The 115,343-nt window shown below is 64.5% G+C and carries 92 protein-coding genes and 5 pseudogenes (1 of these 97 running past the window's edge); 26 read left to right on the top strand and 71 right to left on the bottom strand.

Going from position 1 to position 115,343, the window contains the following annotated elements:
* Positions 1-475 carry the final stretch of a bifunctional folylpolyglutamate synthase/dihydrofolate synthase gene (locus tag P6U24_RS00485; protein ID WP_407157270.1) on the top strand. The gene continues 872 nt to the left of window position 1, outside the view, so 475 of the gene's 1,347 nt are visible here — the last part of the coding sequence; the start codon falls outside the window, past its left edge; its stop codon occupies positions 473-475.
* Positions 476-487: 12 nt separating this feature from the next.
* Positions 488-1,228 carry a metallophosphoesterase family protein gene (locus P6U24_RS00480; protein WP_407157269.1) on the top strand — a complete coding sequence of 247 codons (741 nt, stop codon included), beginning with the start codon at positions 488-490 and terminating at the stop codon, positions 1,226-1,228.
* Positions 1,229-1,245: 17 nt separating this feature from the next.
* Here P6U24_RS00480 and P6U24_RS00475 read toward each other — a convergent pair whose 3' ends face one another.
* From P6U24_RS00475 to ubiE, 12 genes are all read right to left on the bottom strand, one after another.
* Positions 1,246-2,259, bottom strand: a complete 1,014-nt coding sequence (locus P6U24_RS00475; protein WP_407160721.1) for an ATP-dependent DNA ligase — start codon at positions 2,257-2,259, stop codon at positions 1,246-1,248.
* Positions 2,260-2,414: 155 nt separating this feature from the next.
* Positions 2,415-2,735, bottom strand: a complete 321-nt coding sequence (gene trxA / locus P6U24_RS00470; protein WP_407157268.1) for a thioredoxin — start codon at positions 2,733-2,735, stop codon at positions 2,415-2,417.
* Positions 2,736-2,818: 83 nt separating this feature from the next.
* Positions 2,819-6,307, bottom strand: a complete 3,489-nt coding sequence (addA, locus tag P6U24_RS00465; RefSeq protein ID WP_407160720.1) for a double-strand break repair helicase AddA — start codon at positions 6,305-6,307, stop codon at positions 2,819-2,821.
* Positions 6,304-9,465, bottom strand: coding sequence for a double-strand break repair protein AddB (gene addB / locus P6U24_RS00460; RefSeq protein WP_407157267.1), 3,162 nt, complete (start codon positions 9,463-9,465; stop codon positions 6,304-6,306). The genes addA and addB overlap by 4 nt, the downstream gene beginning before the upstream one ends.
* 650 nt (positions 9,466-10,115) lie before the next feature.
* Positions 10,116-10,838, bottom strand: coding sequence for a nucleotidyltransferase family protein (locus tag P6U24_RS00455; protein ID WP_407157266.1), 723 nt, complete (start codon positions 10,836-10,838; stop codon positions 10,116-10,118).
* A gap of 201 nt (positions 10,839-11,039) precedes the next feature.
* Positions 11,040-11,354, bottom strand: a complete 315-nt coding sequence (locus tag P6U24_RS00450) for a PilZ domain-containing protein (protein ID WP_407157265.1) — start codon at positions 11,352-11,354, stop codon at positions 11,040-11,042.
* Positions 11,355-11,652: 298 nt separating this feature from the next.
* Positions 11,653-13,176, bottom strand: coding sequence for a tRNA (adenosine(37)-N6)-threonylcarbamoyltransferase complex ATPase subunit type 1 TsaE (tsaE, locus tag P6U24_RS00445; RefSeq protein ID WP_407157264.1), 1,524 nt, complete (start codon positions 13,174-13,176; stop codon positions 11,653-11,655).
* Entirely contained in the window at positions 13,173-15,680 is a 2,508-nt protein-coding gene (locus P6U24_RS00440) for an ATP-binding protein (RefSeq protein WP_407157263.1), read from the bottom strand. The genes tsaE and P6U24_RS00440 overlap by 4 nt, the downstream gene beginning before the upstream one ends.
* A 191-nt stretch (positions 15,681-15,871) precedes the next feature.
* A complete protein-coding gene (dut, locus tag P6U24_RS00435; protein WP_407157262.1) occupies positions 15,872-16,315 on the bottom strand; it encodes a dUTP diphosphatase in 444 nt (147 codons plus the stop codon).
* A gap of 8 nt (positions 16,316-16,323) precedes the next feature.
* Positions 16,324-17,745, bottom strand: coding sequence for a bifunctional phosphopantothenoylcysteine decarboxylase/phosphopantothenate--cysteine ligase CoaBC (coaBC, locus tag P6U24_RS00430; RefSeq protein WP_407157261.1), 1,422 nt, complete (start codon positions 17,743-17,745; stop codon positions 16,324-16,326).
* Between the two features lie 64 nt (positions 17,746-17,809).
* Positions 17,810-19,387, bottom strand: coding sequence for a 2-polyprenylphenol 6-hydroxylase (gene ubiB / locus P6U24_RS00425; protein ID WP_407157260.1), 1,578 nt, complete (start codon positions 19,385-19,387; stop codon positions 17,810-17,812).
* Positions 19,384-20,145, bottom strand: a complete 762-nt coding sequence (gene ubiE / locus P6U24_RS00420; RefSeq protein ID WP_407157259.1) for a bifunctional demethylmenaquinone methyltransferase/2-methoxy-6-polyprenyl-1,4-benzoquinol methylase UbiE — start codon at positions 20,143-20,145, stop codon at positions 19,384-19,386. The genes ubiB and ubiE overlap by 4 nt, the downstream gene beginning before the upstream one ends.
* A 93-nt stretch (positions 20,146-20,238) precedes the next feature.
* On the opposite strand from ubiE, the gene mutM reads away from it, so the two are divergent.
* A complete protein-coding gene (gene mutM, locus P6U24_RS00415; RefSeq protein WP_407157258.1) occupies positions 20,239-21,120 on the top strand; it encodes a bifunctional DNA-formamidopyrimidine glycosylase/DNA-(apurinic or apyrimidinic site) lyase in 882 nt (293 codons plus the stop codon).
* Between the two features lie 299 nt (positions 21,121-21,419).
* Here the strand turns inward: mutM and P6U24_RS00410 are convergent, their stop codons facing one another.
* Both P6U24_RS00410 and P6U24_RS00405 read right to left on the bottom strand, forming a co-directional pair.
* Positions 21,420-22,223 carry an AAA family ATPase gene (locus P6U24_RS00410; protein ID WP_407157257.1) on the bottom strand — a complete coding sequence of 268 codons (804 nt, stop codon included), beginning with the start codon at positions 22,221-22,223 and terminating at the stop codon, positions 21,420-21,422.
* Positions 22,224-22,751: 528 nt separating this feature from the next.
* Positions 22,752-24,128 (bottom strand): peptidoglycan-binding protein, encoded by a 1,377-nt coding sequence (locus tag P6U24_RS00405; protein ID WP_407157256.1) that lies wholly within the window; start codon positions 24,126-24,128, stop codon positions 22,752-22,754.
* 131 nt (positions 24,129-24,259) lie between these two features.
* Between P6U24_RS00405 and P6U24_RS00400 the strand changes: the two genes are divergently transcribed.
* The gene (locus P6U24_RS00400; RefSeq protein WP_407157255.1) at positions 24,260-25,060 is read left to right on the top strand and encodes a HesA/MoeB/ThiF family protein; all 801 of its coding nucleotides are present in this window, start codon (positions 24,260-24,262) and stop codon (positions 25,058-25,060) included.
* Positions 25,061-25,337: 277 nt separating this feature from the next.
* Here P6U24_RS00400 and P6U24_RS00395 read toward each other — a convergent pair whose 3' ends face one another.
* On the bottom strand, positions 25,338-26,342 hold the full coding sequence (locus P6U24_RS00395; protein ID WP_407157254.1) for an aldo/keto reductase: 1,005 nt from the start codon (positions 26,340-26,342) through the stop codon (positions 25,338-25,340).
* 116 nt (positions 26,343-26,458) lie between these two features.
* On the opposite strand from P6U24_RS00395, the gene P6U24_RS00390 reads away from it, so the two are divergent.
* A complete protein-coding gene (locus P6U24_RS00390) occupies positions 26,459-27,376 on the top strand; it encodes a LysR family transcriptional regulator (RefSeq protein ID WP_407157253.1) in 918 nt (305 codons plus the stop codon).
* A 167-nt stretch (positions 27,377-27,543) separates the two neighbouring features.
* Here P6U24_RS00390 and P6U24_RS00385 read toward each other — a convergent pair whose 3' ends face one another.
* Entirely contained in the window at positions 27,544-28,548 is a 1,005-nt protein-coding gene (locus P6U24_RS00385; RefSeq protein ID WP_407157252.1) for a 2-hydroxyacid dehydrogenase, read from the bottom strand.
* Between the two features lie 315 nt (positions 28,549-28,863).
* On the opposite strand from P6U24_RS00385, the gene P6U24_RS00380 reads away from it, so the two are divergent.
* Positions 28,864-29,391, top strand: a complete 528-nt coding sequence (locus P6U24_RS00380) for an SH3 domain-containing protein (RefSeq protein WP_407160719.1) — start codon at positions 28,864-28,866, stop codon at positions 29,389-29,391.
* Positions 29,392-29,474: 83 nt separating this feature from the next.
* Here the strand turns inward: P6U24_RS00380 and irrA are convergent, their stop codons facing one another.
* Positions 29,475-29,966: an iron response transcriptional regulator IrrA gene (irrA, locus tag P6U24_RS00375; protein WP_407160718.1), complete on the bottom strand. Its 492-nt coding sequence runs from the start codon at positions 29,964-29,966 to the stop codon at positions 29,475-29,477.
* A 356-nt stretch (positions 29,967-30,322) separates the two neighbouring features.
* Between irrA and fabA the strand changes: the two genes are divergently transcribed.
* From fabA to fabI, 3 genes are all read left to right on the top strand, one after another.
* Positions 30,323-30,844, top strand: a complete 522-nt coding sequence (gene fabA / locus P6U24_RS00370) for a 3-hydroxyacyl-[acyl-carrier-protein] dehydratase FabA (RefSeq protein ID WP_407157251.1) — start codon at positions 30,323-30,325, stop codon at positions 30,842-30,844.
* Positions 30,845-30,940: 96 nt separating this feature from the next.
* Positions 30,941-32,164 carry a beta-ketoacyl-ACP synthase I gene (gene fabB / locus P6U24_RS00365; protein ID WP_407157250.1) on the top strand — a complete coding sequence of 408 codons (1,224 nt, stop codon included), beginning with the start codon at positions 30,941-30,943 and terminating at the stop codon, positions 32,162-32,164.
* Between the two features lie 145 nt (positions 32,165-32,309).
* Positions 32,310-33,107: an enoyl-ACP reductase FabI gene (fabI, locus tag P6U24_RS00360; RefSeq protein ID WP_407157249.1), complete on the top strand. Its 798-nt coding sequence runs from the start codon at positions 32,310-32,312 to the stop codon at positions 33,105-33,107.
* 3 nt (positions 33,108-33,110) lie between these two features.
* Here fabI and P6U24_RS00355 read toward each other — a convergent pair whose 3' ends face one another.
* The 9 genes from P6U24_RS00355 to rimP form a co-directional block, all read right to left on the bottom strand.
* A complete protein-coding gene (locus P6U24_RS00355) occupies positions 33,111-33,575 on the bottom strand; it encodes a GNAT family N-acetyltransferase (RefSeq protein ID WP_407157248.1) in 465 nt (154 codons plus the stop codon).
* A 268-nt stretch (positions 33,576-33,843) separates the two neighbouring features.
* Positions 33,844-36,012 carry a polyribonucleotide nucleotidyltransferase gene (gene pnp, locus P6U24_RS00350; protein WP_407157247.1) on the bottom strand — a complete coding sequence of 723 codons (2,169 nt, stop codon included), beginning with the start codon at positions 36,010-36,012 and terminating at the stop codon, positions 33,844-33,846.
* A 356-nt stretch (positions 36,013-36,368) separates the two neighbouring features.
* On the bottom strand, positions 36,369-36,638 hold the full coding sequence (rpsO, locus tag P6U24_RS00345) for a 30S ribosomal protein S15 (RefSeq protein WP_407157246.1): 270 nt from the start codon (positions 36,636-36,638) through the stop codon (positions 36,369-36,371).
* Positions 36,639-36,640: 2 nt separating this feature from the next.
* Positions 36,641-37,750, bottom strand: a complete 1,110-nt coding sequence (gene truB / locus P6U24_RS00340) for a tRNA pseudouridine(55) synthase TruB (protein ID WP_407157245.1) — start codon at positions 37,748-37,750, stop codon at positions 36,641-36,643.
* Complete coding sequence (gene rbfA, locus P6U24_RS00335) at positions 37,750-38,166, bottom strand: 30S ribosome-binding factor RbfA (protein ID WP_407157244.1); 417 nt, start codon at positions 38,164-38,166, stop codon at positions 37,750-37,752. The genes truB and rbfA overlap by 1 nt, the downstream gene beginning before the upstream one ends.
* Before the next feature lie 176 nt (positions 38,167-38,342).
* Positions 38,343-41,105 (bottom strand): translation initiation factor IF-2, encoded by a 2,763-nt coding sequence (gene infB / locus P6U24_RS00330; RefSeq protein ID WP_407157243.1) that lies wholly within the window; start codon positions 41,103-41,105, stop codon positions 38,343-38,345.
* Positions 41,106-41,169: 64 nt separating this feature from the next.
* Entirely contained in the window at positions 41,170-41,871 is a 702-nt protein-coding gene (locus P6U24_RS00325) for an RNA-binding protein (protein WP_407157242.1), read from the bottom strand.
* A gap of 69 nt (positions 41,872-41,940) precedes the next feature.
* Positions 41,941-43,557: a transcription termination factor NusA gene (nusA, locus tag P6U24_RS00320; RefSeq protein ID WP_407157241.1), complete on the bottom strand. Its 1,617-nt coding sequence runs from the start codon at positions 43,555-43,557 to the stop codon at positions 41,941-41,943.
* Positions 43,558-43,570: 13 nt separating this feature from the next.
* Positions 43,571-44,335: a ribosome maturation factor RimP gene (gene rimP, locus P6U24_RS00315; protein ID WP_407157240.1), complete on the bottom strand. Its 765-nt coding sequence runs from the start codon at positions 44,333-44,335 to the stop codon at positions 43,571-43,573.
* A 387-nt stretch (positions 44,336-44,722) separates the two neighbouring features.
* Here rimP and P6U24_RS00310 point away from each other — a divergent pair, with 387 nt between their 5' ends.
* Positions 44,723-45,799, top strand: coding sequence for a DUF2336 domain-containing protein (locus tag P6U24_RS00310; protein WP_407157239.1), 1,077 nt, complete (start codon positions 44,723-44,725; stop codon positions 45,797-45,799).
* Between the two features lie 350 nt (positions 45,800-46,149).
* Here P6U24_RS00310 and trmB read toward each other — a convergent pair whose 3' ends face one another.
* The 16 genes from trmB to murJ form a co-directional block, all read right to left on the bottom strand.
* The gene (gene trmB / locus P6U24_RS00305; protein WP_407157238.1) at positions 46,150-46,884 is read right to left on the bottom strand and encodes a tRNA (guanosine(46)-N7)-methyltransferase TrmB; all 735 of its coding nucleotides are present in this window, start codon (positions 46,882-46,884) and stop codon (positions 46,150-46,152) included.
* On the bottom strand, positions 46,881-48,014 hold the full coding sequence (locus tag P6U24_RS00300) for a M20 family metallopeptidase (RefSeq protein WP_407157237.1): 1,134 nt from the start codon (positions 48,012-48,014) through the stop codon (positions 46,881-46,883). The genes trmB and P6U24_RS00300 overlap by 4 nt, the downstream gene beginning before the upstream one ends.
* Before the next feature lie 406 nt (positions 48,015-48,420).
* Positions 48,421-48,837 carry a helix-turn-helix domain-containing protein gene (locus tag P6U24_RS00295; RefSeq protein WP_407157236.1) on the bottom strand — a complete coding sequence of 139 codons (417 nt, stop codon included), beginning with the start codon at positions 48,835-48,837 and terminating at the stop codon, positions 48,421-48,423.
* Positions 48,838-49,070: 233 nt separating this feature from the next.
* Positions 49,071-50,693, bottom strand: coding sequence for an apolipoprotein N-acyltransferase (lnt, locus tag P6U24_RS00290; RefSeq protein WP_407157235.1), 1,623 nt, complete (start codon positions 50,691-50,693; stop codon positions 49,071-49,073).
* The gene (locus P6U24_RS00285) at positions 50,690-51,877 is read right to left on the bottom strand and encodes a CBS domain-containing protein (protein WP_407157234.1); all 1,188 of its coding nucleotides are present in this window, start codon (positions 51,875-51,877) and stop codon (positions 50,690-50,692) included. Before P6U24_RS00285 ends, lnt begins: the two co-directional genes overlap by 4 nt.
* Positions 51,878-51,879: 2 nt before the next feature.
* On the bottom strand, positions 51,880-52,386 hold the full coding sequence (gene ybeY, locus P6U24_RS00280) for an rRNA maturation RNase YbeY (protein ID WP_407157233.1): 507 nt from the start codon (positions 52,384-52,386) through the stop codon (positions 51,880-51,882).
* A 66-nt stretch (positions 52,387-52,452) separates the two neighbouring features.
* The gene (locus P6U24_RS00275; RefSeq protein ID WP_407157232.1) at positions 52,453-53,490 is read right to left on the bottom strand and encodes a PhoH family protein; all 1,038 of its coding nucleotides are present in this window, start codon (positions 53,488-53,490) and stop codon (positions 52,453-52,455) included.
* A 4-nt stretch (positions 53,491-53,494) separates the two neighbouring features.
* On the bottom strand, positions 53,495-54,898 hold the full coding sequence (gene miaB, locus P6U24_RS00270; protein WP_407157231.1) for a tRNA (N6-isopentenyl adenosine(37)-C2)-methylthiotransferase MiaB: 1,404 nt from the start codon (positions 54,896-54,898) through the stop codon (positions 53,495-53,497).
* A gap of 81 nt (positions 54,899-54,979) precedes the next feature.
* Entirely contained in the window at positions 54,980-55,678 is a 699-nt protein-coding gene (locus tag P6U24_RS00265) for an HAD family hydrolase (protein WP_407157230.1), read from the bottom strand.
* 15 nt (positions 55,679-55,693) lie between these two features.
* The gene (locus P6U24_RS00260; RefSeq protein ID WP_407157229.1) at positions 55,694-56,143 is read right to left on the bottom strand and encodes a Fur family transcriptional regulator; all 450 of its coding nucleotides are present in this window, start codon (positions 56,141-56,143) and stop codon (positions 55,694-55,696) included.
* Positions 56,144-56,187: 44 nt separating this feature from the next.
* Positions 56,188-56,670 carry a ribosomal protein S18-alanine N-acetyltransferase gene (gene rimI, locus P6U24_RS00255; RefSeq protein ID WP_407157228.1) on the bottom strand — a complete coding sequence of 161 codons (483 nt, stop codon included), beginning with the start codon at positions 56,668-56,670 and terminating at the stop codon, positions 56,188-56,190.
* Positions 56,670-57,368, bottom strand: coding sequence for a tRNA (adenosine(37)-N6)-threonylcarbamoyltransferase complex dimerization subunit type 1 TsaB (gene tsaB, locus P6U24_RS00250; RefSeq protein ID WP_407157227.1), 699 nt, complete (start codon positions 57,366-57,368; stop codon positions 56,670-56,672). Before tsaB ends, rimI begins: the two co-directional genes overlap by 1 nt.
* Positions 57,369-57,611: 243 nt before the next feature.
* Entirely contained in the window at positions 57,612-58,181 is a 570-nt protein-coding gene (locus tag P6U24_RS00245; RefSeq protein WP_407157226.1) for a NifU family protein, read from the bottom strand.
* A gap of 129 nt (positions 58,182-58,310) precedes the next feature.
* Positions 58,311-58,805: a universal stress protein gene (locus tag P6U24_RS00240; RefSeq protein ID WP_407160717.1), complete on the bottom strand. Its 495-nt coding sequence runs from the start codon at positions 58,803-58,805 to the stop codon at positions 58,311-58,313.
* Positions 58,806-58,892: 87 nt separating this feature from the next.
* A complete protein-coding gene (trpS, locus tag P6U24_RS00235) occupies positions 58,893-59,945 on the bottom strand; it encodes a tryptophan--tRNA ligase (protein ID WP_407157225.1) in 1,053 nt (350 codons plus the stop codon).
* A gap of 50 nt (positions 59,946-59,995) precedes the next feature.
* Entirely contained in the window at positions 59,996-61,555 is a 1,560-nt protein-coding gene (murJ, locus tag P6U24_RS00230) for a murein biosynthesis integral membrane protein MurJ (RefSeq protein WP_407157224.1), read from the bottom strand.
* Positions 61,556-61,626: 71 nt separating this feature from the next.
* Between murJ and P6U24_RS00225 the strand changes: the two genes are divergently transcribed.
* Positions 61,627-62,628 (top strand): adenosine kinase, encoded by a 1,002-nt coding sequence (locus P6U24_RS00225; protein WP_407157223.1) that lies wholly within the window; start codon positions 61,627-61,629, stop codon positions 62,626-62,628.
* A gap of 1,291 nt (positions 62,629-63,919) precedes the next feature.
* Here the strand turns inward: P6U24_RS00225 and P6U24_RS00220 are convergent.
* The 6 genes and pseudogenes from P6U24_RS00220 to P6U24_RS00195 form a co-directional block, all read right to left on the bottom strand.
* A complete protein-coding gene (locus P6U24_RS00220) occupies positions 63,920-65,950 on the bottom strand; it encodes a Calx-beta domain-containing protein (protein WP_407157222.1) in 2,031 nt (676 codons plus the stop codon).
* 385 nt (positions 65,951-66,335) lie between these two features.
* Positions 66,336-67,687 (bottom strand): annotated as a pseudogene (locus P6U24_RS00215) (transposase).
* 102 nt (positions 67,688-67,789) lie between these two features.
* A complete protein-coding gene (locus P6U24_RS00210; RefSeq protein WP_407157221.1) occupies positions 67,790-67,906 on the bottom strand; it encodes a hypothetical protein in 117 nt (38 codons plus the stop codon).
* A 497-nt stretch (positions 67,907-68,403) separates the two neighbouring features.
* Complete coding sequence (locus tag P6U24_RS00205; protein ID WP_407157220.1) at positions 68,404-68,670, bottom strand: hypothetical protein; 267 nt, start codon at positions 68,668-68,670, stop codon at positions 68,404-68,406.
* A gap of 328 nt (positions 68,671-68,998) precedes the next feature.
* On the bottom strand, positions 68,999-69,517 hold the full coding sequence (locus P6U24_RS00200) for a cupin domain-containing protein (RefSeq protein WP_407157219.1): 519 nt from the start codon (positions 69,515-69,517) through the stop codon (positions 68,999-69,001).
* A gap of 757 nt (positions 69,518-70,274) precedes the next feature.
* Positions 70,275-71,150: a hypothetical protein gene (locus P6U24_RS00195; protein WP_407157218.1), complete on the bottom strand. Its 876-nt coding sequence runs from the start codon at positions 71,148-71,150 to the stop codon at positions 70,275-70,277.
* Positions 71,151-71,281: 131 nt separating this feature from the next.
* Between P6U24_RS00195 and P6U24_RS00190 the strand changes: the two genes are divergently transcribed.
* Positions 71,282-71,500 (top strand): hypothetical protein, encoded by a 219-nt coding sequence (locus P6U24_RS00190; RefSeq protein ID WP_407157217.1) that lies wholly within the window; start codon positions 71,282-71,284, stop codon positions 71,498-71,500.
* A 243-nt stretch (positions 71,501-71,743) separates the two neighbouring features.
* On the opposite strand, the gene P6U24_RS00185 is transcribed toward P6U24_RS00190, so the two are convergent.
* Positions 71,744-73,108 carry an ABC transporter substrate-binding protein gene (locus P6U24_RS00185; RefSeq protein WP_407157216.1) on the bottom strand — a complete coding sequence of 455 codons (1,365 nt, stop codon included), beginning with the start codon at positions 73,106-73,108 and terminating at the stop codon, positions 71,744-71,746.
* Positions 73,109-73,322: 214 nt separating this feature from the next.
* On the opposite strand from P6U24_RS00185, the pseudogene P6U24_RS00180 reads away from it, so the two are divergent.
* From P6U24_RS00180 to P6U24_RS00160, 5 genes and pseudogenes are all read left to right on the top strand, one after another.
* Positions 73,323-73,826: pseudogene (locus P6U24_RS00180) on the top strand (CHASE3 domain-containing protein); the annotation flags it as partial.
* A 123-nt stretch (positions 73,827-73,949) separates the two neighbouring features.
* Positions 73,950-75,200: pseudogene (locus P6U24_RS00175) on the top strand (sensor histidine kinase); the annotation flags it as partial.
* 305 nt (positions 75,201-75,505) lie between these two features.
* Positions 75,506-76,099, top strand: a complete 594-nt coding sequence (locus tag P6U24_RS00170) for a hypothetical protein (protein WP_407157215.1) — start codon at positions 75,506-75,508, stop codon at positions 76,097-76,099.
* A gap of 403 nt (positions 76,100-76,502) precedes the next feature.
* Positions 76,503-76,838 carry a hypothetical protein gene (locus tag P6U24_RS00165; protein WP_407157214.1) on the top strand — a complete coding sequence of 112 codons (336 nt, stop codon included), beginning with the start codon at positions 76,503-76,505 and terminating at the stop codon, positions 76,836-76,838.
* 186 nt (positions 76,839-77,024) lie between these two features.
* Entirely contained in the window at positions 77,025-77,522 is a 498-nt protein-coding gene (locus P6U24_RS00160) for a hypothetical protein (protein WP_407157213.1), read from the top strand.
* A 214-nt stretch (positions 77,523-77,736) separates the two neighbouring features.
* Here P6U24_RS00160 and P6U24_RS00155 read toward each other — a convergent pair whose 3' ends face one another.
* Positions 77,737-79,431: an AMP-binding protein gene (locus P6U24_RS00155; protein WP_407157212.1), complete on the bottom strand. Its 1,695-nt coding sequence runs from the start codon at positions 79,429-79,431 to the stop codon at positions 77,737-77,739.
* A gap of 107 nt (positions 79,432-79,538) precedes the next feature.
* Positions 79,539-80,732 carry a serine hydrolase domain-containing protein gene (locus tag P6U24_RS00150; RefSeq protein WP_407157211.1) on the bottom strand — a complete coding sequence of 398 codons (1,194 nt, stop codon included), beginning with the start codon at positions 80,730-80,732 and terminating at the stop codon, positions 79,539-79,541.
* Between the two features lie 347 nt (positions 80,733-81,079).
* Between P6U24_RS00150 and P6U24_RS00145 the strand changes: the two genes are divergently transcribed.
* Complete coding sequence (locus P6U24_RS00145) at positions 81,080-81,400, top strand: hypothetical protein (RefSeq protein ID WP_407157210.1); 321 nt, start codon at positions 81,080-81,082, stop codon at positions 81,398-81,400.
* 174 nt (positions 81,401-81,574) lie between these two features.
* Positions 81,575-83,071 (top strand): NAD-dependent succinate-semialdehyde dehydrogenase, encoded by a 1,497-nt coding sequence (locus P6U24_RS00140; protein ID WP_407157209.1) that lies wholly within the window; start codon positions 81,575-81,577, stop codon positions 83,069-83,071.
* Positions 83,072-83,477: 406 nt separating this feature from the next.
* Here the strand turns inward: P6U24_RS00140 and P6U24_RS00135 are convergent.
* From P6U24_RS00135 to P6U24_RS00115, 5 genes and pseudogenes are all read right to left on the bottom strand, one after another.
* Positions 83,478-84,714 (bottom strand): annotated as a pseudogene (locus tag P6U24_RS00135) (MFS transporter); the annotation flags it as partial.
* A 270-nt stretch (positions 84,715-84,984) separates the two neighbouring features.
* Complete coding sequence (locus P6U24_RS00130) at positions 84,985-85,710, bottom strand: hypothetical protein (protein ID WP_407157208.1); 726 nt, start codon at positions 85,708-85,710, stop codon at positions 84,985-84,987.
* Complete coding sequence (locus P6U24_RS00125; protein WP_407157207.1) at positions 85,683-86,984, bottom strand: ABC transporter permease subunit; 1,302 nt, start codon at positions 86,982-86,984, stop codon at positions 85,683-85,685. The genes P6U24_RS00130 and P6U24_RS00125 overlap by 28 nt, the downstream gene beginning before the upstream one ends.
* A gap of 85 nt (positions 86,985-87,069) precedes the next feature.
* Entirely contained in the window at positions 87,070-87,324 is a 255-nt protein-coding gene (locus P6U24_RS00120) for a hypothetical protein (RefSeq protein WP_407157206.1), read from the bottom strand.
* 60 nt (positions 87,325-87,384) lie between these two features.
* Positions 87,385-87,816, bottom strand: coding sequence for an ATP-binding cassette domain-containing protein (locus P6U24_RS00115; RefSeq protein ID WP_407157205.1), 432 nt, complete (start codon positions 87,814-87,816; stop codon positions 87,385-87,387).
* Between the two features lie 513 nt (positions 87,817-88,329).
* Here P6U24_RS00115 and P6U24_RS00110 point away from each other — a divergent pair.
* From P6U24_RS00110 to P6U24_RS00100, 3 genes are all read left to right on the top strand, one after another.
* Positions 88,330-88,881: a protoglobin domain-containing protein gene (locus P6U24_RS00110; RefSeq protein WP_407157204.1), complete on the top strand. Its 552-nt coding sequence runs from the start codon at positions 88,330-88,332 to the stop codon at positions 88,879-88,881.
* Positions 88,882-89,000: 119 nt separating this feature from the next.
* Positions 89,001-89,459, top strand: a complete 459-nt coding sequence (locus P6U24_RS00105) for a nuclear transport factor 2 family protein (RefSeq protein WP_407157203.1) — start codon at positions 89,001-89,003, stop codon at positions 89,457-89,459.
* 382 nt (positions 89,460-89,841) lie between these two features.
* The gene (locus tag P6U24_RS00100) at positions 89,842-90,060 is read left to right on the top strand and encodes a hypothetical protein (RefSeq protein ID WP_407157202.1); all 219 of its coding nucleotides are present in this window, start codon (positions 89,842-89,844) and stop codon (positions 90,058-90,060) included.
* 108 nt (positions 90,061-90,168) lie between these two features.
* On the opposite strand, the gene P6U24_RS00095 is transcribed toward P6U24_RS00100, so the two are convergent.
* The 3 genes from P6U24_RS00095 to P6U24_RS00085 form a co-directional block, all read right to left on the bottom strand.
* A complete protein-coding gene (locus P6U24_RS00095; RefSeq protein ID WP_407157201.1) occupies positions 90,169-90,504 on the bottom strand; it encodes a CBS domain-containing protein in 336 nt (111 codons plus the stop codon).
* A gap of 298 nt (positions 90,505-90,802) precedes the next feature.
* Positions 90,803-91,723, bottom strand: coding sequence for a phosphoribosylaminoimidazolesuccinocarboxamide synthase (locus P6U24_RS00090; RefSeq protein ID WP_407157200.1), 921 nt, complete (start codon positions 91,721-91,723; stop codon positions 90,803-90,805).
* A 121-nt stretch (positions 91,724-91,844) separates the two neighbouring features.
* Positions 91,845-92,762: a pirin family protein gene (locus P6U24_RS00085; protein WP_407157199.1), complete on the bottom strand. Its 918-nt coding sequence runs from the start codon at positions 92,760-92,762 to the stop codon at positions 91,845-91,847.
* A gap of 164 nt (positions 92,763-92,926) precedes the next feature.
* Here P6U24_RS00085 and P6U24_RS00080 point away from each other — a divergent pair, with 164 nt between their 5' ends.
* Both P6U24_RS00080 and P6U24_RS00075 read left to right on the top strand, forming a co-directional pair.
* A complete protein-coding gene (locus tag P6U24_RS00080; RefSeq protein WP_407157198.1) occupies positions 92,927-93,970 on the top strand; it encodes a helix-turn-helix domain-containing protein in 1,044 nt (347 codons plus the stop codon).
* A 126-nt stretch (positions 93,971-94,096) separates the two neighbouring features.
* Positions 94,097-95,518: a serine hydrolase domain-containing protein gene (locus tag P6U24_RS00075; protein WP_407157197.1), complete on the top strand. Its 1,422-nt coding sequence runs from the start codon at positions 94,097-94,099 to the stop codon at positions 95,516-95,518.
* A gap of 198 nt (positions 95,519-95,716) precedes the next feature.
* Here the strand turns inward: P6U24_RS00075 and P6U24_RS00070 are convergent, their stop codons facing one another.
* Entirely contained in the window at positions 95,717-97,090 is a 1,374-nt protein-coding gene (locus P6U24_RS00070) for an MmgE/PrpD family protein (RefSeq protein ID WP_407157196.1), read from the bottom strand.
* A 123-nt stretch (positions 97,091-97,213) separates the two neighbouring features.
* Here P6U24_RS00070 and P6U24_RS00065 point away from each other — a divergent pair, with 123 nt between their 5' ends.
* The gene (locus P6U24_RS00065; RefSeq protein ID WP_407157195.1) at positions 97,214-98,365 is read left to right on the top strand and encodes an FUSC family protein; all 1,152 of its coding nucleotides are present in this window, start codon (positions 97,214-97,216) and stop codon (positions 98,363-98,365) included.
* Positions 98,366-98,370: 5 nt separating this feature from the next.
* Here the strand turns inward: P6U24_RS00065 and P6U24_RS00060 are convergent, their stop codons facing one another.
* The 5 genes from P6U24_RS00060 to P6U24_RS00040 form a co-directional block, all read right to left on the bottom strand.
* The gene (locus tag P6U24_RS00060; protein ID WP_407160716.1) at positions 98,371-99,684 is read right to left on the bottom strand and encodes an MATE family efflux transporter; all 1,314 of its coding nucleotides are present in this window, start codon (positions 99,682-99,684) and stop codon (positions 98,371-98,373) included.
* Between the two features lie 111 nt (positions 99,685-99,795).
* Positions 99,796-100,734, bottom strand: coding sequence for a hypothetical protein (locus P6U24_RS00055; protein WP_407157194.1), 939 nt, complete (start codon positions 100,732-100,734; stop codon positions 99,796-99,798).
* Between the two features lie 16 nt (positions 100,735-100,750).
* Positions 100,751-102,046, bottom strand: coding sequence for a UDP-N-acetylglucosamine 1-carboxyvinyltransferase (murA, locus tag P6U24_RS00050; RefSeq protein ID WP_407157193.1), 1,296 nt, complete (start codon positions 102,044-102,046; stop codon positions 100,751-100,753).
* A gap of 386 nt (positions 102,047-102,432) precedes the next feature.
* Positions 102,433-103,362: a GH25 family lysozyme gene (locus P6U24_RS00045; RefSeq protein WP_407157192.1), complete on the bottom strand. Its 930-nt coding sequence runs from the start codon at positions 103,360-103,362 to the stop codon at positions 102,433-102,435.
* 5 nt (positions 103,363-103,367) lie between these two features.
* Entirely contained in the window at positions 103,368-103,745 is a 378-nt protein-coding gene (locus P6U24_RS00040; protein ID WP_407157191.1) for a hypothetical protein, read from the bottom strand.
* Positions 103,746-104,377: 632 nt separating this feature from the next.
* On the opposite strand from P6U24_RS00040, the gene P6U24_RS00035 reads away from it, so the two are divergent.
* A complete protein-coding gene (locus P6U24_RS00035) occupies positions 104,378-104,650 on the top strand; it encodes a hypothetical protein (protein ID WP_407157190.1) in 273 nt (90 codons plus the stop codon).
* Positions 104,651-104,724: 74 nt separating this feature from the next.
* On the opposite strand, the gene P6U24_RS00030 is transcribed toward P6U24_RS00035, so the two are convergent.
* The 6 genes and pseudogenes from P6U24_RS00030 to dnaA form a co-directional block, all read right to left on the bottom strand.
* Positions 104,725-108,027 (bottom strand): adenylate/guanylate cyclase domain-containing protein, encoded by a 3,303-nt coding sequence (locus P6U24_RS00030; protein WP_407157189.1) that lies wholly within the window; start codon positions 108,025-108,027, stop codon positions 104,725-104,727.
* Between the two features lie 156 nt (positions 108,028-108,183).
* Positions 108,184-110,619, bottom strand: coding sequence for a DNA topoisomerase (ATP-hydrolyzing) subunit B (gene gyrB, locus P6U24_RS00025; RefSeq protein ID WP_407157188.1), 2,436 nt, complete (start codon positions 110,617-110,619; stop codon positions 108,184-108,186).
* 264 nt (positions 110,620-110,883) lie between these two features.
* Positions 110,884-112,026, bottom strand: a complete 1,143-nt coding sequence (recF, locus tag P6U24_RS00020) for a DNA replication/repair protein RecF (protein ID WP_407157187.1) — start codon at positions 112,024-112,026, stop codon at positions 110,884-110,886.
* 70 nt (positions 112,027-112,096) lie between these two features.
* Positions 112,097-112,382 (bottom strand): annotated as a pseudogene (locus tag P6U24_RS00015) (GIY-YIG nuclease family protein).
* A gap of 52 nt (positions 112,383-112,434) precedes the next feature.
* Positions 112,435-113,553, bottom strand: a complete 1,119-nt coding sequence (gene dnaN / locus P6U24_RS00010; RefSeq protein WP_407157186.1) for a DNA polymerase III subunit beta — start codon at positions 113,551-113,553, stop codon at positions 112,435-112,437.
* A 359-nt stretch (positions 113,554-113,912) separates the two neighbouring features.
* Positions 113,913-115,343 carry a chromosomal replication initiator protein DnaA gene (dnaA, locus tag P6U24_RS00005; RefSeq protein WP_407157185.1) on the bottom strand — a complete coding sequence of 477 codons (1,431 nt, stop codon included), beginning with the start codon at positions 115,341-115,343 and terminating at the stop codon, positions 113,913-113,915.

Raw genomic sequence — 115,343 nt, 5'->3', positions numbered from 1 at the left:
GGGCATCGTCGGTGCGGACTGGCCGGCGCGGATGCAGCGCCTGTCGAGCGGGGCACTGACTGCGCTTGGGCCCGATGGCTGCGAGCTCTGGCTCGACGGTGGTCACAACGCCGATGGCGGGCGTGTCATTGCCGCCGCGCTCGGCGATCTCGAGGAGCGGGTGTCGCGTCCGCTGGTCATCATCGTCGGCATGATGGCGAACAAGGACGCGGTCGCGTTCCTCGGCAACTTCGCCGGCCTGACCCGCCACATCATCGTGGTGCCGATCCCCGACCAGCCCAACGCGATGGCGCCCGCTGATCTCGCCGATGCCGCGCGCACGCTCGGCATGCGGGTCGAGATCGCCGACGGCATCGAGGCGGCGCTGTCCGGCGTCGCGCGTCTCGCCTACGAGGTCCCGCCGCGCATCCTGATCACCGGCTCGCTCTATCTTGCCGGCCACGTGCTGGCGATCAACGGCACGCCGCCGACGTAGTTGGAGCATTGCATGCGCTTCGCCGCGATCGCCGACATCCACGGCAACTATCTCGCGCTGGAAGCCGTGCGCGCAGATATTCGTAGCCACGGCATCGAGGACATCGTCAATCTCGGCGATATGGCGAGCGGCGCGCTCGATGCGCGCCGGACCATGGACAGGCTGATCGCGCTGGACGCAGTCCATGTGCTAGGTAATCATGACCGCTATCTGATCGATCGGCCGCCCGAGAAGATGGGTTCGTGGGACCGTCCCGCTCATGCCGAGCTCGATGAGAGCCATCTCGACTGGCTGCGCGCGATCCCGGCGACGCGCGTGTTCGAGGGCCGGGTCTTCCTCTGCCACGCGACGCCCGCAAGCGATGAGGTCTACTGGTTGGAGCGCGTGCATCCCGACGGCACGGTGGCGATGGCCGATCTGGAGAGCATCGACGCGGCTGCTGAAGGCATCACGCAGCGGCTCATCCTCTGCGCCCACAGCCACGTCGCCCGCGCGGTGCGGCTGCGGGACGGCCGGCTGATCGTCAATCCCGGTAGTGTCGGCTGCCCCGGCTATCGCGATACCCACCCTCATCCGCACGTGGTCGAGGCTGGCTCGCCGGATGCGCGCTATGCCATCCTGGAATCGAGCGGAGATGATTGGGTCGTTACGTTCCGCCATGTGCCCTACGATCACGCGGCCATGGCGGCACTGGCGCATCGCAAAGGCAAGCCCGAGCTCGCGTCTGCGCTGGCGACGGGCTGGGTCAGATGACGCGCGTCGCGACCTCGTCACGCCAGCAGCTTCCGCGGATCGGCTGCCTTCTGCTTGAGCTGATCGAAAGTGCATTGCCGCGGGGCCTTGTCTGGACGCCAGCGCAGGATCGAGGTGCCGTGGCGGAAGCGCTCGCCGGAGAAATGGTCGTAGCAGACCTCGATCACGAGCTTCGGCTGCACCGGACACCATTGCGCCGAGCGCTCCGTCGACCAGCGGCTCGGCCCGCCCGGGGTGTTGCCGGTGAAGCTTTGCTCCGTGATCAGCGGCGTCAGCTTCGCTGTCAGCGCCGGCTTCTCCTCTTTCTTGATCGCAGATGTGAAGCCGACATGGTGCAGCAGGCCCGCATCATCGTAGAGGCCGAGCAGCAGCGAGCCGACCACCTTCCTGCCGCCCTCCTTGTTGCTGGCGTAGCGGAAGCCGCCGACCACGCAGTCGGCGCTGCGGAAGCGCTTGATCTTCTGCATGCCGTCGCGATTGCCTGCCTGGTAGGGCAGGTCGATCCGCTTGGCGATCACGCCGTCGCAGCCGCCGCCGGACTGCGCCAGCCATTTTTGTGCTGTGGCAAAGCTCCTCGTCACCGACGACAGACGAAAGGTCGATTGCGTCTTGCCGAAATTCGCCTTCGCAAATGCCTCCAGCGCCGGCCGCCGTACCGCCAATGCCTGCTCCGATAACTTGCGCTCTTTTTCGGTCGCAAGCAGGTCGAAGGCGATGAACAGCGCCGGCGTCTGCTCCGAGAGCATCTTCACGCGGCTCGCGGCCGGATGAATCCGCTGCAGCAAATCGTCGAACGAGAACGCCTTGCCGTGCGGCACCACGAGCTCGCCATCGAGCACGAAACTCGGCGCGTTCAACTCCTGCGCGGCCGCGACCACCTCCGGGAAGTAGCGAGTGAGATCCTCGCCCGCTTTCGACGTCATTGTCACGCGCTCGCCCTCGCGCGCCAGCAGGCAGCGGAAGCCGTCCCATTTTGGCTCGTACTGCCACGCCTTGCCTTGCGGGATCGCATCGACCGAGCGCGCCTCCATCGCCTGCAGGCCGGACGGTTTGACAGCGGATCTGCGGGGGCGGGGCGGCACGGCGGGCAAACCTTAAAAACGCGACAAACACTCCCTCACAACGGCGAACGGCCGGCGATGTGCCGGCCGTCCCCAAAAACAGATGTCGCGAACTGCGCTCGGAATCAGACCGCCGAGGTGATCCACTGCTGCAGCTTCGCCTTCGGGGCGGCGCCGACCTGGCGGGAAGCCATCTCGCCGCCCTTGAAGATCATCAGGGTCGGGATCGACATCACGCCGTACTTGGATGCCGTCTTCGGGCTCTCGTCGACGTTCAGCTTGACGATCTTGACCTTGTCGCCCATCGCACCCGCGATCTCGTCGAGCGCCGGGGCGATCATGCGGCAGGGGCCGCACCATTCGGCCCAGAAGTCGACCACGACCGGGCCGTTCGCCTTGAGCACCTCGGTTTCGAAATCGCTGTCGGAAACCTTGCTGACGGCCATGGGATTACCTCTTTGGTTTGATGGATGGGCGGGAGTCGCGCCCGGGATCATGCGGATCAAAGTATGAATGGCCCCTTGCCGGGTCAAGCTCGGTCACCCAGCCGTGTGGGGAATGCAAGCTCCGCGTCCAGCGCGGAGGCGGAAAGCTCCATCAATTCAGGGGTTTCGGTCCAGAGCAGGGCGGCACGGACACCTCGGCCGGAATAGAGCTGGCCGAGGACGGCGCGGTACAAAGCGAGCTGGCGGATATAGGCCTGCGGCACTCCGGCAAGATTGGTGGGCGGCTCGTGGTTGGTCTTGAAGTCGACGATCAGGACCTCAGTCTCGGTCACGACGAGCCGATCGATCTGGCCGGACACCAGCGCCTGCGGCTGTTCGGGCAGGGCCAATCGACCGACGATCGAGACCTCGGCGCGGCTGCCTTCGGCGAACACTTGTCCGAAGCGCGGGTCCTCGATGACGGTGAGCACACGCTCCGCCAGGCGGATGCGCTCCGCCTCCGGCCAGTCCTGCGCATTGCGGGCGAGATATTTCAGCGCGGCGTCGCGGCGCTTGCCGGCCGCGACATCGGGCAACGATTGCAGCAGGCGGTGCACCAGGGTGCCCCGCTGCATGGCCTCCGTGCGCGCTATGATCGACGCGCCGGCTCGCGGGCGAAGCCCTGCGTCATCCGACGCGTCCGACGGGCGTAGCACCTGATCAGCCGGCAGCGTCTCGACCACCGATGCGCGCAGCCAGGCCGGCAACTCGATCGCGGCCATCGGCTGCTTCTCCGCCTCGCCGCCTGGAAGTGCCGCGATGTCTTCGGCGCGCGCGTAGCGCTTCACCTCTCCATCGGGCGTCTCGATCTTCTCGACCGTCAGCCCGGAAGCCTCGAGGCCGCGCGCGACGAGGTCGTACCAGCAATCGCGGCGGATGTTGTTCATGTTGCCCGGCATGCAGCCGGCAATGATCAGCCGGTCGGCGGCGCGCGTCATCGCCACATAGAGCAGGCGGCGATATTCGTCCTCGGTCTCGGCCAGCATCGCGGTGCGCGCCTCGCCGACGGCCTTGGGATCGTCGGCCTTGCGGCCGGCCCACACCACGACCTCGCCGTTCTCTGCAGGCAGATGGATCAGCCGCAGCCGCTGCGAATCGGACGGCGAGGACGTCGTGTCGACCATGAACACGACCGAGGCTTCGAGCCCCTTGGCGCCATGCACCGTCATCACGCGAACCTCGTCGCGCGAGATCTCCATGTCGCGCTTCACCTCGGTGTCGGCGGCGCGCAGCCAGGCCATGAAGCCCTGAAGCGAGGCCGGCGCCTTGCGCTCATAGCCGAGCGCGAGTTCGAGGAATTCGTCCAGCGCGTCATTGGCTTCATGGCCGAGCCGCGCCAGGATGCGCCGGCGGCCACCATCGCCGCCGAGCAGCCAGGCATAGAACGCGAACGGCGTTTCCTCGCCGGCGCGGCGCTCGCATTGTCGCAGCCGCTTCAGCACGCGCTCGAATTTCTCATCGCTCGATGCGTGTTGGACCAGCGCTTCGCGCAGAGAGCCTTTACGCTGCCAAGCCAGCGCAAACAGGTCATCGTCGTTGAGGCCGAACAACGGGCTCTTCAGCACGGTCGCCAGCGCCAAATCATCCTGTGGCAACAGCAGCGCGTCGGCGAGGTTCATCAGATCGATGATCGCGATGTGCTCGGTCAGCTTCAGCCGGTCGGCACCGGCGACGGGAATGCCGGCATGCTTCAGCGCCTGGATCACCGCATCGAACGCATTGCCGCGCCGGCGCACCAGAATCAGAATATCGCCATAACTCAGGCGGCGCTGGGCGCGGTCATGCCCGGTCATCGTGCCGTCGCGGATCAGCCGCTTGATCTCGAGCTGGATGCGCCGCGCCAGCTTCACCTCGGGGCTGGTCACGGCGACGCCGTCGAACGGCGCGCGCCAGCCCTCGATGTCATCGCGCTCGTCGCGCTCGGCCAACGGCCACAGTTCGACGACGCTGGGGCCGGCATCCTCGAGCGCGTTGTGAATGGGATAGCCGATGTCGGGCGAATGAATGCTGCTGTAGATCTGCTTCTCGCGGAAGACATGATCGACGGAATGCAGAATCGCAGCGCCGGAGCGGAACGAGTAGGTGAAGGCGACGGGATCGAAGGTCAGCCCGGCCTCGGTGAACTTCTTTTGCAGCTGGCGCCGCTGTGCATCGAATTCGCGCGGCTGTGCGCCCTGGAACGAGAAGATCGACTGCTTCTCGTCGCCGACCGCGAAGACGGTGCGGACCAGTCCATCGCGCGCGCCGGCGCCGGCGGTGAATTCGGAGATGATATGACCAATGATCTCCCATTGCCGCGGGCTGGTGTCCTGCGCCTCGTCGATCAGCACATGATCGACGCCGCGATCGAGCTTGTAGTGCACCCAGCCGGCCGAGACGCGGTTGAGCATCGCCAGGGTCTTGTCGATCAGATCGTCATAATCGAGGAGACCACGTTCCTCCTTCTCGCGCCGGTAGTTCGCAGCCGCCGCCGTCGCGATCTGCAGCAATGCCTGGCTGCGGTCGCGCATGACAATTGCGCGGCGCTTCTCGATCAGGATGTCGAGCCGGCGTGCTTCGGCTTCGAACAGTGCGCCGAGCCCGGGATTGGCATCAGTGAACTTCTTGGTCAGCACCGTCTTGCGCGGCGCCTTGTCGTCCGTCAGGAAGACGCACAGATAGGCATCGACCTGGTCGCTGCCGGAAAAATGCAGCGCATCGCGCAGCCGATCGGCGTGCGCCTGCTCGGTCTTGCCGCCACTCTCGAGCTGATTTGCAATCTCGCGCCACTCTGCATGTGGCAGATTGGGGCCGTCGACGATGTCGCGCTCGACGGCGGCAACGGTGTCGTCGCGCGCCACGCCGAGCGCGCGCGACAATTGCTCGGCGGCGACGTCGACATGGCCGGCGCCATCGGTCCAGGCCATGAAGTGATCGCGGCTGAGGCAGGCCTCGCGCACCACGTCCTTGAAGGTGACGTCGGCGGCGCTCGCCATCGCGATCTGCAGCGCCCGGCCGATGCCGCTGTCCGGTGCGCGCGCGGCGTCCAGCAGCACCTTCAGGTTGGCGCGCTCCATCATTTCGGTCTGGTCGCGATCGTCCAGCACCGAGAAGCGCGCTGGCACATTGGCCTCGAACGGAAACTGCTGCAGCAGCCGGGTGCACAACGCATGGATGGTCTGCACCTTCAGCCCGCCCGGCGTCTCCAGCGCGCCCGCGAACAGTTTTCGCGCAGCAGAGCGCATTTTCGCGTTCGGATGCGGAATGCCGGACTGCCGGATCGCCTCATCGAGCGCGTCGTCGTCGAGAGTGACCCAATGGCCGAGCGTGGAGAAAACGCGCTCCGCCATGTTGGCGGCGGCCGCCTTGGTGAAGGTGATGCAGAGAATCTTCTCCGGCGGCACGCCGTCAAGCAGCAGGCGGATCACCCGCTGCACCAGCACATGCGTTTTGCCGGAACCAGCGTTCGCGGACACGAAAGCCGATGCAGCGGGATTCGAGGCGCGCGTCTGCGCCTCGCGCACGGCATTCGGAATCGGGCGGGGCGCCTTCACCATTCCTCTATCCCCAATCCGCCGGCTGCCGACCATTCCTTGATCCGCGCCAAGTCGTCATAGGCGCCATAGCGGTTTGCCCACATCGACAGGTTCAGCGAGGTGTAGGCCTGGTTCTCATCCTCGAAGCGGCGGATCAGCGCCTCCAGCTTGTCGCGCGCCTCGCGGGCGGCGGCATCCGGCGGCTGCGGCTGGTCGCTTTTGTTGATCTTCAATTCCAGCACGCGCTCCTCGCCCGGCGGGTTGTTGCCGGAGAGCCTGATATAGGCGAGCTGCCCGACCAGGCTTCCCGCGGGGATGCCCTCGAAGCCGCCCTCGCGCAAGATCGCCGCCTCCAAAGTGAGCTGCGGCGACAGTCCCATGCGCACCTGCTTGCCGGTCGGCGGCTGCCCGGTCTTGTAGTCGAGCAGGGCAAAGGTGCCATCGCTGCGGCGCTCGATGCGGTCGGCACGCGCCACCAGAGTGAAGCTGCGATCGGGTGCGAGCGGTATCGAGATCGAGCCTTGCTGCTCGGCGACGAGCTCATCGATGTGCTCGCGCCGCGCCTCCTCCCAATTGGCGAACCAGGCCGCGATGCGCTGGAAGCGCGGCCACCAGAGCGCGCGTGCCTCGGGGCGCTCCATCAAAGGCGCAAAATGCTTCTCGCCGATCTGGCGCAGCGCGCGTGCGGCATCCTGCGGCAACTCATGAGCAAATTGTTCGGTGAACTCGCCGATCGCCGCGTGGATCGCCGAGCCGCGGTCGGCCGCCGACAGCGGCATGTCGACCGGATCGAGCTGGCTGAGCCTGAGGATGTGCCGGGCATAGATGGTGTAGGGATCGCGCAGCCAATCCTCGATCGCGGTGACGGAGAGGCGGGTGGGGCGCGCGGCTCGCGGCGGCTTCGGCATCGGCTGCGGGATCGGCATCACCTGCGCCGGCTGGTCCAGCACCTCGGCGTAGCGCACGTAAGTCTCGCCGCGCCTCTCGGCCTGTTTCCAGAGTTCGTCGCCGGCGACCGCTTCCAGCCGGTGCAGGAAGCGCGAGGCGACCGCCGGCGCGCCGCCGGCCTTGGCGGCATGGCTGAGGATGACCTCCGGCGCGCCGAGCAGCTGCGCGAAATCGTGCGCCGATAGCCCGATGCGCCGTTCCGGCAGATCGAGGCCGAGCTGATGCCGCATCGGCCGGCTGAGCCAGGGATCGATGCGCGGTGCCGGCGGCCAGACGCCTTCGATCAGCCCGCCGACGATCATTCGATCGGCCTGCATCAGCCGCGCTTCCAGCGGACCATAGATCTGCAGCGTGGCGCCCGGGCGTTCCGGCCGCCGCACCGCGCGATCGGAGAAGGCTGTCAGGAACAGGTCTGGGTAATCGGCGAGCGGCGCCATCAAACCGCAGCGCTCGCCCCGCGCGAGCAGGTCGTCGAAGGCTTTGGCGAGCGCGGAGCCGTCGCGGTCCGCAAAGGCCGTGCTTAAGCCCTGCTCGTCGGCGGACAAGGCAGCGATCACCTCGCGGTGTCGCGCGGCGAATTCGGCGAAATCCTGAGGCTTCGGGGAGCTAAGGTTCTCCAGCGGCGCCATCGCCTTTTGCAGGGCTGCGATCAGCGTCTGCGCATGATCCAGCGCCTCAGGCGAGAGGCGGGCGCGCGGCTCGGCCGGATGCAGCGCGGAGGCCTCGCCCTGGCGCAGCCTGTCGTGCTCGGTGCGGAAGCGGGTGAAGTCGCGCGAGAGCCCGATCGATCCGGGCTGCGGCCGGGTGCCGCGCAGCACTGCGAGCTCCAGCGTTTCGATCGCGGACTTGAAGGTGCCATAGGCTGCGCCAAGCCGGCACAGCGGATGCTTGAGCAGTGCGAGCAGCGTCGGCGGCTCCAATCCTCTCGCTGCGGCCTCTGCGGCAAGGCGCGCGAAGGTGCCGGCGGGCGTTTCCATCAGCGGGTCGCCACCGGAATCGTCGAAGGCGAGATGCCAGCGCGTCAGCGCCGCCATCACCCGCCGCGCCAGCGCGCGGTCCGGCGTCACCAGCGCGGCCGACTTGCCGAGATGGCGCGCCTCGCGCATCGCAATCGCGATCGCCAGCGCCTCCATCTCTGGATTCGGCGCAGCGATCACGGCGAGATTGTCCATTGATGCCGAGATATTCGCTGCGACGTCGAACTGGCGCAGCCGCTCATGCCACATCCCCGTCGCTTCCGACGGCCGCATCGCTTCCGAGATCAGCACCTCGCGGCCGCCGCGTGCCGGCGGCGCCAGCCGCATCACGTCGCGCCGCGCGATACCGAAGCGCTTGAGCAGCATGTGCATCGCATATTGCGGATGGTTCGATGAGGGATGCGCGATCACACGGCCCTGCTTGTCCTTGGCGCCACCGATCGCCTGCCAAGCCGCCTCGTCGAGATCGATGTCGAGGCCCGGCAGCACCACGGCGCCATTGGGCAGCCTGGCGACGGCGTGCAGGAACTTTGCGGTCGCCGGCATCGAGCCGGTCGAGCCGGCGGCGATGACGGGACCGTCGGGATGCGCGGTGAGACGCGCGGCCTCGGCCGTGATCAGCATGTCGCGCCGCGCCGCCGGTTCAATGCGCTGAATCTCCTCCAGATAGGCCGGCCACGCGGTGCGCGCGATGCGGAGGAATTCCAGCGAGTGCTGCCAATATTTGTCGAGCTGATCGGGCACCAGGCCGTCGAGTGCGTCCCAGGACACGCCGCGCGTCACCATGTCGTCGATCAGCCGCCCCAGGTCGCCAGCGAGCTGCAAGGTCGAGGCGGGGCCGCCGACCACAAGCGGCGCCGAGACCGGCGTCTTCGCCCAGGCCGCGACCAGCCGTGCCAGGGTCAGGCGGCGTTCCAGCTCGCCGAGCTTTTCGGGGATGTCGAGCGGTACGCGGCCGTCGAAGGCCTCGCGATCATTTTGCTCACTATCTTGCGCGAAGGCGAGCTCATCCTCGTCGATATCGCCGAGCGCGACCAGCCGCGGCAGGACCGCCGCATCGCTCTTGAGCTCGTCGAGGAACAGCTCGCGCGCCACGCGTAAGGCGCGCCGCGTCGGCAGATAGAGCGTTGCGGTCGCCAGCAACACCGGGTTCGAACGCGCCTCGAAGCCTGGAACCAGTCGGCTGTCGATCAGCGCCGCGATCACGCTGCGCAGGAGGGGGACGGAGATGGGAACGGTGAAGACGCGCATCGGCCCGACTGATTCGCTTTGCTTGTCATTTATATAGGCAGCAATGAGAGCGAGGTCATGCCGGGGTGTGGATGAGTGTTGATGGGTCAGAGACGCCTGTCGTCGCATGCACCTCCCGGCTCGTTTTCCGGTGTCATCACCCGCCAACGGGTCGGCGCGTACGCGCCGCCCGATGACAGGCCCCGGCGGGTGATCCAGTATCCAGAGACAGCCGTTATCAGCCGAGAGGCCTCAGCGTACTGGATGCCCCGCCTGAAGCGGGGCATGACACTGAACGTGTGTCATCCAGCACGCGCCCCCACTCTCCGCCGTCATTGCGAGCGAAGCGAAGCAATCCAGGGCCGGAGCAAAATACTGGATTGCTTCGCTGCGCTCGCAATGACGGAGTCAAGATCCTCCGTTCTCGCGGCGCAGATACCTCGCGAACTCGGCCTTTTGCGAAGTCATCACATCACGATCCAGTGTCGTCCCTGCGAACGCAGGGACCCATAACCCCCGGCCCGCGTGATCGGAGCGCGATGGAGCTCCCGCCCTCACAAAATGAAATTCGGTTGTTATGGATCCCGGCTCGCGCTTCGCTTGGCCGGGACGACAATCGTGTGCTGGGCCAGATCTATCACTGGCCGGCACGACGGCGAAATATGCAGCTACTACGCCGCGCTCTCCAGCAGCGCTTCCTCCGCGGCCGCTACCGCATCCGGCGTCCCGACATGCATCCAGACGCCGTCAAGCCGCAGGCCAAACAGCCGGTCCTGCTCATTGGCCTTGTCGAACATCCTGACCAGCGAGAACTCGCCCTGCGGTGCCCCGTCGAAGATCTTTGGCGAGATGATCGCCGCGCCAGCATAGACGAACGGCACGACCTGGTGCTCCCTGCGCCGGCGCAACGTGCCGTCCGCCAGCATCGAGTAGTCGCCCTGGCCGCTATAGCCGATCGAGCTCGCGGTCGGCGCCATCAACAGCAGGATGTCCATGCGCTCGGGATCGAACGCGTCCGCCAGCCGCACCAAGTTGGAGCGCACGCCTTCGATCCACATCGTATCGGAATTGACGTGGAAGAACGGCTCAGTGCCGAGAAGGGGCAGCGCCTTGACGACACCGCCGCCGGTGCCGAGCACCTGGTCGCGTTCGTCGGAGATGATGACGCGCGGATGCGTGCGATCAGCGGTGTGCGCGATGATCTGATCGGGCAGATAATGCACGTTGACGACGGCTTCAGTGACGCCGGCGTCCGCCAGCCTGTCCAGCACATGGTCGAGCAGCGGCCTGCCCGCGACGGGAACCATGGGTTTGGGCATCGTGTCCGTCAGCGGGCGCATGCGCAGGCCGAGACCGGCGGCGAGAACCATGGCTTTCTGCGGCTTGACGGGCATTGTCTTGCGTCTCGGGCAATCAGATGGCGTGTAATCGAATCATACCACGCGGCGGTGGTTCCTTGCCAATATCTGCGCATCGGAGGACGGCAGCGAACGTCAGATTCACGCCACCGGCGTGGCGGTGTCAGCGCTGCGATAGCCACTCCTGATGACGATTATGCGACGGTGACCGTAGCTGTCCCGCGCCGCGATGCCGCATCAGGCGTCGGCGGTCGCGCGCCGGCCGCCCGATTTCTTCTTGCCGCCGCCGGGCTTGAGGAAGTTGACACCGATCTGGTCGCCATTGACCCAGGCCAATTCGCAGCGGCGATAGGCGAGGCCGGTGGAGGAGAGGAGAAGGAAGAATTCCTTCAGGTGCAGCCCTTCGACCGAGCCCTCGACCGTCAGCTTGGCGCCCGTCTCCGAGACGTCCTCGATCGTGCAGTTGCGGCGCCAGGTGCCGTCGATGCCCATCATGAAGGCGGGAATGCCACGCTCGAAAACGACGCGCTCGCCCTTCTGCCGCTCCGCCATGTCCCACTCCCGCAACACCACGCGCGATGCATCGCCGCAATTCGTGCACGGTGAGTTTAAGTGGAGATGGCTAACAAGCGGTAAAGCTACGGAGCAATGCGTCGAAGAGATCTCGCGACGACAGTTTGCTTGAGCTGCGGGATGGCTGTCGTCCCGGCCTTGAGCCGGGACCCATAGCCACCGGTGGCTATTGTTGCGACGACTGACAATTGACGACGTGCCACAAACGACTGCTGCGGAGTATGGGTCCCGGCTCGCGCTTCGCTTGGCCGGGACGACAGCTGTCATTTGGGGCGCGTCAACCCACCGGTGGCGGCACGTGGGCGGCGTACCAGTCGCGCAGCGAGGCGAGCGAGCCGTGGGCGAGCGCGCGGTTGAGATAGGTCCAGATCCGCGGCTGGTGCTTCAAGTAATGTGGCTTGCCGTCGCGGCGGTTGAGCCGGGCGAAGGTGCCGAGCAGGCGCGTGTTGCGCTGGGCCGACATGATCGCGTAGTGCGCGGCGAATTCGGACGCATCGAAATTGTTGTCGGCCGTCCTGCGGGCTTCGACATAGCGATTGAACAGCGCGCGCTCGATATCCTCGGCGACATCGATGCGCGCGTCCTGCAGCAGCGAGACGACGTCATAGGCCGGCGGTCCCATCACCGCGTCCTGGAAATCGAGAATGCCGACCCGCGAGATGCCCTCGCGTGCGCCGAGCCAGAGCAGGTTCGGCGAATGATAGTCGCGCAGGACCCAGGTGTTGCGCGCAGCCAGCGGTCCTTGCAAAAGCGCGCGCCACATCGCGATGAACTCGGCGCGGAGCTCCTCGGATGGATCGGCGCCGCGATCCGGCAGGTACCATTCCAGCATCAGCCCGATCTCGGTCAGCATCGCCTGGCTGTCGAACGACGGGACCTTGTAGGTGACGTGCGGCGCCAGCGGCAGCACATCCGTCACCTGCTCGCCGTGGAGCCTCGCGAGCAGATCGGTCGCGACCTCGTAGCGGGCGACGATCGGGCGGCCCGGTTCGCCCTCGATCACGCCCTCTTTGCCGAAATCCTCTGTGACCAGAAAACCCTGCTCGAGGTCGGCATCGTGAATCTTCGGCGCCGAGAAGCCGCGCCCGCGCAGGCCCCCGGCGATCGCGACGAAGGGACGGACATCCTCGGCGAGATGCACCGCGGCGCTGTAGGATTTGCCGTGATAGATCGCCGGACCGTCGGGGCGCTTCGGCGAGTTCATCAGGATGAAGGCGCGGTCGCCGCGGTAGAGCCGCGCATAGGAACGGATCGAGGCATCGCCGGCCATGCGCTCGCGGCGCGACCCGCCGTGGCCGGCGTCCTCAAGAAACTGCCGCAGCGCCTGCAGGCGCGCGACCTGCGCGGCCGCCTTGCCGTGGCCCTTGATCACGGCGACGCGCGCAGTCTCGCCGCGCGCGCCATCGTGGCGGAAGGCGATGTCGATGCGGTCCAGGGGCAGCGCGTCGCCGGCGCGCTCTGGCCATTCCATCAGCACCACGGTCGCTTCCGGCAGGGGCGACAGGCCGATCTCCTCCAGCTCAGCGGCATCGTCGACGCGGTAGAGATCGGCATGAACGAGCGCAAAGGGCGGCAGCTCATAGCTCTGCGCCAGGGTGAAGGTCGGGCTCGGCACCTCCAGCTCCCGATCGCCGGCGAGATAGCGGATCATGGCCCGCGCAGCAGCCGTCTTGCCGGCGCCGAGATCGCCCGACAACGTGATGAGATCGCCGGGGCCGATCAGCAGCGCCAGATCGGCCATCAGCTGCGCCGTCGCGGTCTCGTCGGCGAGCGCGGTTTCGAATGTGACGACGCCCGTCATTCCGCGGCGTTACGCTGGGCGATGTGGTCGGTCGGGAAGTCGCAGGTGACCGTGGTGCCCTTGCCGACCACCGAATCCATCCGCACCTTGCCGCCATGCAGCTCGACGAAGGAGCGCACCAGCGACAGGCCCAGTCCGGCGCCGCGATGGCGTGAGCCCTGCGAATGGCTCTCGAACCATTCGAACACCTTGTCCTTCACCTCCGGCGGAATGCCGGGGCCGGAGTCAGTGACCGAGAACGTGACGCTGTGGTCGGAGCGCCCAGCGCTCACCACTACGGTGCTATCGGGCGGCGAGAAGCCGACCGCGTTGGCAAGCAGGTTGAACAGCACCTGCACGACCCGCCGCTCGTCGCCGATGAAGGAGCCGACATTGGCGGCGACCTCGACCTTGAGGCGGATGCGGTCGGTCGCGAGCCGGTCCTGCACGCCTTCGGCCGCCGCCTCGATCGCCTTTCTGGCATCCACGGGGCCGAGCTCGAGCTTCATCGCGCCGGCGTCGATGGTGGCGAGGTCGAGAATGTTGTTGGTCAGCGCCAAGAGTGCGTTGGTCGATTTGGTGACGTAGTCGAGATATTCGGACTGCTTCGGCGTCAGCGGGCCGGTCGAGGGATCGGACAGGAAATGCGCGAAGCCGATGATTGTCGTCAGCGGCGCCCGCAGCTCGTAGGAGACGTGGTGCACGAAGTCGATCTTCATCTGGCCGGCGGCTTCCAGCGCCTCGTTGCTCTCGCGCAGCGCCCGTTCGACATTCTCAGTATCGGTAATGTCCTGGAATGTCAGCATCGTGGCGCCGTCCGGCAGCGGCCGGCTCATGCAGTCAAGCACGCTGCCGTCCTTGCGTTCCAGCTTCAAGGTGATGTCGAGCCGGTTCTCGATCCCGGTGATGGCCTCGCGCAGCACGCGCCAGGCGGCAGGGTCGTCATGGAGCTGATGACACCAGGATTCCACGATGTCGATATGCGGATGCTCGCGCAGGGCCTCCGGCGACAGCCGCCACATCTTGGCGAAGGCCGGGTTGAACAGCTCGACGCGGCCGTTGGAGCCGAACACGGCGACGCCTTCGGCCAGGCTGTCCAGCGTCTCGCGCTGCACCCGGATCAGGCCGTCGAAACGGCGGGCGAGATCGAAGCTCTCGGTGACGTCGTCGAGCAGATAGGTGACGCCGCCTTCCGGGTTCGGCGTGGTGACGACCAGGAGCGCGCGGCCGTCGGGCAGGAACCAGGTGTCCTTGGCGGTCTCCACCGCGCGATAGGCCTCGTGCAGCTTGGCCTTCCAGGCGCGGAAATCGGCCTGCTCGGGCAGCTTGCGCGCGGCGCGCAGCCGGTCGAGCACGCTGGAATCGTCGGGATGGCTGTCGAGGAAAGCGGGATCGAGATCCCAGAGCCGGCGGTAGGAATCGTTGTAGAAGGACAGCCGGCGCTGGCTGTCGAACACGGCGACGCCGGAGGACAGCTGGTCGAGCGTGCGGCGATGCGCGTCGGCCATCCGCCGCAGCGCAGCGCTCAGCGCATCCGCCTCGCTGGCGTCGACCGCGACGCCGGCGCTGCCGCCATTGAGCGAGAAGGCGCGCACGTCGTGCAGGCGCCGCTCGCCGCCGGTGACGATCGGCAGCCGGCCGTCGAAATGGCCTGACGATGCCAGCGCACGCTGCAGATCGGCGCGACCGCCGCTGTCGAGCAGCTCGAGATTGCGGTTCACCGCATCGTGGACGTCGGCTGCGTCGGTGGCGCGGGCATAGGCCGGATTAGCATAGACCAGCGCGCCATCGGCCTGCCTCGCCCAGATCGGCCAGGGCAATGCGCCGGCCATCCCGCGGAGCAGCTCGGTCTCCGCGGCAAGCGTTTTCAGCCGCAGCTGCGCTTCGGCGTATTCGCGGCGCAGGCCGGAGAGCTCGCGGATGCGCACGATGGCCTGGCCGCCGATGGCCCGGCCCATCGCCTCGATGGCGTGGCCATGGGTGCTGGTCAGATGCAAAAGGAAGCCTTCGCCGACCTCGCGCAGCGCATCGACCGCGTGGTCGAGCTGCAGCGCCGGCTCGGGCGCGAGCCAGGTTCCGAATGCGAGGATGCGCTGTGGCTGGTCCTTGGGCACCAGCAGCGAGGTGTCGCCGGAGATCTGCGGGCGATGGCCGCCGGCGGTCCAGGAGATCAGGATCTGCGGCTCGGCGAACAGCAGCGCCCGGTACCGGTCGGCCTGCAGCTGCAGACTGGCGATGTCGGCGCGCAGCCGCGCCTCGTTGCGCGCGGACCCGATCCGCATGCGCACCAGAGCGATCGCCGCGACCACGGAGAAGCCGAGCAGCGCCAGCGCGATCGCCAGCGCGGCAACCTCCTGCCGGCTGAATTCGACCAGGCCCTCGATGGTGTGCAGCGAAGACGTGTCGGCGGCCAGCGCCAGCCGGTGCGGCGCAAGCGTGGTCGCCGCAAGCCCAATCGAGCCCCTGCGCGCGAGTGACGTGCATGACAGCAGCGCCCGACGCATCACCACGATCACGCCTGACATCCTTGCCCCAAGATCGCACGAATTCCCGCGCAGCGCCGATTGCTTGACCGCGCCGTCTTACGAATCAAGCAACAATATCCGCTTCGGAAGTCCGGCGGTAAGAGTCCAGATCGTGAACGTGGATTCCGCAGAGGAAAACGCATTGGATTTTCCGGAACATGGCTGCGGCGTCACACGCAAAATCCCGGTCTTCAGCGCCCCGTCGAGCCGAATCCGCCGCTGCCGCGCTCAGTTGCCGTCAGCGATGTGGCGATGTTGAGATCGGCGTGCACGACGGACGCGACCACCATCTGGGCGATGCGCTCGCCGCGGCGGATCGTGAACGGGTCGCTGCCGTGATTGATCAAGAGCACACAGACCTCGCCGCGATAGTCGGCGTCAATGGTGCCGGGCGAGTTCAGCACGGTGACGCCGTGGCGCGCGGCGAGCCCCGAGCGCGGACGCACCTGCGCCTCATAGCCGTCCGGCAGCGCGATCGACAGGCCGGTCGGCACCATCGCGTGGCGGCCCGGCGCGAGCACGAGCGGCGCATCCTCAGCCACCGCGGCGAGCAGATCGAGGCCGGCGGCATGCGCGGTCTGGTAGGCCGGCAATGGCAGACCTTCGCCATGCGGCAGGATGCGGACGTCGATCATGATGCGGCTCAACTGGCTGTTCCCATCGTCTTGATGATCTCGGCGACCAGCGCGGTCGCGACCTCGTCCTTGCTCATGACGGGCCAGGAGGCGACATGGATCTGTTCGCCCTCGCGGGTCAAGAGATGCACGGTGTTGCGGTCGCCGCCCATCACGCCTGTGGATGGCGAGACATCGTTGGCGACCAGCCAGTCGCAGCCCTTGCGGGCGAACTTGGCCTTGGCGTTGTCGAGCAGGTGCTCGGTCTCGGCGGCGAAGCCGATCACCAGCGGGGGCCGGCCGTCGGTGCGATGCGAGATGGTGGAGAGAATGTCCGGATTCTCGGTCAACGTCAGCTGCGGCAGTGCCTTGTCCGTCTTCTTTAGCTTCTGCTCGCCGGCATTGGCGACGCGCCAGTCGGCGACCGCGGCGGCGAAGATCGCGACATCCGCCGGCAGCGCCGCCTCCACCGCCTCGAGCATCTGCCGCGCCGATTCCACCCGCGTCAGCGCGACGCCCATGGGCGCGGCGAGATCGACCGGCCCCGAGATCAGCCGCACCTCCGCACCCGCGGCCTGCGCTGCCGCGGCAATGGCAAAGCCTTGCTTGCCGGAGGAGCGATTGGCGATATAGCGCACCGGATCGATCGGCTCGTGCGTCGGACCCGCCGTGATCAGCACGCGCTTGCCCTTGAGCGGTTGTGGCGTCGCGGGGCGCAAGAGCCGCATCGCGCGATCTGCGATCTCGATCGCCTCCGACATGCGCCCCGTCCCGGCTTCACCTGATTCGGCCATTTCGCCGGCATTGGGTCCGATCATGTGGACGCCGTCGCGTGCGAGCTGCGCGCTGTTTCGCCGCGTCGCCGGATTGTTCCACATCAGCGGGTTCATCGCCGGCGCCAGCAGGATCGGCCGGTTGGCCGCCAGCAGAATAGCACTGGCAAGATCGTCAGCCAGGCCGTTCGCCATCTTCGCCATCAGGTCGGCGGTGGCGGGCGCGACGATGATGAGATCACAGTCGCGGGCGAGGCGAATGTGGCCGGCGTCGAACTCACTGCGCGGGTCGAACAGGTCCGTGAATACTTTATCTCCGGTCAGCGCGCTGGCGGCGAGCTCGGTGACGAAATGGGTCGCGGCCTTGGTCAGCACGCAGCGGACGCGGACGCCGCGCTCCTTCAGCCGCCGGATCAAATCGAGCGATTTGTAAGCAGCGATACCGCCTCCGATGATCAGGGTGACGCGCGCCGAGCTCGCGGCGACGCTAGGCGGTTCCGGCGCCGGCTCGGCAAGATCAGGAGGCGGCGTTGCGCCGGCCTGCTCACCCGTCGGCTCGATGAGCGCGCGGAGGATGACGCGAACCTCTTCTTCGACCGAGCGGCCATTCTGGGCCGAGCGCAGACGGAGATAGGTCTTCAGCGCATCGTCGAGCTTGCGGATGGTCAGGCTGGCCATGGCGGCCTCCGGATCGTGATTTGATTGCAATGCTATCACGTCGTGATTGCATTGCAATCGCGCCTCACGCCAGTCGCAGCACCGCGATCAGGATGCCGATGAAGGTTGCCGCGATGATCCACAGCGCGATCGCGCGCCAGCGGCTCTTCTTGCCCTCGGTCCGGCCCATCGCTGCGATCGTCTCCGGCGACAGCCGCAGACCTTCACGCGTCATCACCTCGAAATGCGCGAGCACGGAGGCGGCGCGCGCTGCGAGCTCCGGCAAGGTGCTCGCCAGCCGCGCCAGGTCACCGACACCAGCCGCCGCGCCCTGCAGGCGGCCGATCGGGCCGAGATTGCGCTCGATCCATTCGCGCACCACGGGGTCGGCGACCTTCCAGATGTCGAGCCTGGGATCGAAGCCGCGCGCAACGCCCTCGACCACCACCATGGTCTTCTGCAACAGGATCAGCTCGGGGCGCGTGCGCATGTCGAACAGGCCGGTGACCTCGAGCAGCAAGGTCAGGAGCTTGGCCATCGAGATCTCTTCGGCGGTCCGGTTGTGGATCGGCTCGCCGATCGCGCGGATGGCTTGCGCGAAATTCTCCACCGAGTGATGGCCCGGCACGTAGCCGGCCTCGAAATGCACCTCGGCGACGCGGCGATAATCGCGGGTGATGAAGCCGAGCAGGATTTCGGCCAGGAAGCGCCGCTCCTTCAGCCCCAGCCGGCCCATGATGCCGAAATCGACCGCCACCAGCCGGCCTTCGCTGTCAAGGAAGAGATTGCCCGGATGCATGTCGGCGTGGAAGAAGCCGTCGCGCAGCGCATGCCGCAGAAAGCTCTGGATCACCTTGCGGCCGACATCGGGCAGGTCGATGCCTGCGGCTTCCAGCCGCGCGCGATCGTTCAGCGCGATGCCGTCGATCCACTCCATCGTCAGCACGTTATGCGCAGTGCGGTCCCAGTCGACGATCGGGGTGCGGAAGTCCGGATCGTCCTTGGTGTTCTCGGCCATCTCCGAGAGTGCGGCCGCTTCCAGCCGCAGATCCATCTCCATCGCGACCGAGCGCGACATGGTGTTGATGACCTCGATCAGCCGCAGCCGGCGCGCTTCGGCCGAATGCGCTTCTGCCTTCTCGGCGACAAAAAAGAAATCGGCGAGGTCGCGCTTGAAGCGCACGGCGACGTTGGGCCGGAGCACCTTCACCGCGACGGGATAGCGGATGCCGTTGCGTTCGACCTCACCGCGATGCACTTGCGCAATCGAGGCGGCCGCGACTGCAGGTCCGAGACGAGTGAAGATCTGCTTGATCGGACGCTCCAAGGCGCCGGCAATCGCAGCCTCGGCCTCGGCCTGCGCGAACGGCGGTAACCGGTCCTGCAGGGATTCCAGATCGCGCGCCAGGATGACACCGACCACGTCGGGCCGCGTCGCCAGGAATTGGCCGAGCTTCAGATAGGCCGGGCCCATGCGCTCCAGCGCCCTCGACAGCCGCGGGCCATGTTTGGCGCCGCGGCGTTCGATCAGGCGCGCGAGCTTGAGCGGGATCTGCCCGGGAGGCGGCACCAGAGCCGGATCGACCACGCCGAACACGCCTTCGCGCGCAAAAACGAAAGCGGCCCGGGTGAGCCGCAGGATATGGGTGAGTGCAGAGATCACAGACGCCAGCCGGAATGCAGCGCCACGATGCCGCCAGAGAGGGTTTGCCAGGAGACGCGGGCAAAGCCGGCCGCGCGGATCATCTCGGCGAACGCGCCCGGACGGGGAAACTTGCGGATGGATTCGACCAGATAGCGGTAGGACTCGGCGTCGCCGGTGACGGCGCGGCCGAGCTGCGGGATCACGTTGAACGAGAACATGTCGTAGAGCTTGTCGAGCCCGGGCACCTCGACGGTCGAGAATTCCAGGCACAGGAAGCGGCCGCCGTGCCGGAGCACGCGGTGCGCCTCCGATAGCGCGAGATCGATGCGCGGCACGTTGCGGATGCCGAAGGCGATCGTATAGGCGTCGAAGGAGCGGTCGGGAAAAGCCAGCGTCTCGGCGTTACCTTCCACGAAGGTGACCCTGTCGTCGAGAACCTGCTTGATGGCGCGCTGGCGGCCGACCTCGAGCATGTCGCCATTGATGTCGCAGACGGTGGCGTGAAAGCCGGCGCCGGCCTTCTTGGCCGCGCGGAAGGAGATGTCGCCGGTGCCGCCAGCGACATCGAGCAGCGCGAACGGCGCATCGCTTTTCGGCGGGTTGAGCGTGTTGACCATGATGTCCTTCCAGACGCGGTGCAGCCCGCCCGACATCAGGTCGTTCATCAGGTCGTAGCGCGAGGCCACGCTGTGAAACACGTCGTTCACCAGCATCTGCTTGTCGTCCAGGGGCACATCCCTGAAGCCGAAATGCGTGGTCTGGTCCGGCCGATCCATTACCCTTACTCCAATACGGGACCATAGCGCGGCCCGCGCTAAGGCGCTATCACGTCACTTCCATAAGGTGAATGGTTAGTCGGGGTGAATTGATTGCCTGAGCTGCCCGAAGTCGAGACCGTCCGTCGCGGACTGCAGCCGGCGATGGAAGGTGCGAAAATCCTCGCCGCAGAGGCGCGTCGCAAGGATCTGCGGTTCCCATTCCAGAAGGATTTCGTGGCGCGGCTGCAAGGCCAGACTGTCACTGGCCTTGGACGCCGCGCCAAATATCTGATGGCCGATCTCGGCTCCGGCGACGTGCTGCTGATGCATCTGGGCATGTCCGGCTCGTTTCGCGTGGTGAAGGCTGACGGCCAAACGGCACCCGGCCAATTCCACCATGTGCGGAGCAAGGACGCGGCGCACGACCACGTCGTGTTTCACATGTCCGGCGGCAACGACATCGTGTTCAACGATCCGCGCCGCTTCGGCTACATGAAGATCATCGCCCGACATGCGCTCGACGACGAGCCGCTGCTGAGGGGGCTCGGGCCGGAGCCGCTCGGCAATGAGTTCGATGCTGCGATGCTGGCGCGCTCCTGCGCGGGCAAGAAGACCAGCCTGAAGGCGGCGTTACTCGATCAGCGCGTCGTTGCCGGTCTCGGCAACATCTATGTCTGCGAGGCGCTGTTTCGTGCGCAGCTCTCGCCGCGGCGGCTCGCGGCGACGCTGGCGACCAAGAAGGGCGAGCCGACCGATCATGCTCGGCGGCTGGTGGAGGCGATCCACAAGGTGCTGAATGAGGCGATCAAGGCCGGCGGATCATCGCTGCGCGATCATCGCCAGGCCAATGGCGATCTCGGCTATTTCCAGCATTCGTTTCAGGTCTATGACCGCGAAGGCGAGCCATGCCGCACAGGCGGATGCGCTGGGATCGTCAAGCGCTTCACCCAGAACGGCCGCTCGACCTTCTGGTGCCCGAAGTGCCAGAGGTGATGGGAAGGGCGTTGCCACTACATCGAGCGACTATAGCAATTAAGCTGAGCGCGATCTCCCGTCATTGCGAGCGAAGCGAAGCAATCCAGAATCAAAAAAGAACGCCTGGATTGCTTCGTCGCTCCGCTCCTCGCAATGACGATGGAGAGAGCGGGACGCGTCGGCGCATCAGCGCGCGCAAAAAATAACCCAGGACATCCGCTCCCACACCGGGCGTCATTGACGCCGGTAGCGAGCGGCCGTCCGGGGCTGTTCGTGCCTCGCGCTCTCTAGCGCGAGGAAATGGATCGAGAGACGACCTAGAAACCCGTTTCCCAGGTGACGTTGTTGTCGGCCCAGGTCGGGTAGGCGCGCACGGACGACGCTTCCGCCTTGTCCGCCTGCGGCTGCAGCATGATCGGGAATTCGACCTCCGTCAGCTCACCGGCATCCTTCAGCTCATTTGCCTCCTGCATGACGATGTCGCCGGCGAGCTTGTAGAGGGTCCAGCGCCAAAGGCTGCGCAGCTCCTGCGCCGACTTGCCGGACGGATCATATTCGGTGACGCCAAGACCGGCCGCCAGCGCGTCCTGATGATCGTTGCGCATGTTGATGTAGGGCTGCGCCAGCACTTCGGCGATATCGCGCGGCGCGCGCTCATCCAGCGAGCTCGTTGCGTCGTTGATGCGGTGGCCGCCGCGGATCGGCGTCTGGTTGAGCACGAAGGCGAAGGGCTTGCGCCAGGCGCGGATCACGCTGAGCGTCGGCGCGGTCGCCTCGATGTCGGCGACGCTCGGACGCGCGGGCACCAGGCAGAGATCGCAGTGGCGGATGGCGGCGGTGGTCGCAGCGTTGATGCCGCTCGCAGTGTCGATGACTGTCACCGTGACGCCGCCGCGTGCGAACGCCTCGAGGCGCTGCTCGATCATCCTGGCGTCGTAGACGGGTTCGACAATCGGTTCGGCGAGGTTGCGGCGGACCTGCCAGTTGGACAGCGTGCCCTGCCGATCAGTTTCGATCACGCGCACATTGTGTCCGGCCTGCTGAGCGGCCACTGCGAGCCCTATGGCGAGCGTGCTCTTGCCGCTGCCGCCCTTCTGAGTGGCCAGAACGATCGTGTACATCGGAGGACAGTCCTTCGGATTGTTGACGGAACTACGCGGGAACGCCAAAGCTGAGGTGCATCGCTTGAATCGCGGTGCGGAGCTGTTCTCGCTCAGGACGTTCCAGTCCGATCCGAAGGTTCTCTGGGGATCGCGGTGGTCCGAATCAGCACGCCGACAAGAAGACTGACCGAACTATGTCATGTCGGACGCAGATTTGAACACACCGTTCGACTACGGCCGGACTCGTTCTGAGTAGATAGCAAGGTGCGTGTGGATCGAACGACCGACCGTTGCCGATCAGCTGTTCGAGCCAAGGAGCGCGTCGCCGAAATCGCCAGATGTCCTGCAGGTCACGCTGTCGTTCGCAGCTGCGGCGCTCTTAATTTTGAGTAAAGCGACATGCTTAACATTGCGTAAACAACGGCGGGGCCTGCGTTAACCTCGCCATGAATCTTCTTGGCCCAGCACGCGCTGCGTGTGCGGATTGCGGCTGCGCGTGCTGCGATCTGAACAGGTTGTCACCGCCGGCCTCTCGCTGGGGCAGGCTCACTTTCGGACGCAGATCACGCGCACGGCGGCAGCTTTCGCATCCGACGAGTTTCCGTCCAGGGTCACGCCATGGCCAGTGAGAAAGCGGCGCACCATGTCGGGCGCGACCAGGATTGCCTGCGTGCCGGGGGACGCATTGGCGGGCCCGGCGACGATGGCCTGCTTCAACAGCGCGATGCCGGCGAACTTGCCGCTGGCATCGCGTGCGGCCGCGCCGGAGAAGCCGAAGGCGGGCGGCGGCGCGAGCGCGATGTCGCCGGTGCCGGCCACAGCCTGAGCCTTGGCGCTGGTCACGGCCGCAGCACCGCCCTGGCTCTGCGGGTCGGCGATGCCGATGAGATCGACATTGCCGGACGCGCCGCCACCGTCGAGCGCGAGCGGCTTCAATCCGCGCGCGCCATAGACGCGCAGCAGCGCCAGCCCGTGCTGCTTGTCCTCGGCGATCCGATCGGCGTGGCCGAAATTCGGGATCGTGATCGCGAGGCAACCATCGGTGACCTCGCGATCGGCGACAATGGCGCCATCCTCGCTGACGACGATGCCGGTGCCATAGTCGACGCTGCGCCGCGGCGGAGGCGCGGTGACCCCAACCGGGAACGGCGTGAACGCGCTCGACATCGCGATCACGATGGGCGCGACGGTGCTCTCGGTCGCCTGGTCGTAGAGAATGGTGAGGATGCGGACCTCGTCGCCTTTGAAGGTGCCGCGGATGTAGAACTTCTTCTGGCCCTGCAGGCCGGACAGCACGAAGAAATCGGGCTTCACCACGGCATAGTTGATCACGCGGCCCGGTGGGTCGGTCTTCTCCCGGTCGGCGAGCGCTGATGTGGTCGGATTGGCCTGCTTGCGGCGGCTGAGCTGCACCTGCACGGTGCCATCAGCCGCGCTCCATATCGAGCCGCTTGCGTCGCTCGTCTGCTGCGGCACCAGCTTGGTCGGAAGGCCGAGCCGCGCGCCGCTCACAGGATCGGTGACGATCTTCCAGCCGACGCTCTCCTGCTTGCGCCGCGCGGTGTCGGCGAGCGCGGCGCGTTCCTGCGGGTTGAGCAGGCCGGTCGGGCTGCCGCCCTTCTGCTTTTTATAGTCCTTGACCGCGTTGACCATGCGTTCACTGGCATCGCCCGATATGGTGCCGTTGTACTGCCCAGTCCAGGCGAGATCGGATTGCAGCGCCTGGCGGTCGGCCTGCGTCATCGTACTCGCGGGATCCGCCGACGCTGGCGCCGCGGGACGGACCGGCACGGTGGCGACCGGCTTGGGCTTGGTGTCCGCCTTGACGCCGGCCGCTGCCGGCGGCGTCGTCTGCGCCAGCACGGGCGAGCCCGCGAGCAGCAGGGCTGCTGACATCCATGTTGCCGCGGACAATGATCTCATGACAAATCCCAGAGCACTTGCAGGAGGCGCAAATAAGCACATCTGCTTGGTCTGTCTCAACACACCGTGGGTTCAGCTCTCGAAGACGCGGTGTCTGACTTGCGAACGTCGTGGAAAGGAGAGCGGCAGCGATGCTGAGCGATGACGAACTGGAGCGCTACGCCCGCCATATCGTGCTGCGCGATGTCGGCGGTCCCGGCCAGGCGGCGTTGAAGCAGGCGTCCATCCTGGTCGTCGGCGCCGGCGGGCTCGGCGCGCCGGCCCTGATGTATCTCGCGGCTGCTGGCGTCGGCACGCTCGGCGTGGTCGACGATGATGCGGTATCGCTCTCCAATCTGCAGCGCCAGGTGATTCACGCGACGCCGGACATCGGCCGGCCCAAGGTCGACAGCGCCGCCGAGCGGCTCAACGCGATCAACCCGCATGTCAATGTTGTCACCCACGCTGTCAGGCTCAATGCCGACAACGTGCTCGCACTGCTCGGCAACTATGACCTCGTGCTCGACGGCTCGGACAATTTCGAGACACGCTATCTCGTGTCGGATGCCTGCTTCCTCGCCAGGAAGCCGCTGATCACGGGCGCGCTCGGCACCTTCGACGCATCGCTGACCACGATCCGCGCTCACGAGACGAATGCAGATGGCGTTTTCAATCCGACCTATCGCTGCCTGTTTCCCGAGCCGCCGCCGCCGGGCACGGTGCCCGCCTGCGCCGAGGCCGGCGTGCTGGGCGCGCTCGCCGGCGTGCTCGGCTCGATGATGGCGCTGGAGGCAATCCGCGAGATCACAGGCTTTGGTGAAGGCCTGGTCGGGCGCCTGTTGATGCTGGACGCGCGCACCATGCGCTTCGAAACGCTGCGCTACGGACGCGATCCCGGCAATCCACTGAATGGCGATGGCGCTGTGATTTCAGATCTCAGCGCGCATCGGTGAGGAGTGCGCTATCGGCGGCGGCGTGCAGATATTTGTGTTGATCGCTGAACATTGGCTACAAACCTTTGTGCCGGTAACGGTGCGCTCCCTCTCCCCGTTCTTACGGGGCCGCGACGAGCTTCGCTCGCGCTGAGAGGATCGGGGTGAGGGGCACACGCACGATCATTGTGAGCAGTTAGACCTGTACCCCCTCACCCGATCGCTTCGCGATCGACCTCTCCCCGCAAGCGGGGCGAGGTTGGGATTGCCCGTGTCGCTGCCGTCGTGATCCACCACGTCACGCGGTCGGCGGTCGCTCGCTGTCCATATGCGCGAGCTGCGCCTCCTGGTAGCGTGCGCCCGCCGCGATGCCGGGCGGGAAAGCCTTGCCGAGGGCATCGAGATCTGACGCTGACAACGTAACGTCCAGCGCGCCGAGCGCTTCAGTGAGACGGTCCCGCCGCCTTGCGCCGACCAGAGGCACGATGTCCTTGCCTTGCGCCGCGACCCAGGCGATCGCGATTTGGGCGGGCGTCGCGCCGATCTCGCCGGCGATCCGGCGCAGCGTTTCGACCAGCGCCAGGTTGCGGTCGAGATTATCGCCCTGGAAGCGCGGCGCGTTGTGGCGGAAATCGGCTTGCGTGTTGCGGTCCTTCGACCAGTGACCGCTGATCAGGCCGCGCGACAGCACGCCATAGGCCGTGATCCCGATGCCGAGCTCGCGGCAGGTCTTCAAGATGTCGCTCTCGATGCCGCGTGAGATCAGGGAATACTCGATCTGCAGATCGGCGATCGGATGCACCTTGTGGGCGCGGCGGATGGTCTCCGAGCCGACCTCGGAGAGGCCGATATGCTTGATGTAGCCTTGCTTCACGAGCTCGGCTATCGCGCCGATCGTGTCCTCGATCGGCACCGCGGGATCGAGACGAGCCGGGCGATAAATGTCGATCGCATCGATGCCGAGCCGCTGCAGCGAGTAGGACAGGAAATTCCTGATCGCGGCCGGCCTGGAGTCATACCCGAGCCAAGTCTTGTCGGGCCCGCGGAGCGCGCCGAACTTGACCGAGATCCGAACGTTGCGCGGGCCGACCGACGCGAGCGCCTCGCGGATCAGCATCTCATTGTGGCCCATTCCGTAGAAGTCGCCGGTGTCGAGCAGGGTGATACCGGCATCGAGCGCGGCGTGAATCGTGGCAATGCTCTCGTTGCGGTCGGCCGGGCCGTAGAAATCGGACATGCCCATGCAGCCAAGGCCGAGGGCCGAAACTGTTGGACCGGTGGTGCCGAGGCGACGCTGTTCCATGACGGTTCTCCTGTGCAGGATCGGCGGGCAAAACGCGCCGACACCGCTGATATCGCTCCGTGACCGTCTTTCGATAAGCTGGACAATTCCGAATGCAGTATTCAGAATGACGAATAATGTCTCAGCCCGATCTTCGTGATCTCCAGGCCTTCGTCGCGGTCGCGCGCACCCGGAATTTCAGCCGCGCTGCCCGTGAGCACGGCCTTGCGGTCTCCAGCCTGAGCCAGCGCCTCAAGGATCTGGAGGAGGAGCTCGGGGTTCGGCTCCTGAACCGCACGACCCGCAGCGTGGCGCTGACGGAAGCCGGCGAGTTGCTGCTGGCGCGGGTGGCGCCGGCGCTCGGCGAGGTGGATGCCGCCGTGGACCAGGTGCGCGGCCTGCATGAAGTCGCTGCGGGGCGGCTGCGCATCAACGCGCCGCCGCCAGCGGTGGATCTGGTGCTGGCGCCGATGGTGGCGCCGTTCCTGCAGGCGCATCCCAGAATCGAACTGGAGATCGTGGCGGAGAGCGGCTTCGTAGATATCGTGGAGGCCGGGTTCGATGCCGGCGTCCGCTATGGCGAGCATCTGGCGCAGGACATGATCGCGGTGCCGCTGGGCGGCACGCAACGCTACGCCGTGGTGGCGAGCGCGCAATATGTCAGGCAGCATGGACGGCCCGTCCATCCCCGCGACATCTTGCAACATCCTTGCATTCGCACGCGGCTCTCCTCCGGCGCGATGCTGGACTGGGAGTTCGAAAAGGACGGCCATGTCATCAGGGTGACGCCGTCCGCCGCACTGATCGCGACCCATCTTGGGCTTGCCTTTCGCGCAGCAATCGACGGCATCGGATACTGGGCGACTTTTGAAGGCTATGTGCGCGAAGCGCTTGCGTCAGGCCAGCTGGTCAGCGTGCTCGAAGATTGGTGCCCACCGTTTCCCGGCCCCTATCTGTACTATCCGAGCCGGCGTCAGCCGCCGCCGGCGCTCGCCGCGTTCGTTGCGTTCGTCGCAGCGTGGCGGAAGCGGGAGGGAGCAACATCGGCTGACTGATCTTGCTCAGTGTCGTCCCGGGCAAGCGAAGCGCGACCGGGGTCCATAGCCGCTGAACATCATTTCGCGAAGGCTGGAGCTCCAGCTCGCTCTATCCATATCCACCGCGGCGTATGGGTCCCGGCTCAAGGCCGGGACCACAGCTGTCGTGTTGCTGGCGGCGAGCCCTACAACATGTTCGGCAGCACGCGGTCCGGCGGCTTGTGGTTGTCGAGGAAGGTCTTGATGTTGATGATGACCTTCTCCCCCATCTCGACGCGGCCCTCGATCGTCGCCGAGCCCATATGCGGCAGCAGCACCACCTTGCCCGCCTTGGCGAGCCGCACCAGGCGCGGATTGACCGCGGGCTCATGTTCGAATACGTCGAGGCCGGCGCCGGCGATGTCGCCGGCTTCGATCAGCCGCGTCATGGTTTCCTCATCGATCACCTCGCCGCGCGCGGTGTTGACGATGTAGGCGTCCTTGCGGATCAGCTTCAGCCGTCGCGCCGACAGCAGATGGAAGGTCGCCGGCGTATGCGGACAGTTCACGGAGATGATGTCCATCCGCGCCAGCATCTGGTCGAGACTTTCCCAATAGGTCGCGCCCAGCTCCTCGGCGATGCGCGGGGCGACCGGGCGGCGGTTGTGATAATGGATCTGCAGGCCGAAGGCGCGGGCGCGGCGCGCCACTGCCTGGCCGATGCGGCCCATGCCGATGATGCCGAGCCGTTTGCCGCCGATGCGATGGCCGAGCATCCAGGTCGGCGACCAACCCGCCCAGCTCGTCTTGCCCTCGGTCAGGATATCGGCGCCCTCGATCAGCCGGCGCGGCACCGCCAGGATCAGCGCCATCGTCATGTCGGCGGTATCCTCGGTCAGCACCTTCGGTGTGTTGGTCACGGTGATGCCGCGCGCATGCGCCGCGGTCACGTCGATGTTGTCGACGCCGTTGCCGAAATTGGCGATCAGCCTCAGCTTGCAGTCGGGCGCGTTGACGAGGTCGGCGGTGATATGATCGGTCACGGTTGGCACCAGCACGTCCGCGGTGCGCGCAGCCTCGGCCAGCTGCTCCGTACTCATCGGCGTGTCGTCCGGATTGATCCGCGCATCGAACAGCTCGCGCATGCGCGTCTCGATCGAATCCGGCAGCTTGCGGGTGACCACGACGAGAGGTTTTTTCCTAACCGACATATCCATCTCTCATGAGATCGTTCAGACCTCATTAACCGGGTTGGCCGAAACTACCAATGTCGCCGGAACGGGGCGTTTCCTCGAGGCGGTGAGATCCGCCTCGACGTTCGCCAGCTTTGCGTTCAGGCGCGCCTGGCTGCTTGTGTTCCGTCTTCTCTAGCAGAAGGCGGGGCCAAGACAAGAAGCCGCGGCGGGAACCGCGGCAAGCCTCCGTGAAGGAGGCAGCCGCCGGAACAGGTTGGGATCGGACAGCGAATTGCGTGCTCTGCTGCAGTGGAGCCTCAATTCCGCGAGAGTGAAGTGGGTTTGAGTCTGATGGCGTTGGGGCGTTGTCGTGCGTTGGCGTTGGTCGTGGCTTGTCTTGTTGGCGTCGTGATCCACACGGCCGCCTCGGCCAAGGACTCTACCCCGACGACATCGGGCCTGCCGGTGCCGCGCTATGTCAGCCTGAAATCCGATCACGTCAACGTCCGGGCCGGTCCGACCAAGGACAACGATGTCGCTTGGGTCTATACCCGCGCCGGCCTGCCGGTGGAGATCACTGCCGAGTATGAAAATTGGCGCCGCGTGCGCGATTCCGAAGGCGCGGAAGGCTGGGTCTATCACTCGCTGCTGTCGGGGCGCCGCACCGCTGTCGTCACGATGAAGCAGAAGGACGATCTCGCCTCGCTCTATGAGAGCGCGGACAAGACCAGCTCCGTCACAGCGCGGCTGCAGGCCGGCGTCATCGCCCAGGTGAAGAAGTGCACGTCGAGCTGGTGCCACGTCTATGGCTCGGGCTTCGACGGCTGGATCGAGCAGCAGCGGCTGTGGGGCGTCTATGCCGACGAGCAGGTGAACTGACGCGGCGCGACCGAAAAAGCATCAGCCAAAAATGCAAATGGCCGGCAAAGCCGGCCATCATGATCATCCGAAAAGGGGAAGGCTCAACGCTTCTTGCGCAGCCGCACCACCATGTCGATGCGGGCGATCTCATAGCCGTCGGGCACTTCCGGCAGCTTGGTCAGCGCCAGATGCTGATCGGGGATGTCGACCAGCTCGTGATTGTTCTCGAGATAGAAGTGGTGATGCGTGGTGACGTTGGTATCGAAATAGGTCTTGGTGCCGTCGACGCTGACCTGACGCAGCAGCCCGGCATCGGTGAGCTGGTTGAGCGTATTGTAGACGGTCGCGAGCGATACCGGAACTTTGGCCAGCGTGGCTTCTTCGTAGAGCATTTCGGCCGTGAGGTGCCGCGCGCCCTTGCCGAACAGCAGCCAGCCGAGCGCCATGCGCTGCCGGGTCGGCCGCAGGCCCGCCGCCTGCAGCATCTCGTTGACGTCATGCCATGGACAACCATTGAGAGCAGGCTGTCGCCCGGAGCTCAAAATCTCAGAATCGGCCCGGTCATGATCCGATGCGTTGTTGCCAAGGTCCACGTCAAGCACCGCAAATTCGCACTATTGTATATCGATATAGGGAGAAGCAGCCTCAGATGCAAGCTTGTCGCAACTGGCGCCATCTAGAACGCTCCTAAAGTATCCGGCGTCGAACCATGTGCGGCTGCGGCGATTTACCCGGTCGCGGCGCTTTGCCGCTGGGATCGGCTATGTTAGAGAGCGCCCGGACCCGATTTGACCTGTTCCCGCACCCGCCGGATCTCGGCCGGCGCGCGGGTACGGTATTGCGGCAAGGCCATTCGCGCCAGCGCTATTGTGCCCGGGCGCGTCCGGGAGGCGGAACGGGTCCATTCCGCGTGAATGCTTAATCGGGACGTTGAGAGAGGCTATCGGGTATGCTGGATCGGCGCAGCGCTTACGAATATGAGGAGTTGCTGGCCTGCGGCCGCGGCGAACTGTTCGGCCCGGGCAATGCCCAATTGCCGCTGCCGCCGATGCTGATGTTCGATCGCATCACCGAGATCGCCGATACCGGCGGCGAGTTCGGCAAGGGCCTCGTGCGCGCCGAGCTCGACGTGAAGGCGGACCTCTGGTTCTTCGGCTGTCACTTCAAGAACGATCCGGTCATGCCGGGCTGCCTTGGGCTCGACGCGCTGTGGCAGATGGTCGGCTTCTATCTCGGCTGGATCGGCGGTGAGGGCCGCGGCCGGGCGCTGGGCTTGGGCGATTTGAAGTTCGCCGGACAGGTGGTGCCGACCGTCCGCAAGGTTGTGTACAACGTCGACATCAAGCGGGTGATGCGCTCAAAGCTGGTGCTCGGTATCGCCGACGGGTGGCTTTCCATGGATGGCGAGATTATTTATCGCGCCAAGGATCTGAAGGTCGGTTTGTTCAAGCAGGGCACCGCGCCGTCTTGAACTCGAATCTATCGGGACCTCGCGGGCATATTGCATCGTTAATGATCGGCATCGATGCGCGATGGCGCAAGAACACAAGGGTAAGGTGAGGCTGACATGAGGCGGGTTGTCATCACCGGGATGGGCATCGTCTCATCCATCGGCAATAACAGCCAGGAGGTGCTGGCAAGCCTGCATGAGGCGAAGTCAGGTATTTCCCGCGCCGAGAAATACGCGGAGCTCGGCTTCCGTTCGCAGGTGCAGGGTGCGCCGACGCTCAATCCGGCCGACGTGGTGGACCGCCGCGCGATGCGCTTTCTCGGCGAAGGCGCGGCCTGGAATCATGTCGCGATGGAGCAGGCGATCCAGGACGCCGGCCTGCAGGCGGACGAGGTCTCCAGCATCAGGACCGGTATCATCATGGGCTCGGGCGGACCGTCCGCGCGCGCCATCGTCGAGGCCGCCGACATCACCCGCACCAAGGGGCCAAAGCGAGTCGGGCCTTTCGCAGTGCCGAAGGCGATGTCGTCGACGGCGTCGGCCACGCTCGCGACCTGGTTCAAGATCAAGGGTGTGAACTATTCGATCTCGTCGGCCTGCGCGACATCAAATCACTGCATCGGCAATGCCTATGAGATGATCCAGTACGGCAAGCAGGACGTGATGTTTGCCGGCGGCTGCGAGGAGCTCGACTGGTCGCTGTCGGTGCTGTTCGACGCGATGGGCGCGATGTCGTCCAAGCACAACGAGACCCCGGCCACGGCCTCGCGTCCCTATGACGTGGCGCGCGACGGTTTCGTCATCGCCGGCGGCGCCGGCGTCGTCGTGCTGGAGGAGCTCGAGCACGCCAAGGCGCGCGGCGCCAAGATCTATGCCGAGATCGCCGGCTATGGCGCGACCTCCGACGGCTACGACATGGTGGCGCCCTCCGGCGAGGGTGCCGAGCGCTGCATGCGGATGGCGCTGTCGACGGTGAAGAGCAAGATCGACTACATCAACCCGCACGCGACCTCGACGCCGGCCGGCGATCCGCCCGAGATCGAGGCGATCCGCAAGGTCTTCGGCAGTGGCGAGAAGTGCCCGCCGATCGCGGCTACCAAGGCGCTGACCGGTCATTCGCTCGGCGCCACTGGCGTGCAGGAGGCGATCTATTCGCTTCTGATGATGAAGAACGGCTTCATCTGCGAGAGCGCCAACATCACCGAGCTCGATCCTGTGTTCGCGGACATGCCGATCGTGCGCAAGCGCATCGACAATGCGAAGCTCGGCGCGGTGCTGTCCAACTCCTTCGGTTTCGGCGGCACCAATGCGACTTTGGTGTTCAAGCAGCTCGACGCCTGAGATCAGATTATCTGCGGACGATGATGTCTGCACAACAGCATGGCCGGGCGGCCGCCGTCGATCGACGCGGGGACCGTCCCGGCCATTGGCGTCTTCGGACGCTTCGTGACACAATGCCGGCCCGGCGACGTAGAGAGTGGTGACGATGCATGGACTGATGAAGGGCAAGCGCGGGCTGGTCATGGGCATCGCCAATGATCATTCGATCGCCTGGGGCATCGCCAAGGCGCTCGCGGCTCATGGCGCCGAGATGGCCTTCACCTATCAGGGAGACGCCCAGGCGAAGCGCCTGCGGCCGCTTGCGCAGTCGGTCGGCTCCGACATCGTGCTGCCTTGCGAGGTCGAGGACATCGCCAGCGTCGATGCCGTGTTCGACAAGCTGCGCACGAGCTGGGGCGCAATGGATTTCCTGGTCCATGCAATCGGCTTCACCGACAAGAACGAGCTGCGCGGCCGCTATGCCGACACCACGCGCGAGAACTTCCTGCGCACCATGCTGATCTCGTGCTTCTCTTTCACCGAGGTAGCCAAGCGCGCGGCGCCCTTGATGAGCAATGGCGGCGCGATGATCACGCTGACCTTCGGCGCCTCGATGCGGGCGATGCCGAACTACAATGTGATGGGTGTCGCCAAGGCGGCACTGGAATCCTCGGTGCGCTATCTCGCCTCCGATTTCGGTCCCTCCGGCATCAGGGTCAACGCGATCTCGGCCGGGCCGGTGCGCACGCTCGCCGGCTCCGTGATCGGCGATGCCCGCGCGATGTTCGCCTATCAGCAAAAGCATTCGCCGCTCGGCCGCGGCGTCACGCTGGACGAGCTTGGCGGCTCCTCGCTCTATCTGCTGTCGGATCTCTCCGGCGGCGTCACCGGCGAGATCCACTACGTCGATTCCGGCTTCAACATCGTGCTGCAGCCGCGCCCGGAGAACCTGCCGCCGGAGTGAGCTTCAGCGGGCCGCGGCGGGCCGCTTCCAGCGATAATATTTCATCATCCGGCCGTGCGTTGGATCGGCCTCTTCCTTCTCCAGCACGAACCCTTCGCGCTCATACCAGCGCCAGGCCTTCTCGTTGCCAACAGCGCAGCGCAGCCAGATCTCGTCGGGCAACAATTCGCGGGTGAAAGCGAGCAGGTAACGCCCGAGCGACTGGCCTTGATGCGACGGCGCGATCATGAGCTGGTCGAGATAGAGCTTGGGCACGTGCAAGGCGAGCATCGCGGCGAGTGCGCCGCCATCGTCGGCGACATAGAGGCTCCAGCCGTTCGCGATCTCACGCGGGACGCGCTCTTTCAAGATGGCGAGCAGCTTCCCGCTTGGAGCTTCCAGTCCGGTCGAGCACCAGCTCTCCATCCATAGCTTTGCGATAGCGTCGTATTCGTCAGGGCGGGCGGAGCGAATGGTCGGCTCGGGCATGAGCTGCGATCTCAAAGTTTCACGCGACGACCTGATCATGATGCAATTACTCCGTCATTGCGAGGAGCGAAGCGACGAAGCAATCCAGAATCTTTGCGAGGAGAGGGTCTGGATTGCTTCGCTTCGCTCGCAATGACGGCGCGACAGTTGGTGTTGCGCCTCAACGGCAGTTTTGTTCGGGCGCGTGGCGCCGCTGCGACGATCAAATCTTCAAACAAAAAAGGCGGCCCTTGCGGACCGCCCTTTGATGTCTTGATCTCTGCGAGAGTTACTCGCCAGCGGCCTCGCGCGGAGCGTCGGCTTGAGCCGCCGCTTCGGCCTTCTGCTTGGCCTCGAGGTCCTCGCCGGTGGTCTGGTCGACCGCCTTCATCGACAGCCGGGTCTTGCCGCGGTCGTCGAAGCCCAGCAGCTTGACCTTGACCTTGTCGCCTTCCTTGACGACGTCGGAGGTCTTCTGCACGCGCTTGTCGGCGAGCTGGGAGATGTGCACCAGGCCGTCACGCGAACCGAAGAAGTTCACGAAGGCGCCGAACTCCATCACCTTGACGACGGTGCCGTCATAGATCTGGCCGACCTCCGGATCGGAGGCGATCGACTTGATCCACTTGATGGCCGCCTTCATCGCCTCGCCGTCGTTGGAGGCGACCTTCACGGTGCCATCGTCCTCGATGTTGACCTTGGCGCCGGTCTTCTCGACGATCTCGCGGATCACCTTGCCGCCGGTGCCGATCACTTCGCGGATCTTGTCGGTGGCGATCTTGAAGGTCTCGATGCGCGGAGCGTATTCGCCGAGCTCGGCGCGAGCGGCCGTCAATGCCTTCGACATCTCGCCGAGGATGTGGATGCGGCCGTCTCTGGCCTGCGCCAGCGCCACCCGCATGATCTCCTCGGTGATGCCCTCGATCTTGATGTCCATCTGCAGGGAGGTGATGCCGCTCTCGGTGCCCGCGACCTTGAAGTCCATGTCGCCGAGATGGTCCTCGTCGCCAAGGATGTCGGACAGCACAGCGTAGCGCTTGTCCTCGAGGATGAGGCCCATCGCGATGCCGGCCGTCGGCCGCTTCAGCGGCACGCCGGCATCCATCAGCGCCAGCGACGAACCGCAGACGGTGGCCATCGAAGAGGAGCCGTTGGATTCGGTGATCTCGGAGACCACACGCACCGTGTAGGGGAATTCATGGTGCGGCGGCAGCACCGGGTGGATGGCGCGCCAGGCCAGCTTGCCGTGGCCGATCTCGCGGCGCTTAGTGCCGCCGAGGCGACCGGTCTCGCCGACCGAGTAGGGCGGGAAGTTGTAATGCAGCAGGAACGTTTCCTTGTACGTCCCCGACAGCGCGTCGATGTACTGCTCGTCCTCGCCGGTGCCGAGCGTGGTCACGACCAGCGCCTGGGTCTCGCCGCGGGTGAACAGCGCCGAACCGTGGGCGCGCGGCAGCACGCCGACCTCGCAGACGATATTGCGCACGGTCTTGACGTCGCGGCCGTCGATGCGGCGGCCGGTGTCCAGGATGTTCCAGCGAACGATCTTGGCCTCGAGCTCCTTGAACACGTCGGCGACGCGGAGCTTTTCGTATTTCGGCTCGGCGCCTTCCGGGAAGAAGTGCGCGAGCACCTTTTCCTTGGCGGCGGCAACCGCGGCATAGCGCTCCTGCTTGACCGGGATCGCATACGCCTTGCGCAAGTCCTGCTCGACAATGCCGAGCATCTCCTTCTCGATCGCGCTGTTGTCGATGATCGCAACCTCGCGCGGCTCCTTGGCTGCCTTCTCGGCGAGCTCGATGATGGCGTTGATAACCGGCTGGAAATGCCGGTGGCCGAACATCACGGCGCCCAGCATGATGTCCTCGTTCAGCTCCTTGGCCTCCGATTCCACCATCAGCACCGCGTCCGAGGTGCCGGCGACCACCAGATCGAGCTGGGTGTCGGTCATCTCGTCCAGCGTCGGGTTGAGCACGTATTCGTCATTGGCGAAGCCGACGCGGGCGGCTCCAATCGGGCCCTTGAACGGCACGCCGGAGAGCGTCAGCGCGGCAGAAGCCGCCACCATTGCCAGGATGTCCGGATCGTTCTCCATGTCGTGGGACAGGGTCGTGACGATCACCTGGGTCTCGTTGCGCCAAGCATCGACGAACAACGGGCGGATCGGACGGTCGATCAGGCGGGAGACCAGCGTCTCCTTCTCGGTCGGACGGCCCTCGCGCTTGAAGTAGCCGCCGGGAATGCGGCCCGCGGCATAGGCCTTCTCCTGATAGTCGACGGTGAGCGGCAGGAAGTCGACGCCCTCGCGCGGCGCCTTGGCGGCGACGACGGTCGCGAGCACCACGGTCTCGCCATAGGTGGCGACCACGGCGCCGTCGGCCTGGCGGGCGATCTTGCCGGTTTCAAGCTTGAGGGGGCGTCCACCCCAGTCGATCTCGACGGAATGCTTATTGAACATTGATATCTTCTTTCATGAGGTCGGCGAAGAACGGCGCCCCAGAAACACAAAAACCATGCGCAAGATGGCGGGACGCTGAAATGGGATCAGCGTCCGGCGATCCTGCCATGGTTTTCATATTTCGGATGGCGTCCATCCTTCCCGTAGATAACGGGCACCTTGCCCGTCACGCCCAGCGGCCGGATTGCTGCTGGAACGCACTGCACAGTCCACGGAGCCGGCTGGACCTGCTGGTCCGGCATATCCGGCTCCGCCTTTCAACGCACGATCCCGATACACGAGGGCCACTTCAGGCACTTCGCAGGATCATGCAAAAACGCGCGCTTATCAGGCGCGCGTCACCTCCGAACAAAAGCTCAACGACGGATGTTGTGCTTCTCGAGCAGCGCCTTGTAGCGTGCCTCGTCGGTCTTCTTCAGGTAGTCGAGCAGCGAACGGCGGGTCGACACCAGCTTCAGGAGGCCGCGGCGGGAATGGTTGTCCTTGCCGTGGGTCTTGAAATGGCCGGTCAGGTTGTTGATGCGTTCCGACAGGATCGCAACCTGCACCTCGGGCGAACCGGTGTCGCCGGCCTTGGTGGCGTTCGCCTTGATGATTTCCGCTTTGCGCTCGGCGGTAATCGACATCGTCAATCTCTTTCGTTGCGACCGGAGCTGGCTGTCAGTCCGGTCAGGTTGAACACGCGCTTGGGGATGAGTTCGCCATTGCCAATTTCGGCAAGCGCCAAAAGGCGGCCTGCGACCGTGACATAGACTGTGCCGCTCGTATTGGGCGCATCCCGTCCGCGCAACAAAACGGCCTGGCCCCTGTGGAGCCTTGCCGCATCAGCCCGAGTGACGGCCAGTGCCGGGATGTCGTCCAGCGCGGTCTCAACGGGCAAAAGCGCGTCGGCGAGGCTACCCTCGCCGGACGCGGCTCTATTGCATAAAGCCTCCAACTGTTCCAGCGGAATCATGTCGTTCTCGGTAAATGGACCGACCAGGGTGCGCCGGAGCGCGCTGATATGGCCGTAGCAGCCGAGCAGGCGGCCCATATCGCGGGCCAGCGCCCGGACATAGGTTCCCTTGCCGCATTCGGCCTCGAACACCGAATGGGAGGCATCTGTCTGTTCGATAAGGGTTAATTCGTGGATCTCGACCGGCCGCGGGGCCAGCTCGACCACCTCGCCGTCGCGTGCCAGGTCGTAGGCCCGCTCGCCCTGGACCTTGATCGCCGAATAGCGCGGCGGGGTCTGCTCGATCAGGCCGGTGAAGCGGGGCAGCAGGCTGCGAATCGCCTCCGCGCTCGGCCTGATCTCGCTGGTTTGCACCGTCAGGCCCTCTGTGTCGTCGGTATCGCGTTCCTCGCCCCAGGTCACCGTGAAGCGGTAGCGCTTGCGGCCGTCCATCACGAAGGGAACCGTCTTGGTGGCCTCGCCGAGCGCGATCGGCAAGCCCCCCGAGGCGAGCGGATCGAGCGTGCCGGCATGGCCTGCGCGCTTGGCCTGGAACAGCCGCTTGGCCACTGCGACGGCCTGCGTGGAGGTCATGCCGATCGGCTTGTCGAGCACGACCCAGCCGTGGATGTCACGGCGGTCGCGGCGCGGCTGGCCGCCACGCTGATTGTTTCCTTGGCGCTGCTTGTTGCGCGGATCGTTGTTGTCGCGCGGGGCACGCTCGCTCGGGAAATTATTCTTTTTGACGTCGTCGGCCGCGGCGATTGTCGAATCAATCGTGCCGGCTTCGGGGCGCATAGTCATCAGGTCTCATCCGAATCCGAATTAAGGTCTCTCTGCACCGCGGGTGTTCGCAGTAATTTCTCGATCCGTTCCGCTTCATCGAATCGTTCGTCGACGCGGAAGCGAATCTCGGGTGCAAATTTCAGGTTAACGCGACGCGCGATCTCGCCGCGCAGGCTCTTCTTGTTGCGCTCCAGCGCCGCGAGCACGATCTCCGTGTCGCGTCCGCCCAGCGGCATCACGTAAATGGTTGCGAGCTTCAGGTCTGGCGACATCCGCACCTCGGGCACCGTAATGATGTGTCCCTCGAGGTCCGGGTCGTGCGCGCTACCGTGTGAAAGAATCTCGGCGACAGCGTGGCGCACGGTCTCGGCGACGCGGAGCTGTCGCTGCGAGCCGCCGGACGCGGCGCTTCCCCTCTGATGATGGCGTGGCATTTCAATATCCAATGGTCACGACCCGCGGCGATGCGCAGGTGAGCTGAGGCCAATCTTGATGAGTTCAACGACGCTCTATCGAGTTCAACGAGATGCCAGAGTTCAACGAGCTCTGGTGCCCCGCATCGTCCGGGGCACCAGCTCGCTTTCCATTCCACCGCTCGTAAGATTTGGACTTACAGCGAGCGCTGGATCGTCTCCACGCGATAACATTCGATGATGTCGCCGACACGCATGTCGCCGTAGTTCTCGAAGGCCATGCCGCATTCCTGGCCGGCCTGCACTTCCTTCACCTCGTCCTTGAACCGCTTCAAGGTCGACAGCTTGCCCTCGTGAACCACGACGTTGTCGCGGATCAGGCGGACATTGGCGCCGCGCTCCACGGTGCCATCGGTGACCCGGCAGCCCGCGACCTTGCCGACCTTGGAGATGTTGAACACCTCCAGGATCTGCGCATTGCCGAGCATGGTCTCGCGCAGCGTCGGCGCAAGCAGGCCGCTCATCGCCTTCTTCACGTCGTCCACGAGGTCGTAGATGATGTTGTAGTAGCGGATCTCGATGCCGTTGCGCTTGGCGGCCGCTGCGGCCTCCTTGTTGGCACGTACCGAGAAGCCGATGATCGCTGCGTTGAAACCTTCGGCAAGCGTCACGTCGGATTCGCTGATGCCGCCGACGCCGGCATGCAGGATGCGGGCGGCGACCTCCTCGGTGCCGAGCTTCTCCAGCGAGCCGAGAATGGCTTCCAGCGAGCCCTGCACGTCGGCCTTGACGATCAGCGGGAATTCCTTGCGGCCCGCCGTCTTCAACTGCGACATCATCTGCTCGAGCGAGCCGCGCATGCCGGAGACGTTGGCGGCGGCGTTCTCGCGCTTCTGGTGCGCACGATAGCTCGTGACCTGGCGGGCACGGGCCTCGTTCTCGACGACGGCGAGACGATCGCCGGCCTCCGGCGGACCGTTGAAGCCGAGCACCTCGACCGGCACCGACGGGCCGGCCTCCTGCAAGGTCTCGCCCTGGTCCGAGATCAGTGCGCGGACGCGGCCCATCTCGGCGCCGGCGACGATGATATCGCCGACCCGGAGCGTGCCGCGCTGAACCAGCACGGTGGCAACCGGACCACGGCCGCGGTCGAGCTTGGCCTCGATCACGGTGCCTTCGGCCGGGCGATCCGAATTGGTCTTCAGGTCGAGGATCTCGGCCTGCAGCGCGATCATCTCCAAGAGACGATCGAGATTGGTCTTGTTCTTGGCGGAGACCTCGACGTCGACGACATCGCCGCCGAGCGATTCCACCTGCACCTCGTGCTGCAACAGCTCGGTGCGGACGCGCTCGGGCCGGGCATCCGGCTTGTCGATCTTGTTGATCGCGACGATCATCGGCACCTTCGCCGCCTTGGCGTGGTTGATGGCCTCGATCGTCTGCGGCATCACGCCGTCATCGGCCGCGACCACCAGCACGACGATGTCGGTGACCTTGGCTCCGCGGGCGCGCATCGCGGTGAACGCGGCGTGGCCCGGCGTGTCGATGAAGGTGATCTTCTTGCCCGAGTCGGGCGCGGTCACCTGATAGGCACCGATATGCTGGGTGATGCCGCCGGCCTCGCCCGACACCACGTTGGCGTGGCGCAGCGCGTCGAGCAGCGAGGTCTTGCCGTGGTCGACGTGACCCATCACGGTCACGACAGGCGAGCGCGGCTCGGTATCGGTGGAATCGTCGACGACGTCGAACAGGCCCTCCTCGACGTCCGAGGCTGCCACGCGCTTCACCGTATGGCCGAGCTCTTCGGCGATCAGCTGCGCGGTGTCGGCATCGATCACGTCGGTGATCTTGTGCATCGCGCCCTGCTTCATCAGCATGCGGATGACGTCGACCGCGCGCTCCGACATCCGGTTCGCCAGTTCCTGGATGGTGATGGCTTCCGGGATCGTCACCTCGCGGACCAGTTTTTCCTTCTGCTCGTTCGCGGAATGACCTTTCAGGCGCTGGGTGCGGCGGCGGAACGAAGCGATCGAGCGCTCGCGCACATCGTCGGCATTGAGTGCGGTGACGACGGTCAGGCGGCCGCGCTGCTTCTGCGGCGCGGGCTTGTGCGTCGTCTTCGGCGCCATGACGGGGCGCGCGGCGCCGCCCGGGCCGCGCCGGATCTGGCGTGGTCCCTCGTCATCGTCCGCCTCGGCGGCAACCGGGGTGCGGCCGAGAGGGCCACCTGCGGGCTTGGCAGCAGCCGCGGCCGCCGTGCGCGCACCGGCCGGCTGCGCGCCGCCGGGGCGGGAGCTCGGACCGATCTGCGGCGGGCGGCTGCCGGGAGCGCCGATCGGCCGGCCGGGCGCGGACGCCGGACGCGCCGGGGCTGCGGCCGCCGGCTGCGGCGCTGCTGCGGCCTGCGGCCGCCCCTCGCCCTCGCCAAAACGCTTCTTGGCCTCCTGCTCGGCCTTGCGGCGGGCTTCTTCTTCCTGGCGATGCCGCTCTTCCTCGGCCTTGCGGCGGGCTTCGGCGGCCTCTCGCTCGGCGCGTTCGGCAGCCTCGCGCTCGGCACGACGCCGCGCCTCTTCCTCGGCCTGGCGACGCTCCTCGATGTCGCGAACGCGCGCATCGGCCAGCGCGCTGGCGCGCGCGGACCGCTCGTCCTCGGTCAGGGTTCGCAGCACGACACCGGAGCCTCCGCGCTGCGAAGGCCCGCCCGACGGCCGGGGACCGGAGGGGCGAGAGCCTGCTGGCGGTGGCGGCGGCGCCTTGGCGACGACCGGCTCGGGCGCGTGCGGCGCCTCGGGCGCGCCATCGCCGATCCGGCGCTTGCCGCGCTTCTCGACCACCACCTGCTTGCTCCGGCCGTGCGGGAAGCTCTGGCGCACCGTGCCAGTCTCGACGCGCGGCTTGAGCGTCAAGGTCTTGCTCGGGACACTCAGTTTCTTGTCGCCCGGAGTGTTGTTGTCAGCCATTCAGTCGTCCCAATCTAGTTACCTGGGTGCGGAAGCCGCACCGTCCCATTCGTGCAAATCGTCGCTATATCTTCGAATTCCTGGCCGCGGTTCCGGCAGTCTTGTCAGCATCGGCCAGCCGGTATCGGACCAGGATCTGGCTGCGCGACAGGAATGTCCTGCTCGCCGGGCCCGCGAGCACGGCAGCATGTATCACATTTGCCCGCCCTAGTGCCAAATCCAATTCTTCCGAAGTCAAGCACGTGACGATCGGAAGGGCCGGGGCCGATCCCTTGCCGGCTTCGATCTGGCGCGCGAGCGCATCGAGCTTGCGGATTCCGTCGGCGGCGCCGTCGGCCGCGTGGATCAGCGCCGCTAGCGCGGACCTGCCCTGTGGCTGCGACAGGGCGGATTCGACCTTGGCGAAGCCGGTAACGACTTGCCCCGCCTTGGCGGCGATGGCGAGCGCCTCCACGGTGCCGCGCACCAGCAGCGCCTCGGTATGGTCGGCAAGCGTCGGCGCGACGCGAACGTTCTTCTTGAAGCCCCGGCTGAAATGGTGACGGCGGACCGCTTCCGCAACCGTCTGGCGCGAAGCGGTGATCCACAGACCCCGGCCGGGGAGCTTGCGCTTGATGTCAGGAACGACCTCGCCCGAGGGCGCGACGACGAAGCGGATCAGCTCCGCGATCGGCCGCACCTCGCGGCTGACCGCGCACATGCGCATGGTCGCGGACTTTTCGGTCCGCGGTCCATTGTCGAGCTCGGGGTCGGCCATAGCGAGCATGCGGGAAGGGCGCTCCTCATCTCAGGCGCACAGGGTCATGGTGGCGATCGTCCTTGAACGGCGCATCGGTCAGGCCGGCTGTCCCTCGGAGGCCTCGGCCTCAGCTTCGGCCGTCTGCTTGGCGAGATCGGCCTCGCTGATCCAGCCGGCCTTGACGCGGGCCTGCATGACCATCGCTTCGGCGTCGTCTCGGGAGACATCCAGCCCGTCGAGAATGCCGGCATGCTTGGTCGGCTCACCGCCGTCCTTGCGCTCGGTCCAGCCGACCAGATCGTCGGTGGCGCAGCCGGCGAGCTCCTCGACCGTCTTGACGTCGTTCTCGCCGAACTTGACCAGCATCTTGGAGGTGACGCCCGGAACCGTCTTCAGCGCGTCCTCGACGCCGAGCTCCTTGCGCCGCGCCTCCAGCTCGGCCTCCTGCTGCTCCAGGAACTCGCGGGCGCGGGTCTGCAGCTCGGTCGCCGTTTCCTCGTCGAAGCCTTCGATGCCGGCGAGATCCTTGAGATCGACCAGCGCCAGCTCCTCGACCGAGGTGAAGCCTTCGGAGGCGAGCAGCTGACCGACCACCTCGTCGACATTCAGCGATTCCATGAAGACGCGGGTGGAGTTCTCGAAGTCGGCCTGGCGGCGCTCCGATTCCTCCTGCTCGGTCAGGATGTCGATGTCCCAGCCGGTGAGCTGCGAGGCGAGGCGGACGTTCTGGCCGCGGCGGCCGATCGCCAGCGACAGCTGGTTGTTGGTGTCGGGCACCACGACCTCGATGCGCTCGCGGTCCTCGTCGATCACGACCTTGGCGACCTCGGCCGGCGCCAGCGCGTTGACGACGAAGGTCGCGATGTCGGGCGACCACGGGATGATGTCGATCTTCTCGCCCTGCAGTTCGTTCACCACGGCCTGCACGCGCGAGCCGCGCATGCCGACGCAGGCGCCGACCGGGTCGACCGAAGAGTCGCGCGACACCACGCCGATTTTCGCGCGCGAGCCGGGATCGCGCGCCACCGCCTTGATCTCGACGATGCCGTCATAGATCTCTGGCACTTCCTGCGCGAACAGCTTCGCCATGAATTGCGGATGGGTGCGGGAGAGGAAGATCTGAGGCCCGCGCGTTTCGCGGCGGACGTCGAAGATGTAGGCGCGGACGCGGTCGCCGTTGCGGAACACCTCGCGCGGCAGCATCTCGTCACGGCGGATGATGGCCTCGCCGCGGCCGAGATCGACGATCACGCTGCCATATTCGACGCGCTTGACGACGCCGTTGACGATGTCGCCGATGCGGTCCTTGAACTCCTGATACTGCCGGTCGCGCTCGGCCTCGCGCACCTTCTGCACGATCACCTGCTTGGCCGACTGTGCGGCGATGCGGCCATATTCCAGCGGCGGCAACGTGTCGGCGATGGTGTCGCCGATCTGCGCGCCGGGATTGGCCCTGCGGGCGTCGTCCAGCGAGATCTGGTTGGACGCGTTCTCGACCTTCTCGACCACCAGCATGTGGCGCGACAGGCGCAGCTCGCCCTTCTTCGGGTCGATCTCCGCATGGACGTCGGTCTCGCTGCCGTAACGGGCGCGGGCGGCCTTGGCGATGGCATCCTCCATCGCCGCGATCACGATGCCGCGGTCGATCGACTTCTCGCGCGCGACCGCGTCGGCGATCTGCAGCAGTTCGAGTCTGTTGGCGCTGACGGCCATGGCTCAGTCTCCTCTAATCGGGATCGGTCTCGCCTCTGCGCGCGCGTATCCCGGCGAGGCGATGTTGCTTGGTGTTCTTCGGCGGTGGTTTCTTGGCGAGCTGCTTCTTCGCCGCCTTGCCGATCGGCTTCTGCGGCTTTGCGGACGGCTTGGCATGCGGTGCCAGCGGCGGCGCAAGGCCGAGATCGCGTTTCATCTCGCGCTCGGCTGCCTTGCCGCGGCGCATCGACTCGGCGATCAGCTCGTCGGTCAGCACCAGCTTGGCTTCGCCGATATCGGCCATCGGCAGCAGCACGTCCGCCTCCTGGTCCTTCGGCACATCGTCGCGGGTGATCCTCACCGCCTCGCCCTCGACGCCTTTGATAATGCCGCGAAACCGTTTGCGGTTCTGATGGGCGACCGCCATCTCGATCTTGACCAGATGACCGGCGAAGCGCTCGAAATCGGAACGCCGCACCAGCGGCCGGTCGATGCCCGGGGAGGAAATTTCCAGCCGGTAGGCGCGGTCGATGGGATCGGCGATGTCGAGCACCGGGGACAGCGCGCGCGATATCGCCTCGCAATCCTCCAGCTGCATCGAGCCGTCGGGCCGCTCGGCCATGATCTGCACTGTGCAGCCGGCCTCGCCGGAAATGCGGATCCGCACCAGCCGATAGCCCATGCCCTGCAGCACCGGCTCGGCGACTGCCGAAACCCGCGCGGCCACGCCCGGCTCGACCACGAGCCGCGGCTCGGTCAAGAGGTCGGGTGCGACAGGGGCGAACGTCGGTTCGGTCATATCCGTTGTGGTCAGTGGCTCGCGTCCGGTCTTGCGTGTTGTGCCGGGCATCCGCCCAGGCCGACCGCGCCGCCTGTCCCGGTCCAGGGCGCCCTCAGCGGGCTTGCGGGCCGGTCCAAGTAATAAAAAAGAGCGGGTCCGGAACGGGCCCACTCTCACTACGCGATCGTATATGAGAACCTGTAAGTTGCCTGTGATATAGCGGTTTTGCCGGCATCCGGCAAGGGTTCGAAGGATATCGTTTGCGGGTTTTTAGCCTGGCAGCCATCGTCGGGGACCTAACCCTTCCTTCACCAAGATCAGCTAGATTTTGCCAGGGTTGGGTGGCCTGACCGAAGGTTAATGCGTCCGGGCCGGCCGTGTTGCGTTGCGTATCGAGTAGGTTCCATGACTGCCGCCACCTCGCTGATCCCGGGGCTTGACGATATCGTCAGGCACGGCGCTCCCGAACGCCGCATGGAGGCCGTCAGCCGCATCGCCGACCTGTTTTTCGAAGACGCCGAGGCGCTGCCGCCCAGACACATCGATTTGTTTGACGGACTTTTGATCGACCTCGTTCCGCATGCCGACACCCATGCGCGGGTCGATCTGGCAGAGCGGCTGTCGCGGCTGAAGCGGGCGCCGCGCGTGCTGGTCGGGCGGCTGGCACGCGAGAACGAGATCATGGTGGCCGGACCTTTGCTGCGGCGCTCGCCCGTGCTGGACGAGGACGAGCTGGTCGAGATCGCGCATGCCAAGGGGCAGGGCCATCTGCTGGCGATGTCAGAGCGGCCGAGCCTGCCGCCAAGGCTCACCGACGTGCTGGTCCGCCGCGGCGACCGCGACGTGGTCAGGCGCACCGCCAGCAATGACGGCGCGCGGTTCTCGGCCACAGGCTATTCCGAGCTGGTTGGCCGTGCCGGCAAGGACGGCGTGCTCACGCTCGCGGTCGGGCGCCGCGACGATCTGCCGGATGCGCATCTGAAGACGCTGCTCGCCAGTGCGCATGGCGCGATCCGGCGGCGTCTCGCCGACATCGTCAAGCCGGAGCGCCAGGCCAAGATCGAGCAGATGATGGCCGAGCTCGCCGGTAAGGGCGCGCCGGTCGCGGGCAAGCGCAATTTCGTGCCGGCGCAACGAACGGTGCTGGCGCTGTATCAGGCCGGCGGCCTGAACGAGAGCGCCCTGCTCGGTTTTGCACGGCGCCATCAGTATGAGGAGACGGTCGCGACGCTGGCGGCGATGTCGGGCATCAAGATCGAGGCGCTCGACCGCCTGGTGTCCGGGCCGCGTCACGATCCGGTCCTGATCGTCGGGCGCACCATCGGGCTCGAATGGACAACAGTGCATGCGTTGATCCTGATGCGGCTCGGTCCGAAACGAATTCCCGCACCGGTCGACATCGACGCGGCGCGCATCAACTACGCGCGGCTTGTACCCACGACCGCCGAGCGTGTCGTCACGTTCTGGAAGGCGCGGCATTAGAGGCAAGGTACTAACACTTACGGACTAATTAGGTTGGGATTACGCAATTAGTTCAAAATTGTCGCCAAGCGCTCGGTGCACCCTCTCCCCTTGTGGGAGAGGGTGCCCGAGATGCGAAGCATCGAAGGCGGGTGAGGGGTCTCTATCCGCGTTTGCAAATGCCGAGATAACCCCTCACCCGGTGCGAATTTCGCTGCGCTCATTCGCCCCACCCTCTCCCACAAGGGGAGAGGGTGCACCATCGCTGCGGCGATATCAGAGCCAACTAGGTTCTTTGATACGATGTCGTTTCCCCGCGTAATGTAACGTCGGCCGTCGCGGTGTAACACAGCCGAGCTGCTTGCGCGCTGCTACCTCCTGCGAAAGCGCAGATAGCTTGCGACGCGGCCCTCGCGCGTGGCCTTCTGGCCGTAGCGCGTCATGGTGTAGCCGGGCCAGGGCAGGCGCCAGTCGTCGGCGCGCTCCGCGGTCCAGGCGAAGTCCGGCGAGCGCAACAGATGCCAGAGCGTCCAGTCGCAATAGGTGTCGATGTCGCTGACGAAGCGGAATTCGCCGCCGCTCCTGAGCACGCGCGCCATCGCGGCTATGGTGGCGTCCTGCACGAAGCGGCGCTTCCAGTGCCGCCGCTTCGGCCAGGGGTCGGGATGGATCAGATCGATCCGCGACAGCGATTGCGGTGGCAGCCAGGCGAGCAGCTCGGCGGCGTCGCCGGCGAACAGGCGAATATTATGAATATCGTGGGCCTCGATCTGCGCCAGGATCTTGGCCATGCCGTTGATGTAGGGCTCGCAGCCGATGAAGCCGGTGCTCGGGAACGAGCGTGCCTCGGCGACAAGATGCTCGCCGCCGCCGAAACCGATTTCGAGCCGCAGCTCAGCCGCTTTCGGGTCAAATAGATCCAATGGCGCAGCCGGCGGCGGCGCCTTGATATCGAGCGCGAGTCTGGGCAGCAGATGATCGATCAGATCGGCCTGATGCGTACGGAGCTTGTGACCCTTGCGCCGGCCAAAGAACGATCCATGACGATGCGCCTCGTCGGGGGCACCCGAACCGTGGTTGTCTCGAATGTGAGCGGCAGCGTTCATAGCAGGGTCTGATACAGCCGATACAGGAGCCGCGTCCGCGGCTCGATCGAGGAAATATACATCTGTTCGTAGTGTGTATGCGCGCCCTTGCCGTCGACGCCAAGCCCGTCGAGGGTGGCGGTAAAGGGCGCGGTGAAATTGCCGTCGGAGCCGCCGCCGGTGACCATGTCGGCAAGGTCGAAGCCGAGCTCTTTGGCCAGTGTCTTCGCATGCTCGAACAACGCCGCGCCGGCATTGCTCTTCTCATAAGGCGGCCGGTTAAGCGCGCCCGTCACCTGCACGGTGACGCCTTCCGTCCTGGAGGTGAGACCGAGAATCTTCGGGATGATCTCCTCGGCGTCCGCCTGTGTCGGCAGCCGCGCATCGACCTCCGCGTGAGCGTGTTCGGCGATCACGTTCGGCCGGGTGCCGCCCCTGACGACGCCGACATTCACGCTGACGCCACGCTTCAGATCGTTGAGAGCCTCGAGTGTGTTGATGACATTGGCGAGCTCGCGGATGGCGCTGCGGCCATCTTCAGGTTTCGCGCCGGCATGGGCCGGCACGCCAGTGATCGACACGTCGAAACGCGCCACGCCCTTGCGGCCTGTGACGATCTTGCCGCCATCGCGGGCCGGCTCGGTCACTAGCACGTATTTTGCGTTGTGGCCGAGCTCTTCGATCAGGACCCGCGACGTCGGGCTGCCGATCTCCTCGTCCGACACGAACAGATGTGTGATGCCGAGCGGCGAGCGCGCGCCGTCAGCGCAGATCTGCCGGAAAGCGCGATAGGCGAGATACGCTCCGCCCTTCATGTCGTAGATGCCAGGGCCGAAGGCGACGTCACCATCAATCGAGAACGGCAGCCGATCGATGAAGCCGATCGGATGCACGGTGTCGAGATGGCTCAGCACCAGGATGCCGGGCGCGTCCTGCCCCCACGATGAACGAGCGATCAGATGGTCTCCGCAGCCGTCGCGGCCTGCAACACGCTCGATCGTCGCGGGCAGGTCGCGATAGCCGTCGGCGACCAGTGTCGCGAGGCGGTTGACCTGGTCGGGCGCATCGGTCGGCGTCTCGATCTCGACCCAGCGGCGAATGCCGTCGAGGATGTCCTTGCTGTCGAAGGGATTTGATGCGGAGGCGGTCATGAGTGGCATCGCTCGATGTGATGGATTCTCGTTATATCGTTATAACCGGCATTTCTCTTGTGCCACACTTCGGGTTTCCTTGCGGCAACCCGACGACGATGTGGCAGAGAACGCCGGCCAGGTAATGATTACTAATGTAGCTGATGGGTGGTCGCCTGCTTCCCGAAGGGAGCAAGGGGCATCCGCGACATCGGCGTCCATTCTTTGGACAGTGGTGATTGATCGCACTGCGACGAAGCGGTGTCTCTTCTGTTGATCAGCGCCGTTCAGGAGCCGGCTTGCTAACAAAACAGCAAAGGGCGCGATAGCTGTTCGTTGAACGAAAGCCATCGCGCCCTTTTCAGATCAATCCAGTTTATTGCGCTATTAGCTCTCCTTATGAACTCGGAAAACCAGCGCAATATGATCAGCGATCATCAGGTCCTTCGCGGTCGGCAATCTGCTCGACCAGATCGACGATGCTGCGGCGAAGCTTGGAGTCGTTGATCCGCGTGAACGCGCGGGTCAAAGCCAAACCTTCCGAGGTTGCGAGAAAGTCGGACACGTAAGCGGGCGACGCGCCCTCGCCGAATCCCTCGCCATTAGTCCCGCCGCTTGGAACTCCCTCGAACAAGAACGACACCGGGACCTGGAGGACCTCGGAAATCTGCTGAATTCGGCTCGCACCAACGCGGTTCGTGCCCTTTTCGTATTTCTGTATCTGCTGGAATGTGAGGCCGAGAGCCTCACCGAGCTTTTCCTGGCTCATGCCCAGCATGATACGGCGCATCCGCACCCGGCTGCCGACATGTTTGTCAACAGGGTTGGGCGCTTTCGTCGACATCTCTCACACTCCTTGAAATCTGGCCTTGGGAATGAGGCCACCGCAGTATGCCTCAGGCGCTAACACCGTCAATTTCTGCTCGGATGTTGTTACGAAGGAAGACGTGTTGAGCAACGAACTGACAGATCGTACTGCCGCGCGAGAATGCGAATTGCGATGTCGATCTGTCAACACTTGTAGTTTTGCTTGTCAAAAAAAATCTTACCGCCGCGAAAAGAAACAAGAATGTGCAACTATCTCGCAACGCTTTTGGCTGCGCGGCGTCGGAAGACGACAAGCAGAGCGGCTGCAAGCAGCACGGCGGCGGGAATGTCGCCGCTTCGCGCGTAGATCGTCGGCGCGATTGCCGCCGGCAATGACGAATCGAGAACGCCCTCGACGCCGAGACCGAGCTCAGCGATATTTCGACCTAGCGGATCGATTACGGCTGAAATTCCGGTGTTGGCGGCGCGCACCAAAGGCAAACCTTGCTCGATGGCGCGCCACTGTGCCTGCTGCAGGTGCTGATGCGGGCCCGTCGAGATTCCAAACCAGCCGTCATTTGTCAGATTGACCATCCATCCGGGGCGATCTGCGCTGTTTTGCGCCGCAACGTAATCGGGAAAGATCGCTTCGTAGCAGATCAAGGGTAGAGCTCGTGGAGCGCGCGGAATGTCCAGCTTGCGAGAGAGAGTGCCGGAAATGAATCCGCCCTGGACTTTTGTGAGTTGCTCAAAGCCCAGCCGCTCCATCAAGCCCTGCAACGGCAGATACTCACCAAATGGAACTAAGTGGAGCTTGTCGTAGACTGATAGGATGTTGCCGTCGTGATCGATCACATAGATGGAGTTATAGGCGCGCGTGACTCGTGCATTTCGTGGCCCGTCTGGTGCACGTACTGAACCAGTGATCAGGACAGTTCCCGGCTGCAGCAGATCGGCGATTTGCGCCATCGCATCGGCCTCGCGCGTCAGGAAGAATGGAAACGCCGACTCGGGCCAGATCAGTATATTGACATCATGCACACCCGTCGCCCTCGGGCCAGAGGCGCGATCCGATAGCGTGAGGTATTTCCGCATCACCTCCGCCTTGGCGGAGTAGTTGAACTTCACGTCCTGCTGCAGGTTCGGCTGCATGATGCGGAGCTTCAGATCGGGCACCATGGCGGTCGGACGCAGCGCCAGGCGCACCGCACCGAATGTTCCCATCGCGAGCAGCACGACGAGTGCAGCGAGAGGCGCGAGCCACGGCCGCACGCCGCGTCGTCCGCTGTCGATCAGCGCCGCAGGACTGGCAAAGATCGCAATCGCGATCAGTGTCATGCCCCACAACCCGACCAGCGAGGCCGGCTGCGCCAGCGCCAATGGCGTCGAGAGCGCATAGCCGAACGTATTCCAGGGAAACCCGGTCAAGACATGGCCGCGCAGCCATTCGCTCAAGGTGAGCGCGGCCGCAAGCGCCAGCACCCGCGAGGCGTCGCGGGTCCAGATCAGTCGCGCCAGCGCGCAGCCGATGGCCGGAAACAATGCAAGATAGGCCGGCAGCCCGAGCACCGCGAACGGCATCAGCCAGGCGAAGGTGTCGGCGTCGACCAGAAAGGCGTAGCCGATCCAGTAAAGGCCGGGCACGAAATAGCCGAGCCCGAACCAGAAGCCGGTCAGCGCCGCCGCCGGCACGCCGCGATAGCGTCCGGCGCCGGCGCCATCGATCAGCCAGACCAGCACGGGAAAGGTGACGAACAAAATGGGCCAGGCGTTGAACGGCGCCATCGCCAGCGCGGAGAGCGCACCTGCAACAAGCGCGAGGACTGCGCGCTTCCAGCCCCAGGACAGGATGATGGCGAGCGCGACGCTGCGCAGCTTGGATGTGGCGATCACTGCGGGCCCGCTCCATCGCCGGTCGGCGGGCTGGCATTGTCACTGCCGGAGGCTTGTCCAGCCTCCGGTGGCGCACCGGACTCTGGATTCGGCTCTGGCGCGCTCTCGGTCGGCGCCTCGGTTGCCGTGTCCGGTGCGGCTTCGCGGCGTCCCCGCTCACGCGGGACGCGCGGCGCAGGACGTTCCTTGCGCAGCGCAATGCGCAGCCGCTTGACGCGGCGCGGATCGGCGTCCAGCACCTCGACTTCGAAGTGGCCGGGGCCGGAGATCAATTCGCCGCGCACCGGCAGCCGCCCGACATGATTGACGAGATAGCCGCCCAGCGTCTCGACGCCTTCGCCGGCCTCGCCGGTGACGAAGTCCTCGCCGATCACGGCGCGTACGTCCTCGAGGCCCGCACGCGCATCGGCGATGAACGAGCCGTCGGCCTGGCGCACGATCGCCGGCGGCTCGTCGCTGTCATGCTCGTCGTCGATCTCGCCGACGATCTGCTCGACGAGGTCCTCGATCGAGACCAGCCCGTCGGTGCCGCCATATTCGTCGACCACGAGCGCCAGATGAATGCGTGAGGCCTGCATCTGCGCCAGCAGGTCGATCGCGCGCATCGACGGCGGCACGTACAGCAGTTTGCGGATGATGTTGGCGTCCGACAGCGGCATCGACAGATCGACGGTGCGCAGGTCGAGGCCCGCCGGCAGCGGCTTCTTGCGCTTCGACTTCACCGCTTCGGGCAGGCGCGCCTGCGCCGTCATGAAGGCGAGCAGATCGCGGATGTGGACCATCCCTTCGGGATCATCCAGCGTGTCATTGTAGACCACGAGGCGGGAATGCGATGCGCTCTCGAACAAACTCATCAGCTCGCCCAGCGGAATGTCGCGCTTGACCGCGACGATGTCGGCGCGATGCACCATCACGTCGGCGATGCGCCGCTCGTGCAGATCGAGGATGTTGCGCAACAGCGTGCGCTCGACCGCGGAGAAGCCGATGTCGTCAGGCTGGGAAGCATCGAGCACGACCTGCAGGTCGTCGCGCACCGAGCCGCCGCCCTTCCAGCCGAACAGATTGCGGATCGCGCGCACCAGCCAATTCTCGGATGGCGTGCGGCCGACCTCGCTTGGCGCAACCACGGCCGGCAGATTGCGCGTGTTGCGCGGATTGTCGTGGATCGGCTCGGAATCTGACATGGTCAATCCATCCGCTCCCGGTCCGCATAGGGATCAGGAATCCCGAGCTGCGCCAGGATCTCGGTCTCGAGCGCCTCCATCTCCTCGGCCTCGTCATCGGTCTCGTGATCATAGCCGATCAGATGCAGGAAGCCGTGCACGGTGAGATGGCTCAAATGATGCTCGAACGGCTTTTGCGCCTCGTCCGCCTCGCGGCGCATCGTCTCAAAGGCGATCGCAATGTCGCCGAGCATGCGCGGCGGATCATCCTCGCCAACCGGGCCCGTCGGCTGCAGAGCGGGAAAGGACAGCACGTTGGTCGGTTTGTCGATGCCGCGCCAATTATTGTTGAGGATGCGAATGCCGGCATCGTCGGTCAGCATCACCGCGATCTCGGCCTCGCCGATATCCGCATCGGAAAGCTGCGCAGCCGCGTCGATCGCGCGCTGAATCACCGCTTCGGCGTCGGGCTGGTCCTGCCAGCAATCGGCGGCGACGATCACCTCGGTTATTGGAATGGAACGGGTCATCTCTTCAAATATGTATGCGCATGATACGCCGCGCGCAGCGCGCCCGCGCAATCCGCCGCTGTTGTGCTACCGCTCTTTCGCGCCCTCATAGGCCGCAACGATCCGCGCCACCAGTTCGTGCCGAATGACATCCTCGCCGGTGAACCGCACCTGCGCGATGCCGTCGACGCCGTCGAGCAGCCTGGCAGCTTCGGCAAGGCCGGAGGTCTGCCCATTGGGCAGGTCGACCTGCGACGGGTCGCCGGTGATGATCATCCGGCTGTTCTCGCCCAATCGGGTGAGGAACATCTTCATCTGCATGGACGTGGTGTTCTGCGCCTCGTCCAGGATGATCGCGGCATTGGTGAGGGTACGGCCGCGCATGAAGGCGAGCGGGGCGATTTCGATCTCGCCGGCCTGCAGTGCACGCTCGACGATCCGCGCATCCATCAGATCATAGAGCGCGTCGTAGATCGGGCGCAGATAAGGATCGACCTTCTCACGGAGATCACCGGGCAGGAAGCCGAGTCGCTCGCCGGCTTCGACAGCAGGCCGCGACAGGATGATGCGATCGACCTCCTTGCGTTCGAACAGTTGCGCGGCGTGCGCCACGGCCAGCCACGTCTTGCCGGTGCCGGCCGGGCCGATGCCGAACACCAGCTCATGGCGTTTCAGCGCGCGGATGTAGGAGTCCTGCGCCGCAGTGCGGGCGCGCACCGGACGCTTGCGCAAGTTGATGCTCTCGAACGCCTGCTTCGCATTCTTGGCGTCGAATTCGAACAACGAGCCCTGCGCGACCACGGCGCGGATGGCGCCGTCGACATCGCCTTGCGCCAGATCGTGGCCCTTCACCGCCTGCTCATAAAGCGTTTCCAGCACCCGCCGCGCCGCGTCGCAGCTGTCGCGGGTGCCGCCGATGGTGATGTGATTGCCGCGGGAATCGACCACGACGCCGAGCCGGCGCTCGACCAGCGCGAGGTTCTGGCCGTAAGGGCCGACCAGCGCGGAAGCGGCGCGATTATCGTCGAAATCGATGACGACCTGCGTCTCGGGCGGAATGGACATGTCACGGTCGAACTTGCGGCTGGGAGCGAGGGAAGGCGAATCCGATGCGCTCTTGGGCAAGGGTTCAGGCTCCGATGGTGGCAGATGGCACAGACAGACGCGGCGCAGATGCAGTCGCGTCAATGGCGAGCGCGCCGAGCAGGCTGTAGCGCTCGAGGCCGTCGATCCGGACCGGCAGCACCTGTCCGACGATCTCGTCCGACGCCATCACATGGGCTGGCTGCAGATAAGCGGTGCGGCCGACGATCTGGCCTGGATTGCGGGCCGGCCGCTCGAATAGCACGTCGACGGTGGTGCCGATCGCGGCCCTGTTGAAGGCGGATTGCTGGCTGTCGATCAACGTCTGGAGGCGCTCCAATCGCTCGTCCATCTCGGCTGCCGGCACCATCTCCTGCATGTCCGCCGCGGGCGTGCCCGGTCGCGGCGAATATTTGAACGAATAAGCTGCAGCGTAGCCGATTTGTGCGACAAGCGCGAGGGTGGCGCGAAAATCCTGCTCGGTTTCCCCGGGAAAGCCGACGATGAAATCCGATGAAAACGCAATGTCTTGGCGCGCGGTACGAAACTTGTCGACGACTTTTTGATAGTCGGCCGCGGTATGTTTCCTGTTCATTGCGGCCAGAATCCGGTCCGAACCGGACTGCACGGGCAGATGCACGAACGGCATCAGCTCGGAGAGATCGCGATGCGCCGCGATCAGGCTGTCGTCGACATCATTGGGATGGCTGGTCGAATAGCGCAGGCGCGCCACGCCCGGAATCTCAGCAAGATGATAGAGCAGTCGGCCGAGCGACCAGCTGCGGCCGTCCAGTCCCTCGCCGTGATAGGCGTTGACGTTCTGGCCGATCAGCGTGATCTCGCGCACGCCATTGTCGACCAGCCGTTTCACCTCGTCCTCGATCTTGGCGACCGGGCGGGATATCTCGCTGCCGCGCGTATAAGGCACGACGCAGAACGTGCAGAACTTGTCGCAGCCTTCCTGCACGGTGACGAAGGCCGAGATGCCGCGGGCACGGATCGCGTCGCGCTTGGGCGCCGGCAGGTGGTCGAATTTGTCGTCGGCGGGAAACTCGGTCTCGATCGCGCGCTCGCCACGCGCGGCACGCTTCAGCAGATCCGGCAGATGGTGATAGCTCTGCGGGCCGACCACGACGTCGACCGTCGGTGCGCGCGCAATGATCTCGTCGCCTTCCGCCTGCGCGACACAGCCGGCGACGGCGATCTTCATCGCGCGACCTTGCCTCGCCGCCTCGTCCTTGGCGACGCGCAGCCGGCCAAGCTCCGAATAGACCTTCTCGGAGGCCTTTTCGCGAATGTGGCAGGTGTTGAGGATCACAAGGTCCGCCTCATCGACGCTTGCCGTCTCCACAAAACCCTCGCCGCCGAGCGAATCCACCATGCGCTGGGCATCGTAGACGTTCATCTGGCAGCCATAGGACTTGATATGCAGCTTGCGCGGCGGCGTCATTGATCCTGCTTGGTCGATTGGGCTCCGGCCCGGTTTGCGGCCACGCGCCGGCATTCCCGGCGTGCGGGGCTCAGATATAGCCTAAGCCTTCGAAAATCCAGCGATCGGAGCTTGCTTTTGGCCAAATTGGGCGATCAGGGCCGGTAAGTGGCGCATATCGCCGAAAGTCGCGGTCGCACCGGCGGCCTGCAGGGTGGCGGCATGGTCCGGACCGCAATGGCTGCCGCCGTGAAACCCGAGCACGGTCATGCCGGCGGCCGCGGCCCCGGTGATGCCGGCGACGCTGTCCTCGACGACGATACAGGCCGACGGCGCGGCCTTCATCTGCGCGGCGGCGAACAGGAACAGGTCCGGGGCTGGCTTGCCGTTCGCGACCTGCGAGGACGAAAAAATGTTCGGTGCGAAGCGGTCGTAGAGCCGGGTCGCGCCGAGACTGACGCGCATGCGCTCATGCGAGCCGGAGGAGGCGACGCAGACCGGCAGGTCGATGGCGTCGAGCGCTTGTGTGATGCCGATCACGGCCTGAAGGTCGGCCTCGAAGGCGCTGAACAGGCGCTCGCGCAGCCGCTCGGTGAAATCATCGGGAAGGCTGCGGCCGAGCTCGGCTTCGACCTCAAGCCGCGCTTGCTTCGCCGAGCGTCCGAGGAAGCGATCGAACACTTGCGCCGCGGTGATGGGATAGCCGCTCGCGCTGAGCACATCGGCATGGGCCTGGCAGGAGATCACCTCGCTGTCGACCAGCACGCCGTCGCAATCGAAGATGATGAGATCGAAGGCCACGCTCCGTTATGCCGCTCAGGAGGCGTCTTCGTCGAGCGGCACGCAATAGAGCTCGAGCCGGTGATCGACCAGCTTGTAGCCGAGCTTGCGCGCGATCTCGGCCTGCAGCTTCTCGATCTCCTCCGAGGTGAATTCGATCACCTTGCCGTCGCGCAGATTGATCAGGTGGTCATGATGGCTGTCGCGCATCTGTTCGTAGCGGGCGCGGCCCTCGCGGAAATCGTGGCGCTCGATGATGCCGGCGTCCTCGAACAGCTTCACGGTGCGATAGACAGTTGAGATCGAGATCTTGTCGTCGACGGCGACACAGCGGCGATACAGTTCCTCCACGTCGGGATGATCGACCGCCTCAGCCAGCACGCGCGCGATGACGCGACGCTGCTCGGTCATGCGCATACCGGTCGCGGCGCAGCGGGCCTCGATACCGGCGGATTTCGGCGCGGACGTGGTCTTCAAGGAGGTCATGGCTGTCTCGCCTTCAGGACGCGCTTTCTGCCATCAAGCTCAGGTTACGACAAGTCCCGGCGCATCAGAAGGGCGTTCAGCTGTTCCCCGCCCACCTGCTGGTAATATCGCTCGCGCCGCCCGACGACGGCGAAACCGGCGCGCTGATAGAGCCGGCGTGCCGGCTGGTTGTTTTCCTCGACCTCAAGGAACACCGTGCGCACCCCGCGGCCCGCAAGGTGCCCGAGATGCGTCAGCAGCAGATCGCGCGACAGGCCGCGGCCGCGTTGATTTGGGTCAAGCGCCACTGACAGGATCTCGGCTTCGTCGGCGCCGATCCGCGAGACGATGAAGCCGGCAATATGGCGGCCGATCTTCAGGCGATGCACCAGCGTATTGCGCTCGGCCAGCATGCTCTCGAATTCGCCCTCGCCCCAACCGCGATGAAACGAGGCGGCATGAATCCGCGCGAGCTGCGCCGCATCACGGAGGCTCGCAGGCTCGATCGCCGGCTTCGCACCGGCGAACCATCGCGTCCACCACCGCATCACGAGGCTGCCGTCTGCGGGGAGACGTGCGGCATGTTGGCCGGCACCTTCACATCAGGCGCCTTCAGGTAGAAGGGGCGCGCCGGCGATAGCTTCGGATCGGCCGCGGCGCCGAGCCAGGCGACCCAGGCGATGTCGGGCGCCGCCTGGGGATTCACCGCGACGGGTGGCGCCGCGTCGGCAGGCCAGCGCTCGGCGAGCAGCGTGGCGGCGTTGCCGACCAGGTGCGGTGCACCGAAATGCGCGGCTTCGATTGCTGTCGCCATGGGCGCGACCTGCGGCGAGGCCAGCTCGTCGCCGGCGCCGCTGACGACCTGGAAATAGACATGGTCGTGCCGCGCATCAATCGCCGAGATCACCGGGTGCGGACCGTCCTCGCTGACGACAGGCGCGGCATAGGCCGACAACGTGGTCACGCCGACCGCGGGCTTCTTCGCGGCGAGCGCGAGCCCGCGCGCGGCCGACAGCCCGACGCGCAGTCCGGTGAAGCTGCCGGGACCGGTCGTGACCGCGATGCGGTCGAGCGTGGTGAATGGCAGATCGGCCGCCTTCATGACGCGCGCGATCAGCGGCATCAGGGCTTCGGCATGCCCGCGCTTCATCGGCAGCGATTCCTGCGCGCGAATGGCAGCGGCATCGGTGTCGAGAATCGCCGCGGCGCAATGGTCGAGCGCAGTATCGATGGCAAGAATGAGCATCGTCCCTGGAGCGGTAATTAGATAAATTTAGGCGCCTCCTTCTACAGCCTGATTGCGTAAATCGCATCAGGCTGCAACCAGAAGAATGCCAACCCACTGAAATTACGGCAGATTTAGAGAAATTTATAGGCCCTGTCAGGGTTACGCACCGCATCTCCGTGGGAACGCGCCGCCGTTGGCGCCGCGCAGCCGCAAATGAGGAGTGGATCTATTCGCTACTCTCCATTCGCTATTCGCCAACGCTCACATCGGCCGGACTTCGATCACTTCGGGCACGAAGTGACGCAGCAGGTTCTGGATGCCGTGCTGCAGGGTCGCGGTCGATGACGGGCAGCCGGAGCAGGCGCCCTTCATGTTGAGGTAGACGATCCCGTCCTTGAAACCGCGGAAGGTGATGTCGCCGCCGTCATTGGCAACCGCCGGACGCACCCGCGTCTCGATCAGGTCCTTGATCATGTCGACGGTCTCGGCATCGGCCTCGTTGAAGAACTCGTCCTCGCCGTCATCATCGGCGCCGTGGGCCTCGCTGCCGTCGGCCAAGAGCGGCGCGCCCGACATGTAGTGTTCCATGATCGCGCCGAGGATCGCGGGCTTCAGATGCTGCCAGTCGCCACCGTCCTTGGTCACGGTGATGAAGTCCGATCCGTAGAAGACGCCGGTGACGCCGGCGACGTCGAACAGCCGCTCGGCGAGCGGCGAGCGCGCGGCAGCCTCGCGGCTGTTGAATTCGATCGGGGGCCCGTCGAGCACGACGCGGCCCGGGATGAACTTCAAGGTGGCGGGGTTGGGGGTAGCTTCGGTCTGGATGAACATGATTTTCTCCGGCAGCGCCGGTTCAAGGCCGGCGTGTGGGGACGCTATAGCAGATGGCGACCACGGGCGCACCGATCAAGGGCAGGCTAATCGGGGTCGGCGGCGGTATTGCAGCCATGACGCGGCCGTTCAGGTGAGTGCGTCGATATCGTCATCGCCGAGGTCGCCGGGGACCATGAGCAGCGGGATCGGGAACGCGCCGACGGTCTTGGTGAGCTGCATGACCAGGGGCCCCGGACCCTCGGCACCGGAATTGGCGGCCAGGATCAGCAGCGCGATATCCGGGTCGCCGTCGATGGCGCTGAGGATCTGCTCGGTCGGGTCGCCTTCGCGAATGACGCGCTCTGGAACCGCAGCGCCGATCGCGGTCACCAGCGCGGCGGCGCGGTCGAACACCTCATTGGCAGCGTCCTGCGCCTCCGCGCGCATCAGATCGGCGACCCCGAGCCATTGCTGGTTCTGCTCCTCGGTCTCGATCAGGCGCAGCATGACCACGCTGCCGCCGCCGCGCAATGCCCAGCGGGCGGCATAGCGCACCGCGCGGTCCCATTCCGCGCTGTCATCAATAACGACAAGGCATTTCGGTGCATGCCCGGCCTGGTAGCTCTGCCGCTGCGGCGTCATCGATATCCCGCGTGCCGAGGTCACAACGGCCGACATGCTGCCACAACCGCCGCCTCCTGGGGAGAGGCGGCGGCCACTCCACCGGCCTCAGCGCTTGCCGATGAAGCCGACGATGTCGCGCGTCGCTTGCATCGTCTCGGCGGCAATCGCGCGGGCGCGATCGGCGCCATCCACCAGCACGGAATCGACGTAAGCAGGATCGGCGGTGAGCCGCTTCATCTCGCCTGCGATCGGCGCGAGCTTGGCAACGCACAATTCCACCAGCGCGTTCTTGAAGCCTGAGAACTGGCCGCCGCCGAATTCGCGCAGCACGTCGGCTTTCGAGCGGTTCGACAGCGCCGCATAGATGCCGACCAGATTGTCGGCCTCGGGGCGTGCCTCCAGGCCCTTCTCCTCGCTCGGCAGCGGCTCCGGATCGGTCTTCGCCTTGCGGACCTTCTGCGCGATGGTGTCGGCATCGTCGGTCAAATTGATGCGCGAATAGTCCGACGCATCCGACTTCGACATCTTCTTGGTGCCGTCGCGCAGCGACATCACCCGCGTCGCCGGTCCCGTGATCATGGGCTCCGGCAAGGGGAAGAACAGTCCATCGCCGAAGCCTGTCTTGCGGATCGAATCGCCGAAATCATTGTTGAACTTCTGCGCGATATCGCGTGCCAGCTCCAGATGCTGCTTCTGGTCCTCGCCGACGGGTACGTGAGTGGCGCGGTAGAGCAGGATGTCGGCCGCCATCAGCACCGGATAGTCGTAGAGGCCGACCGACGCGTTCTCGCGGTCCTTGCCGGCCTTCTCCTTGAACTGGGTCATGCGGTTGAGCCAGCCGACGCGGGCGACGCAATTGAAGATCCAGGTCAGCTCGGCATGGCCGGAGACCTGGCTCTGGTTGAACACGATGTGCTTCTTCGGATCGATGCCGGCAGCGATGAAGGCGGCGGTCACCTCGCGGGTGGCGCGTGCCAGTCCCTCCGGGCCGCCCCAGACATCCGTCGGCATCGTGATGGCGTGCATGTCGACCACGCAATAGATGCAGTTATGGGTCTCCTGCATCTTCACGAAGTTGACGATGGCGCCGAGATAATTGCCGAGATGCAGATTGCCGGTCGGCTGGACGCCGGAGAAAACCCGTTCCACGAAGGCCATGCTCGCTATTCCCATTGCTCGAATTGGTGTGTCGTTTGGCACGGACCGGCTCACCCGCGCAAGTCATGCGATCGTCCGCGGATCGCCCGGACGCTATCGCGGCAGCCGGTCACGCCGAGCGCGGACAGCAGCCCGCCATAAAGCGCGATGCCGCCGGCGATCAGGGTGAACAGGAAGACCGTCCGGCCGAGCCCGCCATGTGACGCAACAACGGTCGTTGTTCCGGATACAGCGGCCCATAAGACGCCGCCCATCGCCAGCGCTCCCAGCACGATGCGCGGCAGGCGGCGGCGCGTCGCCGGCTCGATCGCAAAGCCGAAGCTCAAGGCTCCGCGCCGGAACAGCACCAGCGCCTGCGCCCAGGCGCCGATCACAAGCCCGATGGCGATGCCGCTGCTGCCCATGATATGGCCGAGCACCAGCGCCAGCGCGATGGCGACAACAACGCCGATCAGGGTCGCGTTCATCGGCGCGCGCGTATCCTCGCGGGCAAAGAAGGCGGGCGAGAGCGCCTTCACCAGGACCTGCGCCGGCAATGCGACCGCCAGCCACGCCAGAATGTCTGCGGTTGCCGTGCTGTCGGCGGCGGTGAACGCGCCGTGCTCGAACAGCAGCCGCACGATCGGCCCGCTCAGCACGATCAGGCCGAGCATCGCCGGCAGCGCCAGACCGATGGCGAGCTCGAGCCCGCGCGACTGCGCATGCGCGAGCATCGCCTTGTCGCCGGCCTGCAGCGCGCGTGTCAGCTCGGGCACCAGCACCGTGCCCATCGCCATGCCGACGATGCCGAGCGGTAGCTCGATCAGGCGATTGGCAAAATAGAGCCAGGACACCGCCGATGGCTCGGTCGAGGCGATGATCGCGCCGCCCACCGCAAGCAATTGCGGCGCGGCGCTCGCCACCATGCCGGGGAATGCCTTGCCGAGGAAGCCGCGCATTTCGGGAGCGATGGAGATGCGCAGCGGCGCAGCGAGCGCACCGCCTCGTCGGCGCGAGACCAGGATCAGGAGCTGCAGCAGGCCCACAATGCCGATGGTGGTCGCCAGTGCCAGCGCGGCGCGTGCGGCGTCGCTGTGTATCGCGAGCAGCACAATGGTCACCGCGATCAGGGCGCCGTTGAATAAAAGCGGCGAGAACGCGGCGAGAGCAAAGCGGCCTTGTGCGCTCGCCAGTGCAAGCAGCACGGTCGAGGGGCCGGCAAAGGCGAGATAGGGCAGCATCAGCCGCGCGTTGTCGCTGGCGAGCTGCAATGTTGCGTGGCCGGCAAAGCCCGGCGCCAGCAGGGTCATGACCAGCGGCATCGCGAAAGCGAGCAGGATTGTGGCGACGATGAGGCCGCTACTCACGGTGCCGAGCACACGTCCTGCGAAAGCCGCCGCGGCAGCCGGGCCTTCGTGGCGCTGCAGCCGCAGCCAGGCCGGTACTAACGAGGCGTTCAGCGCGCCCTCCGTCAGCAGGCGGCGGATCACGTTGACGAGCTGAAATGCGGCAAGAAACGCGTCCGCGATCGGTCCGGCACCAAGCAGCGCCGCGATCAGGGAGTCGCGGATAAAGCCCAGCAGTCGCGAGACCAGTGTCCCCGAAAGCACTGTCATAAAAGACCGGATCATCGCCCCTTCTATAGCAGCGCCGCTTGTGATAGGCCCCAGCCTTTCGCAATTGCCGTAAACGGGGCCGGTGGATGACTGACGCTAAATACGACGTTCTCGCGATTGGCAATGCGATCTTCGACGTGCTGGTGCAGGCCGACGACGGCTTCCTGGCGCGGCATGCGATGGCCAAGGGCAGCATGTCCCTGATCGATGAGGCGCGTGCAGCGGCGATCTATCGCGACATGGGGCCGGCAACCGAGATGTCCGGTGGGTCGGCTGCCAACACCATTGTCGGGCTCGCCAGCCTTGGCGCCCGCACCGCCTATGTCGGCAAGATCAAGGACGACCAGATCGGCAAGATGTACGCCCATGACATCCGCGCCGCCGGTGTCGCCTTCGAGACCGCGCCCGCGAGCGATGGTCCGGCCACCGGCTGCTCCTACATCCTGGTGACGCCGGATGGCGAGCGCACCATGAACACCTATCTCGGTGCGGCGCAGAACCTGTCGCCCGCCGACATCGATCCGGAGCAGATCGCGGCCAGCCGCATCACCTATCTCGAAGGCTATCTGTGGGATCCGAAGGATGCCAAGGACGCCTTCGTCAAGGCTGCGAGCATTGCGCATGACGCGGGACGCGAGGTCGCGTTGACCTTGTCGGATGCGTTCTGCGTCGATCGTTACCGCGACGAATTCCTCGAGCTGATGCGTGGTGGCACGGTGGACCTCGTGTTCGCCAACGAGGCCGAGCTGCATTCGCTGTACCAGACCTCCGATTTCGAGGGCGCGTTGAAGCAGCTCCGCGAGGACGCCACGCTTGGCATCGTCACGCGCAGCGAGAAGGGCTGCGTCGTCGTCTCGAATGATGGCGTGATCTCGGTGCCGGCATTCCCGATTCAAAAGCTGGTCGACACCACCGGCGCCGGCGACCTGTTCGCCGCCGGCTTCCTGTTCGGCTTGGTGCGCAAGACCGGCTACGAGAAGGCCGGCCAGCTCGGCGGCCTCGCCGCCGCGGAGGTGATCCAGCACATCGGCGCGCGCCCGCAGGTGTCGTTGAAGCAGCTCGCGCAGGAGAATGGGCTGCCGGTGTAGTTGAACACGAAGTGATCGGACTACCAAGCGATCTCGCTTGTTGCGCGTACTCACTGCGATGACGGTTACACGCTCTCCCCTCGTGGGAGAGGGTGCCTCGCGAAGCGAGGCGGGTGAGGGGTCTGCATCCGCGGAGACAGACCCTTCACCCGTCTCGCCGCCGCGTCCGCGCCGGCGATCCACCCTCCCCCACAAGGGGAGAGGGTAAGAGCGGTTCCGCAAGACGCCGGAAATGCAAGCTGCGAGTGACCCGTTTTCCTGATCGGCTGCCGGCGGAGACAATCTTGAAATCCGCATCTCAGGCATCGCGCATGCGCCTTCGTCCCCGCGGCGGCTTTCGTCCGGGTTTTTCGAGACATCTTCGCCCTCTTCAGAACTGAGGGCGCAGGGAAGGCCGGGCGCTGGCCGCGCCCGTGGCCCGCCTGCAGAAAAGAAAGCAGGCGGCAGTCACCACAGGTCTGGCCGAACACGTCCGGCCTTCCCCGCGCGATGGTTTTGGCGGCTTATACGCGCTCTTCCCGGGGACCGGCTTGATTGCCCCCGTCGTCCGCGCGCTCGTCAAACAGCTAGCTACGGACTTAGCACCAGCACCGGGGTGCCAGAACCACGCGATTTCACCGTCGCATCGAGGTCGTTCGTCGGCATGAAGATCATGCTGCGACCCGATACGCCCACCGCATCCCGCACCCGACGTCCATGACGACCGCGAAGCGCCCCCTCGTTGGGACGGGATGCGGGGATGAAATCACAAATTCCGAAAAAACGAAACTAGAATATTTTTACGCGAAGGACTGGACAGGGCGAGTCGCGTTGATTGTGCTGGCGAAATTGATTGTTTGGCGCGGGTGTGTTGTGCGGGGATTGCGAGCGACTTGGTGACTGCAGACCGGCCGGTTCATCCCAAGCCGATTTGCCCGTCGGCCGAGGTTATCGAGCAATCAGCGTTCGCGGACCCAACAAACAGGCGCTCTGCGCGCAAGGGCCTCATGCATTGCCAGCAGCCCGGATGTTTATGGGGGGCGATCTGCAAGGCCGTCAACGGTGGCCGATTGATGCCGTAGCAGCGTCCGCCCATCTCCTGGAAGGGGATGCCGAGTTGCACGCCGGTTATGGCCGCCAACAGCCGACATCGGCAGCTCAAGTTCGATTGGCACCTTCCTCCAGAGCCTTTACCGGTGCAGACTCCGCTTTGACATTGATAGCAGCCCGACGCCACTGAGCAGAGGGGTTGGTCGCATGGCCGAGCACGCGATCGTCATCGGCGGCATCGTTATTCTTTCGACTGAGCTCGCTACGCGTACAGCAGCCCGTTGCTATGGAGATTGATCTCGATCAGCCGGCCGTCGTTGACGTCGACATTCCCCTGGTCGGCGACATAAAGGTCCATGCGGTTCGGATCGTCGCTGGCTGGCGCCAATGTCAAGCCCTGGATATCGACCCCTATATTGCCGGTGGGGTTGCGATAGCCGGAGAGAGTAGTGATGTCATCCAGCACCGTGCCGGTGTGGTTGACGACCTTGATGTCGAAATTGTTGCCAGCGACAAAGAACACGTCATGTGCGGGATCGTACACCGCCGCCTCGGGACTACCGATCGGCTGCCCCTTGACCGCTGCTGTGAGGTCAATAGTGGAGAAGATTTGCGAGCCGGTGCCGTCGGTTTCAACGATCTTGGGGTGTCCGAAGTCGCCCCCATTCACGATAAAGACGTGACCGTTGTTTGGGTTCACCGTCACGTCTTCCGTGTCGTCGCAGCCCAATTTCGCGAGTGAAAAGTGCCCAACCTCCACGGTGGGATTGGCGGGGTTGACGATTTGCATCTCTAACTTTTCGTCGTCGGATATGTACATCAGGCCGGTCGAGGGGTCGTACGCCAGGCCGGCCGGCTTTGTGCTGAAGCTCAGCGGGACCGCGCCGCCGGACTGCAGCGTGCCGTCAAGGTTCAACCCGAACAGCGTGTCCACGCCGGACAAATGCTGCACCCTTGTTAATTCAAGCTGCGGGTCGGCCAGGAAGAGAGTGCCCAAGCTGGGCACATAGGCCAACCCCATCGGGTCAGGGCTGCCGAATGTCGTCGTGTCGGTGATTGCGACAACTTCGGGAGGCAGCGGCGCGAGGGAGCCGCTCGCTGTGCTGCCGGCAATGGAGAATGCCGTGCTGCTGGTCACGCCCACGGCCGACTCGAGTTGGAGGCTGAAGGAATCGACCTGTGACGGATTACCATCGAGCGCATTGATCAAGACGGTGGCGCTGGTGCTGCCGGCAGGAATCGTCACCTGGCCATGGGAGACGCCGACGAAGTCGCTGCCGGCGTGGGCCGTGCCGTCCACCGTCGAATAGGTCAATCGCACGTCCTCATTCCATGGCGCAGACAGATCGATCGTAAAGCCGACCTGTGCGTCCGCGCGCTCGTCTATCGGACCCGGGCCGCTGTGCACCGCCACGGTCGGTGGCGTGCTGAACACCGTGAAGTCCGTGGCACTCGGGGTGGCATCGAGGTTAAAGGTGGCGAGCGCGATGCCGTGCGTGGGTCCGGCACCGTCCGGATCCCACATCAAGGTATGAGTCGAGGCCGTGGACGAGAACACGAACTGCCCGTGACCGGATGCCGTGCCCTGCACGATGCTCGCCGACCCTGCGACGGCCACGAAGTAGGCGGGGTCGAGCACCAGGTTGCCGGTGCCGTCGTTGACCAGACCGTGGCCCAGGCTGAGCCCGTAGTCGCTGGCATAGATCCCGATATGGTCGTGATCCGAGGTTGAGAAGTCCTTGACCTTGTCGGTGCTGGTCGCGTCGGCAAAGTTGAATACGAACGTGTCCGAACCCGCACCGCCCGTGAGCGTGTCACGTCCCGGCCCACCGATCAGGGTGTCGTTACCCGCCCCACCGTTCAAGGTGTCGTCACCAGCCCTTCCGCTCAACACGTCACCCGCATCGTTCGCGACGAGCTTGTTGCTGAGGTCGTTGCCTGTGCCGTTGATCGCCGCCGTCCCCATCAGATTGAGCTGCGTGACGAATTGAGGCAGCGTGTAGGTGATCCAGCTCTGCACCGTATCGGAGCCGCCCGCAGTCTGCTCGTTCACGACATCGCCGATGTTCTCGACCCGGAAGACATCGTTGCCAAGGCCTCCATACATGATATCGGCGCCTGGTCCGCCGTCCAGCAGGCTGCCTCCGGACCCGGCATAGAGTATGTCATCGCCGGCTCCGGCGTAGAGCCGCTCGCCGCTGCCAAAGCCATAGATCAGATCACGCTCGCTGCCGCCGATGAGAGTCTGACCGTCCGCGGTGCCGGTTATGGTTTTAAATTGCGAGACTTTCATAGGAGCGCCCTTTCCGACAACGACGCGCCAGAAGTTAACATCTGGGCCGGATGCGAGGCTGTTAGCTCTTCCGGGGTATGTGATGCCTCTTTGTGGGTAGAGTCGTCTCGCCGCGTCGCTCGGAGCAACGAGACAGCCCCCGCCGATCTCCTTTAAAGTCCGCGAGCGGCCGGGTAGTCTCGGCGTTCGCAGGACGCGGGTCCGAGGTCAGTTTCGGGCCACAAACGGTCTATCGGCCCTCTGATTGCTGACTTCCGGTCGTGCCCCGAGAGCGGACATCCTCGGCGCCGCCTGGAGGGTCCGGAACGGGCCGATTCCGTTGAAAAAGTCGGCAGTAGTTTCGTCGTGAACGTCCGCTGTTCGCGGACGAATTGGCTTGGTGGGGTCACGCGGGCGTTGATGCGGGCATCGGGATCAGCTTGGCCATCTTACGAAGGTTCTGAGCGGTGGCCGCGAGGGTGAACTCGTCACGTGCGCCGTTCGGTCCTCTTAGGCGCAGCCGATCCAGCTTGAGAATGCGCTTGAGATGCGCGAACAGCATCTCGATCTTCTTGCGGAGCCGGCGTGAAGTGCGGCCTTCCCATGAGCTTGCGATCTCGCGCGCCATGTCGCGAGCGCCCTCGTAGATCGAGCGTGGAACTTTCCGGGCCGGGGTGTTGGGGCAACACCTGCTTTTCAGAGAGCATGCTTGACAATCGTGCTTGCTCGCGCGGTAGAGGATCGTCCTATGGTCGTTCACCGGCCTCCCTGTGGTGGTGAGGGTTTTGCCATCGGGGCAGCGATAGACGTCCGCAGCATGTCGTAGGTGAAGGCCTCGCGCGAGAAAGTCCCGTCGGTGCGGGCCGACTTGTCGAAGACGGTCACGTGCGGCTCGATCCCCTGCTGGTAGACCAACCACCCGAGCATCTCAGCGGAGCCATAGGCACTGTCGCCGAGAAGCCGGCTTGGATAAAGATCGAACCTTTCGAGTGAACGCTCAATCATGCGCTTGGCGGCCAACACTTCTGCTTGGCGGATCGCCGTGGTCGCCTCGACATCGACGATGATCGCATTCTCGACGTCGACCAGATAGTTCGTCGAGTAGGCGAAGAAGGCTTGGCCGCCGTGCGCTCCCGTCCAGCGTGCCGCTGGGTCGGAGGGCGACACAAACTTGGGCGTGACCTCCGTCGCGGCGCCGAACGCGGCATCATCAAGAACAGCAAGATATTCATCGATCGCTCGGCTGGCAGCCTCCGGTGGAAGCCCCTTGTCGCCTTCGATGCCCTTCTGCCGATTGGCATCCGCCTTGATCAGGCTCGCGTCGACCGCGAATCCTTCGCCGCCGACCAGGCGCTCCCGGATGCACCGGCGCAAGACGGCCTCGAACACGCGGCGGAAGAGATCGCTCTCACGGAAGCGGCCGTGCCTGTTCTTCGAGAACGTCGAGTGATCAGGGACAGTCCCGTCCAGACCCAGACGGCAAAACCAGCGGTATGCCAGATTGAGGTGGACTTCGTCACAGAGCCGCCGCTCCGATCGGATGCCGAAGCAATAGCCGATCAGGAGCATCCTGATCATCAGCTCCGGATCGATCGAGGGCCGCCCGATGTTGCTGTAGAACGGTGCCAACTCCCGTCGCAGGTCCTCCAGGTCGACGAACCTATCGATCGACCGCAGGAGGTGGTCGGCTGGGATGTGCCTTTCTAGCGAGAACTCATAGAACAACGCAGCCTGTTCGACTTGCCGATGCCCCATCATGATCTTCAGTCCTGCCCAATTAGAAAGACTGAATCATCGATATCTCTGCGTCGCAACTGCCGACTTTTTCAACGGAATCGGCCATAACCGGAAATACAAGGTTCACTCGATCACCTCGTCGGCGCGGGCGAGGATCGATGGCGGGATTGTGATACCCAGCGTCTTGGCGATCTTTCGATTGACAATCAGATTAATTTTGGTCGGCTCCTGGACGGGCACATCGGAAGGCTTGGCGCCCTTAGGATTCTTATCGACGTAACCGGCGCATTGGCCGAAAGGCTTTGATGTTCGGCATGTAACTCAAGAGACCGCCTGCATCGCTAAGAAGCGCGCTCGGCAGACGGTGCTCGCGCGCAAGGTCGACCAAACGCGCCCGATATCTGTAAGTAAGCGAGGAGCCAGGCGCCACCACGGCTTCGGCGTGCGCCCTATCCATCGCGGAATGGCAGATACGTCACTATTGCGTGTGGTTGCGGGTGGGCACTGTCAGTGAAAGCAGAGGAGAGGAATAGTAATGAATCGTGTTACGATAGCCCTAGTCTTTGTCCTGATCACATTATCGCCTGTTCGTGCCCAATCTTCGGATTGGAACAGGACTATCCGCCGGGAATCCTGGTCCGGAATCGCTTACCGCGACGAGAACGCCTACCGTGCGCAAGTTGAACGTTCCTTAGACCCTTCCAATCCTTTTGTATCAGACTCACAGAAGGAACTGATCAGGAATCAATACCTTGAATACCTGCGGCATCAAGAGCAGCAGCGTATTCAACAGCAAGGGCAAAGATACGAGATAGAGCGGGAACGGCAGCGCTAGCGAGCGCGGTATCAAACTCCTCGGCCGTTCTGGCGGGCACGAGTTGCAATGTGACCGCCAGCCTCTGCGCCGCAGCCTCGATCGACGGCATCGCGACCTTATGCTGCTCGTATGTCGAATCCCAGAGGATCGCGATCCGCCGGGCGCTGGGCACGGCTTGCACCAACATCTAGAGTTGCTTGACGAAAATCTCCGGGCCAAAAAACCAAAAGCCGGTCGAGTTCCCGCCTGGCCGCGCCAAGCTTGCGACGATCCCTTCGGCGACAGGGTCGGCACTGAAGCAGAATACGGACAGGTGGCTCGGCTCGTTCGGACAGATTCTCCCCGCCGATAAGTGGAAGGGTCCGCTGAGTGGAATAAACACGGTGACGACTCTTCCTTCAACTCTTGAGCCTTTAAATCCGATCTCTAGAACCTTTTCCTTTCAGCACCGAAGGTGAAGCGCCGGTTAGCCGCCGAAGGCGCAACGGATCTTCAGATCTCTGCGCTCAGGTGGTTCATTCTCCGTCCCAATAGTCGACCGATTGAGTCTCTCGCCCCACGAAAACGACTCGCTGCGGCGTCCCGTCTAGCGCGGTTCCTAACTCCGCCTTCACTGCGAACTTACCCGAATCCGGATACTGCGCCATCTCCAGAGAATGCTCTGTGCTGACGGCGAGATAGCGCAGTTCTTCGGTCCCGGTATTGATGATCTGATGCGCGGTTTCCCTGCCGCCTGCGGGGCAGGCAATGAAGTCTCCCGTGCGAATGGGGTATGTTGCGTCCCCTATTCGAACTTCACCGTTACCCTGCAGTACGAAGAACATCTCTTCCTTGGCTGGGTGATTGTGAAACGGCCAAGCGCGCTTGCTTGGCGGCACGGCTGTGATGTTATAACCGAGCTTCTGTGCGCCAATGCGTGCGCCGATTATTCCGGTCTTCGCCTCGAAGCGCCCGGCGGCGGGTCCCGTCGGCGCGAATGTCGGCGGGGTTGGATCGAGCGTGAGGTCGGCGACGTTTATGATCGGTTTGGTCATGGGGCTCTCCAAACGAGTGAACATAGTCGGGATTCGTACCGGAAGGTGGGGAGACTCGACTGCACTATAAGCAGATCTGTGTGAGCGGGGACTTGGAGCGTACTCGGTACGCGACCATCCGCGCAGGTGAGCCGGACTCCCGGGGGGCAGGATTCCGGCCGGCTGATAGGTTCAAATATCATGATCAGGCCGCCAGTCCCATCGGCGGGGTCTGTGCCGAAGTACACCTCGCCCGGGGTGCGGTGGTCTAGAGCCTGGTGAAGACGACAGCTGCTGTAGGTGTCAAAATAAATTTGTAGCCGTTGCTGTGCCTGAGGTGGGGCCTTCCTTTTTTGGCAGCAGCCCCAAGACGAACCATTGAGCCGGAAAAAGGGGAAAGAACAGCGCTCCCCAGAGGAACCAAATGCGCTTAGACCGGCCTCTCTCTGCCGCGAAGTTGGCGGTTACGCGCCCGCACCAAAACATAACGACAAAGCTAAATATGATCGAGGCGACTATGGATGGCTCCTGCCGATTGGCCTTTTTTGACGATATAGGATCGGCCTCTCGGCAGCCATAGGGGGCCTCGCCCAAAATCGCAGCACGTCCGGTGTTGGTCAAAAAGAGAAGACCTCAGCGTGAGCAAATCTAGTCCGCTATACGCCACCCAGCGGACCTCAATGAGGCGTGCCGCAACTTCGCTGATTGGATCAATAGGCGACACTCGGAATGGAGGACGCTCGACCGCGGTCGGCGCGCGGCCGGGGTCGTGTGACTTTCAGGGAATTCTCTTGAGCGCCTCGCGGATCGCCTCTTCGCTGTACTGAAGAGCCTCGTCGACGATCTCCAGCCCCTGCCCGCAGCAATTGAGCAGCTCGATGGCCTGCGGCGATCCCGCCCCTTGTTTCGGGCTCCTGAACTCCTGGTGCCAGATTTCCTTGCCCGTGTCGTAAGAGTCGAAGCCGAACATCATCGAGTACTCGTTCAACCACATGCCGGCCGCGCTGCGCAGTGCGTCATCGTTCAAGGCCGGATCGGCGCCCAGATTGCGCTCCCTCCCGGCGACCAGGATCGTGAAGTCGAGGTCGAACACCAGGCCCGTCGCATGCGGGTTGGCGCCCCGCGGGGCATAGACGTTGTCGACGATGCTGAATAACCGGGCCACGAGCTGCGCACTCCATCCCGGAGCGGCCGCCAGGTGCTGGTGAAAGGCGGTGCGTCTCGCGTCCCCAGGCCTGCCGAGGACCGATTGAGCTTCCATCTCCAGGTCGCTGGGAAACTCGAGCTCGCCGAAGATATTGGGCTTCTCCCGGATGGTCTGTTTGATGATGCGCAGGTAATTGCTGCCTTGCGAGGCATCGTCCGGGCGGAACCCGCTCTGGATGACCGCGCTCTTCATGCTCCAGTCGTTGATCCGATCGCCCACTCGACGCAGGGCCGACATCATGGCGTTGGCCGCGGAATGCACCTCGCCGGGAAGAAGCCTCGCGCTGCCATTAGAACCCGTTCCTGCGTAGCGCGTGAGAAGATTGGCATCCGCATACGTGGGCGGGCGATCGCGCTGGTTCTTATGTGTGAGCGGTTTGGGGAAGATGTAGAACTGGTGAGTGCCAACCGTCTTGATCGTCGCTTTGTTGAGTGGCAGGTCGAACATGGCTTACTCCATCCATGGAGGTATACGACGACGCCTTGCGCTTCAGGGGTCGCGAACCACAAGCCGCCAACGCCGGCCCGCGCGCATGACAGCGCGAAATGCGCCACGGTAAACAGCGACGAACCCGGAAGATGATCGCGATCATCCATCAAGTCCAGCAATTGCGCTTGGACGGGGCCGTCAATGATCCAGCCTCAGGCGAAGCGGAGGCAGACATGGGATCCCCTTCATTGGTCGCCTTCGGCCATGACCAGTTCAATGCGTCAGGGATGGCGCGTCGACATGGCGCGGGCTTATCGGATCATCAGGTCGGCGCGGCACCTGCATCGCGCTCTTGCGGGATGCAGTGACAGTGACGAGCGATCACATGTCCCTGTTATGGGTGCGCTGTTCCTTCGCGCGGTTTCCTCTCTTGGGCGCCCGCGGACGCAGGCTGCCGAATACGCGGGGCCATCTCGCAAGCGCCGGCATCCGAAACCGCTCACATAAGCGGAGATTGCCGCGTCCTGCGGGCAAGTCGGACACGCGCTTTGGGAAAGTATGTCCGCTCATTCGCACGTGGAATGACGCGCGTACTAATTTGGACGGCTCTGCTATCCGCGGATTGCTGCATTGGCCTTCTCCGCCGCAGCGGTCATTGCTGTCTTCGCCGATTTCGCGCCGGAGACCACTTCATTGACGCCGATCATGAAGACATCCTGGATTGATCGCGATTGCGGATGGAAAAGGATCGCCTTGGCGCGGTCGACATCGGCATTTTGCAGGTTGGTCAGCGCTGCCTCGGCGGCTTGCCGGCCGAATGCGTTCTGGAAGGCCTCGCTGGACCAGGCCGACAGGCGTGTCGTCGCCAGCCCCGCAGCGGCGGTCTGCAGCGACGTCGGCTTGCTCGTCGCCCACTGCAGGAAGAGGAAAGCTGCCTGCTTGTTTTTCGATTTGGCATTGATGCACGCCTGCCAGTGCGACATGAAGGGAATGGGCGTGCGACCGGGGAGATGCGGAAAGGCCGCAAACCGTGCCTGCTTGGTGACATGGCTCTTCGCCGGATTGGAGATATCGGTCGCGAAGTTGCTGCTGTCGATCGCCATCGCGGTCCTGCCCTGCAGGAAGTCGTCCAACACCTGGTACCATTCATAGCTGCCGACGCCGACAGGCCCGGCCCGGCTGAGCAGCCGTCCATACATGTCGATGGCCGCGATCCCTTCCGGGCTCGCGAACGCGGCCTTGTTGTCCTTGACCATGTCTCCGCCATACGAGAACACGAAGCCCATGGCCGGAGGGGTGGAATTGCCGCCGGCCTGGGCTCGCATGGCAATTCCCGACACCTCGTTGGTCTTGACCGCCTCGGCGGTCGCCAGCAACTCGTCGAACGTCTGCGGAACCGGCAGGCCCTTCGCTGCCAGCGCATCCCCATTGATGAACAGCGTCATCGCCTCGGAGGTAATCGTGAAGCCGTACCGCTCGCCGTCGGACCACAGCGAGAAGGTCCGGGCCGTCTTGATAAGATCGCTTTCGTCATACCAACCGAGATCAGTCAGCGATTTGTTCGAATAATAGGCGTTCAGCGGCTCCAGCCATCCTCCAGAGATGCCCTGCCCATAGCTCGTGAACATGCAGACATCTGGCGTAGCGCTGCCGCGCGCGAGCCTGATCGGGATCGCGCTCAGATATGTGGTTTCCAATTGGAAATCGGTGACGACGTTGATGCCGGTGAGCTTGGTGAAATCCGGCAACAACGGAGTGATCGCATTGGACCACGGATGGATCGCACCTGCGACCGTGATCGTCTGCCCGGCAAATTGCTTCCAATCGATTGCGGCGCCGGCATAGGCCGACGCGGCATCCGCAGCAAAGCTCGATCGCGCCGACATGGAAAACGCGGGCAGGCCTGCTCCCGCTGCCGCCAATCCCTTTACGAAGCTGCGCCGGCTCATGGGCGCGCGATACCGTTGCGAGTTCATGTCCGACGCCATGGTGGTGCTCCCGTAGCTATGGGCAGTCGGTCACAATGCGAGCGGAACCGTACCGTCGCATCGCGGCATTGCGAAGCTGGTGTCGCGGTCGAGAGGCTTGGATCCAGGCTCAGCATGTGGACCCGTCTGTGGTACAAGTCGAACTGTTGCGCTGAGATCTCTTGCCGATCTATTTTACCAATGCTCTGGCTTCGGCACCACAATGATGTGCCGGTCAGGCGAGCATCGAAGACCACGGCCAATGTCAACCCCTGCCCCTTGGCATTCGTTGCGGTGGTTTGCTCGTCCGCTGATCCCAGCGGTCGCAGGGCTTCTGATGCTGTCCGCCGCGACCGGAATTTTCGGCCTGCAATATTGGCGTGACCGGCAGGCCGTAAACCTCTCGCTCGAGCATGGCCGCCAGGTCATCGAAACGCTTGATCAACTGCGGACGATCATCGCCGACTTGGAGGCCGAAAGGCACGGCTATCTGCTGACGCTCGATCCCGCTTATCTCAAGGCTTACGGGGTCTCGGACGAAAGCGTGCGACGGGAAACCGAGGCGCTCCGCACTCTGGTCGCGAACGACCCGTTGCAGAGCTTTCGCGCCGAACATCTGGGCCTGATCGTTTCGGCGAAGCTGCGCGAGATCGACGACATCATCAAAACGGCAGCCCGTGTCTCCGGGCCGGCGGCGCAGGCGATGATCCGGAGCATGGATGACATCCGCCTGCAGATCGACCTGATGGCGGATTATGAGCGCCTCCAGCTTGTGGATCGAGAGCGGCGCGCCGGCGAGCTCGACCAATACAGGACGCGGCTTACTGCCGCGGCCGGCGTCATTGCCGTCGTCCTGGCGGGGACGGCGCTGGCGCTCGCGCGGCTCGAGGCGAAGCGACGGCGAAAGGCGACCGAGGAAAATGTCCAGCTCTACAGCGATCTCGAAGAGCGCGACAAGAAGATCCGGCGTCTGTTCGACTCCAACATCATCGGGATCATCATCTGGGAGATCGGAGGTCGCATTTTTGAAGCCAACGACGCGTTTCTCCGAATCGTGGGATATGACCGAGAGGATCTCGCCTCGGGTCGCCTGCACCGCATGGACCTGACGCCGCCGGAATGGCGCGACCGCGACTCGCATACCGTGACTGAACTGAAGCGAATTGGGACCGTCTCGCCATTCGAGAAGGAGTACATCCGCAAAGACGGCAGCCGTGTGCCTGTGCTGATCGGCGGGGCGATGTTCGAAGAAGGCGGAAGTCAAGGCGTTGGTTTCGTCCTCGATTTGACCGAACGCAAGCGGGCGGAAGCTGAGGCCCGCGAAAACGAGCGGCGCTACCGCGACGCCCTGATGGAGCTCGCGCATGTCAATCGCGTCACCACGATGGGGCAGCTGGCGGCCTCGATCGCTCATGAAATCAGCCAGCCGGTCGCCGCGACGGTGGCCAATGCACAGGCTGGGCTCGGGTGGCTGGACGCTCAACCGCCAAATCTTGAGGAGATCCGGCAGACGTTCGAGGCCATCGTCAGCGACGGGATGCGAGCCGGCGACGTCATCGGCCGGATCCGGGCGCTGATCAAAAAGGCGCCCCCGCAGAAGGAGAGCCTTGAGGTCAACGAGGCGGTGCGTGAGGTCATAGGCCTGACCCGCGGCGAAGCGGTGAAGAACCGCGTCTGGGTTCGGACGCAGCTTGCGGAGGGCTTGCCGCTCATTCAGGCAGATCGGGTCCAGTTGCAACAAGTGATCCTCAACCTGATCATCAACGCGATCGAAGCCATGAGCGGCGTTGGCGATGGGGCGCGGGAGTTACAGATCAGCACCGGCAGAACTGCCTCGAACGGCGTGCTCGTCAGCTTGCGCGATTCCGGTCCGGGACTGGATCCGAACAGCGTGGAGCGCGTGTTCGAGGCCTTCTACACTAGCAAAGACAAAGGTATGGGCATGGGCTTGGCCATCTGCCGTTCGATCATCGAGGCGCACGGCGGACGGATGTGGGCCAGTGCGAATGAATCGCGGGGCGCCGTTTTTCAGTTCACGCTGCCTCTGGAGCCAGATGAGACTGGTCCCGCGGGGTACGTCGACCCAATGCCGGCGCTATAAGACTGCAGGTCCGAAGAGCGAAACGTATTTTTGTCTAGTCGCCTTGCTTATCCAGCCGCCCGTAGCGGGCGTTGAGCACCTGAGCATCTGGATCCGTCGACCTATCCGGGGCAGACTGTGAGGCGACGCGTCGCCGTTTCGGTACCGGGCCACTTCCGGAGTCTCTGGTACGACGAGTCCCACTCATGCTATCCGGTCAGCGAGCTGCCTCGTCTTCGGTCCACTACGAGGAACCAATTGCCCGGCGAGAAGATTCGAACAGAGCGGCCTCGATCGGGCAGCAACGCCTCACAGGAACGCCCCAAATGAGCAAGCGCAAATCGAAGAACTCCCACAAGCCGGGTGCCGCGGCGTCTAACGTCGCTAAGCTCGAAGCCAAGCAGAAACGCGCCGTTTCTGCCACCGACCTCGCCGGCCCGGAAGGAGCGGAGCTTGAGGCGACTGCCGAGAGCGGAACGAGGCTGCCGGAAGTTCCTGTCCAGGAGAGCGAAATGAAGCTGCCGCCGGTCTCACCTTCGGAACCTGCGGAACTCGAATCCAAGCCGGCGCTCTCGCCCCATCTCGCCGAGCCGAAGCCGGACGTCACACCGCCTCTGGAAGCTCCGGCCGAAGCGAAGGAATTGACGCGTGCGGTGACGGATGAAGCGGGGACGGCCGGTCCCTCGCCGAAGCTGGACAGACCCCTGCGGGCGATCGCCGGCATGGAGGCCTGCCAGACATTGCTCATGGAGATGACGCGGGACAATCTCGACTTCGCCGCCAGCCTGGCCTTGATGCGCTCGCCGATCGAGATCGTCGACGTCGCCACGAAGTTCGCGAGCAAACGGATCGGCATGTACAGCAGGTTCTCGAAGGCCGTCGCCGACATCGCAGTCGGACGGCAGGCTCCGATGACCTGACCAGCCCTTGGACCTCGCCACCCTCAGGCCGTAGCAGCTAGCTTGGCATGGAACGCGGTCACTTCCGCTCTGGATCAATCGCGTCGGTTGCGCCCCGCCGATAGCCTCCGGCTCGTGGAGACGAACATGACGACGCGCCCGGCAAACGATCGCCATGAGCCAAGAGCCAACATGGCGCGTCGAACTAATGCTTCGCCATGAAAGTCAGCACAGCCTGATCGTAAGCATCGGGATTCTCCCATGGGGGGATGCCGTCATTGGGAGTCGGGCGTGTCGTCGCCATTGCAGCTCGCAATGACGAAGCCGGGCGTTGAGCGCCTGTTCATGAACCTAACAACGTCCTTCTGCGTTCTCCTACTTGCTACTTACAGGTGACAAGAAGACCAAAGAGGGAGCAACTGAGATGCGCAATGTGATCTTCGGTGCGGCAGGCGCGCTCGCTCTTGCCTGTCCGGCAGTAGCCGCCGATTTGCCGGTAGTGAGCTACAGCGAGAGCTATGCACGATCGTATGAGTACCGGACGCCTCCGCCGGTTGTTGTCGAAGAGCCGGCTCCCGTGGTTTCCGAAACCGTCGTGGTGCGCCGCCCTATCATCGTAGGGCCGCCCCGAGTCGTAGTCGAAGACTACCCGGTCTACGCGGAGCCGCGCGTGTACGCCGCGCCTCATGTCTATGCGTATGCAGGTCCGCCTTGGCGCGCCGGATGGGGCTATCGACGTCACTTCTATGGCGATTGGTGAGCACTTGAAGTTGCGGAATAGGCGAGGCGCCCGCTGCTGGAGACCGTGCTCCGGAAGCTCGGGGGTCAACGAGCGTCGGGGCTCTCATTTCGCGCTTCGGGAGCCGACCGCCGAATGAGACCCTGCTTCTTACCGGCCCGTGAAACCATTCGAACTCCAGGGCTTTGAATTCCGGGAGGAAGGCCAGTGAAGCGAATCCTGAAACCGGTCACTTACATCGTCGCAGCCCTCTATTTCCTGGTGGACGCGGCTTTCATGGCCGTCGCCAAGCCGATCTCGGAATGGCTTGCCAGGCATGTCGTGCTGAGGCGATTGCGAGCCTGGATCAGATCGTTGCAGCCCTACCCATCGCTGGCGCTGTTTTCGGTGCCGGTGATCTTGCTGGAACCGGTCAAGCCGGTGGCGGCCTATCTGGCTGCGACCGGTCAGATGCTGGTCAGCATCGTGACATTGGTCATCGGCGAGCTCTTGAAGCTCGTGCTGGTCGAGCGCCTGTTCAGCCTTACCAGGGACAAGCTGATGAAAATTCCAGCCTTCCTTTGGGCGTACACCAAATTCCAGCAAGCAAAGGCCTGGATCGAAGCCACCGAGGCCTGGCGAGCTATTCGCGCAATCAGCAAGGCCGCCCGTCAGTATGTGACCGAGATGAAAAAATCCGCTGCGGTGGCGTTTCGGCAGTCTTGAAAGCAGCCTTGAAAGTCGTGGCTGGCGCCGATCCTGGAAAGGCTCGCCCCTCGTGGCATGGCTCTAGCTTCCTTCTCGAGTTGCGCCGCGCTCTATGTCGGATGCTGTCATTGCGAGCGAAGCGAGGCAACCCAGGAGCCAAGAAGAAGATCTGGATTGCTTCGTCCGCTGCGCTCGTCGCAATGACGAGCGTCGAAGAGCGCGCTTCACCAAATCACGCCGTCTTCTGAGCCTTGAGCCCGAGCCGCTGCTCGACGGCCTCGCGCATCAGGAATTTCTGGATCTTGCCCGTCACCGTCATGGGGAATTCGTCGACGAACTCGACATAGCGCGGGATCTTGTTGTGGGCGATCTGGCCCTGGCAGAAGGCGCGGATCTCGTCGGCCGTGAGCGTCTCGCCGCTTCTAACCCTGATCCAGGCGCAGAGCTCCTCGCCGTAGCGATCGTCGGCGACGCCGAAGATCTGCACGTCCTGAATTTTCGGGTGGCGGTACAGGAATTCCTCGATCTCCCTGGGATAGAGGTTCTCGCCGCCGCGGATAACCATGTCCTTGATGCGGCCGACGATGTTGCAATAGCCCTCCTCGTCGATCACAGCGAGATCGCCGGTGTGCATCCAGCCGTTGCGGTCGAGCACCTCGGCGGTCTTCTCGGCCTCGTTCCAATAGCCGAGCATCACGCTGTAGCCGCGCGTGCACAATTCGCCGCGTTCGCCCCGCGGCACCACCTTGCCTTCGAGATCGACGATCTTGACCTCGACATGCGGATGGATGCGCCCGACGGTGGAGACGCGCCGCTCCAAGGGATCGTCGACCGCGCTCTGGAAGCTGACCGGGCTCGTCTCGGTCATGCCGTAGGCGATCGTCACCTCGCGCATGTTCATGGCGCTATTGACGCGCTTCATCACCTCGATCGGGCAGGGCGCGCCGGCCATGATGCCAGTGCGCAGCGACGACAGGTCAAAGCGCGCGAAGTCGGGATGGTCGAGCTGGGCGATGAACATCGTCGGCACGCCGTAGAGCGTGGTGCACTTCTCGCGCTCGACCGTGGTCAGCGTCGCCAGGGGGTCGAAGCCTTCGCCGGGATAGACCATGGCGGAGCCGAGCGTCACCGCGGCGAGATTGCCCATCACCATGCCGAAGCAGTGATAGAGCGGCACCGGGATGCAGATGCGGTCCTGTTCGGTCAGGCGCATGGCGCGGCCGACGAAATAGCCGTTGTTGAGGATGTTGTGGTGGGTCAGCGTGACGCCCTTCGGCGAGCCGGTGGTGCCGCTGGTGAACTGGATGTTGACGGGATCGTCGAACTGCATCGCTTCCGCGAGGCTTGCGAGCTCGGCACGATGACGCTCGCCGCCCATCTCGGCGACGTCCGCGAACGGAATCGCGCCCGGTGCGGCCGGTCCGCCGATCTGGATCACCGCGCGCAGCTCGGGCAAACGCGCAGCGCGGAGCTGTCCTGCTTGCGAGGTCGCGAGCTCCGGCAGCAGGGTGTTCAGCATCTCCATGTAGTTGGAGGTCTTGAAGGCGGTGGCGGTGACGATCGCCGCGCAGCCGACCTTGCCAAGCGCGAATTCCAGCTCGCTCAGGCGATAGGCCGGGTTGATCGTCACCAGGATCAGCCCCGCCTTCGCGGCCGCGAACTGCGTCAGCGTCCACTCGGGCCGGTTCAGCGACCAGATGCCGATCCGCTCGCCGCGCTTGAGGCCGAGCGCGATGAAGCCGGCGGCCAGCGCGTCGACGCGATCGGCGAATTCGCGCCAGCTCCAGCGCACATCATGGCTCGGCGAGATCAGCGCCGGGCGCTCGCCCCAGCGCTCGCGCGCGCGATCGAGACTGCTGCCGATGGTCTCGCCGAGCAGCGGCACGTCGCTGACGCCGCACACATAGCTATACGTCTTGTCCACCACGTCCGGTCCCTCCCTGGCCATCCGAAGCCAGCGCGACGGCATTGTTTTGTTCTTGAGCCGCCGCGCCTGATGCTGTCGGATATCCTAGCCGGACGACAAAGCTGCCGCTAGGCCGCCTTTTGGCCGCCGGCCGCATCGAGGCCGGCATAGATGCCGCGCTCGAAGCCCGCGAACGCCTCGAGGCAGTGCCTGTCCGCGAACGGCAGCACTTGCATCAGGATCACGCCGGTAATATCGCGCGCCGGATCGATCCAGTAATAGGTATTGGCGAGCCCGGCCCAGGCGAGGCTGCCGGCGCTGCGACCCTCCGGCGTCGCCGCCATGTTGATCATGAAGCTCAGGCCCCATTTCTTGACGATATCGGGATAGAGATCGACGTCGTTGGTCACACTGGGAATCGCTGCGACCATCTTGGTCATTTCGAGCTCGCCAATATGGTTCTCGCACATCGTGGCGACCGTCTCGGGCCTCAGCACCTGATTGCCATTGCCGCGGCCCTTGTTCAGGATCATGTGCGTGAACTTGATGTAGTCGCCGGCGGTGCCGTAGAGGCCGCCCCCGCCCATGTGGAATTCCGGGTCCTGCTCCATCTCGAACGGCATCGGCGCCAGCGCGCCGTCCGCGCCGCGGGCGTGCATGCCGACGAGCCGCGCCCGCTGCGATGATCCGAGCCTGAAGCCGGTATCGGTCATGCCGAGCGGCGTAAACAGGTTCTGATGCAGATAGGTGTCGAGCTTCTGGCCGCTCACCGCTTCGATCGCCTTGCCAACGAAGTCGATGTTGACGCCGTATTCCCAGCGCGTGCCCGGATCCGAGGCGAGCGGTGTCTTCAATGCATCATTCTTGCAGGTGATGATCCCGGGCAGTCCGGCCTTCTCGACGTAGCGGACCATGTCGCCGTTCCACATGTCGTAGCAGAAGCCGGCCGTATGGGTCATCAGATGGCGCAGCGTGATCTCCGTCTTCGCGGGACGCAGGATGGGATTGCCGCCTGCATCGAAACCGTCCAGCACCTGCGGGGAATTCAGGTCCGGCAGCAACTTCCCGATCGGCCCGTCCAGCGACAGTCGGCCCTGCTCGACGAGCTGCATTGCGCCTGCGCAGGTGATCGCCTTGGTCATCGAGGCGATCCAGAACACGCTATCGAGGGTCATGGGTGTGCCTGTTCCAAGGTCGCGCTTGCCGAACGCGCCCTGGTAGATCGCCTCGCCGCCGGTCGCGGCGATTGCGACCACGCCGGGGATTTCGGCGGCGTCGGCCTTCTCTCGCAACAGCCGGTCGATCTCGGTCATGCTCTGCATGGGGTTACCTCCCGTTTTTTTGATAATAGTAGTGCGAGTGTCGTGCGGTCGCTTGCGCCCGACAAGGCAGGATTGTTGTCCATCCGGCGCCGTCGCGCGCTCGTGATGATGCAGATTTTCCAGGGAAAGCGCGTTACAGCGGGCTCGTTGGCCGGCGCTGCACCTTTTAACCATAAGAGAATCACGGTTAGGATGACCGCACCGTAGCAGCGTGCATGGAGGCTATGCTGGCCGCAGCGAAGCTTTGGTATTGTCGTTTGAAACGTTTTTTGCGTTAAGGCGTTCACCGATTTCGGCCGACAGGCCATATGCATTTCAGGCGGCACATGACCGCCGAAGGGGGCTGAATGATTTCCACCTGGAGCGAATGGAAGCGTTACCCGCGGCCAGGGCGGGGCGACAATATCGAGGCCCCGATCACGCCCGGCATCTACGAGGTCCGTGTCGCGGCCACAGGAGCGCTGCACGCGTTCGGCGCCGTCGACAATGTGGCGCAGGCGCTCGCTTTGCTTCCGGTCGGCCCGAAATCATGGTTCGGCCGGCGCGACCCTGCGACCCTTCCCGACCTCGAATATCGGACCTGCGCGACCTCGACCAAGGCCGATGCCAAGGCCGCGGCGGAACGCATGATCGGACGTCGCGAGACCTATCTCAGCGGCGCGGCCTGACATCGGCCGAGCGATACGGCAGACCCCGACCGGTGCTGCAGGCGCACGGTGCTGCGCCTTCGACGCACCGGTCAGTGAGCGGGCGGCGGACGAGGTCTGCGCGTTTGCGCGATGCATCAGCCGGGTTTCCTGCCTATATTCGGCGCGACTTCCGAAAATCTCGAGGAGATGCCGATGACTCCGACCGCTGCCGCACGTAGCTCGCAATCCGCAGGTTCGGGCCTGCGTGAGCGCCTGAAGGACCCGTCGCTGCTGCGCGAGCAGTGCTACATCGATGGCGCCTGGGTGGGCACGCCGGTTTTCGCGGTCAACAATCCCGCGACCGGCGCGGAGCTGGCCAAGGTGGCGCAGCTCGGCGCCGACGACACCACCAAGGCGGTCGAGGCGGCCCAGCGCGCCTTTCCGGCCTGGGCCAGGCTCACCGCGAAGCAGCGCTCCAACATCTTGCGCAAATGGTTCGAGCTGATCATCGCCAACCGCGAGGATCTGGCGCTGATCCTGACCTCGGAGCAGGGCAAGCCGCTCACAGAGGCGCTCGGCGAGGTCGATATCGGCGCCGCCTATGTCGAGTTCTTCGCCGAGGAAGCGCGCCGGGTCTATGGCGAGACCATTCCGACCCAGCGCGCGGATGCGCGCCTGCTCGCGATCAAGCAGCCGATCGGCGTCTGCGGCGCCATCACGCCGTGGAATTTCCCGAACTCGATGATCACCCGCAAGGTCTCGCCGGCGCTCGCCGCCGGCTGCACTGTGGTGCTGAAGCCGGCCAACGAGACCCCGCTCAGCGCGCTGGCGCTGGCGGCGCTCGCCGAGAAGGCCGGCATCCCTGCGGGCGTGTTCAACATCGTCACCGGCGATGCGCCGCCGATCGGCAAGGTCCTGTGCGAGCATCCGGCGGTGCGCTTCATCGGCTTCACTGGCTCGACTGCGGTCGGCAAGATCCTATACCAGCAGGCTTCCGTCGGCGTGAAGAAGCTCGGGCTCGAGCTCGGCGGCAATGCGCCCTTCATCGTGTTCGATGACGCGGACATCGATGCGGCGGTCGAAGGCGCGATGGTCTCGAAATATCGCAACATGGGCCAGACCTGCGTCTGCGCCAACCGCATCTACGCGCAGGACAAGATCTACGACGCCTTCGTCAAGAAGCTGTCGGAGAAGGTCGCGGCGATGAAGGTCGGCGACGGCACGGAAGCGGGCGTCACCCAGGGGCCGCTGATCAATTCGAAAGCCGTGGAAAAAGTCGAGCGCCACATCGCAGATGCGGTGAAGGGCGGCGCCAAGGTCGTCACCGGCGGCAAGCGTCATCAGCTCGGCCGCACCTTCTTCGAGCCGACCGTGCTCGCCGATGTCAAGGCGGATGCGCTGGTCGCGCGCGAGGAGACCTTCGGCCCGCTGGCGCCGGTGATCCGTTTCAAGGACGAGGCCGACGTGATCGCGATGTGCAACGCCTCGCCCTTTGGCCTTGCGTCCTACTTCTATGCGCGTGATCTCGGCCGGGTCTGGCGCGTCGCGGAAGCGCTGGAGTCCGGCATGGTCGGCGTCAACACCGGGCTCATCACCACAGAGGTGGCGCCGTTCGGCGGCGTCAAGGAGAGTGGCTTAGGGCGCGAAGGCTCGCATCACGGCATAGAAGAATATGTCGAGATCAAGTATGTGATGATGGCCGGCGTGTAGTGGCGGTAACCATATGCCGACACGTTAAGAACGAGTCGATCGCGCTGTAAGAATGGGTCGGCTGCCGACATTGCGAGGACACGACCCGTCGGCGCGCTGAGCGCCGACGGCGTTCAGCCGCTTCACGGCGCCGACATGGTTGTTCTCGTAGTGGCTCACGAGCACCTTCTCCGAAATGCCCGTGATGGATTTCGGATAGAATGGCCTTGACTTGGCCTGATATGGCATCGCCTTGGCTCCTGTCGGTTGATTGCCCTGCGCAAGGACGGGCGCGCTGGCCAGCAGGGCGGTCTAGGCCGCTGCTGCAACGAGATCTCGGCGTTCTTTAACGACTGTCATCGTGAATGCCCCCGCGCCTTGAAGTCTGCTCAGTCCGCCCCGCCACTTGTCTGCCTGCCGGTTCGGCTTCTTCGGGCGGTTTGATGTGACGGAACGACAGAAGCAGGGCGATATCATAGGCGATCTTCAGAGCACCGCAGATGACAAGGGGGGAGCCCCGAAAATGCGGTGCCGAGCATTGCGCCAGCCAGACTAGGACTGATGGAAGAGGCAAGGCTGCGCGGGACGGCTGTCACGCTGGCGGCGGCCGGGCGCTCCTCGGGAGTAACAACCGCCATCACATAGGAGGTGCGTGTCGGCACATCCATCTGCGAAAGCGCTGCCCGGATCGAGAGCAAGACCAGTACAGCCGTCAGGTTCGCAGTGAGAGTAGCCGCGATCAGGCAGATGCTTGATGGGATATGCGTGAACACCATTGTGTTGATCAGCCCGAACCGCTGCGACAGCCTTGCGGCCAGCGGATAGGAAAAGGCGGAAAGCGTGTTGGACCAGAAAAAGAAGAGGCTCGCGCTCGACAGCGAGAGGTCGAAGCGCTCGAACAGCCACAGAGCGACCAGCGATTGGACAGCAAAGCCTCCCGCAAATGCATCTACACTGAAGAGAGCCGCAAGCCGGTAGACAATGCGTCGGGACGGGCCAAGCACTGAAGCTTTCGGTCCTGCGTCTGTTGCGGGTGGCGATATCGGCAATAGTCGATAGAGCGCAGCGCCGATGAGGCCAAGGGCGGTATAGACGAAGAACATGGACTTCAGGGCAGCGAGTCTCGGCACGTCAAACGAAACAAGAAGGTCAGGCGCCGTGGCCACCAAAGCGCCCGTCGCGGCCGAGAGCCCGCCAATCAGGCTGTAGCGGGCAAAGACCTGCGTCCGTTTCTGGTCGCTCGCATCGCGCGACAGCAGCGTGTGCTCGAGCGGCACAAAGATTCCGATGTCTCCTGGCGAGGGATTGATTGTGCCAACAAAGGCCAGAACGAGGACGAACGGAAACGCCTCCGCGAACGGAAACGCCAGACCGGTCAGCATCATCGTGAGCGCGCTGAGCAGCAAGAGCGTGCGCAGGTCGCGATGACCTCCCAGCCAACCAACGCCCAACGTGAGGATCGCGGTCCCCAGCAGGGCGGCGGTGGCAACCACGCCGATCTGGAAGGGGGAGTAGTTCAGCTCGACGAGGTAGGCCGGCAGAAGGATCGTGGCAAAACCGTCACCGAGCCCGCGCGCGGCGCGAGCTCCGAACAGCAGCGCAATTGCTGAGTGCGGTTTCAGCGGCGGTTCCACGTCCTGGATGGTGTCTGGCCGAGTGCTCATCTGCCCAGCGCCTCCAACGTCTTAGTCGTTGGCAGCCAGGCAATCGCGCATGCGCTGCGTGAAGGCTGAGCAGATCCCTCCGCGGAAACGGCGGCGCGTAAAGATGTCGAGGGAATGAGCTCAACGGCAGACATGCAGCGTCCTCGTTGGAAAACCGGACGCGATTCTTGGGCATGTCGCCTCGTGGGGAGATCGCTTCCCCGTTTGGGAGAGGTCAGGCGCGACGCCCGTATTTGTCAAGGCGCCATCCACGATCCGCCGGTGCCTCGTTCAATTGCTGGCGGCTACCGTGTAGTCCGCGAAATACATGTGGCTGTCGGCCTTCGACCAGAGCCCGATCCGGCCCGAGACCGGTTGTGCCAGCGTGTGCTCCAGATAGAGCTTGCCATCGAGATAGCCTTCCACCTTGGTCCCGTTGACGCGGATCTTAAGGTCATGCCACTCCCGCGTGGCGGTCGGCGTATTGCGGACCCACTTGACCGACGAGCGCTTGCCGTTCTCGAACTTCCACAGCACGATGTTATTCTCCAGACAGTTCGCGCGGACTGTCAGGTAGTCCCCGCTTGGCTTGAGGTTGAATAGAATGCCGGCGCCCTGGTCGATGCGGCCGGATAGACCTTCAAAGCGCACCGAAATCTCGCCATCGCTGAAATTATCAATCATCGGCGCAACCACGTACGGGTAGTAGGCGTATGCCTGGACGCGGTCGAGAAACTCTGCGTAGCGCTCCCCGTAGAGCGCGCGCGCTTTGTCGGCGATGCCTGCCGACGATTGTCCTTCTTTCCACTGGCGGCCATCGACCGTGAGAACCTTCTTGCCGCGGTCCTCCTCGATTCTCCAAAAGCCCACCACTGGCACCAGCGACTTTGGCTCCCCGCCGGTGGTTTCATTCGAGAAGTCGATCTTGATGGGCTCTGCGGCCAAGCTGGGCAACGCCAGCGCCGCAAAACCGATCGCCGCGAGAATGACTACTCTGAATCTCTTGCTGGCATGCATGGCTTAACTCCTTGGTGAAAGAGAGAGCCTCTGTCTGAAGGGAGCCGGCGAATATGTCGCCAGGCGAGCACGATCAGGAGCGGTAGTCCGCCGAAGAACCACAGCAGCGTCGGATCAGCGCTGGCGACCAAGGGATAACCGATGTACTCGTCGCCGACGACAGGCTCCGGCGGCTGCGTGCCCGCAAGCGCATATAGCAGCGGCAGTATCTCCCGAGGGCTGGTTGAGCGGCTTACGTCGGTTCGATCGCCGTAGACATATTCGATCTGGCCATAGGCGTCCGCTTGATTGGCAATGTTCGGCCGCTCGCTCGCGAGGATGACGGTGACGTCAGGCATGACCCGCTCGAGCTTCGCGAGAACGTTCCGCCGAAGGTCGATGTAACGCGGGTCTTCGGCAGCGAGATTGACCCTAACGACCAAGGGGCGTCGAAGCGTTGCGAGCAGCCGTTCATCTGCGCGCGAAAAGGAGTTACGACGATCCTCACTGAGATCCACGGACGTCCTGATCTGCGCCGCGACGGCGAGCACAACGGCAATCACAAGGACACAAGAGCCGGAGCGGGCGATTTTCGTCCGCACCGTCGTAGCAGGAGGGAGCCAAACAGCTGTTAGCGCAGCAAGTCCGCCAATGACAGCGGCGATGCCGAGCACCAGGCCGGCCGAGAGAAGCCCCTGCTCGAACGGACGCAGCGCCTGGGTCAGCGACAGTTGCGCAAGCCAGGCCGACAGGCCTGAGCGGCCCGCGAGCGTGAAATCCAGCAGCCATGATCCGATCGTGACAGCGAGCGCGATAATCGCAGCAGTGGCCGAATTGTCGGAGATGCCTGCGGTGAACAGCCCAATGGCGCCCACTAGAACACCGTAGAGCAAATGACCGAACAGAAGGTTTAACGTCTCTGCCGCAGCCAGATGGCCGCCCAATATGGCCCACGCGGCCAACGTGGAAAGCGCAGGAATGCTCACCATGAGCCACCCTGTCAGCACAGCGCAGAACTTTGCGGCGAGCAGCATCGAAGGCCGGTAAGGCAATTGGATCAGCAGGCGCAATGCGCCACTTTCCTTCTCCTGGCCCAGCACCCGGATCGCCACGAAAGGAAACAACAGCGTTACCGCAACATAGAAAGCGCCGAATGTCGGAACCAGGATTCCATCGAGCGGAGACAGGCTCCTCGCCAGGACCGGCGACTGGAGGGCCGCGGCGCTTGACTCGCTGTAGAGCGAGACTGCCTGGACGAAGCTGTAACCAACGAGCGGACAGACCAGCAGCAACATGGTCCAAAGCGCTCGCCCGGCCGTAATCTCGCGAAACTCCTTTGCGAGCAGCGGAACGAACGGTGCGGTCGACCGTGCATATGCCTCACGTGAGCGCAAGGAAGATGTCCTCCAGCGAGCCGCTCGGCAGTCCAGTCAGCGCACGGAGGTCCACAAGTCCTCCAGACCCACGCACTTGGCCTGCCGAGAGCAGGACGAAGCGGTCACAGACTCGCTCAGCATCCGGCAACTGATGAATTGAGAGGATCAGCGTGCGTCCGCTCGCCGTCTGACGACGCAATAGGTCCATGACATCGCGCGTTTGCCGCAAGTCGAATCCATCAAACGGCTCGTCCATCAACAACAGGTCGTGCGGCGCGAGCAGTCCGATAGTCAGCATCAGGCGCCGGGCATAGCCTTTTCACAGCGCGTGCACGCGCTGTCGAAGCACCGGCTGCAATCCGAGGGCTTCGACGGTCCACGTAATATCGGCGTCCGAGCGACGAAAGACTCTGCCGACAAATGACACAACCTGCGCTGCCGACTGGTCTTGGTAGGGGCGGACGCCGTCAGGGAGGTAGAACAACACGGTGCGCCGACGGCTTGCGTGCAACGGCTCGCCCCGCCAAAAGACGTCGCCTGAGTTCACCGGTAGCAGTCCAGCAACGGCTTCCAGCAGCGTCGTCTTGCCGGCGCCGTTTGGGCCGATGATGCCAAGGATTTCGCCTGCGACAGCAGAGAATGTCACACCGTCGATAGCGGCGCCGCCGCTTCCATAGCGCTTGGTCAGGCCTCTTACGCTCAGCAAGGGTTCTGAACGATCTGGCGAAGACCTGTCGCTGACGGTTGACATGCTGCGTCCTTCTCGGAAATCCGGACGCGATGCTTGGGCATGTCGCCTCGTGGGGAGATCGCCATCCCCAGGCCCTCGACTTTGCCAAAGCGGCACTGCTTGTCAATCAGGAACCAGCAAGAAGCGAGATTTGCGGACTTGGTGGCCTGTTCACTTCAGGTTGATCAAGTTCCCCATTCACAGCTCTCCAGCCCGCTACACAGATTGTGTCGCAAGGGCCGGATCGTGCGGCGAGTAGTGCCGCATTCGACCGCCGCGTTCACCACCAGGTTTGGCATGTGACGCGATGGCACGAGGCCTGCGTCAACAGGAGACCACGTATCCCGCTTTGCTGGTCGTTTCCTTGCAACGTCCCGTACGTCCAGGCGTTCGGCCCGCATATGGTTGCCCTGCATCGAAGCACCGCCAAATCCGATCTGCCGGGGCATGCGCATCACTGCGCTTCGGAGCCAATCAACCCAAGGGGAGAGCTGGATCCAATATTCCTGCTGTGGACAAGAAGGAGGACGAGCGATGGATGCCGCGGGCAAACAGCAGAAGATCCCAGGTTACGATTACGGAACTGATGAGGTCGCCAAGTCGCCGATCTCTCTCGCCGAATGGGAGGAACTGAAGAAGTCGGCGCTGTTTTCAGAGGAGGACGTGGTTTATCTCCGCATGTCGGAGCACATCCTCGCCGACCAGGTGGAAGACCTGCTGAAAGTCTGGCGTGGTGTCATCTTCGATCACCCTCACCTTCGTGCCTATGATGAAGATCCAAACACGCACGAAGTGGACACGGAATACGCAAAGGCGGTCGCAAAGCGGTTTGGCAAATGGGTCACCGACACGGCGCGAGCCAAATACGATCAAGCCTGGCTCGACTATCAGTACGAGATCGGACTGAGGCATCATCGCTCCAAGAAGAACAAGACGGACCACGGACACACACTGGGCCACATTCGCGCGCGCGACCTGCTGGCGTTTTGCGCGACGATCGTCGTGCCGATGAGGCCGTTTCTGGCCAAGAACGGTCATCCCCCGACATCGTCAACCGAATGTACGATGCCTGGTGGAAATCGATGATCCTTCAGGCAACCCTCTGGGTGCAGCCTTACATCCGCGAAGGCGACTTCTGAGGCGTGCCTGTTAGTTCATTTGCGAACGAGAGTTGTCCGCAATTCAGGAGCAGGAAGGAGCGAACCATGGATGACAGAGCGCTGCCGAGAAATTTGGTCACAGCTGGCTCTACGCCGGTCGAACGCATGTATTTTGCCTGGAATGATGCGCTGTCGCACAATGATGCGGATGGCCTGCTTGCACTCTATGCTGAAGATGCCTGGTTCGAGAGCCCGCTCGTGCCGCACCTGCTGGGCATCGACCGGGGATACTTACGCGGGCACAAAGAAATGCGGCCGCTGTTCGACCTGCTTGCGGTCAGGAAGCCTCCGGTGCGCCAGTACTATCGAACCGGTTATCTCACAGACGGCAAGCGGCTGATGTGGGAGTATCCGCGCGATGCCGGCAAGGGTGAACAGATGGACTTTGTGGAGGCGATGGATCTCAACGACGATGGTCTGATCCAGCGGCACTGCGTCTATTGGGGCTGGTTCGGTTTTCGCGTGCTTCAGCGCAACGAATATCATCGCGGCCATGGCGAATGATGCTCCGCGGCTCGCCGCAAAAGCGCTCGACGTGCAAACCTGAACCACAGGCCTCAAAACAAGCACCCCGCCGGTTACTGACGTAGTAACCTGGCGGGGCTTGTGAACGACACGTTTGGTCCGCTTATCCGCAGCTTTCGCTCTGGCTTCGCCATTCCCGTCGGCCGCTCACCGACTTGCTAACGGATGACTTCGACGACCGTTCCGAGCGGAGGTCAATTTTAATCTTTTGGTGACCGCGCCGGGAACTCCAATCCGCTGGGGTCGCGCGTTCATGATTTGACTATTCCCCCTTGCCGCAGCCGCGGAACGCTGGGGCCGGCGGATGCGTTGCAAGAACCGATGGCTCGTAATGCTGCGCCAGGGTCAAAAGGAGGCAGCGATGATCGACAGTGCAGCTCTCGCAGAGCGAGCGAGTGAACTGAGAGATTGGGCGGACAAGGAAACGGATAAGACGATCCGCCGCCGGCTGATCAGCATGGCTGATCATTACGAGCATCTCGCGGAAAGCCAAAACTGGTCGAAAGCACATCCTGCAGATGTCTCGGAGTTGGGCGATCTGTTGAGCAACGTGAACAGGGGCGTCTCGAACGACGAATGAAAGGGCGCGCCGAAATCGTGCCTGCGGCTGCTGAATCGGGGCGGATCAAGGCGTGATTTGCAGCGTCTCGTGAACGGCAGTCTTGGTATTCACGGTTGGCATACCGTCTCACTGGAAACCGCCGCCGGCTACATGCAAAATGTTGCCAACCAATCCGGCCGCGAACCCGTGATGAGCGAGCTGCATCCGCGGCATGGTCTCCCACCGGCCCGTCTCCGGATCATAGCTTTGAACAGCCCAGAAGGCCTTCGCGCCTTCCCAATCCTGATATTCACCTCCCGCGACGATATCGCGGTCGGTGATCATGCCGACGAGCCGGTCGCCGTCACTCACAGGCAATACGCCGCAATCGCATGCCTTCATCAGCTTTGCTGCGTCCTGGATCGTATCGTTGGGATTTACGAGTTTGGCATCGCGTGTCATCACATCGCTGATCTTTTTCATGGTGACCTCCTCTGCCAGTTCCCTGAGGCAAGTGCGGGCCCTTGTCGCTGCTCGGTCTCAACGGACGTGGCAGTCGCGCGTTCCAAAGGCAGGTGGGGTTCTGACTTCACGCCCACCGCAATGATCGTAAGCGTCTCTGAAGCCCGTTCTGAAAACTGGTTGCCGGCAAGGCCGGGCCGAGATTGCTTCGACTGTTACGGGTCCGAATTGGATCGTGCCAGAATGTCGCGCGGATGCGCCTCGACGATGTCGAAGCGACATACGGGATGGCGCGAGCAAAACGAGGCGCGCGACCAGCTCAAACCGCCAATTCCAGTTCCTTGCCCGTCACTCGCCGGTACGCCTCCAGATAGCGCTTGCTGGTGGCCTCGACCACGCTCTGCGGCAGAGGCGGGGGCGGCGCATCGCCGTTCCAGCGGCCGGCCTTGCGCTCGACATCGAGATAGTCGCGCAAGGGTTGCTTATCGAAGCTCGGCTGCGGCTGGCCGGGCTTGTAAGCGTCGACCGCCCAGAAGCGCGATGAGTCCGGCGTCATCACCTCATCGATCAGGATGATGCGGCCATCCCTATCGCGACCGAACTCGAATTTGGTGTCGGCGATGATGATGCCCCTCGCGCGGGCGAGTGTCTCTCCGAGCGTATAGACCGCGCGCGTCATGCTCTCGAGCTGATGGGCGACATCGTCGCCGACCACCTCGCGCATGCGTGCAATCGTGATGTTCTCGTCATGGCCGCTCTCGGCCTTGGTCGCCGGGCTGAAGATCGCGGGCTCCAGCTTCTCGCTCTCGACCAGGCCTGCCGGCAGCTTCTCACCGGCCAGGGTGCCTTCGGCCGCATATTCCTTCCAGGCCGAGCCGGAGAGATAGCCGCGGATCACGCACTCGATCGGAAATACGGTGGTGCGCCTGCACAGCATGGCGCGCCCCAGGATCTCGCTGCGATGCGCCTTCAGCGCCGGCACCTCGGCGATGATGACGTCAGCATCGGCCGAGATCATGTGATGCGGCACCACGCCTTCGAGCTCGTTGAACCAGTAGGCCGAGATCTGCGTCAGTACCGCGCCTTTCATCGGGATGGTCTCGGCCATCACCACATCGAAGGCGGAGATGCGGTCGGTGGTGAGTAGCAGCACGCGGTCCTCGCCGACGGCATAGATGTCGCGGACCTTGCCCTTTCCGATGCGGGGAAGCGGCAGATTGCTGGCGAGGAGCGTGGTCATGGGCGGGCTTTCAAATCTTGGAAGAGCGGCCACGGCCAGGATTTCGCCTCACCTCTACCCATCGGGGAGAGCCGGACCGTCCGAGCAGCACCGGATCAATCTCATCTCACCGTGCTCTAGCCTATTCCGGCAGCGGAATGAACTCATGCTCCTGCGGAACGGCGGCAAAGCGCCCGGTTTTCCAGTCCTGCTTGGCCTGCTCGATCCGCTTCTGGCTGGAGGAGACGAAATTCCACCAGATGTGGCGCGGCCCCTCCAGCGCGTCGCCGCCGAGGAACATCATCCGGGTCGGCTTGATCACGCGCACGGTGATGGCGTCGCCGGGGCGGAAGATCAGGAGCCGCGGCCCTTCGTAGCGCTCGCGCGCGATCTCGATCTCGCCGTCGACCAGATAGATCGCGCGCTCCTCGTGATCGGGGTCGAGCGGCACGCTGGTGCCGGCCTGCGCCGTCACCTCGACATAGAACCAGGGCGAGACCATCGATACCGGCGAGGCCGCGCCGAACGCCTTGCCGGCGATCACGCGCGCCGAGAAACCGGTGTCCTGTACGGTCGGCAGATCGCCCGCGGCATAATGCTGGAAGCTCGGCGCAATCTCCTCTGATTCCACCGGCAACGCGATCCAGCTCTGCAGGCCCAGCATCTGCTGGCCGCTCGCGCGCTGCACATCCGGCGTGCGCTCGGAATGGGCGATGCCGCGGCCGGCGGTCATCAGGTTCATCGCGCCCGGCTGGATCTCCTGCACATTGCCCTCGCTGTCGCGATGCATGATGGCGCCGTCGAACAGATAGGTGACGGTGGCGAGCCCGATATGCGGATGCGGCCGCACATCCATGCCCTTGCCGGCGATGAACTGCACCGGGCCGAAATGATCGAAGAAGATGAAGGGCCCGACCATCTGGCGCCTGCCATGCGGCAGCGCGCGGCGCACCGCAAACCCGTCGCCCAGGTCGCGGGTGCGCGGCACGATGACAAGGTCGAGCGCGTCGCAGCTTAAGGGATCACCCAATACGGGATCGTTCGACGGCATCCAGCTCATGAGCACCTCCTCGTCGTGCAGGCCGCAACATTAGCAGCTTGACATGTCGTCCGTCCAAGCCATGGCGCCGCAGATAGCTGTCGTCCTGGCGGAAATGCCCGGATTTTGAACGCCACGGCGAACTCGGCTAATGTTCCCGGCGGAAAGCTTCGGTCCGGACCAATATGTCGCTTGTCTCTCTCGATATCGCGCTACGCAGTGCGGCGATCGCCTTGCTGCTGGTGCTTGCCGCGGTGCTGCTGCGGGATGCCCGCAGGAGCGTAGCCGGGAGGCTTACCATTGCGCTTGCGGTCGGCACGGTCGCGCATGCCGTCACGTTCAATATCGGAACGGCCGGCGCTATTGCGCTGTGGTATGTGCTGCTGATCGCGCTCTCCACCGGCACCGGCGTGGTGCTGTGGCTGTTCTGCCGCGCGATGTTCGATGACGCTTTCGTGCTGCGGCCGGTCCACGCACTGGTCTGGCTCGCGGTCACGACATTCAGCTTTGTCGATTGCCTGTGGCTCGCGCCTGTCATGGGTGAGCGGTTTGCGATCGTCGCGAACAATCTGCTGGCGCTCGGCTTCATCGCGCTGGCGCTGATCCAGACGGTGCGCTCGTGGCCATCAGACTTGGTGGAAGGCCGCCGCCGGCTGCGCGCTTTCCTGGTCGCAGCGGCCATGCTCTATGGCGGCGTCAACGCGCTGCTGCAGGTCGCAGCATCGGGTGGTCAGACGGCGGAGGTCGCCAACGTCGTCAATGCCGCGCTGCTGGTGCTGGTCGTCGCCGCGATCACGGTGACACTGCTGCGGGTCGACACGCGTGATCTGTTCACGACAGCAGAGCCGGTGATCGCTGTCGCAGATCCAATGAGCGCCGCCGACCGCAAGCTGATCGACGCCCTGACGCGGCTGATGGCGGACGAGCGGATTTACCGGCAGGAGAACGTCACCATCGGCACCCTGGCGGTGCGGCTCTCCATCCCGGAATACCGGCTGCGGCGACTGATCAACCAGCGGCTCGGCTATCGCAATTTCAATGCGTTCCTGAACGACCACCGCATCGCAGAGGCCAAGGCGGCACTGGCCGATCCTGGCCAGGCCGAGGTACCGGTCATCACCATCGCGATGGACGCGGGCTTCCAGTCGCTCGGGCCGTTCAACCGCGCCTTCAAGGAAACCACGGGGCTCACCCCGAGCGAATACCGAAGGAAGGCATTCGCCGTCTGATATCATTGGCGAATTTCGGAATCTGAAAGCCGGTTTCAGCTTTCAGAGAGGGGAATTTCAACATCGGCGAGCCGGCAAGGGCGGGAGCGGCAATGGTCCGCGGCCTTCATCCTGCCGGAGACCGCCATGACCCACCGTCGTCTATTCCTGATCGCCACATCCGCCACCGTGCTCGGCCTGCTGGGGTACGGCATCGCGCGCGCCCGCGACGTACCGCAGGTCGCCACCGGCTTTGTCGCCAGCCTGCTGTGCGCGGAGACCTTTGTCTCCGGCCTCGACCCCGGCGCTGTGCTCGCCGAAACTACCGACGCGATGCCGGGCACACGGCTGCTCACCTCCGCGATGACGACGCATGTCGATCGCGTGACGCGAGAAGTCACGGCGGGCCTGCTCGGCGTCGGTCGCAGTCGCGCGGTCTATCGCGACAGTATCGGCTGCACGCTCGATCATGGCGATGGCATCGCCAAGGTGACTGTGCCCTCGGACGAACGCGCGCCACCGCTGTTGCCGGAGATCGCGCCGTCCTCGCCGGTGGCCCCAGTGACGCCGGAGCTCTCCGCTGCACTCGACCGCGCCTTTGCCGAGCCCGATGCGCCTCCATTCCGGCGCACCCATGCGGTGGTCGTGGTCAAGAACGGCCGCGTCATCGCCGAGCGCTACGCCAATGGCTACGGCGTCGACGCGCCGCTGCTCGGCTTTTCCGCGACCAAGTCAGTGATCTCGGCCCTGATCGGCATCCTGGTGCGCGAGCACAAATTGGCGCCGCAGGCCCCAGCACCCGTCGCGGCATGGCAGCATCAGAATGATCCGCGCCATGCCGTCACCGTCGATCAGCTGCTGCGCCACACCGCAGGGCTCGCGCTCGGAAGCTCGCTGGAGGCCTCGCTGTTATCGGCGCTGCAGCCGGTCAACCGCATGTTCGGCGAGAACGACATGGCTGCATTCGCGGAGGGCTTTCCGCTCGCGACCGCGCCCGGCACGGCCTGGAACTATCACGACGGCAACTACCTGATCCTGTCGCAATTGATCAGGAACGCAAGCGGCGGCGGGCCTGATGATGCGCTGCGCTTTGCGCGCCACGAGCTGTTCGCTCCGCTCGGAATGGATCACGTCACCTTGCAAGTCGATGCGTCCGGCACGGTCGAGGGATCGAGCCAGATGCTGGCCTCGGCGCGCGATTGGGCGCGCTTCGGCTTGCTCTACCTGCATGATGGCGTGATCGGTGGGAAGCGCATCCTGCCCGAGGGCTGGGTCGACTATTCGGCCGCGCCGACGCCAAATGCCTTCGTCGGCTATGGCGCCGGCTTCTGGACCAATCGCGATGACAGCTTCGGCGCGCGCCACCGCATCGACCATGGTTGGCCGCGCGATGCCTTCTTCGCCAAGGGCACGATGGGGCAATATGTCATCATCATTCCGTCCGAGCATCTGGTGATCGCGCGCTTCGGCCGCACCGTGAATTGGCCGCTCGGTGCCGATGGAGTGTCGGACTTGGTCAGCGATGTGGTGAAGGCAACGAAGGGAATGAAGGTGGCGAAGGGTGATTAGCTGGCATCGCTCACTTCCCTTCTCCCCTTGTGGGAGAAGGTGGCGCGAAGCGCCGGATGAGGGGTTGCTTCCGCAAACTCACATCACAAGAGACCCGCTCGCGGAGAGAGACCCCTCACCCGTCTCGCCGCTACGCGGCGAGCCACCCTCTCCCACAAGGGGAGAGGGGGGACCGTGGCTGTCGTCCTGGCCCGAAACTCACTGCCTGCCCAACTCCGTTGCCTGTGAAACGCGATCGAAGCGTTCCAGCGAGAGGATCGCATCGGCAAAGCTGTCCGCGCGGGCGTTCAGCACCGGGCGTGCCAGCGTGAGAAACTTCTCGCTCATCGCCTCTGTGGTCGGAAACGAGGTCGGCTCCCCGGAGGGATCGTCGTGGAGCCGTTCGTGCGTGCCGCCATCCTCGGTCGTGATCGACACGCGTGCGCCGAACGGATGGGTGCGGCCGATCTCCAGGCGGTCGTCCTGCACCACGTCGAACTTATCGGCCAGCGCATTGATAGCGGCATCGCCGAGCCGGTTGTAATCGTCCCAGCCGAACCGGCCCTGGTCGAGCGCCAGCGCGCCGGTGAAGAACATCGAGAATTGGCCGCCGACGATCGAGGTCGGATGCCGCTTGGTGGCCGCATCGCCGGTCAGCGTGATGCCGTTGCGGTGGAGGCCGATCTCGACCCGCTTGATCTGGCCCGGCGTCAGATTGTGCTCGCGGCGCAGGGCGATCAGCGCGTCGATCGCTGCATGCGTGTAACGGCAGCTCGGATAGGGTTTGACGCCGATCTTCATGGTCTCGTAGGTGGCGCCAAGACCCGCGACCGCCTTGCCCGGATGCGGCGTGTCGGTATAGCCGACCAGAAGGCCATGCCTGCCTTCGACCGACTCCGTCGCGCCGACGAAATCACTCTTCGCAAGCGTCGCCGCGATCACGCCATTCATCGCGGCAGCGCCGACCTGGTAGCGCTTGTTCCAGGCGCCGTTGACCAGGAATTGCAGCGAGCCCGCAGCCTGGCTGCCGGAGACGCCGAAGGCCGAGACGATCTGCTGCTCGTCAAGGCCAAACAGCTTGGCCGCGGCGGCGGCGGCGCCATAGGTGCCGGCGGTCGCCGTCGGGTGGAAGCCGCGCGCATAATGCGAGCTCGGATCGAGCGCGTTGCCGAGCCGGCAGCACACTTCATAGCCGGCCACGATCGCGGTCAGCACCTCGCGCCCGGAGGCGCCGACCATCTCGCCGACCGCGAACGCAGCCGGCACTACCGGCGCGCTCGGATGCAGCGAGGAATCCGCATGCGTGTCGTCGAAGTCGAGCGAATGGCCCATGGCGCCGTTGAGCAGTGCCGCGACCGCCGGTGTCCAGGTCCTGCTGTCGCCGAATACGGTGGCCTCACCGGTGGAGTCGAGCTTCAACGCCTCCAGCATCTTCAGCACCGATGGCGTCGATTCCGCCTCGCGGCGTGCCCGGATTGCGCTGCCGAGGAAATCGAGCGTCAGCACCTTGGCGCGCTCCAGCACCTCGGGCGGGATATCGCCGAATTTCAGGGCGGCGACGTAGCCGGCCAGTGTTGCGGTTTCCTGAGCCATCGTGTTTCCTCGTTTTGAAAAACACGGTAGGCGGGCTGATTCCGCCTTTCAAGCGGCGCGGCGGGAGGCTGCCATGCCGAATGTCACGTCGAGCGCTGTCGGTATGATCGAGATGCAGAACGCATGAAGGCTCAGTTCAAGCGGCTGTTCGGCCGATTGTATGCCAGGCGGGCGCAGCTCGCGCTCGCCGTCAGAAGCACGGTCGCGGCCGCCTCCGCATTCGCCATTGCGAGCGCACTGAACCTGAGGCTGCCGCTCTGGGCCGTGCTGACCTCGCTGATCGTGACGCAGGGCAGCGTCGGCCGCTCGCTGAAGGCGACGCGGGACTACATGTTCGGCACCATCGGCGGCGCGATCTATGGCGGCGCCATTGCGGTGCTGATCCAGCATTCCGGCGAGCTGGAGCTGCTCGGGCTGCTGGTGCTGACGGTGGCGCCGCTCGCCTTCATCGCCTCGCTCAATCCGAGCCTGAACGCGGCGATGGTGACCGGCGTCATCGTGCTGCTGGTGCCGGTCATGAGTCACATCGACCCGCTCGCCTCCGCGATCGATCGTGTCGGCGAAGTCTCGGTCGGCGCCTTCGTCGGCCTTGCCGTATCGTTCATCGTGCTGCCCTCGCGCGCCCATGTGCAGATCCGCAGCGCCGCGGGGCGGCTCTTGGAGTTGATTGCGGCGGCATTCACCGAACTGCTCGCCGGCCTGTCGCGTGGCCGCGACAACGACGCGCTGCACCGGATCCAAGACGGCATCGGGACTGCGCTGGTCGCGCTGAACACGACAGGCGCCGAGGCCGAGCGCGAACGCGCGGCGCGGCTGTCCTCTGGCGCCGATACCGGGCCGCTGCTGCGCACCATCCTGCGGTTGCGCCACGACGTGGTGATGATCGGGCGTGCCAGCGTGGTGCCCCTGCCGTCGGAGCTCCAGATGCGGCTTGCGGCACCGCTGGCGAAAGTCAGCGAGGCCATCGCGGGATATTTGCGCGGCTGCGCGCAGGCGATGCGTGCCGGTACCAGCCCGCCGCCGATCTGGCCGATCCACACTGCGGTGAAGGCCTATGCCGAGCAGGTCGCCTTGGTGCGCAGCGAGGGCCTGACGCGCGGCATGCCGGGCGATGCCGCCGAGCGGTTCTTCGCACTCGGCTTTTCGCTGGAGGGAATGCGGCAGAACCTGATCGATCTCGAACGGGTCGTGGCGGAATGGGCCGATGTGCCGCGCCCGGCGAAGACGGCGAGCCGCTCCGATCACGAGGAGACGCCGGATACGGCCGGTGCCTGAGCGCGCTATCGGGTCAACCGCAGAAAGCGCAACACCAAGAGGGTTGCGTACACCGCCGTGCCGATCGACAGCCCGACCCAGATGCCGGGCGCGCCGAGCGGTGAATGGAAGGCGAGGGCATAGCAGGCCGGAAATCCGATCAGCCAATAGCCGATCACCGCGAACAGCAGCGGAATGCGCGTGTCCTTAATGCCGCGCAGCGCGCCGGCCGCGATGCTCTGCAGCGCATCGGTGATAAAGAAGCTGGCGCCGACCGCGAGCAGGGTGGTGGCAAGCTCGACCGTTGCATCGACGTCAGCGACATCCTCGCCGAGGAAGAGATGCACGATCGGAAACCGGGCCGCGAGCACGATCAGAGTCAGCAGCGCGATGATCGCGAGGCCGAGCAGCATCGCGGTGAATCCGGCGCGCCTGATGCCTGCGGCATCATGACGTCCGGCCGCGTGGCCGACCCGCACTGTTGCCGCCATGCTGATGCCGTAAGGGATCATGAACAGGATCGCGACGATCTGCAGCGCGACCTGATGCCCTGCAAGCGCGCTCGTGCCGATCAAGCCCATCAGCAGGCCCGCGGCGGAGAACACGCCGTATTCGAGCAGGAAGGCCAGCGAGATCGGCGCGCCGATCACGACCGTCTGGCGCACGAGGCTCCAGTCGATGCGCCAAAGACGCATCAGCATGTGATAGTCGCGGAACGGAGTCCTGCGAGTCGTGAACCACAGACCTGCCAGGAACGTGCCGAGATTGACCAGCGAGGTCGCGAGCCCGGCGCCGAACAGTCCGAGCGCCGGCAATCCCCATGCGCCGTACAGCAGGGGATAGACCAGAAGCGCATTGATCGGGATCGCGGCGAGCGTGATCCACAAAACGGGCTCCGGCCGGTTCACCGCGCCCATGAAGCCGCGCAGCGCAATGAACCACAGCGCCGGCGCCACGCCCCATGCGAGACCGAACAGATAGTCCTGGGCGAGCCGCGCGGGCAGCTCCGCCTGTCCAAGGGCGAGCAGGATGGCTTCACCCCGCAGCGGGAACGCCATGATCGGCAGGGCGACAAAAAGACCCACCCACAATCCGGCACGCACGGAACGCCGCACCAAAGGCGCGTCGCCGGCGCCGAACGCATGCGCGGCCAGCGGTGCGACCGCTGACATCAACCCCATGCCGAAGGTGAAGCTCACGAAGTAGATCGTGCCGGCCAGCGCCGTGGCCGCGATCGCATCGCCGCCGAGCCGGCCGATGAAGGCAAGATCGGTCGTCATCATCGCGATCTGCGACAGCTGCGTCAGCGCCATCGGCGCGGCAAGACGCACTGTCTCCATCAGCTCGGCGACAATCGCCTGCGAGCGAGAGGGCACGGCGGGCGACCGTTGATGGCGGTCCGGCAAGGTCATTGAATATTACGCAGTGTGTTGCCCGCGCGCGAAGAGCAGCTACGCGGTGGGGAGATCGATCTGCCCCAGAATCCAGCCTTCGCGTGGATATGACAAGGGCGGTGTCACCGGCGCCTCGGCGCGACGGCCACAGGCGACCTCGATCATGCCGCAGAGCCCGGCCAGTGCATCGAACGGGTCCTCGCCGTCTGGTCGCGGGCCGAAGCCATCGTGCATCATTTGCTCGACGTCAGACGAAAATGCAATGCATTGTTTGCCGGCCCATGCACGGATCGCGGCGCAGCCTTGCTGGCGTCCCACCTGCGTGCGCTTGCCGATCGTCCGCCGCATGCCGATGTGCTGGTACGCTTCTGCTGGATAGGTCTCGGCTATGCTGAGCGCATTGGCCTGCAGGTCCGACAGCGTCCCGTCGAACGGCCACAGCGCCGCACCGCGCAACAGCGCCGGAATCACGATGTCCCGCCAGCCGGCGAGCGCGGCCTTGCCGACCTGCTTGGCGCCGACGGTCCAGAAGAGCGATTCGGCGCGGGAGCGGTGGGGCGTCGGACGGTCACAGACGCGCAGCAGCTCGTCGAACGCGGTGCATTGGAGTGCGCGGAGCAGATGCTCGCGCCGCGCGCCGGCAGGATGCTTGCGATAGAACGGCCGGATTGGCGAGACGTCGAGCAGGGAGTCGGCAGGTTCGAGAAAGCGCTGTGCTTGCGGCGAGCAGACGAACTCACGGAAGCCGGTTTCCAGCCTTGCGAGCGAGACCAGCGGCAGGCCGATCGGGAAATCAAAGCCCGCAAGCGTTGGCTTCGCGTGACCAAACAGCTCGTCGAGAAACGTCTCCGCGGGCGGTGTCTGCGCGATCCGTTCGATCCGCCAACCGCTGCTGGCGCGAATTGCGATCGCGCTCCAGCGCTTGCTTGCGTTGGCGCTCCAGTCCGAGTGGACCAGGCGGTCGAAGGCAAGACGACGGCTCGCTTGGCCGGTCATCGCTCCGGAGACGCGACTATCGGCCGCGCTCCGGCACGCGAGCGATCTTGGCGCCGAGCGCGGTCAGCCGCTCGTCGATGCGCTCATAGCCGCGCTCGATCTGGTCGGCGTTGTTGATCGTCGAGGTGCCTTCGGCACAGGCCGCGGCGAGCAGCATCGCCATGCCGGCGCGGATATCGGGCGAGCTCATCGCCGCGCCGCGCAGGCGGCTGGGACCTGCGACGATGGCGCGATGCGGATCGCACAGCACGATGCGCGCGCCCATCGAGATCAGTTTGTCGACGAAGAACATCCGCGATTCGAACATCTTCTCGAACATCAGGATCACGCCGGCACACTGGCTCGCGGTGACGATCGCGATCGACATCAGATCGGCGGGGAAGGCGGGCCAGGGCTGGTCCTCCAGCTTCGGCACGTGACCGCCGAAATCGTCCTTGATCTTCAGCGTCTGGTCGGACGGCACGATCAGGTCATCCCCCGTGACCTCGCAGATGATGCCGAGCCGCTCGAATCCCATCCGGATCGAGCGCAGATGCTCGGTACCGGCTCGCACGATGCGCAAAGGCGAGCGCGTCACGGCGGCAAGGCCGATCAGCGAGCCGACCTCGATATGGTCGGGCTGGATAGCGTAGCTCGCCTGGCCGAGCGTGGCCGAGCCATGGATCACCATGGTGTTGGTGCCGATGCCCTCGATATTGGCGCCGAGTGCGACCAGGAAATGCGCGAGGTCCTGCACATGCGGCTCGGACGCGGCGTTGCGCAAGTAGGTGGTGCCATCCGCGGCGACGGCCGCGACGAGCGCGTTCTCGGTCGCGGTGACGCTGGGCTCGTCGAGAAAGACATCGGCGCCCTTCAGCTTGGAGGCGCGCAGCTCGATCTTGTCGGTCGCGGTCACGGTGGCGCCGAGCTGCTCGAACGCCAGGAAATGGGTGTCGAGACGGCGCCGGCCGATCACATCGCCGCCTGGCGGCGGCAGCGCCACCTGGCCGCAGCGGGCGAGCAGGGGTCCGGCGAGCAGGATCGAGGCGCGGATGCGGGCGCAGAGGTCGGGGTCGAGGTCGGCGGCGCGGATCTCCTTGGCATGGATCGCCAGCCTGTTCCGCCCGCGCCATTCCGCGGAAGCGCCGACCGAGCGGACCAGTTCGACCAGCGTCTCGGTGTCGCGGATGCGCGGCACGTTGTCGAGCGTGACCGGATGTTCGGTCAGCAGCGCGGCGGCGATGATCGGTAGTGCCGCATTCTTGTTGCCGGAGGGCTCGATGGCGCCCTTCAACCGGTGGCCGCCCTCGACGATATATTGGATCGGCGCCATGGGCGTGAGGTCCGTTGTTCGAAGCGTGTGGGCCGTTGCCGACGTCCGCTTCGGAAAGACGACGGAAAAGCCGGGCGAGAACGCTGGCACTGGAGGTGCGACGCCGGCGCAATGGCGTGGCCGTGGGTCTTACGGCCGCGAAATCCAGTAACAGAATCACGAGCGGCTGAGAACGGTCCGGCGGAGAAAAATCAGGCTCCGTCACGCGTCGTCGATGGTCACGGCGCCTGGCGCGGACTTGCGCGGGATTGGGGAACCGCGATGGGCGCCAAGACCAGGAGCCGTCATCCAAACCAAGATCGAACCGCCGCCCTCGAGCCAGCAGAAAGGGCAGCGTCTGTTCCTCCAGACCGGCGGGTCTGCGAGTGCGTGCTGTGTCCGCTCGATTATCCAGCCCACTGGGCTTTCAGCTCGTCCAGCCCTCCCGGAAAGTGATCGCAGTCAAGGCGATTGAGCCGATCTCCGGGAATGCCGGGGACTGTCTTGCGGCCTGGCCCCTTCTCGCCATCGGTGTATTGCCATAACCAATAGCTCTTCCAGCTTCGATGCACGGTCGGATTGCTGCCGTATTGCGCAAGCCAAAGCCTGTGAGAGCCGAAAAATGGATCGCTCTTCTTGCCAAGGGCGCTCTTGACGGTATCTCCGCTGTAGAGAACAGCCTTTCGCTTGAGCCTGTCATTGACGAGTTGCAGAAACTCGCGTGCGCCTTCGAGAGTCATCTGGTTTCCCTCGTCGCGTTCGTAGTCAAGGGCAACAAGCGTGTCCTTGTCGGGATCAGCCCACCTGAGGAAGTTGTCGACCTGATCGCTGATGGGTGAATGAGCTGTGCCCCAATGCGTCGCTCCCCAAAGAAGCCCGGCGCGTGTCGCAAGATCGCGCCGCCGCTTGTAGGCATCGTCCGTGCCCGATGCGCCGGTGGTCGCCTTGTGAATCACGCCTCGCAACCCTGCCGCAAACGCCTGATCGAAGCTCACGACGCCATCCCCGTGATAGATGTCGACCACCAGCGGCACTCGATTCAAGCTGGGATCCGCATCCATATGCGGCACGGGCGGGCTTGCGGACGCCGGCGTGAGGTCCATCTCGCGAATGGGAGAAAAGGCACCAGCCCAGGCATACGCTCCGTCTGCGGTTCGGTACCAGTGAGCGTTGCCCTGAACGCTATCGCCGATCACGACCCCTTGGATCGAAATCGTTGTGCCGGCATTCAGCTTGCGCAGCACGGGTGATCGAATGCTGGGCAAGCCTTGCCTCAGATTGACTCTCACATTCGCGGTGGCTTGGCCGCTGACAGCTAATTCCAATGCGGGTCTCATGGCAATCATCCTACGGCATCGTCGGAAGAAACTGCGGTAGCGCGCGTCACAGTTCGAGTGCTCGGCTGGCTGCCCGAAATCCGGGTTATGAAACCTTCAATGAAGTCGGCGCCGGCATAGCCGGAGGCCGCAATGGCGAATAGCTGCTCGGAAGGTACCTTGCTGATATCCGTTATCAGAGTTATCGCCGCAAAGGCACCGGCAACGCCTCCAATGCCAAATGAAATCAGAAGCCGCACGCCATCGATGAGGGCCGTCGTCGAGTCGGCATCATCCGAATAGTCGTTGAGTTTTTTCAGACCGACAATGGTTCGCGCGCCCTGGCCGAGCGCTCCCAACACAATGCCGAGGCAAACCACTTCAAGCCATTGAACCGCGTTCATCGTTCAACTCTCCTTCTGAAATAGGATCGGAAAGTGACCCACTATGAAAACGCTTTGGGTCGGCGTGTGTCCACGCAAGTTGCGAAGATCCTTACAAGGGAGCTTTTGGATTCGGTTCTCTCGCGAGATCGGTTGATCCAGCGGAGTCCTTCTTCTTGGCATAGGCGACACGCGCCCCAAACGAATGAAAAGTGCGTCAAAGCAATGGCTGAACTATTTGGGGTCGGGTTCCGTTGAGCAATATCGGCTCGATGATATGCACAACATATCCACAGCCTAAAGTTGATACCAAATGAGAGGTGAAATTGTATCGAGCGCCTGGCGAATTTGTGGTCTGCCCCATAGAGTGCTCAAACGAGCTGATAGATGCTGTCGATCAACCGTGAGGGCAGAGACGCGACGCATGGTCGGTCAAGCCGGAAATCGTTCAAAAAAATGCGCTCCCGGCACGAGAACGTCGGTCTTTGCGTTTGCCGTGGCCAAATCGCCAGATCGGCTTATCCCGATTCATTGGTCCTATCTACCTCAGTATGCTCCCTCCATACACGCGCACAATGGCGCCAACCGGGTGCGCGATGGTAGCTATGATTGCAGAGTGAAGGGCAACGGAACCGGCCCCCGCGAGCCGGCAGTTGCAGAGCGAGGTCGGCGGCGTAGCGCTCGCCGCCCTTTCTCCTGAGCGAGCAGCGCCTTCGTTCCAGCAATTTGTGTCGACTGCTACACTTGGCTGCGGAGAGAACGCGATGAGAAACGTCACCGATCTCCTGATGCGGTTTTGGCCGGAGAGACGGCCGGCGTTCAATACTCAGGTTACCGTTATGGCCGAAAACCGAGATCGATCCAGCATGGCCGATTTTGTCCGCATCCTGCAGACCTACGATCAAGCCCAGTACGGCAGGAGGTAGGCGACCGGGTCGGTCCATAATTCGGAAGGACGTGCGGCGTTCTGCATCGCTCATCCGACGCGTCGTTCGCCGCTTCAGCCGGACGTCGGGCCGATGACTTCGGAAAGGCTCGGAAGACGAATCCCGAGCTGATCGCCTGCGATCTGCAGGCGCAGCAGTTCGCCCTCAAGCTGCGCATCGCGGCATCCCCTGCCGAAAGCAGCGAAGGCGCGCGCTCGCGCGATGATAAGGCCGGTCCAAGGCAGCGGTTCGGGACGCACAAAATCCTCAAGAGCGGCGGCGTGGCGCTCCGCTTCATCCCAGTCCCGAAGCAATAGGGATGCTTCGATCGCGTCCTTGCGAAACAACAGGTGATTATGTGCGACGACATTGCCCGCGAGCCATGCCTCGCCGTCTGACAGGGCCGCTCTGCGACGAGCCTCGTCCTCCTCGATCAGGGCCTGGATGCCGTAGTAGATAGGTCCGAAATACGCCATGCCGGTCTCCGCGCTGATCGCAAGGGCTTCGCGAATCGCCGCAAGCGCTTCCAGCCGGCATCCGGCTAGACGGTCGAGCTCCGCTGCGAATGCCAACGCCTCCGCCTCGAACCGTCGCGCCTTCAGCTGCCGCGCCAGTTGCAGCGCTGCCTCGACGTTCGCCCGCGCGGCCGAGAACTCACCCAGCGAATGACGGGCATGGTAGGCGGCATGGTGAGCGATGGTCTGCGCCCTACGGTGTCCGACCTTGGCCGCCATCTCGATAGCCGCGAGCGCCTCGCTGAGTGCGGCTCTTATCTCACCCGCAAAAAAGCGCATGAACGCGAACATCGGAAGATTTGCGACCTCGATGCGGCCAAAGCCGTGACGGCGTGACAGTTCAATGCAATTTGCAAAATGCTCGCGCGCGCTGAGCATCCTGCCTCGCGCGTATTCGGCATCGCCGAGCCCGCCAAGCGCTGCGGCTTCGAGCTCCGCAGATCCCGCCTCTCGCGCCAGCTCGAGGCTGGACCGATGTTCGCGGAGGCAGCCTTCCAAGTCGCCCTGCGGAAACAGCAGATTGCCGTGCAGGAAATGCGCGCGCGCGGCTTCGCCACCCAATGACAGACGCGTCGCAACATCCTCTGCCCGCTCGATGTCTGCAAGCGCGCCCGGCAGGTCATCGGTGACCCGCTTGACGGCCGCGACGCCAAGCCAGGCGCGGCATCGGTCCGCATCATTCTGACTTTGTTGCAGCGCTACCTCGTAGGCTGCGCGGGCATCGGCAACCTCGCCCATGTCGTGCAGCAATTCTCCACGATAGCACGCTAACGCAAAACGGTCCTGCAGGTCTCGTGCAAGAGAGGCGCCACGCGCGATAAGCGTAAGCGCCTGCTCATAGCGATATCGCGCGGCTTCGCTTCGCGCGGCTGCAAGATAGGCTTGCGGCGCACGCGGATCCTCCGCCCGATCCAGATGCTGGGCGTGAAGCGCGAAATCCCGCTCCGCAAACCACGCTGCGGCGCGCCTATGCAACTCTCGCCGTCGTGAGCGAAGCAGCGTTGCGTAGACTGCGTCCCGGATCAGGGCGTGGCCGAACAGAAATTCATCTCCATGCGGCCGCAAGAGGGCATGTTCGATCAGCATCCGGGGAGCATAAAGCGGGTCCTCGATCAAGGCGCGGAGCCCGCCAAGGGATAAGCGCTGGCCGAACACGGATGCCGCCTGCAATGCCTGCTTGTCCGAAGGCGCGAGCCGATCCATTCGGGCCTGCACCAGGCTTTGAACGGAGTCCGGAACGGCGCCGTCGGCGTGCTCCTCCGCATTGCGCAGCAACTGCTCAAGAAACAGTGGATTGCCGGCGGCGCGTTCCAGGCAGCGCATGGCGAAAGGGCCCATCTGTCCGAAGACGGTCCGCGCGAATCCCAGCGCCTCCTCGTGATGCAACGGTGCGAGATCGATCGTCAGGATCGGGCCACCTGGCTGCCAGCCTCGCGCCAAGGGGTCATCGATATTGCGCGAGGTCAGGACGAGCAAAAGAGGACAGTCGCTGGTCGCCTCTGCGAGGGCCGAAATCTGCGCGAGAACCGAATCATCGGCCCAATGCAGGTCCTCGATCACGATCAGCATAGTGTTGGCGCTGGCCGCCGAGGCGACGAGCTGCCTGATGGTGGTCCAGACGCCGCGGCTCCGCGTGCCGATGTCCATGGCATCGTACAGCGCACGCAATTCGATGGGCGGAGGGACGTTGAGAAGGTCATATAGAAAGATCGCGTGGTCCGCATCGATCCGGCCGGCATCGACGACCGCACTGATCGTTTCGCGACCGACATCATCCACGGACGGCTCGGCACCTCCTCCCAAAACGACGCTACGTATGACCGCACGCACCGCATCGCGGCCGCTTCCATTGCCGAAGTCGAGCACCAGACCGCTATGGCATGTGAAGCCATCCCGTCGCGCAAGACGCTGAAACTCCTCGACCAGGCGGGTCTTGCCGAGACCGGCTTCACCGCGCAGGTAGATGACGCGCCCCCGACCGATCTCGAGGCAGGTTGCCATTGCCGCTGCAAACTGATTGAGTTCGCTCGCCCGCCCCACGAATGCGCGGTTGCCGACTGGGGCGCGCCGCGTACCGGACAATCGCCAGGCCCTGACCGGCGAGTCCAATCCCTTCACGTCGATGTCGCCCACATCCTCGCAGTCCAGCCGGTCCTGCAGGCCACGATAAACGGAGGACGACAGAAGCACCTCGCCGCTCTTCGCGTGATCAGTCAGGCGCGATGCAAGATTCACGCTCTCGCCGGTGACGGTGTAGGCCTTGTGACGCGCGCTTCCCACTTGGCTCGCCAGGACTTCGCCACTTGCGATTCCCACATGCACGCCGATGTCGCGACCGAGCCGCTCGTGCAGCATTGGAACCGAGTCGCGGATTCTGAGCGCCGCAAGGACCGCACGCTCGGCATCATTGTCATGCGCTACGGGAGCGCCGAACACGGCCATGACGCAGTCGCCGATGTGCTTGTCGATCGTGCCGCCGTACTCGATAATTGCGGCGTCGGCGACTTCGAAGAATGCGGTGAGAATGCCCTCGATCTCCTCGGCGTCGAGCAGATTGCTCAGCGCGGTATACCCCGTGAGATCCGCAAACAGGACCGTGACCTGCCGGCGTTCGCCCGGAGCAGCTTCGCGCTGCTCCGCAGGCGACCGTTCCGCTCTTGCAAGCGTATCGCCGCTTGGCTGGTCGCGCAGGAGTCCGATTGCGCGGAGCAATCGACGACGATGGCCGACGGAATTGATACCGAGATCCCTGAGATCGTCGGCCGTCAGGTTCGGTAGCAGATCGCCCGTTATGTGATTGTCGCAAAACTGCGGCGCGTACTGGTCCAGTCCCAGCTTCTTGAGCCAGTCTGCGACGTCCATCGGGCGCTCCACCACCTTTGGGGTCCGCCGGTTGCGGATAGGGTATGGATCGTAGCTCAGCCAGGGCGAGAAGCTAAGCGAAATGAAGCGCCCACAGCGGCGTTAGGTTCCCTAACTGGCTTGGTAGGTCTCGACGTGATGCACCGGTGATCGCCATTACACGTCGACGTTGGCGCTCAGCGAATTGTCCTGGATGAACTCGCGGCGCGGCTCGACCACGTCACCCATCAGCTTGGTGAAGATGTCGTCGGCCTCGTCGACCTCCTTGACCTTTACCTGGAGCAGCGAGCGCGCCTCGGTGTCGAGCGTGGTCTCCCAGAGCTGGTCCGGGTTCATCTCGCCGAGACCTTTGTAGCGCTGCATGGTGATGCCCTTGCGGCCCGCATCGGTGACCGCTTCGAACAGGTCGACCGGACCGTGGATCACGGTCTCGGTCTCGCCACGGCGCAGCACGCCCGGCCGTGCATAGGCTTCCTGCAGGCGCGGCGCGTATTCGTCGAGCTTGCGCGCATCGGCAGAGGCGAGCAGGGCATCGTCGATGACGGCAACATCCTTTACGCCGCGCACGGTGCGCTCGAACGTGAAGCCGTGGCCTTCGGTGAAATGACCGATCCAGCCGCGCTCGACCTCGTCGGCGAGCGCATCCAGCCGCCTGGCAATGTAGCCGGCGGCCGCCTCCGCCGTCTCCGGATTGGCGATGACCTCGTGGCGCAGCACGCCGGCAATCGCCGCCTGCTCGACCACCTTGCGGTCGTAGCGGCTGTGCAGGTTGCGCAGCACGCCGCGGATCAGGCGGGCATCTTCGACCAAGCTGAGCAGATCGCGGCCCTTGCGGTCCTCGCCACTGGCGGTCTTGAACACGCAGTCGTCGAGACCGGCGGCGATCAGATAATCCTCCAGCGCGCGCTCGTCCTTCAGGTACTGCTCGGACTTGCCGCGCGTGACCTTGTAGAGCGGCGGCTGGGCAATATAGAGATGGCCGCGATCGATGATCTCGCGCATCTGCCGGTAGAAGAACGTCAGCAGCAGCGTGCGGATGTGGGCGCCGTCGACGTCGGCGTCGGTCATCACGATGATCTTGTGATAACGCAGCTTGTCGACCGAGAAATCGTCGCTGATGCCGGTGCCGAGCGCGGTGATCAAGGTGCCGATCTGTTCGCTCGAGAGCATCTTGTCCGGGCGCACGCGCTCGACATTGAGGATCTTGCCGCGCAGCGGCAGCACCGCCTGGAATTCGCGGTTGCGGCCCTGCTTGGCGCTGCCGCCGGCGGAATCGCCCTCGACGATGAACAGCTCGGACTTGGCCGGGTCCTTCTCCTGGCAGTCGGCAAGCTTGCCGGGCAGCGAGGAGATCGCGAGCGGGCTCTTGCGGGTCAGCTCGCGCGCTTTTCGCGCGGCCTCGCGCGCGGCAGCGGCCTGAATCACCTTGCCGACCACCGTCTTGGCCTCGGTCGGGTGCTCCTCGAACCAGGCTGCAAGCGCCTCGTTCAGCACGTTCTCGACGACCGGGCGGACTTCCGACGAAACCAGTTTATCCTTGGTCTGCGAAGAGAATTTCGGATCAGGCACCTTCACCGACAGCACTGCGGTGAGACCCTCGCGGCAGTCGTCGCCGGTCAGCGCAATCTTTTCCTTCTTCGCGTTGGCCTCCGCATAGCCGTTGACCTGGCGCGTCAGCGCACCGCGGAAGCCGGCCAGATGGGTGCCGCCGTCACGCTGCGGGATGTTGTTGGTGAAGCAGAGCACGTTCTCATGGTAGCTGTCGTTCCACCACAGCGCGGCCTCGACGCCGATGCCATTGGATTCCGAGCGCACCATGATCGGCGCGGGGATGATCGCCTTCTTGTTGCGGTCGAGATACTTGACGAACTCCTCGACGCCGCCGTCGTAGCGCATCTCCTCGCGCTTCTCGACCGCGTGGCGCATGTCGGAGAGCACGATGTTGACGCCGGAATTGAGGAAGGCGAGCTCGCGCAGCCGATGCTCGAGCGTTGCATAGTCGTATTCGACGTTCTTGAAGGTCTCGGTGGACGCAAGAAAGGTCACCTCGGTGCCGCGCTTGCCCTTGGCTTCGCCGACCACCTTCAGCGGCGCCACCGCATCGCCATGAGCGAACTCGACGTAGTGCTCCTTGTCCTGGCGCCAGATGCGCAGCTGCAGCTTGCTCGACAGCGCGTTGACGACGGAGACGCCGACGCCGTGCAGGCCACCGGAGACCTTGTAGGAGTTCTGGTCGAATTTTCCGCCGGCGTGCAGCTGGGTCATGATGACCTCGGCCGCCGAGACGCCTTCCTCCTTGTGGATGTCGACGGGAATGCCGCGGCCGTCGTCGCGCACGGTGACGGAATTGTCGGGGTTGAGGATCACCTCGACCGCTGTGGCGTGGCCGGCCAGCGCCTCGTCGATCGCGTTGTCGACGACCTCGTAGACCATGTGATGCAGGCCGGAGCCGTCATCGGTGTCGCCGATATACATGCCTGGCCGCTTGCGCACGGCATCCAGGCCCTTCAGCACCCGGATCGATTCTGCACCGTATTCGCTCGCGATTGCAGGCTCGGTTTCGGCGATCGATTGCCGGGCAGGTTCGGTCATGTGAGGCCTTTGAGGGATGCTCGGTTCAGCGCTGCGCAGGAGATGCTGACAGGCGCCTTTGTGCCATGAAAGAGGCCACGCGCCTAGCGCAAAGTGGCAGTCATTAAGATATTGAAGAGATGGTGCTTTTTAACGGTTTTTCAAGCCGCTTGAGGGCCGGATTTGTCGCCTCCCGCAGCACGATTCGGCGGCCCGTTTTGGCTGCGCAAAACGCCCGATTTTTGGGCGCGCGAAGCGGCTGCCGATGACGTCTGGTGATGTCGCTCAGCCTATCGCGCGCGGCGTGATCCGGCCCGCATCGACGTCGAAGATCTCGCCTGCAGACCCGAGCTCGGCGAAGGCGGCCGGATCGGCGCCGGTGAGCCAGACCTGCGCGCCGAGGGTGCCAAGCTCGGTGAACAAGGCGGCGCGGCGGGCCGGATCGAGATGGGCGACGATCTCGTCGAGCAGCAGCAGCGGCACGATGCCGGTGGTCTCCGCCACCAGCGTCGCGTGCGCGAGGATCAGGCCGATCAGCAGCGCCTTCTGCTCGCCGGTCGAGGCATCGCGCGCCGGCATGTTCTTCGGGGCATAGACGACGTGCAGGTCGGTCAGATGCGGGCCGTCGAGCGTGCGGCCCGCGGCAGCATCGCGGGCGCGATTGTCGCGCAGCATGGCGCGATAGCGGTCCTCGACCGCGAGCGCGGGCTCCGACAACAGCGCATTCTCCATCCAGCCGTCGAGCGCGATCTCAGCGGAGGGAAAGGCGGAGGCCGCGCCGCGCGCGCGCAGCATGGCGGCGAGCTTGACCGCGGTGTGGCCGCGGCTCGCGGCGACGGCCACCGCCAGTTCCGCGGTCTCGCGCTCGATCGCGTCACACCAATGGTCGTCGAAATTGCGCACCTCGAGCAGCCGGTTGCGCGAGCGAAGCGCGCGCTCCAGTGCCGAGACACGGCTGGAATGCTCGCTGTCGATCGCCAGCACCAGGCGATCGAAGAAGCGGCGCCGCTCGGACGCCGAGCCCATGAACAGCCCGTCCATCGCCGGCGTCAGCCAGACCATGCGGACATGGTCGCCGAAAGCTGCAGCCGAGCTTGCCGGCTCGCGGTCGATCCGGCAGCGCCGAGTCGTGTTGGCATCGCTGCGCGGCGGCTCGATACCAGTGCCGAGCACGGTCAGCCCCAGCGCGCCCTCGACTTCAGCCGACACCGCCCAGGAGCCGTCGCCCTGGTTGTTGGCGACGTCCTCCAGCGTGGCACGGCGCAGCCCCCGGCCCGGCGCGAAGAACGAGATCGCCTCCAGGCAATTGGTCTTGCCGGCACCGTTGGCGCCGACCAGCGCCACCATGTCGGCGTGCGTTTCCACGCTCGCTGCGCGATAGCTGCGAAACTGCGTCAGCGCCAGGCGATGGATACGGGAAGGGGTCATGGAGAGGCGCGGCGCGACAGAACCGAAACTGTGTCATTGCCGGGCTTGACCCGGCAATCCATCGTCCGCGTCAGCGGACAATCTCATCATATAGATCGCGCCAGTCTGGATTGCTTGCAACGATCAGGTCGATTTTCCATTCGCGAGACCAATGTTTGATGTTCTTCGCGCTGAAGCGCCGCGGCGATGGTGTCGTGCTGCTCAAAATAGACCAGCCGTTTGATGCCATAGCGTTTGGTGAAGCTCTCGGCCAAGCCCTCGCGATGCTCGTAGACTCGCCGGATGAGATCGTTGGTCACGCCGACGTACAGCGTCCCACCGGGCTTGCTTGCTAGAATGTACACCCAGTAAGTCATGTGTTCTTTTGATGGATGGCCGGGTCAAGCCCGGCCATGACGGGTGAGGGGCCTAAACCCGCATCGGCATCAGCACGTAGAGCGCGGCGGAGTTGTTCTTGTCCTGGATCAGGGTCGGCGAGCCCGGGTCCGCCAGCCGCAGCACCGCGACGTCACCCTCGATCTGGGCGGCGATGTCCATCAGATAGCGCGAGTTGAAGCCGATATCGAGCGCATCCGAGGCGTATTCGACCTCGAGCTCCTCGGTGGCGCTGCCGGAGTCCGGATTGGTCACCGAGAGCACCAGCTTTCCGGCGGATAGGGCCAGCTTCACGGCGCGGCCGCGCTCGCTCGAAATGGTGGAGACGCGGTCGACGGCGGCGGCAAAGTCGCCCTTGTCGACGACCAGCTCCTTGTCGTTGTTCTGCGGGATGACGCGGCCATAGTCTGGGAAAGTGCCATCGATCAGCTTCGAGGTCAGGATCACCTGGCCGAGCGTGAAGCGGATCTTGCCCTGGGACAGTTCGATCTTGATCTCGCCGGTATTGTCCTCGATCAGCCGCTGCACCTCGCCGACCGTCTTGCGCGGCACGATTACGCCGGGCATGTCGGCGGCGCCGCGCGGCTGCGGCAGGTCGACCTGGGCCAGCCGGTGGCCATCGGTCGCGACCCCGCGCAAGGTGGCCTGCACACCGCTGCCGGCGGCATGCAGATAGATGCCGTTCAAGTAGTAGCGGGTTTCCTCGGTCGAGATCGCGAACTGAGTGCGGTCGATCAGATCCTTCAGATCCTTGGCGCCGAGCTGGAAGGCGTGGGTCATGTCACCGGCGGCAAGGTCCGGGAAGTCGCTTTCCGGCAGTGTCTGCAGCGTAAAGCGCGAGCGGCCGGCGCGGATCGCCAGCACCGCGCGCTCGCCGTCGCTCTCCAGTACGATCTGCGAGCCATCGGGCAGCTTGCGCACGATGTCGTAGAACATGTGGGCCGGCACCGTGGTCGAGCCTGCGGTTGCGGTCTCGGCGGGCAGCGTCTCGGTCACCTCGAGGTCGAGGTCGGTCGCCTTCAGCGCAAGCCGGGCGTTCTCGGCGCGGATCAGGACATTGCCCAGGATCGGAATGGTGTTGCGCCGCTCGACCACGCGATGGACGTGACCCAGCGATTTCAGGAGTTGCGCGCGTTCGACGGTGACCTTCATTGTAATACCCGCCCGTTCCTACAGAGCATGTCGTTCGGAGGTGCCGGCGGGCTGGAGCAGCGCCGCGGCCAATGACACCCCGCTCCCGATCAGACCCTTGGTTCAGTCGGGGCGCAGGGGGACCGTAAAGTGGCGCGGATGGGGCACGAGCGCAAGGGATGCGCCCGCCATTTCCAAGGTTTCGGCGGCTCCGGCCGGCTCGGCGCGGCCGGGAGGCCGGCGATCAATGATGCCGCAGGGGGGCCGGACATTCTGTCCGCGCCCCCCTGAGATCATGATGCGATCATCTCCTTGATTGAGCATGATCTTTTCGGAAAACCGGTTTCCACTTTCCGGATCATGCTCATAAGCGGAGCGGACTACTCCTGGAGCTGGCGCTTGAGGGATTCGACCTCTTCCGACAGCGCGGTGTCCTTGCCGACCAGCCCCTCGATCTTGCGCACGGCATGCAGCACGGTGGTGTGGTCGCGTCCGCCGAAGCGGCGGCCAATCTCGGGCAGCGAGCGCAAGGTCAGCGTCTTGGCGAGGTACATCGCGACCTGGCGCGGGCGGACGACATTGGCGGTGCGGCGCGAGGACAACAGGTCGGAGCGGCTGACATTGTACTGCCGCGCCACCACACGCTGGATGTCCTCGATCTTGATCCGCTTCGGTTCCGAGGGGCGGATCAGGTCGCGCACCTCGCGCTCGGCCATCTCCAAGGTGACCGGCTGGTTGTTGAGCTTGGAGTGCGCGAGCAACCGGTTGATGGCGCCTTCGAGGTCGCGGCCGTTATGGGTAATGGCGCGGGCGAGATAATCGAGCACCGGCTCCGGAACGTCGAAGCTCGCGTGATGCACGCGGGCCGCCGCAACGCGCGACTTGAGAATGCCGAGCCGCAGATCTTCGCCGAGCGTGCCCATTTCCACAACGAGGCCGCCGGCAAGGCGCGAGCGCACGCGGTCGTCGAGGCTTTCGAGATCGGACGGCGGCCGATCGGCCGCGATCACCACCTGGCGGCCGGCATCGATCAGCGCGTTCAGCGTGTGGCAGAACTCCGCCTGGGTGGACTTGCCCTGCAGGAATTGCAGATCGTCGATGACCAGCACGTCGATGCCGCGGAGCGCCTCCTTGAAGGCCAGCGCCGTCTGCGTCTTCAGCGCCGCGACGAAGCCGTACATGAATTTCTCGGCGGTGAGATAGAGCACCTTGCGCTCGCCGCCGGCATTGCCGGCCCAGGTCACGGCCTGCAGCAGATGCGTTTTGCCGAGGCCGACGCCGGCATGGATGTAGAGCGGGTTGAACATCACGGGATCGCCGCGGCGACCCTCGGCGACCTGGCGTGCGGCGGCCTGCGCGAGCGTGTTGGAACGGCCGACGACGAAGCTTGCAAAGGTCAGGCGCGGATCGAGCGGCGAGCCGCCAAGCGCGTCATGGGTGGTTGCGATCGGCGCAGCCATGGTGGTCCGCGGCTCGGCCGCCGGCCGGCTCTCGATGCGCTCCGGACGGCGCGTCTCGACCGGCGCCGGCGCTTCCTTGACCGGCGTCGACTGACGCATGGCCGAGCGCACGGTGAGATCGATGCGGTGCACCTCCGGCATCTCCGCCTGCCAGCACGACAGCACGCGCTCGGCATAGTGCGCTTGAATCCAGCTCTTCAGGAAGCGTGTGGGAACCGACAGATGGACGCTCTCGTCCTGAACGGCTTCGAGATCCATACGTGCGAACCAGCTGGTGTAGACGTCCTCACCGACGCTCGAGCGCAGGCGACCTTTGACGCGAGACCAGCGATCATGTTCCGAATTTGTCAT

Source organism: Bradyrhizobium sp. STM 3557, assembly GCF_045571465.1.
Lineage (GTDB): Bacteria > Pseudomonadota > Alphaproteobacteria > Rhizobiales > Xanthobacteraceae > Bradyrhizobium.
Note: the sequence above shows the minus strand (reverse complement) of the source record. Positions and strands in the feature narration are given on the sequence as shown.

Excerpts from the sequence above, each read along its gene's own strand:
- P6U24_RS00190 (WP_407157217.1), top strand. The coding sequence starts at position 71,282 with ATGATCGCGATCATCCATCAAGTCCAGCAATTGCGCTTGGACGGGGCC.
- P6U24_RS00480 (WP_407157269.1), top strand. The coding sequence starts at position 488 with ATGCGCTTCGCCGCGATCGCCGACATCCACGGCAACTATCTCGCGCTG.
- P6U24_RS00295 (WP_407157236.1), bottom strand. The coding sequence starts at position 48,837 with ATGTCGACGAAAGCGCCCAACCCTGTTGACAAACATGTCGGCAGCCGG.
- P6U24_RS00095 (WP_407157201.1), bottom strand. The coding sequence starts at position 90,504 with ATGAAAAAGATCAGCGATGTGATGACACGCGATGCCAAACTCGTAAAT.
- P6U24_RS00200 (WP_407157219.1), bottom strand. The coding sequence starts at position 69,517 with ATGACCAAACCGATCATAAACGTCGCCGACCTCACGCTCGATCCAACC.
- P6U24_RS00475 (WP_407160721.1), bottom strand. The coding sequence starts at position 2,259 with ATGGAGGCGCGCTCGGTCGATGCGATCCCGCAAGGCAAGGCGTGGCAG.
- P6U24_RS00440 (WP_407157263.1), bottom strand. The coding sequence starts at position 15,680 with ATGTCAGGCGTGATCGTGGTGATGCGTCGGGCGCTGCTGTCATGCACG.
- P6U24_RS00065 (WP_407157195.1), top strand. The coding sequence starts at position 97,214 with ATGAAGGCTCAGTTCAAGCGGCTGTTCGGCCGATTGTATGCCAGGCGG.
- recF (WP_407157187.1), bottom strand. The coding sequence starts at position 112,026 with ATGACCCCTTCCCGTATCCATCGCCTGGCGCTGACGCAGTTTCGCAGC.
- P6U24_RS00060 (WP_407160716.1), bottom strand. The coding sequence starts at position 99,684 with ATGGAGACAGTGCGTCTTGCCGCGCCGATGGCGCTGACGCAGCTGTCG.
- infB (WP_407157243.1), bottom strand. The coding sequence starts at position 41,105 with ATGGCTGACAACAACACTCCGGGCGACAAGAAACTGAGTGTCCCGAGC.
- P6U24_RS00165 (WP_407157214.1), top strand. The coding sequence starts at position 76,503 with ATGCGCAATGTGATCTTCGGTGCGGCAGGCGCGCTCGCTCTTGCCTGT.
- P6U24_RS00310 (WP_407157239.1), top strand. The coding sequence starts at position 44,723 with ATGACTGCCGCCACCTCGCTGATCCCGGGGCTTGACGATATCGTCAGG.
- P6U24_RS00145 (WP_407157210.1), top strand. The coding sequence starts at position 81,080 with ATGATTTCCACCTGGAGCGAATGGAAGCGTTACCCGCGGCCAGGGCGG.
- P6U24_RS00400 (WP_407157255.1), top strand. The coding sequence starts at position 24,260 with ATGCTGAGCGATGACGAACTGGAGCGCTACGCCCGCCATATCGTGCTG.
- rimP (WP_407157240.1), bottom strand. The coding sequence starts at position 44,335 with ATGACCGAACCGACGTTCGCCCCTGTCGCACCCGACCTCTTGACCGAG.
- P6U24_RS00055 (WP_407157194.1), bottom strand. The coding sequence starts at position 100,734 with ATGACCGGCCAAGCGAGCCGTCGTCTTGCCTTCGACCGCCTGGTCCAC.
- P6U24_RS00300 (WP_407157237.1), bottom strand. The coding sequence starts at position 48,014 with ATGACCGCCTCCGCATCAAATCCCTTCGACAGCAAGGACATCCTCGAC.
- P6U24_RS00395 (WP_407157254.1), bottom strand. The coding sequence starts at position 26,342 with ATGGAACAGCGTCGCCTCGGCACCACCGGTCCAACAGTTTCGGCCCTC.
- P6U24_RS00045 (WP_407157192.1), bottom strand. The coding sequence starts at position 103,362 with ATGAGACCCGCATTGGAATTAGCTGTCAGCGGCCAAGCCACCGCGAAT.
- murJ (WP_407157224.1), bottom strand. The coding sequence starts at position 61,555 with ATGATCCGGTCTTTTATGACAGTGCTTTCGGGGACACTGGTCTCGCGA.
- P6U24_RS00030 (WP_407157189.1), bottom strand. The coding sequence starts at position 108,027 with ATGGACGTCGCAGACTGGCTCAAGAAGCTGGGACTGGACCAGTACGCG.
- tsaE (WP_407157264.1), bottom strand. The coding sequence starts at position 13,176 with ATGACGGGCGTCGTCACATTCGAAACCGCGCTCGCCGACGAGACCGCG.
- P6U24_RS00185 (WP_407157216.1), bottom strand. The coding sequence starts at position 73,108 with ATGAACTCGCAACGGTATCGCGCGCCCATGAGCCGGCGCAGCTTCGTA.
- P6U24_RS00195 (WP_407157218.1), bottom strand. The coding sequence starts at position 71,150 with ATGTTCGACCTGCCACTCAACAAAGCGACGATCAAGACGGTTGGCACT.
- rimI (WP_407157228.1), bottom strand. The coding sequence starts at position 56,670 with ATGCGGTGGTGGACGCGATGGTTCGCCGGTGCGAAGCCGGCGATCGAG.
- P6U24_RS00075 (WP_407157197.1), top strand. The coding sequence starts at position 94,097 with ATGACCCACCGTCGTCTATTCCTGATCGCCACATCCGCCACCGTGCTC.
- P6U24_RS00125 (WP_407157207.1), bottom strand. The coding sequence starts at position 86,984 with ATGTTGCTGCTGGTCTGTCCGCTCGTTGGTTACAGCTTCGTCCAGGCA.
- P6U24_RS00410 (WP_407157257.1), bottom strand. The coding sequence starts at position 22,223 with ATGTACACGATCGTTCTGGCCACTCAGAAGGGCGGCAGCGGCAAGAGC.
- dnaA (WP_407157185.1), bottom strand. The coding sequence starts at position 115,343 with ATGACAAATTCGGAACATGATCGCTGGTCTCGCGTCAAAGGTCGCCTG.
- coaBC (WP_407157261.1), bottom strand. The coding sequence starts at position 17,745 with ATGGCCAGCCTGACCATCCGCAAGCTCGACGATGCGCTGAAGACCTAT.
- P6U24_RS00130 (WP_407157208.1), bottom strand. The coding sequence starts at position 85,710 with ATGCATGCCAGCAAGAGATTCAGAGTAGTCATTCTCGCGGCGATCGGT.
- P6U24_RS00240 (WP_407160717.1), bottom strand. The coding sequence starts at position 58,805 with ATGACGCCGCAGCGGCAGAGCTACCAGGCCGGGCATGCACCGAAATGC.
- gyrB (WP_407157188.1), bottom strand. The coding sequence starts at position 110,619 with ATGACCGAACCTGCCCGGCAATCGATCGCCGAAACCGAGCCTGCAATC.
- P6U24_RS00085 (WP_407157199.1), bottom strand. The coding sequence starts at position 92,762 with ATGAGCTGGATGCCGTCGAACGATCCCGTATTGGGTGATCCCTTAAGC.
- P6U24_RS00170 (WP_407157215.1), top strand. The coding sequence starts at position 75,506 with ATGAGCAAGCGCAAATCGAAGAACTCCCACAAGCCGGGTGCCGCGGCG.
- P6U24_RS00450 (WP_407157265.1), bottom strand. The coding sequence starts at position 11,354 with ATGGCGGAGCGGCAGAAGGGCGAGCGCGTCGTTTTCGAGCGTGGCATT.
- P6U24_RS00205 (WP_407157220.1), bottom strand. The coding sequence starts at position 68,670 with ATGTTGGTGCAAGCCGTGCCCAGCGCCCGGCGGATCGCGATCCTCTGG.
- dnaN (WP_407157186.1), bottom strand. The coding sequence starts at position 113,553 with ATGAAGGTCACCGTCGAACGCGCGCAACTCCTGAAATCGCTGGGTCAC.
- P6U24_RS00105 (WP_407157203.1), top strand. The coding sequence starts at position 89,001 with ATGGATGACAGAGCGCTGCCGAGAAATTTGGTCACAGCTGGCTCTACG.
- P6U24_RS00390 (WP_407157253.1), top strand. The coding sequence starts at position 26,459 with ATGTCTCAGCCCGATCTTCGTGATCTCCAGGCCTTCGTCGCGGTCGCG.
- P6U24_RS00260 (WP_407157229.1), bottom strand. The coding sequence starts at position 56,143 with ATGACCTCCTTGAAGACCACGTCCGCGCCGAAATCCGCCGGTATCGAG.
- P6U24_RS00070 (WP_407157196.1), bottom strand. The coding sequence starts at position 97,090 with ATGGCTCAGGAAACCGCAACACTGGCCGGCTACGTCGCCGCCCTGAAA.
- P6U24_RS00090 (WP_407157200.1), bottom strand. The coding sequence starts at position 91,723 with ATGACCACGCTCCTCGCCAGCAATCTGCCGCTTCCCCGCATCGGAAAG.
- P6U24_RS00385 (WP_407157252.1), bottom strand. The coding sequence starts at position 28,548 with ATGTCGGTTAGGAAAAAACCTCTCGTCGTGGTCACCCGCAAGCTGCCG.
- tsaB (WP_407157227.1), bottom strand. The coding sequence starts at position 57,368 with ATGCTCATTCTTGCCATCGATACTGCGCTCGACCATTGCGCCGCGGCG.
- trpS (WP_407157225.1), bottom strand. The coding sequence starts at position 59,945 with ATGGCCTTCGTGGAACGGGTTTTCTCCGGCGTCCAGCCGACCGGCAAT.
- trmB (WP_407157238.1), bottom strand. The coding sequence starts at position 46,884 with ATGAACGCTGCCGCTCACATTCGAGACAACCACGGTTCGGGTGCCCCC.
- rbfA (WP_407157244.1), bottom strand. The coding sequence starts at position 38,166 with ATGCCACGCCATCATCAGAGGGGAAGCGCCGCGTCCGGCGGCTCGCAG.
- P6U24_RS00140 (WP_407157209.1), top strand. The coding sequence starts at position 81,575 with ATGACTCCGACCGCTGCCGCACGTAGCTCGCAATCCGCAGGTTCGGGC.
- truB (WP_407157245.1), bottom strand. The coding sequence starts at position 37,750 with ATGACTATGCGCCCCGAAGCCGGCACGATTGATTCGACAATCGCCGCG.
- murA (WP_407157193.1), bottom strand. The coding sequence starts at position 102,046 with ATGGCGCCGATCCAATATATCGTCGAGGGCGGCCACCGGTTGAAGGGC.
- P6U24_RS00285 (WP_407157234.1), bottom strand. The coding sequence starts at position 51,877 with ATGTCAGATTCCGAGCCGATCCACGACAATCCGCGCAACACGCGCAAT.
- fabI (WP_407157249.1), top strand. The coding sequence starts at position 32,310 with ATGCATGGACTGATGAAGGGCAAGCGCGGGCTGGTCATGGGCATCGCC.
- fabA (WP_407157251.1), top strand. The coding sequence starts at position 30,323 with ATGCTGGATCGGCGCAGCGCTTACGAATATGAGGAGTTGCTGGCCTGC.
- trxA (WP_407157268.1), bottom strand. The coding sequence starts at position 2,735 with ATGGCCGTCAGCAAGGTTTCCGACAGCGATTTCGAAACCGAGGTGCTC.
- P6U24_RS00115 (WP_407157205.1), bottom strand. The coding sequence starts at position 87,816 with ATGTCAACCGTCAGCGACAGGTCTTCGCCAGATCGTTCAGAACCCTTG.
- P6U24_RS00225 (WP_407157223.1), top strand. The coding sequence starts at position 61,627 with ATGACTGACGCTAAATACGACGTTCTCGCGATTGGCAATGCGATCTTC.
- addB (WP_407157267.1), bottom strand. The coding sequence starts at position 9,465 with ATGCGCGTCTTCACCGTTCCCATCTCCGTCCCCCTCCTGCGCAGCGTG.
- P6U24_RS00245 (WP_407157226.1), bottom strand. The coding sequence starts at position 58,181 with ATGTTCATCCAGACCGAAGCTACCCCCAACCCCGCCACCTTGAAGTTC.
- P6U24_RS00455 (WP_407157266.1), bottom strand. The coding sequence starts at position 10,838 with ATGCCCGTCAAGCCGCAGAAAGCCATGGTTCTCGCCGCCGGTCTCGGC.
- ubiE (WP_407157259.1), bottom strand. The coding sequence starts at position 20,145 with ATGGATCGGCCGGACCAGACCACGCATTTCGGCTTCAGGGATGTGCCC.
- P6U24_RS00040 (WP_407157191.1), bottom strand. The coding sequence starts at position 103,745 with ATGAACGCGGTTCAATGGCTTGAAGTGGTTTGCCTCGGCATTGTGTTG.
- P6U24_RS00325 (WP_407157242.1), bottom strand. The coding sequence starts at position 41,871 with ATGCTCGCTATGGCCGACCCCGAGCTCGACAATGGACCGCGGACCGAA.
- P6U24_RS00220 (WP_407157222.1), bottom strand. The coding sequence starts at position 65,950 with ATGAAAGTCTCGCAATTTAAAACCATAACCGGCACCGCGGACGGTCAG.
- P6U24_RS00080 (WP_407157198.1), top strand. The coding sequence starts at position 92,927 with ATGTCGCTTGTCTCTCTCGATATCGCGCTACGCAGTGCGGCGATCGCC.
- P6U24_RS00355 (WP_407157248.1), bottom strand. The coding sequence starts at position 33,575 with ATGCCCGAGCCGACCATTCGCTCCGCCCGCCCTGACGAATACGACGCT.
- rpsO (WP_407157246.1), bottom strand. The coding sequence starts at position 36,638 with ATGTCGATTACCGCCGAGCGCAAAGCGGAAATCATCAAGGCGAACGCC.
- P6U24_RS00110 (WP_407157204.1), top strand. The coding sequence starts at position 88,330 with ATGGATGCCGCGGGCAAACAGCAGAAGATCCCAGGTTACGATTACGGA.
- ybeY (WP_407157233.1), bottom strand. The coding sequence starts at position 52,386 with ATGACCCGTTCCATTCCAATAACCGAGGTGATCGTCGCCGCCGATTGC.
- nusA (WP_407157241.1), bottom strand. The coding sequence starts at position 43,557 with ATGGCCGTCAGCGCCAACAGACTCGAACTGCTGCAGATCGCCGACGCG.
- P6U24_RS00100 (WP_407157202.1), top strand. The coding sequence starts at position 89,842 with ATGATCGACAGTGCAGCTCTCGCAGAGCGAGCGAGTGAACTGAGAGAT.
- P6U24_RS00405 (WP_407157256.1), bottom strand. The coding sequence starts at position 24,128 with ATGAGATCATTGTCCGCGGCAACATGGATGTCAGCAGCCCTGCTGCTC.
- dut (WP_407157262.1), bottom strand. The coding sequence starts at position 16,315 with ATGATCGACGTCCGCATCCTGCCGCATGGCGAAGGTCTGCCATTGCCG.
- fabB (WP_407157250.1), top strand. The coding sequence starts at position 30,941 with ATGAGGCGGGTTGTCATCACCGGGATGGGCATCGTCTCATCCATCGGC.
- miaB (WP_407157231.1), bottom strand. The coding sequence starts at position 54,898 with ATGACGCCGCCGCGCAAGCTGCATATCAAGTCCTATGGCTGCCAGATG.
- pnp (WP_407157247.1), bottom strand. The coding sequence starts at position 36,012 with ATGTTCAATAAGCATTCCGTCGAGATCGACTGGGGTGGACGCCCCCTC.
- P6U24_RS00150 (WP_407157211.1), bottom strand. The coding sequence starts at position 80,732 with ATGCAGAGCATGACCGAGATCGACCGGCTGTTGCGAGAGAAGGCCGAC.
- P6U24_RS00380 (WP_407160719.1), top strand. The coding sequence starts at position 28,864 with ATGGCGTTGGGGCGTTGTCGTGCGTTGGCGTTGGTCGTGGCTTGTCTT.